The sequence below is a fragment of the Nocardia sp. No.11 genome, from assembly GCF_038752175.1.
Lineage (GTDB): Bacteria > Actinomycetota > Actinomycetes > Mycobacteriales > Mycobacteriaceae > Nocardia > Nocardia canadensis.
Map to the genome: position 1 here is coordinate 1 of NZ_JBCGFB010000011.1, position 87,632 is coordinate 87,632.

Genomic DNA, 87,632 nt, shown 5'->3' on the forward strand with positions numbered 1-87,632 from the left:
CGAGAGCGAGCGGGGTTTGGCCGCCAGCTGCTCGCCCAGGCCGACGCGATCGAGCCAGCGCGCGGCACGCTCGTTCGCGGTCCGGCGCGGCGCGCCGCGCGCCCGCAGCCCGAACGCGACATTGTCCAGCGCGCTCATGGTCGCGAACAGCAGGTAGTCCTGGAACACCACACCGACCGCGCGCTGTTCGGCGGGCACGAATCGGCTCGGCGGGATATCCCAGACGTGATCGCCCAGCCGGATGAAACCGTCGTCGAGCGGGGCCAGCCCGGCCAGCGCGCGCAGCGCCGTGGTCTTGCCCGCGCCGTTGGGTCCGAGCAGCGCCACGACCTCCCCGGCAGCGACCTCGAACGCGATGTCGAGGGTGAAGCGCGATCGGCGCACCCGCAGCGCGACATCCAGGGTCACAGTGGTCCTCGCGTCCATCGATCGCGCAGGGCGGCCAGCACGGCCACCGAGACGGCGAGCAGTACCAGGCTGAGCACGATGGCGTCCTCGGGGTCGGTTTCGAGCGCGAGGTAGACCGCCAGCGGCATCGTCGTGGTGGTGCCGGGGAAACTTCCCGCGAAGGTGATCGTGGCACCGAACTCCCCCAGTGCCCTGGCCCAGCACAGCACCGCACCGGCGATCACGCCGGGCATGACCGAAGGCAGCGTCACCCGGCGGAAGGTCAGCCACCGCGACGCGCCCAGCGTCGCGGCGGCTTCCTCGTAGCGCGGGTCGGCCGCCCGCAGCGCGCCTTCGACGGAGATCACCAGGAACGGCATGGCGACGAAGGCCTCCGCGACGATGACACCGGCGGTGGTGAACGGCAGGGAGAACCCGAACCACTCGTAGAGATAGCGCCCGAGGACCCCGCGCCGGCCGAGCACCAGCAGCAGCGCGACACCGCCGACGACCGGCGGCAGCACCAGCGGGACGGTCACCAGGGCCCGGATGATGCCCAGCCCCCGCACCTCACCCCGGGCCAGCAGCCAGGCCAGCGGAATACCGAACACCACGCACACGACGGTCGCCGAGGTGGCGCACACCAGCGACAGCCGCAACGCCTGGCCGACCTCGGCACTCGTCAGCCGCTCGGGCAGGGTGCGCCAGGGCGCGCGCAGGAGCAGCCCGATCATCGGCAGTACCAGGAAGGCCAGCGCGCACACGGCGGGCACGACCAGGATCAGCGGTCGCCGTCCCCGGACCGCCCGTCGTCGCGTCGCCCCGATCACGGCGTGTCGAACCCCGCTCCGGCGAAGACGGCCCGCGCCTGGTCGGACCCGATGAACTCGACGAACGCCGCCGCGGCCGCGGCGTTGGGCGCCTTCGCCAGCGCGGCGATCGGATAGTCGTTGATCGCCGTGGTCGACTCCGGGAAGTCCAGCCCCTGCACCTTGTCGCCGGCGGCCAGCACATCGGTGCGGTACACCAGCGCGGCGTCGACCTCGCCCAGCGTGACCTTGGTCAGCACCGCCTTGACGTCGGCTTCGCGGGTATCGGGCTGCGGGGTGATCCCGGCGGCCTCGAACACCGTCTTCGCCGCCGCACCGCAGGGCACCTGCTCGGCGCACAGGGCGATCTTCTCCTCCGGCTTCGCGAAGTCGGCCAATCCGGTGACCCGGCCCGGGTTGCCCTGCGGCACGGCGATCTCGAGGCGGTTGCGCACGAAGGTCACCGGCTTCGCGGTGACCTCGCCCGCGTCCACCACCTGCTGCATGTTCTTCGGCGCCGCCGAGGCGAACACGTCGACGGGGGCGCCCTGTTTGATCTGCTCGGCCAGCGCGGAGCTGGCGCCGAAACCGAAGACCACCTTCGTCCCGGGATGGGCCGCCTCGAACTGCTTGCCGAGCTCGGTGAACGTCCCGGTCAGCGACGCCGCGGCGAAGACGGTGACCGTGCCGCCCTGCGCCTGGTCGGCGGCGGTGTCGGTGCCGCAGCCGACCGCGGTCAGGGCCACCGCGCCGACCGTCAGTGCCACGCCGATACTGCGCATCATCGTCGACCTCGTCAACTTTCCGGGATTTCTACTACGACATGGGTGGACTTCACCGAGGCGACGGTGATGCTGCCGACGTCGAGCCCGAGCTCGTCGACGGACTCCCGGCTCATCAGCGACACCAGCCGGAACGGTCCCGCCTGGATCTCGACCTGCGCCATCACGGTGTCCTTGACGATGCGGGTGACGATCCCGCGCATCCGGTTGCGGGCCGAGGTGGCGACGGTGGTGCCCGGCGGGGCCGGTTCGCTGTTCTGCTGCAGGAACTCGGCGAGCTCGCGCCCATCGATGCCCTTGCGGCCGCTGTCGAGCTGGATCGCGGTGAGCCTGCCCTGATCGATGTGCCGGCGGACGGTGTCATCACTGACACCCATCAACGCCGCTACTTCGCTGATCCGCAGATTCGACACGAAGGGAGTGTATTCGACGCATCTACGGTGCGCATAGCGGAACTGTTCCGAACTTCCGGAATAATGGGAGTTTCCTCGTCGCGCTAGGGTCGAATCGCGGGGTCGCCCAGACCTCGCCCGGGTTCTCAGCCAACCGACACGAAGAGGCTTGCCATGCATCTCGGCGGTACGACCATTCGGGCCCTCATCGCGGCGGCCGTCGTCGCGGCACCGCTGTGCGCGTTCGCGCCGGTGGCCACGGCCGATCGCGGCTTGCTCGACGACGCGATCACCCTCACCAGCGGTGGTCTGTGCGTCGGGCACATCCATTTCGCGACGGTCTTCGGACCGAACACGCCCTACTTCGGCCTGATCAGCGCCCTGCACGGGATCGGCCCGTGCGCGGTGGAGGTCACCGTCGACTGGCGCAATCTCGACACCGGGGCCACCGGCACCGTGCGGCAACTGGTCGCCGGGACCGGCGGTACCCAGATCTCGTTCGATCCCGGACCGGGGCGGATCACCGGCACGCTCACCACCAACGCACCGCACAAGCCGGGCACCTTCGAATTCGTGCGCACAGCGCAGTAGTGCGGCGCGGCCGGCAGGATCGGCCGCGGCGGACGGGGGTGGTGGCAGCTCAGGCGCGGGTGAGCGCGCCCGCGTACTCCGACCGGGCGAATCTGCCCGCCGGCTGGAACCGGGCGAGCACCTCGGTCGCGGGCACGCCGGTGATCTCCTCGATGTAGGCGCCCGCCTGTTCGACGGTGTCGATCCCGAGGAACGGCTGCGGATGGTGCAGCAGGCCGACCAGCGCGCTCGCGAACCGCGGCTCCACCGCGGCGGCGGCGAAGAACTGCCCGCCGATGTCGGCGAACTCCGGATCGCTGAGGAACAACCGGGTCACCTTGGCGGCGGCATCGCTGCGCGCGGCGAGGAACTCCCCGTAGCGCGCGGCGATCCAGGCCTCGTCGAAGGCGCCGTCGTGGACGGCGGCCGCGGCGACCAGGCGCTGCGCCTGGATCAGCCCGCTCTGCGCGCCCTGCCCGGCGATCGGGTCGTAGGCGACGGAGGTGTCGCCCAGCGAGGCCACCGGGTGCCCGCTCGCGGTCCGGCCGACACCGGCGCGAACCACCGGTCGCACGGCGCCCTCGAGCCACGAGTGCGGATCGTCCTCGATCACCTGGGTGGCCAGGACCTCCGGCAGATCCCAGTCGATGTAGTCGCGGTAGAGCTCGGTGACGATCCGGTGCGCCGACGCGGCCGAATCGGCCGCGCCGAACCGCGCCGCCCAGTCGCTGCCCGGCCGCGCCCAGCCCAGGAACGCCCAGCTCGGACCGGCGTCCTTGTGCAGATAGGGCCCCCACCAGCCCTCGCCCTGATCGGCGAAGATGGAGAACCCGCTGTGGCCGCCGCCCGCCGGACTGCGATGGGCGAACACGCCGGGGTCGTGGCCGAGACCGGTGACGGTGACCGTGAGCAGCGAGCGCTGGGGCGCGTCGTAGACGGTGCGCTCGGGGTCGACGGGAAACAGCTCCGACAGGCCACCGCGACCGGTCGCGACCAGGGTCAGGTCGTGCTGGGCGGCGATCCCGTCGAGGGATTCCGGGGTGACCGGCTCGACGACGAAACGACCACCGCGCTCGCGGAACGCGGTGAGTCGCTCGTCGGCTTTGAGCCTGGTGTCGACCGCGACGCCGACGTAGCCGTCGAACTCGCCGTCGAAGGCGATCAGCTCGTTGCGGTCGGGGTCGGCGATGCGGACGCTGAGTCCGGTGTGGCGGGGCGCCCTGGCGGTGTAGGTGTCCAGACCCAGGGCCAGCTCGGCCTGTTGGGTCACCCCGAATTCCAGGGCGGTGCCGGTGGCGGGAACGTCGTTGCGGAGGGCCTGTTGGTCTCGGTCGCTGTAGAGCGTGACCTCGAAGCCGGCGTCGAGCAGACCTAGCGCCGCGGTGACGCCGGTCTGTCCGGCGCCGACGATCGCGGCCGAACGCGTGGAACGTGAAGCGGGATTCTGCGATGTCATATCGGCTATGGTGCTGGATTCCGTTCCGCCGCAGCAGGGTTGCGATCAGCGGGAATCGATGGCCGCGACGATCGAGCCCGGCCTCGACTCCGGGTCCGGCAGGACGGTCGAATTCCGGCCGCCCACCCGGTAGCTCGCGCCGCGATGGTCGTCCGGGAGCCGGTCGCCCGCGCCGAACAGCGCGTGCCGCAGGGTGCCTGGCTCGTACTCGGCGGCATAGACACCGCGGGCGGTCAGCACCGGAACCACGTACCGCACGATGTCCTCGAACGAGCCGGGGGTGATCGCGTAGGCCAGGTTGAACCCGTCCAGATCGGTCTCGGCGACCCAGTCCTGGAGCTGGTCGGCGACGGTCTGTCCCGACCCGACGAACACCGGGCCCATGCCGCCGATGCCGGCCCAGCGGCCGATGTCGCGCACGGTCCATTCGCGGCCGTCGTCGTCGAACTCCTGGAACGCGGCGACCGCCGACTGGATGGCATTGCTCTGCACGTCGCCGATGGGGTCGTCGAGGTCGTAGCGCGACAGGTCGATCCCCATCCAGCCGGACATGAACACCAGCCCGCCCTCCACGCTCGCGTAGGACAGGTACTCCTCGTGCTTGGCGTGGGCGGCCGCGTCGGTGGCATCGGTGACGATGGTGGCCAGCGCGTAGATCCGGGCCGCGTACCGGTCACGACCCGCCGCCTCGAGCGCGTCCCTGACCCGCGACACCGTCTGGGTGAGTACGCGTTTCGACGGCGCTGCCACGAACACGGCCTCGGCGTTCTCCGCGGCGAAGCGCACGCCGCGCGGGGAGGCGCCCGCCTGGTAGATCACCGGGGTGCGCTGCGGCGAGGGCTCGGACAGATGGATGCCCGGCACGGTGAAATGCCGTCCCCGATGGCCGATGTGGTGCACCTTCGCCGGGTCGACGTAGATGCCACGATCCACATCGCGCACCACCGCGTCGTCTTCCCAGGAGCCCTCCCAGAGCTTGTAGAGCACCTCGAGGTATTCATCGGCCTGGTCGTAGCGGTCGTCGTGGTCGAGCTGATCGTCGGCGCCGAGATTGCGAGCCGCCGAGGGCAGGTAGCCGGTCACGACGTTCCAGCCGACCCGGCCGCCGGTGAGATGATCCAGCGTGGACAGCCGCCGGGCGAACGGGAAGGGGTGCTCGAAGCCGGTGCCCGTGGTGATGCCGAAGCCGAGGTGCTCGGTGACGGCGGCCATCGCCGTCACCAGCAGCAGCGGATCGGCCACCGGCACCTGCGCGCCCTCCCGCAGGGCGGCGAGATCGTTGCCGCCGTAGACGTCGTAGATGCCCAGGACATCGGCGATGAAGATGCCGTCGAAGCGGCCGCGTTCGAGCAGCTGGGCGAGCTCGGTCCAGTAGCTCAGTTCCTTGTAGCGGTGCGACTGGTCGTCGGGGTGGCGCCACAGGCCGGGCGACTGGTGCGCCACACAGTTCATGTCGAAGGCGTTGAACCGGATCCGGCGGGTCATCGGGTGGACCCGTCGGCCGCGACGCGTTCCCCGGCACTCCAGCCGAACGGCAGGTCGGTGCCGTTGAGCAGGTGATCGCCTACCGCTCTGGCCTTCTGGATGGCGGGGTTGTGCACCGAGATGGTGCGCGCGTTGCGCCAGTGCCGGTCCAGGCGCAGCCCTTCGGACACGATGGACGCGCCGCCCACCTCGAACAGCAGGCTGGTCGCGGGCAGCACGGTGTCGATCACCGCGAGCTGGACCTGCGCGGCGGCGAGTTCGACAGCGGTGAGCGCCTTTTCATCGGTCGCGCCCGCGGCGAGGACCTCGTCGAGCAGGTCGGCCACGGCGAGGACGTTCGCGCGCGCGGAGAACGCGGCCGCCGACAGCTGGCCGATCACCTGCTGCACCAGCGGATCGTGGCGGGGCAGGTCGGCGGCGGAATGGGTGTAGCCGCGCGTGCGCCGCGAGACCCATTTCCGCACATCGCTTTCCGCGCGCTGGGCGATGCCTGCGAGCACCGCGAGCTGGACCAGCTGCAGGTAGGAGGTCGCGTAGGTGGGGCCGGGCACGCCGTAGCCGGGGCCGAGGATCTGTTCCTCGGTGACCCGCACCGCCGTGAATTCCGTGGTGCCGCTGGCGGTGAGCCGCTGCCCGAAACCGTCCCAGTCGTCGTGCTGACGTACCCCGCCGGCGTGGGCGCCGACCAGCACACCCACCCGTTCGCCGTCCCGGTCGGCGGCGACGAGGATGTGGTCGGCGTAGAGGGAGCCGGTGCTGTAGAACTTGGTGCCGTCGAGCCGCCAGTGTTCGCCGTCGCGAGTGAGCCGGGTCCGATACCGGTCGACCGCGCCGACCCCGGGCTCGGTGATGGCGTTGCCGACCAGGGTGCCCTCGGTCACCGCGCGCAGCCACCGCTCGCGTGCAGGCCCCGCGGCCGCCAGCAACTGGTCCTCGACGAAGGAGAAGTGCACGCGCAACGCCTGCGGCAGGTTCGATTCGGCGGCGGCGAGGTCGATGAGCAGCCGGAACAGCTGGCGCACGCTCGCGCCGTAGCCGCCGAACTCCACCGGCACCCGCAGCGCGCCGAAGCGCGCCGCGCGCAGGGCGGCGATCTCGGCGTGTGCCAGTTCGCGGTCGGTTTCGCGGGCGACAGCGCCCTCGGCGATGCGATCGAAGAGGGGACGGAAGACGTCGTCCAGTTCGGAATCGGCCACGCGTTTCGTCTCTGTGGAAGTCATTCCCCCACCATGACGCCGCAAGGCCGCATGCTCACCGGTTGCGCGCAGCGGGATCGCAAAGCCCGCGACGGCGTGTTGCGATCAGGCCGAGCCGGGGGCCTGTGGCCCGACAGGGTCTCTGCGACGATGTCGGCATGAGCACCGCCACCCGACCGGGTGTTGTCACGACCGGCACGCTGGTTCTGCTGTCCGCGCTGTACTTCGCGCAGGGTCTGCCGTTCGGCTTCTTCACCCAGGCGCTGCCGGTGGTGCTGCGCGAATCGGGCTATTCGCTGGTGGTGATCAGCGCCTCGGGCGTGCTGTTCCTGCCGTGGGCGCTGAAGTTCCTGTGGGCGCCCTATGTCGACCGGTACGGCACCCGGCGCACCTGGCTGCTGGTGCTGCAACTGTCCGCGGCGGCGGTCGCCATGCTGCTCGCGTGCCTGGACCTGTCGTCGTCGCTGCGGTGGCTGTTCGTCGGCATCGTGGTGGTGAATCTGTTCTCGGCGACGCAGGACGTGGCGACCGACGGGCTCGCCGTGCGTCTGCTGGGTCCGCGCCAGCGCGGGCTGGGCAACGGCATCCAGGTCGGCGCGTATCGCGTCGGCATGATCGTCGGCGGCGGCGCCCTGCTGTGGCTGTTCGCCCTGGCCGGGTGGCGGATGCTGTTCCTGGCCATGGCCGTGCTGATCGTGCTGACCACGGTGCCGGTATGGCTGCTACGCGAACCCGTCGCCGACCGCCCGCCGCCGCGGCATCCGGCGCGCCTGCTCGGTACCTGGTGGACCCGGCTGCGTCGGCCGGGCATTCTCGCCTTCATCGCGCTCATCGGCGCGTTCAAGTTCGGTGACTCGATGGCGTCCGCGCTGACCGGTCCGTTCCTGTCCGACGCGGGGCTCGATCTCGGCCAGATCGCGCTGATCAAGGGAGTGCTGTCCTCGGCGGGCGCGCTCGCCGGAGCCGGCCTCGGCGGCTGGCTCGCCTACCGCTTCGGTCGCAGGCACGCACTGCTCATCGGCGGTGTCACCCAGACCGCCGGCATCGTGCTGTATCTGCTCGCCGCGCACGGGATCGGCGGATTCGAGCTGCTCGTCACCGCGAGCCTGGCCGAGCACGTCTTCGGTGGCGCCGCCACGGTCGCGGTGTTCGCGCTCATGATGGACGCCGCCGACACCGACCACGCGGGCAGCGACTACACGCTGCTCGCCTGCGCCGTCGTCGTCGTCCAGGGTGTGGCGGGCATGGCGGCCGGGGTGGTCGGTGATCTGGCGGGCTATTCGGCCCTGTTCGCGACGAGCCTGGTGCTGTCCGGACTCGGCTGTGCCGCCCTGATTCTCGGGTTGTCGCGCGGGATGGGTCCGGTCGGCGTGCGCCGGGCGCTCGCGGCCGCCGACGCGCCGCATCCGGTCCCGGAACCGGCGGATGCGGAGTCTGCGAGACTGGGACGGTGAGCGATGCCGATGCGGGAACCTATGTCGAACCGGGCGAATTCCGTCGCGACACCAACTACATCACGACGCGGATCACCGCCGACGGCCGCGACGGCTACCCCGTCGAGCCCGGCCGCTACCGGCTCGTCGCGGCCAGGGCCTGCCCGTGGGCCAACCGCACGCTGATCGTGCGCCGGTTGCTCGGCCTCGAACCGGTGCTCTCGCTCGGCCTGTGCGGCCCCACCCACGACAAGCTCAGCTGGACCTTCGACCTGGACCCTGGCGGGGTCGACCCCGTGCTGGGCATCCATCATCTGCGCGACGCGTACCTGGCCCGGTTCCCGGACTATCCGCGCGGCATCACCGTGCCCGCCGTGGTCGACATCCCGACCGGTCAGGTCGCCACCAACGACTACGCCCAGATCACTCTCGACTTCGCCACCGAGTGGACCGCCTATCACCGCCCCGGCGCACCGCAGCTGTATCCGGAACCGCTGCGTGAGCAGATCGACGAGATCAACCTCGACGTCTTCCGCAACGTCAACAACGGCGTCTACCGCTGCGGTTTCGCGGGCGCTCAGGACGCCTACGACGCCGCCTACGTCCGCCTCTTCGACGCCCTGGACCGGCTGACCGAGCGGCTGCGCACCCAGCGCTACCTCGTCGGCGACACCATCACCGAAGCCGACGTGCGCCTGTTCACCACCCTCGCCCGCTTCGACCCCGTCTACCACGGCCATTTCAAGTGCAACCGCAGCAAACTCACCGAGATGCCGGTGCTGTGGGCCTACGCCCGCGACCTGTTCCAGACCTCCGGTTTCGGTGACACCATCGACTTCGGCCAGATCAAGGAGCACTACTACGTCGTGCATCGCGACATCAACCCCACCGGCATCATCCCGGCCGGCCCGGACCTGTCGAACTGGCTGACACCGCACCACCGCGAGGAACTGGGCGGGCGCCCGTTCGGCGACGGCACCCCGCCGCCGCCGCCCCTGCCCGCCGAGCAGGTACCGCCGATCGAGTGAGACCGACTGTCCGCCACCGGGACCGGGGCGAGCGGACAATATCGGCATGCCCGAACTGCTGCCACCCGTGGTGGATGCCGACCGATTCACCGCGACACCCCAACCGACACTTCCCGGGATCGACGGCCTGATCCTGCGCCCGTGGACCGCGGCCGACGCACCGGTCGTGTACCGGGCGTTCCAGGACCCGGCGATCAGCCGCTGGCACGTCCGCAGCGCCGAATCCGTCGGCCAGGTGCGCGAGTGGATCGAGCGCTGGCGTGGCACCTGGTCCACCGGCAACGGGCAGTGGGCCGTCACCGTGGACGGCGAGGTCGCCGGACGAATCGGCTTGCGCCGCACCGACCTCGGCGAAGGCCACACCGAACTCGCCTACTGGACGCTACCCGCCCGGCGGGGCCAGGCTGTCGCACCCCGCGCCGCCCGGGTCCTCACCCGGTGGGCGTTCCACGACATCGGCTTCGACCGCATCCAGCTCACCCACTCGGTCCACAACGCGCCGTCGTGCCGTGTCGCGGCCAAGTGCGGATTCGTTCTGGAAGGCACCCTGCGCGGCGCCGGGCGCCACCGCGACGGCTGCCACGACATGCACCTGCATGCCCGGTTACGCACCGATCGCCCGGGTGGTCGCTGAATCCTCGCCGTCGACGGGCCGTTGCCGGTCGCGGCACGTTCCGACTGCTTGCCTCCCCCTTCTACTGTATACACGAATCCGGGCCCTCATGAGGCGCGGAATTGTGGTCCATAATCGCTCGCGAAATACCGAAACCACCAGGTGAGGAGTAGCGGGGATGGCCTATGTACTGGATTTCGGGGAGATCGATCGCACCCGGATCGCGATCGTCGGCGGCAAGGGCGCGAACCTCGGTGAGCTGGCGCGCATCGAGGGTGTGGACGTGCCGGACGGCTTCTGTGTGACGACCGACGCCTTCGCCCGGGCGCTGGCGGGCGCACCCGCGATCGAGGACCTGCTCGACGAACTGTCGCGCCTGGCGGCCGAGGACCGTGCGGCGATCGCCGCGGTGAGCGCCCGGGTGCGGCACGCGATCGAGGACCTGGTCGTCCCGGAGGACGTCGCGGCCGAGATCCTCGCCGCGCACGCCCGGCTCGGCGTGGACGGCGCCTACGCGGTCCGGTCCAGCGCCACCGCCGAGGACCTGCCGACCGCGTCGTTCGCGGGCCAGCAGGACACCTTCCTCAACATCGTGGGACCTTCGGCGATCCTCGAGCACGTCAGCCGGTGCTGGGCTTCGCTGTTCACCGAGCGCGCCGTCACCTACCGGCTGCGCAACGGGTTCGGCGAGAAGGTGATTCGCATGGCGGTGGTCGTGCAGCGGATGGTGTTCCCGCGTGCCTCGGGCATTCTCGTCACCGCTGATCCGGTCACCTCCGACCGGCGGATCGTCTCCATCGATGCCGGTTTCGGCCTCGGCGAGGCGCTCGTCTCCGGTCTCGTGAACGCCGACATCTACCGGGTCCGCGACGACACCGTCGTCGACCGGACGATCGCCACCAAGAAACTCGCCGTCGAGCCGGCGCCCGCGGGCGGCACACGGGTGCGCGAGATCACCGAGGAGCAGCGCAACGACCCGGTGCTCACCGATGCGGAGGTGCTGCGGCTGGCCCGGCTCGGCCGCCGGATCGAAGCGCATTTCGGCAGTCCGCAGGACATCGAGTGGTGTCTGGACGGCGCGGATCCGCGGATCGTGCAGAGCAGACCGATCACCACCCTGTTCCCGATTCCGGTGGCCGCCGACGGGCAGAACCGCGTCTACGTGTCGGTGGGCCACCAGCAGATGATGACCGATGCGATGAAGCCACTGGGAATCTCGCTGTGGCAGTTGACGAGTCGCGCGCCGATGCGGGACGCGGGCGGTCGCCTGTTCGTCGACGTCACCGAGATGCTCTCCGCGCCGGCGGTCCGCACCGGCCTGATCGACGGGCTCGGCAAGTCCGATCCGCTGATCGGGGACGCGCTACGGTCGGTGGTCGAGCGCGGTGACTTCCTCCGCCCGGCGACCGAGGACGCCGAGGTCCGCGCACCCGCCGGTGTCCCGACGCCCGGTGCGGCGCGCACGCCGATCGAGGCCGACCCCGACCTCGTCGCCGAGCTGGTCGCCGACATCGACTCCTCCATCGCGACGCTGCAGCGCGAGATCCCGAACTACACGGGCCCGGCGCTGATCGATTTCCTCCGCGCCGATATCCAGGAATTGCAGCGGACGGTGTTCGCGCCGCGCAGCCTGCAGGCGATCATGTCGGCGATGGAGGCCACCGAGTGGCTCAACGACCGGCTGTGGGAGTGGCTCGGTGAGAAGAACGCCGCCGACATGCTCCTGCAGTCGGTTCCGGGCAATATGACCTCGGAGATGGGTCTGGCACTGCTCGACGTCGCCGACGCGATCCGTCCGCACCCGGATGTCGTCGCCTACCTGGAGCAGGTCGAGCAGACGGGCCCGGGGCCGGACGGCTTCCTGGTCGAGCTGGCCGACCGGTCCGGGGGTCCCGAGGCCCGTGCCGCGATCGAGGGTTTTCTCGCCCGCTACGGCATGCGCTGCGTCGGCGAGATCGACATCACCCGCCCGCGCTGGAGCGAGAGTCCCACCACGCTCGTGCCCACGATCCTGGGCCATATCGAGAACTTCGGGCCCGGTGCGGGCACGCAGCGCTTCGACGAGGGCCTGCGTGCGGCCGAACAGGCCGAGCATCAGCTCCTGGACCGCGTGCGCGCCCTGCCGGACGGGGCCGCGAAGGCCGAGGAGACCGCGGCGATGATCGACCGCCTGCGCACCTACTCCGGCTATCGGGAGTATCCGAAGTACGGCATGGTGAGCCGCTATTTCGTCTACAAGCAGGCGCTGCTCGGCGAAGCCGGGCGGCTCGTCCGCGACGGCGTCCTGCGCGCGCCGGAGGACATCTTCTACCTCCGGTTCGACGAACTCGGCGAGGTGGTCCGCACCCGCCGGGTGAGTGCCGAACTCATCGACGAGCGCAAGGACGCCTTCCGCGCGTATCAGTCGCTGTCCGCACCTCGGGTGCTCACCTCCGACGGCGAGGCGCTGAGCGGGGCGTACCGGCGCGAGGATCTACCGTCCGGCGCACTGCCCGGCATGGCGGTCTCCGCGGGGATCATCGAAGGTCGCGCGCGCGTCGTGTCCGACATCGGGCAGGCCGACCTCGACCCGGGAGACATCCTGGTGACCGCCTACACCGACCCCAGCTGGACTCCGCTGTTCGTCGCGATCAGGGGCCTGGTGACCGAAGTCGGCGGCCTGATGACCCATGGCGCGGTGATCGCCCGCGAATACGGACTGCCCGCCGTCGTCGGGGTGGAGCATGCCACCTCGCTGATCCGGGACGGGCAGCGGATCCGCGTGAACGGCGCCGACGGTTACGTGGAGATCCTGACCCCGGACGAATGACGGCGACGCCGTGGCCTTCCCGACGGCCCGCTGCGGCGGGCCGCCGGGAACGGGCGGTCTAGACCACATTGGCGCTGATCAGCATGGTCCAGATCGCGCCCTGATCGACGACCTCGACACCGAGCTTCTCCGCCTTGGCCAGCTTGCTGTCACCGACGCCGGCGCCGGTGATGAGCAGGTCGGTGTTGGCCGAGACCGAGGAGGCCGCCGTCGCGCCCGCCTGCTCGCACAGGCGCTGGAAGGTCGGTCGGGCAACCTTCTCCCCCGACCGCGGATCACTGATGGCGCCGGTGATGACGACCGTCTTGCCCGCCAGTGGCGCACCCGCCGCGACGACCGGCGCGAGGTCCTCCTCGCGCACGTCCAGGCTGACACCGGCCGCGCGCAACCGCTCCAGCTCCGGACGTAGGCGGGTAAGGTGCGCGACCAGGGAGGCGGCGACCTTCGGGCCGATGTCCTCCACCGCGACGAGGCGTTCCTCGCCCGCGTCGGCGACCTCCTCCAGGGAGCCGAAACCCGCGCGGGCCAGTCGCGCGGCGGTGCCGTCGGAGGCCATCGGGATGGCCAGGCCGATCAGCGCGCGACGCAAGCCGACCTGGCGGCTCGCGTCGATCGACTCGATCATCCGCGCGGCCGACACCTCGCCGATGCGGTCGAATTCGAGCAGGCGCTCCTGGGTGAGCGTGTAGAAGTCCGACGGGCGTTCCAGGATGCCCGCCTCGGCGAGGCGTTCGATCCACACCTGCCCGATGGCGTCGATGTCGGCCGCCGCGCGCGAGGCCCAGTGGATCAGCCGGCGCACGGTCTGGGCCGGACAGGCCACATTGGTACAGAACAGCTCTCGGCTGTTGCCCTGCTCGGTGACCGGCTGCCCGCAGGACGGGCACGCGGTCGGCGGCACGATCTCGCGCTCCTCGCCGGTGCGCGCGGCCGCGTCGAGCACGCCCGCCACGAACGGGATCACATCGCCCGCGCGGCGCACCAGCACGGTGTCACCGATCTTGATGTCGCGGGCGCGGATCACCTCCTGGTTGGCCAGTGTCGCCTTGGTGACGGTGGTACCGCCGACGAACACCGGCTCCAGCCAGGCGACCGGCACGATCTTGCCGGTCTTGCCCACGTCCCACACGACGTCGGCCAGCAGCGTGGTCTTCTCCTCCGCGGCGAACTTGAACGCGAGCGCGCCGCGCGGCGAGTTCGAGCGGGTTCCGGCCGCCGCGTACGCATCCCGGTCGGCCAGCCGCAGCACGGCCCCATCGATGTCGTAGTCCAGGTCGTTGCGGCCCTGTTCGATTTCGGTGATCGCGGCCTGCGCCTGTGCCGCGTCGGCGCACAGCCGCATCCGCGCGCCTTCCACGCCCAGCGCGTGCAGGCCCGCGCCGAGGTCGTGCGCGGCGTTGTCATCGGAGGTGTCGAGGTCGAAGCCGAAGAACTGCAGGCGACGCTCGGCGACGGTGGCCGGGTCCTTGGCCCGCAATGTGCCCGCCGCCGCATTGCGCGGATTGATCAGGGGTTTGTCCGGGTGCGCCGCGTTGTAGGCGGTGAAGGTCGAGCGCAGCATCACCGCCTCGCCGCGCACCTCCACCCGCCCGGGGAGCTCGATCCGGTCGGGTACACCATCGACCAGCGCGCGGACCAGCATGGTCACATCGTCACCGGTCGTGCCATCGCCCCGGGTCACGGCCCGCACCAACCGGCCGTCCTCGAAGACCAGTGCCAGCGACAAACCGTCGAGCTTCGGCATGACCACCACCGGCTGGCCGGGAAACCGCTGGAAGAACGCTTCGACCTGCTCTGGCTTGGTGGCCTTCTCGAGCGACAGCATCGGCCGCGAGTGCCGCACCGGCGCGTGCAGCACCGCGGGGGCGCCGACCTGGTCGAGCGGATTCGGCTCGGGCGTGAGCTCGGGGTGCGCCGCGATCAGCGCACGCAACTCGTCTTCGATCGTGTCGTACTCGGCATCGGCGACCAGCGGCTCGCCCTGATAGTAGGCGTCGCGCAGCGCCACGATGCGATCGGCGAGTTCTTGGATACGTTCCCCTGTTTCCACAGCACACGACGCTACCGATTCCCACCGACACCTCCGACGAGCAGGGTTGGCGGGGGTGGGCGGCTCACGAAATCCTCACGCTGCGGACGGCAGTATCGGCAGCGATCAGGTTCCGGCCGTGTCCGGTCTCGCCGACCGAGCGCACCCGACACCCGCGGCGGCTCCTCGCGCCCCGCGGAACCGCACCGCCGAGCTGCCCTCGCGGTGCGGATCGCGCCGTGGACGCGACCGCTCCTGATCCGGCGCACCCGCCGACTGTTCCTCCGGCGGGTGCGCCCCCTTCCCACGGCGCGGGCGGTCAGGCCGCGACGGCTCGCCGAATCGCCCGCAGCCGTTCGGTTGTCGGCGGATGGGTGCCGAGCCAGCGGGCACGCGCGGCGAGCAGTGGCGATGCGGGAGTCGACTCGTGCGGCAGCCACCTGCGCAGTGCGCCGTGCAGATCGCGGCCGTACCCGAAGTCGACCGCCATCCGATCGGCGGCGAACTCCCCTCGCCGCGAGCGCGCCGCCGCGCTGAGCGGTTCCAGCACGAGCAGGGTGATCAGGACCGCGACGGTCGGTGCGCCGATGCGCGGCGTCAGCACCGTCGCCGCACCCACCAGGAGCGCGGCCGAGATCGCCGACCGGATCAGCAGGCGGACGACACCGGGACCCCGCGCCGCGCGGACGGGGATCTTGCCGATCGCGCGGACCACGCGGGCCGGGAGCGAGGCCCAGTCGTCGAGCAGCCGCAGCCGCGGATCGAGCAGGAGGTGATGGCCGAGTTCATGGGCGAGCACGGCGGCCAATTGCCGTGGCCGCAGCGACCCGAGCGCCCAGCTCGTCACCGCGACCATCCGAGCGGGGGCGGCGAAGGCGTTCAAGGCGGCCGATTGCTGCACCCACAGCGAATAGGGCCAACCGTCGACGCCGGCCGCGCGGGTGACCTCGGACCAGGCTGACGCGAGCAGGTCCGGCTCCGCGCCGACCGGTGGACGAAATCCGTACGCCGCCGCCGCTTGTGCCCGATTCGGGTGGAACCACGACGCACTCGCCACACCGCAACCGATCACGAACCACAGCGCGAGCACGATCATCGCCGCCCAGTAACCCATACCGACCCCGACCACATACACCAGCACTCCATTGAGCGTCAGGCTCGGCAGCGTCAGCAGAAATCCACCGGCGAATTCGCGAATCCTCCCCACCGGTAGGAGTTTACGGATACTCACCGACAGGTCGGGCGGTGAGCCGAACCACCATCGCTTGCCGCCCGGTAACCGGCGTGCCATGGTGGAAGTGAGCCCGGACCTCGGGCTTCCGGACGAGGGGTGCCGTACCCGGAGTGCGACAAGACGGCCCGAGGAGGGCTGTCATGTCGTGGATTCTGCTGGTCGTGTCCGGATTTCTGGAGGCCGTCTGGGCAACGGCTCTGGGCAAATCGGAAGGCTTCACCCGGCTCGTACCCTCGGTGGTGTTCTTCGCCGCGCTCCTGGCGAGCATGGCGGGATTGGCCGTCGCGATGCGCGAACTTCCCGTGGGCACCGCGTACGCGGTCTGGGTCGGTATCGGTGCGGTCCTCACCGTCGCCTACGCCATGGCCACCGGCGAGGAACCCGTCACGGTGGCCGAGCTCGTCTTCCTGACCATGATCGTGACCGGCGTGGTCGGACTCAAACTCACCCACTGACCACCACGCTCCTTCTTTTCCCTGATGACGTCTCGATCACTCCCGATCCGCGTCGTCGGTCCGCGCACGTCCACCGATCTCCGCTTCTCCGCCGACTCCTCGCAACGCTGCCGCAACGGTGGCGTGGCCTCGATCAGCGCGCGCAATGATGCAGGGGCTGCCATTCTCTCCGCGTTGCGTCCTTGTCGCACAGCACAACCGCTGGCAGAATTGCTCCGAAATTGCCGAGGTCTCGCTCTTCCCTCCCGCTGAAGGGACAGTCCATGCCGCAGACATCGACGACGCGACGAATCGGTCGGGCGACAAAGGCGGGAGAACGGAGGCGGCGTTCGGCCGCACGCGGCAGTGTGTCCGCCGCGATTCTGACGGCACTGGGTGTGGTGTGGCTCGAGGTGCAGAGTGTCGGCGCGGTCGCTCTCGCCGCGACGACGGTGCTGGTCGTTCCCGGCACCGGCACCAGCGACCCGTCGGTGGCCCACAACTTCGAAAGCAATGCCTACCAGAACTTCGTCGCCCCCGGCGCGGATGGCTGTACGGACAACTCCTGTCCCGGTGTCGCCTTCGTTCCCGTCCCGTACGACGCGTCCCTGTGGCCGGTCATCTCGTCGAAGGGTCCCGAGGCATCCTCGGCGAAGTGGAATCCCTCGGTGGCCGACGGTGTGACGACTCTCGGCGCGCTCGCCGCCCGACAGATCGACGCTCCCGCGCACGGCGGCATCGTCGTCTTCGGCTATTCGCAGGGCGCGACGGTCGCCAGTGCGCAGAAAGCCGCCCTGGCCGGCCTGACACCCTCGGACAAGGACCGTCTGGCCTTCGTCCTCATCGCGAACCCGAATCGCCCCAACGGCGGAATCATCGAGCGGCCGGTACGTTTCGGGGAGATCCCGATCGCCGACATCAGTTTCGGACCGCCCACCCCGACCGACACCGGCATCGCGACAACCGATATCGCCATGCAGTACGACGGCATTTCCGACTTCCCGGCCTATCCGCTCAATGTCGTCGCCGTCGCCAATGCCCTGTTGGGCACCCTGCTCATCCACCCCTCCTATCTGCAGCCGAAAGGCGACGGCGCGGGCAGCCACCCCAAGCCGGGCGCGGCGATCTACGGCTACCCCGATCCGGCCGACTACCTCGCACAGCAGAATTGCGACGACCATCCCGCGAACTGCCAGATCCACGGCGACACCACCTACAAGACGATCCCCAGCCCCGAAGGCACCCTGCCCCTGCTGTATCCCCTGCGCGCGGTCGGACACCACCTGAACCGGACCGACGTCACCGAACCCGTCGCCGCCCTCCTGGAACCGGCCCTGCGCGTAGTGATCGAAACCGGATACGACCGCACCGACTACGCGGCCCCCACCCCCTTTGCATGTCGATCAACCCCTCGACCCCAGCAGAACCGACACCCTCCCGGCGGACCTGTCCGTCGCGATCGACCAGGGCATCGCCGCCGCGGCCGCCGAGATCGACAACCCGTCCCACACCCCGGATCGCACCCTGCCGCCCGCGGCGGCCCTGACGAATCTCGACGACCTCCTCCCGCCGAATCCGATATCACCCCTCCTCCACGATTTCCTCACCCCGGCTCCCTAGCCACAACCGCGGCGACCCCGGACCCGGCTAGGGTCGAACGGACCGGCGTACCGCGCGCCGGGAACGACCCGAGCCGAGCGAAAGCACCCGCGCCTGCTATGCGGACGACGTCGCACGGGGCCTCACCGATGCCGGTTTGCGGGTGCTGGCGCACCGTGGAATTCGCAGCGTCTGCGACCTGATCGTCGACGACGAGCGCAAGACCGACCCGCACTTCTTCGCCCGACTCGAACAACTGGAACTCGCGATGTCCTCCCGCGCGCCCTACATCTACACGGCGAGGTTCTTTCACCTGATCGCCACGCCGAATTGAGGCATTGTCCGGCGCGCCCCGAATTGCCCGATGCTCAATACGAAACTAGTAGTTTCGCATGCTGACCTGGTGGCCACACGGAGACCGGGAGGCGGGCGGCCGCGCGAGGAACCCGGCGCCCGACCGTCGGCGGCGATTTGCCTGCCGGCGATAAGTCGGACACGATGTCCAGGTAAAATGTGCGGTGGGCACGGGCGTGGAGGTATGTGATGGTCAGCTGGGACAACGCGGTGCGTAATGTGGGCGCGCTGTTCGGCCCCGGAATCGAGCCGTATGTCCCGACCCCGTCCGAGGTCGTCTACGACCAGCCGCATCGGCTGTTGCGACGCTACCGCCGCACCGGCGCGGGCACCGGCAACCCGATCCTGCTGGTGCCGCCGCTTGCGGTGACGATCTCCTGCTACGACCTGCGACCCGGCCAGAGCCTGGTCGAGTATCTCCTGGACCTGGGCCGCGACGTCTATGTCATCGACTACGGCGAGATCGGCTGGGCCGACCGGAACCTGGGATTCGAGGAATGGGTCGACGACATCGTGCCCACCGCGGTGCACCGGGTCAGCGCGGAGCACGCGCACGCCCCGGTCGACGTGATCGGCTGGTCCTTCGGTGGCACGATCAGCCTGCTCACCGCGGCCGCCGACCCCGGTCTCCCGCTCGCCTCGATCACCGCGGTCGGCACACCGTTCGACCAGCGCCGCAACGGCCCGATGGCGCTGGCGCGCTCGGTCGCCCGGCTGACCTCGGGCCGGCTGGTCACCGAACCCGTGCGACTTCTCGGCGGCATACCGAAACATGCCGTGCGCATGGGTTTCCGGGCCCAGGCGCTCGACCGCGAACTGACCAAACCGTGGTACATCGCCCGCAATGCCGGCGATGTCGAAGCGCTGGCCCGGATGCAGGCCGTCGACCGGTTCATGGACGAGATGCCGGGATATCCCGGCCGGTTCTATCGGCAGGTCTATCGCCGGCTGATCGTGCGCAACGAGATGTGGAAGGGCACAGTGCATCTGAGCCCGGCGCACGCGATCGAGCTGGCCGCGATCACCGTCCCGGTCCTGCTGATCGGTGGCCGCCGCGACAAACTCGCCTCGGCCGCCTCCGTCGCGGCCGGGACCGAAGTGCTCGTCGGCGCGCCGGTGCGCTTCGCCGAGGTCGACGGAAGCCATCTGGGCATCATCGCCGGCCCCGGTGCCCGCGATTCCAGCTGGGCGGCGATCCGCGACTTCCTCGCCGCCGACGTCGCGCACGTCGTCTGACCGGCTGGGTCTTGCTCCGCCGAGTACACCTACGTGCAGCCGCCGAGCCACCACCAACCGCCGGACAGCTCGATTTTCGGACAGATCGGGTCGCCGAATCCGTCGTACGGTCCGGGACCGGGCGCACCGCGAAAGTGCGCGTACCCCGTTGCGCCATCGGGAATTCCGACGTGGTCGGGGACGAACCGCACCGGGTGTCCACCACTGGTGCCGATGACCGCGACTCGGCAATTCGCCGAAACGAGGCACAGGTGGCTCGGTAGCGGGCTCCCGTAATAGTCGTCGGGCCTCGCCGGCACCGACGTCGCCGCCACCGCCGCGAACGCAGGCCGCTCGAGCCAGAATCGGGTGAACACCCCGACCTCCGGCTCCGCGACGAAGAGCGCGGGCCCACCTGTGCCGATCACCGCGAAGACAGCAGTGACCACGACGGGCCACCGCCGCGGGAACCGACGGGCTCGCCCGATCGCGACCGCGAAGACGACGATCACCACGACCCAGACCAGCACCAGTACCGGTAGGGCGAGCAGCCATAGCTGCGTCACCACCCAGCCACGATGCAGGCCGACCATCACTGCCACGAACATCGTCACCGCCGCGCTGATCGGCGGCAGCGCGAACCGGCGCGTCTGCTCGAACACCCTGACAACCTATCCGGCCGAGGTGCGCGACTCGCGCGGAGAATGTGGCGGACCGGCGAGCGTACCGCCGGACCCGGTCCTCCAGCCGGACATCGTGCCCGGCCGGAAGCCCTGGAGTGTCGATCAGGTCAGCGCGGCGCCATGCGGATCGCGCCGTCGAGGCGGATGGTCTCGCCGTTGAGCATCGGGTTCTCCACGATGTGGCGGGCCAGCGCGGCGAACTCGGTGGGCTGACCCAGGCGCGAGGGGTGCGGGACCTGCGCGCCGAGCGACTGCAGCGCCTCCTCGGGCAGCGTCTCGAACAGCGGGGTGCGGAACAGGCCGGGCGCGATGGTGACGACCCGGATCTTGAAGCTCGCCAGGTCACGCGCGACCGGCAGGGTCAGGCCCACGATGCCGCCCTTGGACGCGGAGTAGGCGGCCTGGCCGATCTGGCCGTCGTAGGCGGCGACCGACGCGGTGTTGACGATGACGCCGCGCTCCTCACCGACCGGCTCGGTGGCCGCCATGCGCTCGGCGGCGAGGCGGATCACGTTGAACGTGCCGACGAGGTTGACGTTGATCACCTTGGTGAAATCGGCGAGCGGGAACGCGCCCTTCTTGCCGACCGTCTTGATCGCGTTGCCGATGCCCGCGCAGTTCACGGCGATCCGCAGCGGTGCCAGCGATTCGGCGACGTCGAGGGCCGCAGCGACCGCCGATTCGTCGGTCACGTCCGCCGCCGCGAAGGCCGCGCCCTCGCCCAGCTCCTTGGCGATGGTCGCCCCGTCGGACGACGGCAGGTCGACGATGACGACCTTCGCGCCCTGGGCGTGCAGTTCCCGCACGGTCGCCAAGCCGAGACCCGACGCACCGCCGGTGACGATCGCGGACGCATTGACGAAATCCATACCCGTAACTCCTGTTCGATGAGATGACTCGTGCTCGGCCGCAATATTGACACACTTCGCCAAAACTGGTTGGCTTTCGCCGTGACGCAGCCCGCTCCCCGCCGCCCCGGCCGCCCCTCGGTGCTGGACACCCGGGCCGTGTCCGCGGGTGCGCTGCGCCTGTGGACCGACCGCGGTTTCGCCACCACCAATTGGAACGACCTCGCCGAGGCCACGGGAATCAGCACGCGAACCCTGCTGCGGCACTTCTCTTCCCGCGCCGAGATCGCGTGGCTGGGTGTCGCGCCGGCGACCGACCGCCTGCGCGACGTGCTCACCGGCGCGGCCGAGGACGCGCCGCCCGCGCTCGTCGTCCGGACGGCGATCGTCGAATCCGTGTCGCGCGATCCGCGGATCCACGAGCTGGCACCGGCCTGGCTGCGGTTGATCTCCTCGGAGCCCGAACTCGCCGCGACCGCTCCCCGGATCTACCAGCCCTGGATCGATACGCTGTCGGGCTATCTGGCCCGTCGGCTACCCGGCTCCCCCGCGGCCATCTGCCGGGCACTCGCGACCGCCTATCAGTCCGCCACGTTCGCGGCCCTGATCGAGTGGGCCGAGTCCGGCGCGGGCGCGGACTGCGCCGACTCGGTCGATCGGATGCTGCGGTGGATGGATGCTCATCTGCCGGGGACCGCGTCCGCCCCGGAGTCCTCGTCGCGGATCTCGGCCAGCGCGCCCAGCTGATCGCAGTAGTGCCCGGCCGAGGTCGCCGTCAACGCGGCGCCGATCACCGTCGCGCCCGCGCGGGCCGCGGCCGCGAGCTTCGCCCTTGTCCCCGTGGGGTTTCCGAGCGGATCCAGCGAGCCGGCCGAGAGGACGACCTCGAAGCCGGCGGGCGGCTGCCGACGGGCCAGCAGCGTGCCGATCTCGTCGAAGGTCAGCCCGAACGGGACCCAGCCGTCGGCCAGATCCACCGCGCGCCGCAGCGAGCGCGCCGTGCGACCACCGATCCACAGCGGCACGGACTCCTGAACGGCGTGCGGTTCGACCACCATGTCGGTGAACCGATGATACGGACCTTCGTGGTGCGGGACACGCTGCGACAGCGCCGCGCGCAGGGCGATCAGCGCCGCGTCACCCCGCGCGCCGCGGTCGTCGAACGCGACGTCGAGGAGCTCGAATTCCTCCCGCAGTGAGCCGACACCCAGTCCCAGGATCAACCGTCCGCCGCTCACGACGTCGAGAGTGCCGTACCGCTTGGCGATCTCGAGTGGGTGGTGGTAGCCGAGCACCAGCACCTTCGTGGCCAGCCGGATCCGGTCGGTGCGCGCGGCCAGATACCCGAGGGTGGCCAGGGGATCCCAGTAGGTCGCCCCGCGCACCGCGGCGACCGCGGCCGGAACCGCGACGTGCTCGCTGCAGGTGAGATGGTGGAACCCGAGCCGGTCCGCGGCGACCGCGATCCGCGCGAGGTCGGCAATGCCTGCCGACTCCTCCCACGGGCTGTGCGCGCCCGGCACCCGTGTCACCACCGGGGTATCGATGCCGATCCTCATCCGGTCACCGTCCGGGCACCCGGCGGCGGCAGCAGTTTCCCGGCCCCGGCGCTCGCGGCCAGCAGCAGCTCGGCCCGATCGGTTCCGCTGTGCTTGGCCGCGATCGCCGCGAACTCCTCCACCACGACCACCGGGCCGTTCGCCAGGCTCGCCAGCCCCTGCGCGGCGACCTCGCGAGGTTCGGAGACCCGCAGGCCGGGCCGGTCCCACCGCAGTCCGGCCCTGGCCATCGCGGGCGTGCGGGTCACGCCGAGCACCAGGTGCACCACGTCGACCTCGTGGTCGCGCATTTCCAGCCACAGCCCTTCGGCGAAGGTGCGCAGGAACGCCTTGGCCGCCGCGTAGACGCTGATCTGCGCCGACCCCAGGTATCCGCTGAGCGAACCGACCAGCAGGATGCCACCGCGACGCCGCTCCCGCATGGGAGCGCCGAAGTGTTGCACCAGGGTCAGCTGAGCGGTGATGTTCAGGTCGATGACCGCCCGGAATCGGTCGAGGTCACCGGTCACGAACTCGTGGCCGTAGGTGTTGGCACCCGCGTTGTAGATCAGCAGGCCCACGGTCAGGTCGTCGGTGAGTACCGCGATGCGGTCGAGCGCGTCCGGGGCGAGCAGGTCGACCGACAGCGTGCGCACCTCGACGCCGTGGGCGCGACAGACCTCGGCGGTCGCCAGCAGCGGTTCTTCCTTGCGCGCCAGCAGCACCAGATGCACACCCGCCCGGGCGAGCTGCTCGGCGAACTCAGCGCCGACACCTTCGGACCCGCCCGCGATCACCGCCCAGGGGCCGTACTTGTCGATGTCCATGGGTCTCAGTCCCGCCCCTCGGATCCGGTGACGACGCCACCGAGCAGCTCACGCGCCTCGGGCCTGCCGTCCAGCAACCGGGCCACGCGGCGCCGTACCTGCCAGCGACCGCCGGTCTTCACCAGTTCCCAGCGGTTCGCGGTGATCCGGGCGACATGGAACTGCGCTGTCGTGCCCGGAACCTTCAGCACCAGCTGCGAATGTCCGATGGCCACGGCGCGATCCCCGTCGACCTCGACGTGCGGCAGGCCGATCAGATGCGCCGAGCCGTTGGTGATGAAACCCTGATGCGGCGCGCTGCCGACCATCGCGCGCACCTCGGCGCGCCCGCGCAGCATTCCCGAATCCACGTCGTACTCACCGTCTTCGGACCACAGCGCGGCCGTGCCGTCGGCGGATCCACTGTCCACGGCGGGACCGTAGGCGGCGATCAGCTCCAGGATCTGCCACTTGTCCTCCATCAGCTCCACGCGCCGCAGCAGTGCCGCGAGATCTGCGGGTGCCGGGGTCATGAGTGCCTCCCCGCCGTTGCGGACAGCGCCGCCCGGCGCGCCGCGACGCGTGCCCACACTGCGGGGTCGGTCCGCGGACCGCCCGGGGTGTCGGCGCCGTACCGGCGGATCTGGGCATCGATGTCCAGGGGCGCGGTCAGCGAGGTGCCGGGAGCCAGGGCGTCTTCGACGTGCTCGTCGGGCACCAGCCAGCACACCTCGAACTCGATGCCGTCGGGGTCGCGGGCGTAGAGCGCCTTGGTCGACCCGTGATCGCTCGCCCCGGTCAGCGCGTGCGCGGCAGTCAGGCCGTCGCGCACCGCGGCCAGCTCGGACAACGTATCCACTTCCCACGCAACGTGATAGAGCCCGACCGAGCCCGGCCCCGCCGCGGCGGTCCTGGCCTGGAAGAGCCCGAGATCGTGGTCGTTGGCCGAACCGGGGTGGCGCAGGAACGCGCCGCCGGGAAATCCCTCGGCGAGCCGCTCGAATCCGAGCACATCCTCGTAGAACGCGATACTGCGCGGCAGATCCGCGACGAACAGGACGATGTGGTTGATTCCCCGCATGCCCGGCGACCTCCTGAGATCGATGGTTCTCGACCTCTCACAGTCCCACGGAATCACCCCGGGTCGATACCGGGTGACCGGCGAGTGGGACACGCGCCTGGGAGCTCGGCGCCGCCGGGCACGACCGGCAACGCCGACGCTTCGACCAGCTCACCGCGCGCGGGCAGGCCGAAGCCTGTCGGCGGGTCTCACTTCGGCACCAGGATCCCGGTCAGATCCGCGTCGCGGATCGGTGTGTCCGGGTTCGCCTGCGCCTCGCACATCAGGTTGACGGCGGCGACCGCCAAGTCGACCGCGTTCTGGTCCGCGGCCGTACTCTCCCGGCCCTCTTCTTCGAGCATTTTCGTCACCGTGGTGTGCTTCTTGGCGGAATCCTGGGCGACGTACTCGCTGCACCTCGTGTCACCGCCCTTGTTGACGGCCTTCTCCACTTCGGCGCAGCCCGCTGTCCCGCCCATCATGGCCAGGATCAGCGTTGTCGCCACGATCGTTGCTCGCAAATACATGATCACTCTCGTTCCTGTGGGCGTACCCGAGCCGCTAGAGCCCGACACAGGGGGCATAGCCACAATGGCGAAAGGTAATCAGCCGGTCGGGACCTGCGCCGCGGACGCGCTCCGCCGCGTTGGTCAGGCCCGCCGTCCGAGCGCGGCCGACAGCGCCGCGGCGCCGGTGCGGATCATGTCGACGTATCGCGCGCGATCGGCCTGGCCGACCGCGGAGCGCAGCAGACCGATCTGGACCTCGTAGGGCGCGCCGGCACCGCCGAGCACCGGCGCCGACAGGTAGCCCACGGGCAGCGGCTCCTCGTCCGCGAGGTCGGCTTCCCGGTAGGGACGCGCGGTCAGCCGGGCCAGCTGCCGCAGCACCCGGGCACGGAGTTCCGCCTGGACCACCTCGCCGCCGACCGCGCCGAGCAACTCCGCGAGCACCTCCACCACGCCGGCGTCGTCGGAATCGGGGCGAAAGATCGCACAGCCGTGGGTGGTGACGAACCGCAGCAGCGCCGGCGCGCTCCGCCGCGCCGGGCCGGTCGCCGTCGCCAGCCACGCCCGGCGTTCGGGCTCCCCGCGCCACGGCATCACGGCGGCGCCCGCCGGAAAGGACAGCGGAATGGACTGTCCCACAGCGAGTCCGGGCACGATGCGCGCGCCCGCCGCGTATTCCTTGGCCACCACGGTGAGCCGCCCGTCGGCGATCCGGCTCAGTGTCACACCGCAGTGCGCGGCCGCGGCCAGTTCCCGTAGCGCGGCACTCACCGCCACAGCCGGGATCTCGGGGTCGGCGGGCGCGAGCGCGGCGAGCGCGGGGCCGGGGCCGAACCGACGATCGCGGTCGCGGCGCACCCAGCCCGCCTCGGTCAGCTCGGTCAGCACGGCGGTGATCGTGGCACGCGCCGATGAGAGCGCCGACGCGATCTCCGAGACGGTCAGCGCGCGGTCACTGCGGGTCAGCAGTTCCATCACCTCGATGACCCGACGGGTCGGCGGCGACGCGGATTCCGGCATGACACCCTCTTGTCTGCGGGTACGGCCCGCCCTACACTGCTTCGACTATTCGCCACATATTAGTCGAATATTCGACGCACGAGAGGTGCTCATGATCCTCGACCAATTCCGTCTGAACGACCGGGTAGCCATCGTCACCGGGGCGGGGCGTGGCCTCGGCGCCGCGATCGCGACCGGTTTCGCCGAGGCCGGTGCCGACGTGGTGATCGCCGCGCGCACCGAGGCCGACCTGCGGCGGGTCGCCGACCAGGTCGAGGCGGCCGGTCGGCGCGCGCACGTCGTGGTCGCCGACCTCGCCGACCCGGACGCCGTCACCGCGCTGGCCGACGCCGCGGCCGCGCAGTTCGGCCGACTGGATGTCGTCGTCAACAATGTGGGCGGGGCGCTGCCGAGACCGTTGCTCGACACCTCCCCCGGCGATCTCGCCGAGGCCTTCGCCTTCAATGTCGGGACAGCGCACGCCCTGGTGCGTGCCGCGGTGCCGAGGATGCTCGACACCGCGGGCGGTGGCTCGATCATCAACATCACCTCGACGATGGGCAGACTGCCGGGACGCGCCTTCGCCGCCTACGCCACCGCCAAGGCCGCGCTGGCCCACTACACCCGTAGCGCCGCCATGGATCTCAGCCCCCGCATCCGGGTCAACGCGATCGCGCCCGGCTCGATTCTGACCTCCGCGCTCGACATCGTCGCGGGCAACGAGCAGATGCGCACGGCGATGGAGCAGGCGACGCCCTTGCAGCGCCTCGGCGAGCCCGGCGATATCGCCGCGGCCGCGCTGTTTCTCGCCTCGCCCGCGGGCGCCTTCCTCACCGGGAAGGTGCTCGAGGTCGACGGTGGGCTCATCGCGCCGAATCTGACCATTCCCCTGCCGGATCTGTGAGGACGACACCATGGTTCATCGTGTAGTGCACTGGGGCACCGGCAATGTCGGCAGGCACGCCCTGGCGGGAGTGCTGGCCGATCCCCGGTTCGAGCTGGTCGGTGTGCACGTGTCCGGGCCCGACAAGGCCGGGCGCGACGCCGCCGAACTCGCCGGAACATCCACGCCCACCGGCGTCCTCGCCACCACCGAGCTCGCCGACGTCTTGGCGCTGCGGCCCGACTGCGTGGTCTACACCGCCATGACCGACAACCGGTTGCTGGAGGCGCTCGCGGATCTGCGCGCCCTGCTCGCCGCCGGGATCAATGTGGTGGCCAGCGCCCCGGTGTTCCTCCAGTATCCGTGGCAGGTGCTGCCGACGGACCTGCTGGCGCCGGTGGAACAGGCTGCGGCGCAGGGCGATGCGTCGCTGTTCGTCAACGGCATCGACCCCGGCTTCGCCAACGATCTGCTGCCGCTGGCCCTGCTGGGCACCTGCCGTTACGTCGAGCAGGTGCGCTGTCTCGAGATCGTCGACTACTCCACCTACGACAACCCCGCGGTCATGTTCGACATCATGGGCTTCGGCAAGCCGATGGACGAGACTCCCCTGCTGCTGCAAGCGGGCGTGCTGTCGCTGGCCTGGGGCAGCGTGGTGCGCCAGCTCGCCGCGGGGCTGGCGATCGAACTCGACAGCGTCACCGAACGCTTCGAGCGACTGCCCGCGCCGGAGACCTTCGACATCGACTCGGGCACCATCCCCGCGGGCACGGCCGCGGCCCTGCGGTTCGAGGTCCGCGGCATGGTCGGCGACCGGGTCGTCACCGTGCTCGAGCATGTCACCCGGCTGCGCGCCGACCTCGCCCCCGACTGGCCGCAGCCCGCCCGGGCCGGCGGGTCCTACCGCGTCGAGATCACCGGTGAGCCGAACTACACCTTGGATCTGGCGATGTTCAGCGACCGCGGCGACCACAATCACGCCAGTCTGGTCGGCACGGCGATGCGGGTGGTCAATGCGATTCCGGCCGTCGTCGCCGCACCGCCGGGCATCCGCACCACGCTCGACCTTCCGCTCGTCACCGGGTCCGGTCTGGCCGATCCCGGCCGCAAGCCGTGACAGCACAGTGAAAACGGCCGGCTCGACCTCGGCCGCTCACGTGTCCGCGCTCGGTCCGGCGATGCCGGGCTCGGATCCCCACGACGGTGGGTCCACGATGGTCGGTCGAGTCTCGGCGGGCGGCCAGGTCGTCCAGGCGGCGGCCGCCGCGTGTTCGGCGACGGATTTTCCCCAGTTCCACATCGTTTCGCTCCTCCCCAGAGCTCATCCGCGGGTCTCACCAGGCTATCGGGCAATGATGTGGCGGGCTAATGATTATTCGGCGCGCGTGCCGCACCGGCGAAGCGCCGGACCTGTCCGTAAGCTCCCGGTGTGCGCCTGATCGACCTGACCCAGCCGATCCACACGGGGATGCCCGTGTTTCCCGGCGACCCGGAAGTCCGCCTGGAACCGGCCCTTCGGGTCGCCACCGACGGGGTCAACGTGCTGCGCGTCCACCTCGGATCGCAATCCGGAACCCATGTCGACGCGCCCGCTCATCTCGACGACAGCCTGCCCACGCTCGACGAACTCCCGCTCGAACGCTTCACCGGGCCCGCGTACATCGTCGACGCCGGGTCCGTGCCCGCCCGCGGCGTGATCGGGGTCGAGCTCTTCGATATCGATCCGGTGCCGGGCGCCGTCGTCCTGATCGCCACCGGATGGTCGTCGCGCTGGGGCACCGACGCCTATCTCACCCACCCCTCTCTGGACCCCGCAGCGGCACAGATGCTGGTGGACAAGGGAATCCGCACCGTCGGCATCGACGCACCCAGCATCGATCCGTCCGAGGCCGAAGATCTCGCCCTCCCGGCGCACCGGATCCTGTGCGGCGCGCACGCGGTGATCGCCGAGAACCTCACCGGTCTCGACCGGCTGCTGGCCGCTCAGTCGGCAGGCGCCACCATCGAGGTCTCGCTGTTCCCCCTGCGTCTCAGCGCAGCGGACGGAGCGCCGGTCCGAGCGGTGGCCCGCGTGGGCGGCCGGTAGCCGTCCGGCCTCGGCGGGGGCCATCCGATCTCTGCCCGAACGGTCAGCGGCCGGTGGTGCCGTCGATCAGTTCGCGAAGAATATCGGCGTGGCCCGCGTGCCTGCCGGTCTCCTCGATCATGTGGGTCAGCGCCCAGCGGACGCTGGGAGCGGGTCGCCCGGCCCGCGGCACCGGCGCGCCGAGATCGGTACAGCCGTCGAGGATCTCGTTCGCGCGCTCGACCGCGGCGCGGTAGCGGGCGACGACGGCGTCCACCTTGTCCTCGGCAGCGACGTGGAACGTCGCGGGCCAGTCGGTCACGGTGTCGCCGAGGAACATCGCGCGTTCGACGGAGGTCAGGTGCGCCAGCAGGCCGAGCAGATTCGTGCCCGACGGCACCGCGGGCGTGCGCGCCTGCGCGTCGGGGGCGCCGTCGACTTTCGCGGCGATCGAGGTCTGTAGATAGTCGAGGAACCCGCGCAGGACCTGTTTCTCGTCGCCACCGGTTCGCGGCGGCGGGGTGTCCCTGCGGCGGGTGCGGCGCGGCGTGGGCACAAAGGTCTCCTTTCGTCGCGAGCATCGGCCCGCGCTCTCCCAGTCTCGCCACGCCCACCACGATCTGGCACGCGAAGTTGCGGTTTCGGCAAACCGGCGATCAGCGGCGCCCACCGCGCGCCGCGGGGGGACCGGCAGTCGAGCCGGTGCCCCCGCGGGAGAGAGCAGGTGCGTCAGTTCCGGAAGGCGTCCTTCACCTTCTCGCCGGCGTCCTTCAGGTTGGACTTGGCCTGTTCCCCGCGACCTTCGTTCTCCAGGTCCCGGTCGTCGGTGGCCTTGCCGGCAGCCTCCTTGGCCTTACCCGCCAATTCCTCGGCCTTGTTCTTCGCCTTGTCCGCAAAGCTCATCGCGGCATTCCTTTCAGACGTTCGCTCGGCCACACCGTGACCGTGGGCCGTCTTGGGGACCCACTTGCCGCGATACCCGGGTCTCGTCGCGACAAACACCCGTGCGCCGGGACCTCGTCAGCATCCCTCCAGCGTCGCCCGCGCCGATGCGGCGACCACATCGGCGACGTCGCGCCGAGCGCGGAACGCCTCGAGCTGGCGCCGCGCGCCGTTGCCGCGGCCGGCCAGCGCGTCGATCGCCTCGACGACGAACTCGCGGTCCCCGCTGTCGTCCAGCGCGGTGGCGATGTGGTCGACGAGCCGATGCAGCAACTCCAGATGCGGGACCACCCGGCCCTTCGCCATATCGAGCCCGTTGCCGTCCAGGCCGGAATGCGCGGCGTTCCAGTACGCCGTCCGCAGCACCTCCCCCGACACCGCGAACGCGGGTTCATGGCGCGCGATCGACCGCAGTCCCGAGCTCACGATCCCCCGGATCAACGCCGCCAGCAGCGCGGACTCCGCCGCGGTGGCCGGGACATCGCTGACCCGGACTTCCACGGTCGGGAACGACTCCGAGGGGCGGATGTCCCAGTAGACCATCTTGTTGTCCAGGATGCTGCCGCTGGCCCGCATCATCGCCACGATCGACTCGAAGTCTTCGAGCGAGGCGAAATAGGGCGGTGGGCCTGCGCTGGGCCAGCGTCGCCACAGGATGCTGCGCCAGCTCGCGTAGCCGGTCTCGGCGCCGCGATAGATCGCCGAGTTCGCGGTCGTGGCCAGCAGCACCGGCAGCCAGGGCCGCACGTAGTTACCGACGAGCACCGCGGTCTCGCGGTCGGGCACACCGACATGGACATGGCAACCACACAGCCCCTGCTCGTGGGCGATCATCCCGAACGCGTGCGCGATCCGCTGATAGCGCGGGGTGTCGGTCACCGGGAACCGGTCGGGGACGGTCGGCGGGATCGCCACCGCCAGCAGCCGCGCATCGTGCTCCGCCGCGCACTCGGCGACCCGGCGCCGGGATGTGCGCAACTCCCCCAGCAATTCCCCGATGTCGGAGTGCACCCGGCTGCTGGTTTCGACCTGGCAGCGCGTCAGCTCCAGTTGCAGGTCGATCCCGGCCCGCCGCGCGGTCTCGGCGACCTGGCTGTTCTTCGCGGCCGGGGCGCCGGTGCCGGGGTCGGTCAACAGGAATTCCTCTTCGACGCCGACCGTGAGTACGTCCGCGTGCCTGCCCACCGCCCGCCTCCTTTGCAGGGATTCGACGAGGTACTTCCCACCGCGATCGCGGCACAGTCATCCGTGACGACGTCTCCACAGGCGACACCTTCACCGTAGACCAGGTGGTCGCCGTCGTGAACCCCGGCGAGCCGGTGTCGAGTCACGAACCCGGCGATCCGGCGCAGGTCCGCGCGCTGATCGCCCAGGAATCCGCTCAGGTACCCGGTTCGGGCACGGGCGCGTCGCTGTCCGTTTCGGCGGCCGCCGCCCGCGCTGATCCGGTGGCGGCGTCGATCTGCTCGCCGATGTAGCGAATGACCACGGCGACCATCGCGACGACCGGCACCGCGAGGAACGCGCCGGTGATGCCGTAGAGCGAGCCGCCCGCGGTGACCGCCAGCAGCACGATCACCGCGTGCAGCTCCATGCTGCGGCTCTGCAGGACCGGTTGCAGCACATTGCCTTCCAGCTGCTGCACCGCGATGACGATGCCGAGCACGATCACGGCGGTGGTGAACCCGTTGCCGACCAGCGCGACCAGCACCGCGAGCGCACCGGCGACGAAGGCGCCGACCATCGGTACGAAGCCACCGATGAAGGTGATCACCGACAGCACCAGCGCCAGGGGGACGTCGAGGATGAACAGCGCCGTGCCGATGCAGAGGGCGTCGACCATGCTGACGACCGCCTGAGTCCGGATGAATCCGCCCAGCGTCGCCCACACCCGCTCGAGCACAGCCTCGACATGGCGGCCGCTGCGCTGTCCGAACACCCCGTGCATCCACGGCAGCAGCCGAGGACCGTCCTTGAGGAAGAAGAACACCAGCACCAGCACCAAGAACACGGTGATCAGGAACGATGTCGCGGTGGAGACGCCGGTGAACACGCCGTTGGCGATCTGCGAGCCACTGGACTGCAGGCGCGCCACGATCGCGTCGACCGCGGAATCGAGTTGCTCGTCGCGCAGCCGCAACGGCGGTCCCTGAATCCAGTCACGGACCTGATTGACACCGGCGGTGGACTTGTCGACGAGTTCGGGCGCCTGCTCGGCCACCGACGGCACGATCAGCGCGACGACCCCGGCCACCAACCCGAGGAATCCCAGCAGGGTCGCCGTCGCGGCCAGCGCGGGCGGCCACCGGTGCCTGGTGAGCCAGCGGGTCGGTGGCCACAGGATCGTGGCCACCACGGTCGCCAGCGCGACGGGCAGGATCACCACCCACAGGCGGGCGGCGATCGAACCCAGCACCCACGCGCCCGCCGCGATCGCCACGATGCACAGCGACCACTTCGCCAGCCACAGCAGCCCGCCCCCGATCACGTCCCCGCGATCACGCGGCGACTTTCCGCTCGGTTGCGCCACACTGGGTTCTTTCACCGGCCCGCTCACGCCGTCAGTCTGACACGCGCGCTGTCCTCAGCGCTCCCGCCCGTGCAGGAACCCGACCCGACGCCGGACGACGCCACGGTTCGCCGCCGTCCACTCGACGGTCGGCGGCGCCGTGCCCGGGACCGCGAACCGCGGCCGCGCCATCGTCTGCGGGCGGGCGAACCGCGCAGGCCCTCTTGGCCGTGAATGCGCCCGATGCCCGATTCCCCGGCCCCGCCGAACGGCGGGTACACCGTGGCGGCCAGCCCGCATCGGGTGCCGTCGACAAGGTCGCCTTCACGGCTCGACCGCCACCGGCAAGAAGATCATGGCCGCGGCCGCCGACCCGCGCACGCCGGTGCTGCTGGAGAAACCTTCGGTCCCACGCGCGCCTCACCGAGGCGTTCCCCGCACCTGCTCCGGGGGTGTCGATCGGGTACTCGCCGATCGGCTGTTCGTCACTGCCTGGGGCGCTCACCCGCAGTGGGGACCACCCTGTAGTCCGACAGCGCGAAGGTGCGGGTGCGGCGGCGGTAGCTGGTCACGGTGCCCGGCCAGTTGTTGGTGACGCGCCCGGCCGCGGTGCGGTACCAGCTCGAACAGCGGGTCCACGGTGTCCGTTCCAGCCGTCGCTGCACCCGGACGTCGTATTCCTCGGCCACGTCGGGCCGCACGTCGAGCACCCGCCCGGGATGGCGGGCGATCTGCTGGACGGCCTGCCGGATGTAGCGGGCCTGGGATTCGATCATGTACACGATCGACCCCACGCCGAGATTGGTGTTCGGGCCGTAGACGAGGAACATGTTCGGGAACCCGGGCACGGACATGCCCTGGTAGGCGCGCGCGCCACCGTCCCACGCGTCCTCGAGTTCGCGGCCACCCCGGCCGACGATCCGCATCGGCCACAGGAATTCGGTGCCCTTGAACCCGGTGCCGTAGATGATCACGTCCGCGCCGTGGACGACGCCGTCGGCCGTGCGGATGCCCTCGGGCACGATCTCGCTGATGGCGCTCGTCTCGACGTGCGCGTTCGGCTGGGTGAGCGCCGGAAAGTAGTTGTTGGAGAACAGCCCCCGCTTGCATCCGGCCGGATAGTCGGGCAGCAGCGCGGCCCGCAACGTCGGGTCCGGCACCTGCTTCTCCAGGTGCCGGGTGGCGATGCCGGTCACCAGCGGCCGGATCGCGGGGACATCGACGATGCCCAGCGACAGGAACTCGCACAGTGCCCAGAACGCGAATCGCTCCGCCAGCCGGACCGGGGGCACGCGCGCGAACACGGTGTGATGCCAGGGCCGGTACTCGACATCGGGCTTGGGCAGCACCCACGCGGCCGACCGCTGGAACAGCGTCAGCTGCCGCACCTTCGGCTGGATGGCGGGCACGAATTGGATGGCGCTGGCACCGGTCCCGATCACCGCGACCCGCTTGCCTGCCAGCTCGACGTCGTGATTCCACTCGGCCGAGTGGAACGACTCGCCCTGGAAGTCGTCGATCCCCGGGATCGTCGGCCAGGCCGGGCGGGACAGCTGACCCACCGCGGGAACGAGGACATCGGCGCTGATCGTCGCGCCGTCGGCGGTGCTGACCGTCCAGGTGCCCCTGACATCGTCGAACTCCGCGGCGGTGACCTCGGCGCCGAACCGGATCTTCGCCATCAGCCCCCGCTTCTCGGCCACCCCGCGCAGATACGCCTGGATGTCGGGCTGCTCGGAGAACCGCTTGGGCCAGTCGGTCCTGGGTTCGTAGGAGTAGGAGTACAGCGGCGACGGGATGTCGCACCCGGCGCCCGGGTAGGTGTTCTCCCGCCACACCCCACCGACGTCGGCCGCCCGTTCCAGCAGGGTCACGTCGTCGAACCCGGCCTTCTGCAGCTCCATGGCCATGCCGAGGCCGCCGAAGCCGGTCCCGATGATGACGATCGAGGGGGTGGTGCGCGCGCTCATGCCAGGACTCCTCTGTCGCTGATGCCACCGTCAACGCTACGACCCGCGTGAACACCGAGCACAAACAACGACGGCCAGAGAATCAACACTTTCGGCCATAATGGCCGGATGCGCACCGTCGAAGAGCCGGACATCCGGACCTGGGACTTTCCGCGCGGCATCGCCAGCATCGCGGTGATGGCCGACTTCGCCGCCGAGCACGGTGTCGACGCCGATCGTGTCCTGGCGGGCACCGGCCTCGCCCCGGCGGGCCTGACCTCTCCCGAGCTGCAGGTGCCTGCCGTGACCGAACTCGTCGTCGTGCGCAATCTCGTGCGCGAACTCGCCGACGTGCCCGCGCTGGGCGCGCAGGTCGGCCGCCGCTACCGGCTCTCCACCTTCGGCATCTTCGGCTTCGCCTGCGTCACCAGTCCGACACTGCGCGAAGCGATCTCGCTGGCCCTCCGCTACTATCAGCTGGGCTACGGATTCTGTACCCCCGTCGTCGAATCCGGCGACGACGGCGTGCTGGCCTGGATCCACCACGACCTCGTTCCCGCCGACGTGGCGCGGTTCCTCGTCGAACGCGACGTGGTCGCGATGCATCGGGTGCTGGGTGATCTACTCGGCCACGAACTCACCGTCGCGCGGATCGAGTTCGACTTCGAGGCGGGCGACGGTGCCGACCTCCTGCACGAGATCCTGGGCGTCGCACCGGAATTCGGCCGCGCGCACACGGTCTTCACCCTCGACCCCACGGTCCTGGCCCAGGCACTCCCCCAGGCGAATGCCCAGACCTGGAGCCTGTGCGTGGCGCAGTGCGCCGAGCTCCTGCAACAACGCACCGCGCGCACCGGCATCACCGCAGAGGTGCGCGCACTGATTCTGCCCGGCGGGGATACCGCGCTCATCCCGTCCCCGCCGACCATCGAGGTCGTCGCGCGCGAGTTGGGCACGAGCCCCCGCACGCTCCGACGGCGCCTCACCGCAGCGGGCACCGGCTATCGAGCGCTGGTCGACGAGGTCCGCTGCGCGCTGGCCGAGGAGATGCTCACCGGCACCCCGCTGTCGATCGACGACATCGCCGTGCGCTTGGGCTACGCCGAGGCGACGCCGTTCATCCACGCGTTCAAGCGCTGGACCGGCACCACACCCTCGGCCTACCGGCGCCAGCGCGTCCGCTGAGCGCGAGGCTGTTCACCACGCGGCCCTGCGTGCCGCAATCCACGGACCGGCGAACGCCGGTCAGCCCGCTCGCGTCGCCACGGCGAGGGCGAGTTCGGTACAGAGCGAGGCCAATTCGGCACTCGACTGACGCGGGTCGCGCAGCCAGGCATCGATGAGCTGATTGATCCCGCCGACGACGAACAGCGCTTCCCGGCGCCGGCTCTCCGGCGTCGCGGGGGTGTCGAGGAACTCCGCGCTGTACTGCACCACGAGATCGGTGACGATGCCGACCGAGCGCGCACGCAGTTCCTCGAGGCCGGCGGTGCCGTGGGTGTCACTGGTGAGGATGCGGTGCAGGTGCGGGTCGGCGGCGATGGCGTCGAGATAGGCCGTCAACGCGCGCGCCAGCTTGCGTTTCAGGCCACCCGGCTCGGCCTGACTGGCCTCGACCAGCGTGGCGGCCAGCTCCTCGTGCACCTGCTCGGCGACGGCGAGTACCAGCGCGTCCCTGGTGGCGAACTGCTCGTAGAAGTAGCGCGGCGTCAACCCCGACGCGGCACACACGCGGCGCACGGTGACCTCGGTCAGGCCGACTTCGCCCCACACCTGCCGACCCGCGGCCAGCAGCTTGTCGCGGCGCTCGTCTCGTCGGTTCGCCGCGCTCATCCCCCGATAGGGCCGGACCACCTCCGCACGCGCCATTGACAGCACTTTAGCAGGCGACCTACTTTGGATATCAGTTGTTATCCAGTTTCCGACGCTCAACGAGGAGTGCCGATGCGTACCGTTCCCACCCGACACCCGGACCGACCCCACCGCACCCCGGCGATCGTCGGCGGTTTCGCGGCGTCACTGGGTGTCCGGAGTCCCGACGCGGACCAGTGGCGGCGCCTCGGCGAGGGACTGCTCGTCGGGGACGAACCGATGGATCGGCTGGTCGAGTGGATGGTCACCGCGGGCAGCAAACAGTTGCGCCCGCTGTTCGACCGGGCGCTCACCCACGGCATCGCCGCGGTGCCGGATGCCCCGGAACCCTTGCGCGAGTTCTTCGCCCGGGTCGAGACGGTGCCCACGTGGGTCGATCACGCCAAGCTGGTACGCGGGGCCAAGGTGCTGCTCAGCAGCGGCTCCGACGGCATGTACATCGCACGCGATGTCGCCATGCTGGGCGGCTACCAGTTCTCCGGTTTCAACAAGACCCTGCTGCGTACGGGCGCCCTGGAGAAGGGGTCCAATCAGCGCTGGGCCGAGACGATGCAGTGGGCCATGGACGTGCTGTCCGAGGACGGGTTGTCCCCGCTCGGGCTCGGCTATCGGTCCACGATCCGGGTGCGGCTCATCCACGCGTTCGTGCGTCGCCACGTCACCGCGATGCCGGACTGGCAAACCGAGGATTGGGGCCTGCCGATCAACCAGACCGACATGGCCGCCACGCTGGTCGGCGCCTTCATCGCGCCGGCGATCGGGGCGATGGGGATGGGCGTGCTGCTCACCCCGTCCGAAGCCGACGCCGTCGCACATCTCGTGCGCTACGTCGGCAGCCTGCTCGGCGTCGAGGAGCAGTGGCTGCCGCATTCGTTCCGCGACGGCGTGCGCGTGCTGGTGCACACCCTGTCGGCCTTGGCCGACCCGGACGAGTCGACCCGCCGGCTCGCGATACCGATGTCCCGAGATCCGCTGTCGTGGAACTACGACCGGCTCCCCACCGTCCGCCGACGCCTGGCCTACGCCCAGCACCTGTCGGTCACCGGCACCTTCCTCGGTCGCCACACGATGCGCGCGCTCGGTCTCCCGACAGTGATCATCCCCTGGTACCCGGCGATCCGGATCCCCCCGAACCTCGTCCGCTCGGCCACCCGCGTACTCCCCGGCGGCCTCGACCGTGCGGCCACTCGCGGCGCCCGAGAACAGGACCGATTCATGCGCACCCTGGTCGGGGACCGCCCGGCCATCGGGGCCTCCGCCAGCCGACTCACCCACGCCGCGTAGGAGCGAGCCCGCCCCGACGAATCAGCCCGCGCGGGAGCGGGTTTCGTCGTCGGGGTGGCCGTCGTCGGGCCTGTTCAGGCCGCGGTGGGCACGGATCAGCAGTGCCGCGCGCAGATAACACAGTCCCGTGACGTCGTTGAGGTCGAAGCCGGTCAGCTGGCTGATGCGCTTGAGGCGGTAGTCGACGGTATTGGTGTGGACGAACAATTCGCGCGCGGTATTCGTCCTGCGCAGATTCGACGCGATGTAGACCTCGAGCGTGCGCAGCAATTCCGGGTGCGCTTCGAGGGAATCGACGACCGAGCTCAAATAGTCGCGCGCCGCGCCTTCCCTGGTCAGCTGATATTCGAAGGCCAATTCGTGCGGGCGGTACACCTTGCTGGGCCCACCCAGTCGGTGCACTATCTCGACGAGTTCGTGCACCTGTTCGGCGGCGCGCGGGATGTCGGCCGGCGTCGCGGCTGTCGTCACCGCGCGTACGGGCACCTGGGCCGCGGCGGACAATCCGGCGACCAGGTCGTCGAGGTCCGGTTCGGAGAATTCCACGGTGGGCAGCAGGAGGGTCCCGCCGTCGACGCTGAGCAGTGACAGCACTTTGCCGACGCAGCGGTTGGCCAGCTCGGCCTGTACTCGTCGCAGCTTGCGGCGGGCGACCACATTCGCGTCCAGCGCGGGATCGAATTCCTCGGCGTGCGGCGGCAGCGCCAGGGCGATGACGTGATAGCGGTCGGCGATCTCGATGCCGCATTCCCTGGCCATCGTGGAGGTGCTCTGCCCGCCGAGCAGCGCCGAGGTCAAGGTGTGCACGGCAGTGTGGTGCTCACTGACCACGGAACGCAATTCCCGCACATAAGCCGCCGACACCGCCGAGGTGATGGTGTTCTGCACGTCGGTCAGTCGCCGGGCCACGCCGACGACCGTGGCGTGGTCGTGGTTGGTCACATTCGCGATCACCAGGTCGAACCCGAGCTTGAAACCCTCGTGTACCGCGTTGTGGATCGTGTCGATCGGAATACCCTCCCGCGCCCAGCCCGCGGCCGCGGCCTGAATCCGCTCCAGGCGTCCGGGGAGATCGCGGCCGTCGAGGACACCACCGGTCAGTTCCAGGCACACCCGCGTCACGGTGGTGACATCGCCGTCGAGGACTTCGGTGGGCAGGGTCGCGCACGGGATGACGTTCTCGATGAAATGGCCCACCATCTGGCGGGATATCGCCCGCACATCTTTCAACGGGGTCGATACCGGTCGTCCCGCGGCGGTCAAGAACGGCGTGCGGGATGCTGAGCCAGCCATAACAAATCCTTCCCACCCAGGCAACTGGGCAAGCTCCCAACTTACCGTGAAGTACAAACCACCGCTCCGGCTTCGCTTGTGATCGGCGGTAAGGGAATGCCGAAATGTTCAGGGGTTCCCCCAAAATCCGGCGAGCGCGTCCCACCGTCCGATGGTGGCGGCTCCCGACGGAACCGCGCAATCCCGTTCCTCGCGGACGGTTCCACCACCATCGGCGGCACTCCGGCTAGCGGACTACAAACAGAAGCTCACCTCGAGCGGACCGAGCGGCAGGGGCAGGCACACCTCGACCGACCCCATGACCGGGGCCGGGGCGGCCGCCGTGGCGGTTCCCGCGCCCAGGGCACAGGCGGACAGCGCCAGCACGGCGACGGCGAGCGGACGGGCAGTTCTGGAATTCATACAGTCAACCTCGATTGCGTTCTTTCGACATGCCCCCATCTCGGGGACATCTCGATCAGATCACAGTCAGATCGCGGCGACGGCACTTCATGAAGGTTCTTGACTTTCTCCGTAGAAACTCGGGGAATTGTCATGGATACCTACAAGCGGATCGGATCGGCGGCTACGGAACCCGCAGGATGCGCAGGGCGGCGCGTTCGATACGGTCGGCGATCTTCTCGTAGGACTCGTAGCCCATCCCGGCGCGGACCAGAGCGCCCGCGTAGATCAGTTCGAGCCACTCGACGACCTCCTCGTCGGCGTCGGGGCCGAGTGCGCGCGAGATCCGGCCGCGGATCTCGATGCCGATGCGGGTGCGCAGATGCTCGACATCCGGGTCGCCGCCCAGCAGCGCGCTGGTGACCGCGCCGGACAGTTCCTGCTCGTCGGCCACCAGCAGAGCGATGGTGCGCAGTTCGGCGAGCACGCGGACCGACGGGTCGGGGTCGTCGCTGGCGGGTGAGGGCGAGGCGAGCAGCCGCCGCCAGAAGATCTCGGCCACCAGGTGTTCCTTGGACGAGAAATAGGTGTACGCGGTGGCCGTGCCGACGCCCGCCTCCGCCGCGACCAGCCGGATCGTCATGCCGGAAAAGCCATCTCGGGCCAGCACCCGCAGTGCCGCCTTGGTGAGCCGGTCGACCGTGTCGGCCTGCTTGTCGGTCAACCGCCGCCGGGTCGCCTCGAGGCTGATGGAATTGCTTTCGGACATGCGTCTGGATGCTACTCCGCGGGCGCGGCCCGTCCGCCGACCACGCCCGGGTGTCGGCTCCCGGCTACGTCTTGCGACGTTCCTGCGCGACCACCTTGCCGACGGCGCCGTCGAGTTTGGTCCCGGCGGGCCAGCCCACGTAATGGCAGAGGAACAGCGCGATCTCGCGCAGCTGTTCCTCGGTCAGCTCACCGTTGCGCAGCGCCGCCCCGATCTGGATCTCGGCGATGTCGAGATGGCCCTGCGCGGTGAGCGCGCCGAGCAGCAGCAGCCGCCGTTCCCGCACGGTCAGCGCGGGGCGCGACCAGATCTCGCCGAACAGGTGATCCGCGGTGACCGCGAAGTAGTCACCGGGGCCGTCGGTGAAGTCCCAGCCGTAGACCTCGCTCATCTTGGCCAGGCCACGCTGCCTGAGATCGTCGTCGGTGGTGCTCATGATGTCTCCTTGTCGAGAACGGCCCCGGCGACGCCGAGCCCGTCGGCCAGCCGGGCGATGGCCAGGTGCGCGAGCGGCAGATCGACGCCGAGCCGGTCGCCGAGTTCCAGGGCCAGCGCGAGATCCTTTTCACCGAGATCGCGCACATGGCCCAGGATCGGGAACCAGAAGTCGTCGGGGTCCAGCGGGGCGGTGGTGTCGCGCAGCATGATCGCGCCCGGCCCCCCGGTCACCGCGTCGGAGTGGCGCACCACCTTGCCGAGCGCGGTGAGACTGAGCCCGGCGGCGTCGGCCAGGCGCTGGGCTTCGGTCGCGGCGGTGAACGAGATGAAGTGCAACAGGTTGCGCGCCAACTTCATTCGGGTGCCCGCGCCGACGTCCCCGGCGTGCACGATCAGGTCGGCGAAACAGCCGAACGGCGCCCTGATCCGATCCATGGCGGCCGCGCTGCCGCCGATCATCACGGCCAGGCTGCCGTGGGTGGCCCCCGGCGCGCCACCGCTGACCGGCGCGTCGACGAACTCGACCCCGTGCTGCGCGCAGCGCGTGGCGAGTTCGTCCGCGGTCTGATCACCGATGGTCGAATGCACCGCGACGACGGTGCCGGGAACCGCGGTGCGCAGGATGCCCGCCGGACCGGTGAGCACCTCCCGCACCTGCGCGTCGTCGACGACGGTCACGCAGATGACCCGCGCCTGCGCCGCCAGCGCCGCCGGATCGGCGGCCGCCCGGGCCCCCGCCTCGACGAACGGCACGGTGGCCTCGGCGCGGACGTCACAGACGGTGAGCCCGCCCGGCCAGTCCAGCAGGCGCCGGGCCATCGGCGTGCCCATATTGCCCAGCCCGACGAATCCGACCGGCAGCTCATCCGATGCGGTCGTCATCGGATGATCTGCCCGCCGTCGACGTTCAGGATCTGCCCGGTGACCCAGCTCGCGTCGTCGGACAGCAGATACAGGCAGGCGCCGACCAGGTCCTGCGGTGTGCCCATCCGCCTGATCGGGATGCGGGACACCATGTCCTTCACCAGATTCCCCGGCGTCACGGTCTGCGTGGCCTCGGTGTCGATCGGGCCGGGCGCGATGGCGTTGACCCGGATCTTCGAGCCGCCGAGCTCGGTCGCCAGCTGCTGGGTGAGTCCGTTGATGCCGACCTTGGCCAGCCCGTAGAACCCGGAGTACAGCCAGGCCGCCGTGGAGGATTGATTGACGATGGAACCACCGCCCGCCGCGACCATGGGCTGCCAGACCGCACGCGTCACATTGAGCGCGCCGTCGAAATTCACGCCCATGAACTTCTTGTAGTAGTCCCACGGGACGGTGAGCAGCAGGTCCAGCTTCATCTCGCCGTAGATCGCCGCGTTGTTCACCAGGTGATGGATGGCCCCGAACTCGGCGACGGTGAATTCCGCCAGCGCCGTGGCGGATTCGGGATCGGCCACATCGACCCGGTGGAACGCCGCGGTGCCGCCCTCGGCGACGATCTTCGCCGCGACCTCCGCGCCGCGCTCGGCGTTGAGATCGGCGACGACGACATTGGCGCCCTCGGCGGCGAGCGCGGCGGCGTAGACCGCGCCGATGCCCTGTGCCGCGCCGGTGACGATCGCGGTGCGACCGGTGAAACGTGCCATGGTTGTTCAGCTCCTGTGTAGGGGTCGGTGCGCTCAGGCGGGGGTGGCGACGAGCTTGGTCTCGAGGTATTCCTCGAAGCCCGCGACGCCCATCTCCCGGCCGATGCCGGACTGCTTGTAGCCGCCGAACGGTGCGTCGGCGTGGTACCAGAGCCCGCCGTTGACGCTCAGCGTCCCGGTCCGCACGCCCGCGACCACCCGCTCCACCCGCGCCGGGTCCGTGCCCCAGACCGAGCCCGACAGACCGTAGGGCGAGTCGTTGGCCAGTCGGATCGCGTCGTCGTCTCCGTCGTGCGGGATCACCACGAGCACCGGCCCGAAGATCTCCTCCTGCGCGACGGTCGCGGAATTGCCGAGGCCGGCGATGAGCGTCGGCTCGATGAAGAAACCGCGTTCCTGGTTGGCGGGCCTGCCACCACCCACCACGATCTGTCCGCCCTCGGCCTTCGCGAGCTCGAGATAGCGCTCCACCCGCGCCCGCTGCTGCGCGGAAATCACCGGCCCGCACACGGTCGCGGCGTTCGTCGGGTCTCCCGCCGCCAGCCCCGACAGTGTCGCGGCGGCAGCGGCCACCGCGGCGTCGTAGGCCGCGCGCGGCACCAGCAACCGGGTGGTGAGGGCACAGCCCTGGCCCGCGTGCACGGCGACGGTGAACGCGGTGTAGCTCGCGGCCGCGGCGATATCGGCGTCGTCGAGCACGACCGCCGCCGACTTGCCGCCCAACTCGAGGAAGGTGCGCTTGAGCGTCGCCGAGGCGCCCGCCATCACCGAGCGGCCGGTGCGCGTAGAGCCGGTGAAGGTGATCATGTCGACGCGCGGATCGTCGACCAGCTGCGCGCCGAGGCCGTGATCGGCGGAGGTGACGATATTGAGCACGCCGGCGGGAATGTCGGTGTGTTCGGCGACGAGCGGGCCCAGCACGGCGGCGCACCACGGTGTGTCCGGCGCGGGCTTGAGCACCACGGTATTGCCCGCGGCGAGGGCGGGGCCGATTTTCGCCAGGTTGATCTGGTGCGGGAAGTTCCACGGCGTGATGGCGCCGACGACGCCCACGGCCTCGCGGCGGATCACCCGCCGGGAGGCGACCCCCATCAGGTCCCGCGTGCCCAGATCCGTTTCCCAGGTGTAGTTCTCGGCCAGCTCGGCGGCATAGGTCAGATCGGCGACCGGGCCTTCCAGCTGCGGTCCGCTGGTGAGCATGACCGGGGTGCCGACCTCGGCGATCGTGATCTCGCGCAACTCCTCGAGGTGCTCGCCCAGCACGTCGCGCAGTTGACGCAGGCAGTGGGCGCGGAACGCGGGGTCGCGGGACCACCCGGTCTCGTCGAAAGCGGCGCGGGCCGCGCCGATCGCGGCGTCCATGTCGGCGGCCGAAGCGTCGGCGGCGTGACCGAGCACCTCCTCGGTCGCCGGATTGATCGTCGCGAAGACGCCGGAGCCACCCGGGATCAGCTTGCCGCCGATCAGCAGGGGCGTGCCGCCGGCAGGGACGAGGCCGTTCATGGCAGGTCTCCGATACTTGTCTGGACAGGTGTACGGAATATAGTTCGGATTCCGGAACGGCCGCAAGGGAATGCGCGTCATTCGTCCATACACCCAGCTGTAGTAGCATCCAGACACATGTCCGAACCCGCGCCTACCGGCATCGAAGCAACTCGACGACGCTTGACGGAGAAACAGGCCGACACCGTGGACCGCCTGACCGTGGCCGCGGTCGAGGTGCTGGCCAGGGCGGGCTACTCGGGGACCACCATCCGGCTCGTCGCCGCCGCGGCCGGCGTCGGCACCGCGACCGCGTACACCTACTTCTCCTCCAAGGAACACCTGATCTCAGAGGTGTTCTGGCGACGCCTCATCGCCCTGCCGTACCTGGACGACCAGGACGCCGACCCGACGACGCGGGTAGTCGCCGTGCTGCGCCGGGTCTCGATGCTGGTGGCCGACGAGCCCGCGCTCGCCGGCGCGGTCAGCAGCGCGCTGCTCGGTGACGATCCCGATGTGCGACACCTGCGACTACGCATCGGCAAGGAGATCCGCCACCGGCTCGCGCTGGCCCTGGGCACCAAGGACCCCGAACAACTCGCGGCGCTGGAACTCCTGTATTCCGGCGCGCTGTTACAGGGCGGCATGGGACTGCTCTCCTACGCCGAGGTCGCCGACCTGCTCGAGGTCTGCGCGCGCCGCATGCTGGCCGAACCGACACCGGGCGACTGACAGTTCCTCCTTGTCGCGCGACGGTAACCGTAGTACTGTCCAGACACATGTCCATCTGATGTCTGGACAGTATTCCGGGAAGGATTCCCCATGACGCCGGCCATACCGCGCCGTGTGTCCGGAGGCGACGACGGCCACGGACACCTCACCGAATTCCGTACCGATCCGATCGCGCTGATGCGCCGCGTCCGCGCCGAATGCGGCGATGTCGGGACCTTCGATCTCGCGGGACGCAACGTCGTGCTGCTCTCCGGTGCCGAAGCCAACGAGTTCTTCTTCCGGGCCGCCGACGACGACCTCGATCAGGGCGCGGCCTATCCGTTCATGAAGCCGATCTTCGGGGAGGGCGTCGTCTTCGACGCGCCACCGGAGCGGCGCAAGGAGATGCTGCACAACCAGGCGCTGCGGGCCGACCACATGCGCGGTCACGCCGGCACCATCGCCCGCGAGGTCGACCGGATGATCGCGAGCTGGGACGACGAGGGCGAGATCGACCTGCTCGAATTCTTCGCCGAGCTCACCATCTACACCTCCTCGGCGTGCCTGATCGGACCGAAGTTCCGCGACCAGCTCGACGCGCGCTTCGCGCACCTCTATCACGAGCTCGAGCAGGGCACCGACGCGCTGGCCTACGTCGATCCGTACGCGCCGATCGAGAGTTTCGCCCGGCGCGACGCCGCCAGGGCCGCCCTGGTCGAGCTGGTGCAGGCGATCATGGATCAGCGCGCGGAGAATCCGCCCGCGGGCAAGGGCGACCGCGACATGCTCGACGTTCTCATGTCCGTCACCGACGAGGACGGTGCCCCGAGGTTCCCGGCGACCGAGATCACCGGCATCTTCATCTCGATGATGTTCGCCGGCCACCACACCACCTCCGGCACCGCGGCCTGGACCATCATCGAACTGCTGCGCCATCCCGAGACACTGCGCGCGGTGGTCACCGAGCTCGACGAGCTGTTCGCCGACGGCGCGGAGGTCAGTCACCATGCGCTGCGCCGGATCCCGCGGCTGGAGGCCGCGCTCAAGGAGGCCCTGCGCCTGCACCCGCCGCTGATCGTGCTCATGCGTGTGGCCCGCGGCGAGTTCGAGGTGTGCGGGCACCGGATCGCACCGGGCGACATGGTCGCCGCCACCCCCGCGGTCTCCAACCGGATCCCGGAGGACTTCCCCGACCCGGACGCCTTCGATCCCGGCCGCTACCTCGATCCGCGCCAGGACGACATCGTCAACCGCTGGACCTGGATCCCCTTCGGCGCGGGCAGGCACCGCTGTGTCGGGGCGCCGTTCGCGCTCATGCAGCTCAAGGCGATCTTCTCGATCCTGCTGCGGGACTGGGAGTTCGAACTGGCCCAGCCGTCGTCGACCTATCGCAACGACCATTCGAAGATGGTCGTTCAGCTGCAACAGCCCTGTCGCGTCCGCTACCGTCGCCGGCATCGCTGACCGCCCCGGGCCCACACCGCTGTCGGCATCCAGGAGGAACCGTGTCAGCACCGTCGCTACCCATCGGATTCGATTTCACCGATCCAGCTCTCTGGCAACACCGTAACCCCGTCGAGGAATTCGCCGAACTACGCCGGACCGCGCCCGTGTGGTGGAACGCGCAGACCGACGCGCAGTCGGGCGGGTTCCGCGACGGCGGCTACTGGGTCGTCACCAAACATGAGGACATCAAGGAGATCTCGCGCAATCCCGACCTGTTCTCGTCGCAGCGCAAGGGTTCGGTCATCCGGCTGCCCGGCGAGGTGACGCCCGAGCAGATCGAGCTGACCGGCGCGCTGCTGCTGAACATGGACCCGCCCAAGCACACCAAGATCCGGCGCATCATCGCCAAGGGGTTCACCCCGCGCGCGGTCGAGGGGTTGCGCGCGGCACTGGCCGAGCGGGCGGCCGCCATCGTGCACGAGGCCGCGAAGACCGGTGGCGGTGACTTCGTCGAGCAGGTGGCGTGTGAACTACCGCTGCAGGCCATCGCGGAACTCGTCGGGGTGCCCCAGGAGGACCGCCGCAAGCTGTTCGACTGGTCGAATCAGATGCTCAACTACGACGACCCGGAATACGGTGACGCCACCACCACCGACGCCTCCTCCGCCGCCGCGACGGGCATCCTCGGCTACGCCTGGGACCTGGCCGAGCAGCGCCGGGCCGACCCGCGTGAGGACATCGTGAGCAAGCTCGTGCACGCCGACCTCGACGGTGAGGCGCTCGGCTCCGACGAGTTCGGATTCTTCGTCATCCTGCTCGCGGTGGCAGGCAACGAGACCACCCGCAACGCCATCACCCACGGTATGAAGGCCTTCGTCGACCACCCCGATCAGTGGGAGCTCTACCGGGCGCGCCGCCCGGCCACCGCGCCCGACGAGATCGTCCGGTGGGCGACACCGGTGACGGTGTTCCAGCGCACCGCCACCGCCGACACCGAGCTCGGCGGGCAGCGCATCCGGGCCGGTGACCGGGTCGGATTGTTCTACAGCTCGGCCAATTTCGACGAGGACGCCTTCGCCTCGCCGTTCACCTTCGACATCCTGCGCGACCCCAACCCGCATCTGGGCTTCGGCGGCACCGGCGCCCACTTCTGCGTCGGGGCGAATCTGGCCCGGCTCGAGATCGATCTCGTCTTCGGGGCGATCGGCGAGGTGATGCCGAAACTGACCCAGGTCGCCGAGCCGCAGCGGCTGCGGTCGGGGTGGATCAACGGCATCAAACACTGGCAGGTCGACTACGGGACCGGGGTGCGCTGATGCGGATCGCGTTGCTGTCCTACCGGAGCAAGGCCCACTGCGGCGGCCAGGGGGTCTATGTCCGATATCTCAGCCAGGGGCTCGTCGAGCTGGGGCATCAGGTCGAGGTGTTCTCCGGTCAGCCCTATCCGGAAGACCTCGACCCCCGGGTCCGGCTGACCGAGGTACCGAGCCTGGACCTCTACCGTGACGACGATCCCTTCCGCACGCCGCACCCGCGCGAGATCCGCGACCGGATCGACGTGCTCGAACTCGCCACCATGTGGACGGCCGGGTTCCCGGAACCGCGCACCTTCAGCCTGCGCGCCGCCCGGCTGCTGGCGACCCGCGCAGCGGACTTCGATGTCGTGCACGACAATCAGTGCCTCGGGTACGGACTGCTCGACATCGCCCGCCTGCGGCCGCTGGTGGCGACGATCCATCATCCGATCACCCGTGATCGCGCGGTGGATCTGGCCGCGGCGCCGTGGCGGCGGCGCCCGTTCGTCCGGCGCTGGTACGGATTCCTCGGCATGCAGCAGCGGGTGGCCCGCCGGATTCCGGACCTGATCACGGTGTCGGAATCGTCGGCCGCCGATATCGCCGCCGACTTCGGCGTCGTCCCGGCACAGCTGCGCACGGTCCCCCTCGGCGTGGACACCGCGCTGTTCCGGCCGCGCGAGACGCCCCGAGTCCGTGGCCGGATCGTGGCGGTCGCCAGCGCCGACAAGCCGCTCAAGGGCATCGCGCACCTGCTGCACGCGCTGGCGCGGCTGCGCCATCACCACGAGGTCGAGCTGCGGTTGGTCGCCAAGCTGGAGCCGAACGGGCCCACCGAGAAACTCATCGCCGAACTCGGTCTCGCCGATATCGTCACCCCGGTCAGCGGACTCAGCGACGACCGACTCGCCGCAGTGCTCGCCACGGCCGAGATCGCCTGCATTCCCTCGATGTACGAGGGGTTCTCGCTGCCTGCGGTCGAGGCCATGGCCAGCGGCACGCCCTTGGTCGCCAGCCGGGCCGGTGCGCTGCCCGAGGTGGTCGGCGACTGCGCGGAATTGATCACGCCCGGCGACATCGATGCGCTGACCCGGGTCCTGGGCGAACTGCTCGCCGATCCGGCACGTCGGCGGCGGATGGGCGAGCGGGGTCGTCGGCGTGCCGTCGACCTGTTCAGCTGGGCCGCCGTCGCCGCGCAGACCGTCGCGGTCTACGAGCGCGCGATCGACCGCTTCCACTCCCCCGATTTCGGGCATTCGCAGGAGGATCCATGCTGACCGTCGACTTCGACCGCTTGGGCGTCGGACCCGGTTCCCGGGTGATCGATGTCGGCTGCGGAGCGGGACGGCACGCGTTCCAGGCCTACCGCCGGGGCGCCGACGTCGTGGCCTTCGACCAGAACGCGCAGGATCTGGCGCAGGTGGACGCCATGTTCGAGGCCATGGCCGCGGCGGGCGAGGCACCCGAGTACGCCAAGGCCGAGACCGTGCGTGGTGACGCGCTCGACCTGCCTTACGGCGACGGCGAATTCGACGTGGTCATCGCCTCGGAGATCCTCGAGCACGTCCCGGCCGACGATCGGGCGATCGCCGAGCTCGCCCGCATCGTCACACCCGGTGGCGCGCTGGCGGTCACGGTGCCGCGCTGGCTGCCGGAACGCCTCTGCTGGGCGCTCTCGGACGAGTATCACGCCAACGAGGGCGGCCACGTGCGGATCTACCGAGCCGACGAGCTCCGCGACAAGGTCACCGCGCACGGACTGCGCTGTGTCCACCGGGAATTCGCGCACGCGCTGCATTCGCCCTACTGGTGGCTCAAATGCGCGGTGGGCGTGCGCGACGACGACAATCCGCTGGTGCGCGCGTATCACCGCCTGCTGGTGTGGGACATGATGTCGGCGCCCACGCTGACCCGCACGGCCGAACGCCTACTGAACCCGCTCGTCGGCAAGTCCGTCGCCCTCTATTTCACGAAGCCGGCGGTGCGGCGATGACGGCGGTCCTGCCGGCCGTCGCGGGCGTCGTCTCGGCGCGCGAGCTGCGGCGCACCGCCGAGACCATCGCCGCCGCACAGGAACCCGACGGGGCGATCCCCTGGTTCACCGGCGGTCACACCGATCCGTGGGACCACGTCGAATCCGCGATGGCGCTGACCGTGGCCGGATTGTGGGACCAGGCCCGCGAGGCCTACATCTGGTCGGCCAAGACCCAGCGCACGGACGGGTCGTGGCCGATGCAGACGCGCGGTGGGGTCGTCGAGAACCACGATGCCGACGCCAACTTCTGTGCCTATCTCGCCACCGGTGTCCTGCACGCGCTGACCGTCACCGGTGACGCGGGCTTCGCCGCCGAGCTGTGGCCGACGGTCCGAGCGGGCATCGACTTCGTGCTCGGTCTGCAGCAGGGCGCCCACGGCGAGATCCATTGGTCGGCAAACGAATCGGGCACCTCCGGCGAGGCACTGCTGACCGGGTGCTCGAGCATCTATCACAGCCTGGGCTGTGCGGTGACCCTCGCCGAGCGTCTGGGTGATCCCCGCCCGGACTGGGTCCGCGCGCGCCGCAGGCTCGGCCGAGCCCTGCGCGACCATCCGGAAGTCTTCCTGGACAAGAGCCGCTACTCGATGGATTGGTACTACCCGATTCTCGGTGGCGCGCTGCGCGGTCCGGCCGCCCGGGCCCGGATCGCGCGGCACTGGGACGAATTCGTGGTCGCCGACCTCGGCATCCGCTGCGTCGCCGACGCGCCGTGGGTGACCGGTGCGGAGACCTGCGAACTGGTCCTCGCCCTCGACGCCGACGGCGACACCGCCACCGCCGCCACGCTGTTCACCGCGATGCAGCACCTGCGTGATCTCGACGGGTCCTACTGGACCGGTCTGGTGTTCACCGACGGTAAGCGCTGGCCGGAGGAACGCACCACCTGGACCGCGGCCGCCGTCGTGCTCGCCGCCGACGCCCTGAGCCGCACCACCGCCGCCAACGGCCTCTTCCGCGACGCCGTCGACTGCTGAGGCGAGCTCAGCCGCAGGCGGCGATCCGCTGGAGGATGCGCAGCGAGCCGGTCACCGAGAGCTCGCGGAACTTGCCGCTGTCGAGGGCCCGGCGGTAGATACCGAACGGGGCCTGCCCACCGTCGGCGGGGTCGGGGAAGACGTCGTGGATCGCCAGCAGTCCACCGCCCGCGACCCAGTGCACCCAGTTGTCGTAATCGCGCTGGGCGGCTTCCTCGGTGTGGCCGCCGTCGATGAAGAGCATGCTGAGCGGGGTCCGCCAGATGCGGGCGGCCGCGGCGGAGGATCCGATGATCGCTATGACGGTGTCGGTCAGGCCGGCCCGAATCATGGTGCGCCGGAAGGCCGTCACGGTATCGAAGACGCCCGTCTCGGGGTCGACCAAACCGGTGTCGTGATACTCCCAGCCCGGCTGGTGCTCCTCCGAGCCCCGATGATGATCGACGGTGAAGACGGTCGCGCCGGTCTCGCGTGCCGCGGCGCCGAGATAGACCGCCGACTTGCCACAGTAGGTGCCGATTTCGAGAATGGTTCCCGTGCCCGCGTAGTCGCGGGCGGCGGTGTACAGCGCGCGCCCTTCGTCCGCCGGCATGAATCCGGTGGCCTGCTCGGCGAGCGCGAACAGCGCACCGGCCTCGGCGGAGAGCTCGTCTACGGGTCCCATGACTCACGCTAACACAGCGATTGGAATAGACTCCGGACTACTGTCCAGCAGATCGCCGGGCGGTGACCGGCACAGGAGAAACCGTGATGAAGACTCGCCTCAACTGCCCCTGCGGTACCCAGATCAACGCCGACAACGAGGACGACCTGGTCGCCCGGACGCAGGCGCATCTGGCCGAAAATCATCCCGACCACGACTACACGCGCGACGAGATCCTCTTCATCGCCTACTGACCGCGCTACTTCTTCGGCAAGCTGTTCTGCAACCCGCCCACTTCGGTGATCGTCCAGCCCGCGTTGCGGTCGATGGTCAGCGAGTAGGTGACGGTGGCGGCCGCGCCACCGGGATTCTGGGCGCTCGTGGAGACGACCGTGAAATAGGCGTTGACCTTGTAGATCCCCCCGGACTCCGAGACGACCGTCGCCGAGAGCGGAGTCGCGGTGGAGGTCCATTGCAGCGGCAGCAGGATCTGTTCGAGCTGCGGTGCGGTGGCGTCGAACTTCGCCGTCAGCTGCGGCGCGGTGCCCGCGCGCAACCGGCCGAACCACGCCGTGACGTCGCGGTAGTCGATCGTCGACGCGCCGACACCGTAGTCGATCGCGATGCGCTCGGCGTGCCGCTCGTCGGCCGCGCGGGCGTCGCGGTCGGCGAGCGTGGACCGGGCCGAGAAGTACAGCACGGCGAAGGTGATCGTCGCGACGGTGAGTCCGCCGATCGCGACGGCCACCAGGATGCTGGACAGCCGCAGCGATACCGTCCGCGGCGCCTGCCGACCGCTGTCGGTGGTGGTGGGTTCCGCTGTCGCTGTGCTCATGCGCTGTCCTTCGTCGCTATTTGACGGCGATGCGGAAGTGCACCGTGCCGTCGGGGCCCACACTCTGCAGGGCCTGGTCGATCAGGGTGCTGACGTCGATCGCGGGGGCGCGGTGCACGGCGTCGGTCACCACCGGGTCGAGCACCTGACCCAAGGGTTCGATGCTCGGCCCGATCTCGGTGATCAGCTCCGTGAGACGGGCCAGGAACGGGACGAGCCCGTCCCGGTGACGTAGTCGTCCAGCGGACGGCTTTCCACGAGCGCCGAGCCCGATTCGACGATCGCGCTCAGGGTGACGCCGAACTCGCCGAACTTCGGGCCCGCGGCGCCCAACGACGGTCCCAGCCAGGCCATGTCGCCGCCGAGAGCCTGGATGTCGGCGAACAGCCCCCGGATCGCGTCGGTGCGGCTGAGCAGTGTCGCGGCGAGCAGATTCGAGGATCGGTGCAGCGTCTGCCGCGCCGCGTCGGTGCCCGCGAGCGCGCGGTCGAAGGTGTCCACCAGGCGCGCGATCACTTCGGGCCGAATCTGTGCGAGCAGGTCGACCAGCTTCGCGGACAGGGCGGTGACGGTCATCGGCAGGTGGATCCGATCGGTCGGGATCACCTGTCCGTCCTCGAGATACGGCCCGGCACCGGAGTCCGGCGCGAATACCAGATAGGGCTCCCCGAGCGCCGACAACTGCTCGATCCGGACCGTGCTCGACAGCGGAATCCGCCGGCTGCTGTCGATCCGCAACGCCACCCGCACACCACTGGCCTGCTTGCGCACCGCTTCGACCCGGCCCACTCGAACGCCCGCGAGCAGCACCGGCGCGTTCGGCACCAACCCGCCCGCGCTGTCGAGGGTCATCTCGGCGGTGAGGAAGTCCCGTCGCGGGTCGAAGCCGAGCACGCCGAACGACATGTAGGCGACGCCGAGGATAAGCACCGCCGCGATAGCCGACAGTGATACCACCGCACGCAGATTCATCGCACCGCCCCGATCATCCGCAGGGTGTCGACGATGCGGCCGGTGCGATCGCCCGAGGTGAGGCCGGGCGCCCCGGTGACGCCGACGTCGACCAGGTCCACCTTCGGGCCGCGGGTCGCGAACGGCACGAGCTCGGTATTGATCAGATCGATGAGGGTCTGCATGTTCGACGGCGACGCGGTGTCGAGGGGGCTGCCGCCGAACAGCACGGGCACCACGGCCCGGGTGGTGTCGTCGAGCGAGGACAGCAGCGGGCCGAGCCACTGCGCGCTCGGCGCGACCGGGCCGAGCGCGGTGAGCACGAAGATGACGCCGATCTGGGCGTTGACGGCGTCGGTGGTGTGGTCGACGCCGTAGGGGGTGAGCAGTTCGCCGAGCATCGGCAGGTTCTGTCGCAGGCCGTCCTCGACCGTCGCTTCCATCCCGTCGAGCAGGGCGTCGACCGAGTCGAGGTGCGCGCCCAGATCCGACAGGTCGGCGCCGAGCACCCCGGCGATCCGGGCGGTGTCGCGCGGATCCTCGGGCAGCAGCCCGTTCGCGGTGCGCAGGATGCTCTGGAAGTCGGTGACCGCGCCGCTGCCGAGGAACGTCGACAGACCGGCCAGGATGTCCTCGATCGGTGGGGCCTGAGTGGTGTCGGCCAGGGGGATGGTCGCGCCGTCGGTCAGCGTGCCCGCGGTGTCGCCGCCCGGCTCGCCCAGCGCGATATGGACGTCGCCGAGCGGTGTCTCCTGGCGCAGCACGGCGGTCGTGCCCACCGGCAGCCGGACCGACTGCCGGATCTCGACATCGGCCACCGCGTACCCCGGCCGCGCCGCCATCTCCGGGGTGGCGGCCACCGGGTCGACCAGGGCGACCCCCGTCAGCCTGCCCACCCGCACGCCCGCCGCGATCACCTCGGCGCCCTGCGGCAGATTCAGCACGTCGGCGAACTCGATCCGCAGGCGATAGGTCGGGCCGCCGACGCCGGTGCCGGGCACCGGCAGGTCGGCGGGCTGAAAGCCACATCCGCTGCCCGCCAGCGTCATTCCCGCGACCAACAGAACGCCGAGGGCCCGGCGCCGGATGCGTGTCATCGTGTACTCACCCCCGCGAGTAGGACCGGCAGTGCCGGAATCGTCACCACACCCTCGGCCGAGGTCTGACAACCCTGCCCGGTGACGGCCTGCACCGCCGCGCAGATCCGCGCCGAGTCCGGCGGGGCCGGTGCGAGTTTCGGTGGCGCGTAGCCGATGGTCAGCTGTCCGCTCACCGGATCGACCGCACCGGCGAATCCGCCGGCCAGCACGGGAGTCCGCGCGATCACCTCGGCGAGCGAGGAGACACCCGCCGCGATCATGCGCGACAGCTCGGGGACGGAGTCCAGCGCGCGCAGCGCGGGCGAACCGAACATCATGACGACGTCGTTGAGCTGGGGCAAGAGCTCGGCCAGCGTGTCGACGATCTGGATGATCGGTGGGAACGCGATGGTGACGATGTCGTCGAAGGTTTGCGGCAGCCCCGACACCGTGGTCTCCACCTGCGCCCAGCCGTGGCGTGCCCGCTGGGCGAGCGCGCTGAGGGCGTCGAGCAGCTGTCCGAGGTGCCCGATGGCCGCGTCCGGTGCCGACAGCGCCCGGCTCAGCGCGAGGATCAGGTCGTTGAGCTGGTCGCCCGTGCCGGTGGTGGCGCGATCGAGCGCGTCGAGTCCGGCGCCGACAGCGGTGCGTTGGGCGGGATCACCCGAACCGTTGAGTTGATCGGCGAGGCCGGCCAGGGCGTCGAAGGTCTGCGAGAGGCTCTTGGGTGTCAGGGTTTTCGTGATGCACGCGCCGCCCGAGGCCAGGCCGGGTCCGGCCGGTTCGTCGCCGATGAGGGCGAGCCGCCGATCGGCGATCAGGGTGTCGCTGACCGTCACCGCCCCCACGTCGGCCGGGAGTGTGCGATCGGCGCGCACGGTGAACTCGACCCGCGCCGACACGCCGACGACGCTGATCCCGGTGACGCGACCGACGGGCACGCCAAGGACGGTCACCGCGCTGCCCTCGTAGAGCCCGATGCTGTCGGGCAGGTCGGCGCAGTAGGCGCGCATCGGCGGATGCGGTGTGCTCAGCCGCAGACCGAGCGCCCCCGCCAGCACCACGACGACCACGACCGCGGCCGACATCAGCCCCCGTGACCCCAGGATCGACTTCGTCAACACGCGCCTCCTGGCAGCGGAATGCACAGCGCGGGAACCGGAAGGGTGGCCGTGGACTGGTCGATGGTGATCCCGCCGCCCGCGGGCAGCAGCGGTGCCAGCCGGTGCTGGAGCGCGCGCACGGCATCCAGCAGCGCGCCGAGCCGGGCGCCGAGCTGCTCGAGCGGGGGAATCGCGTCCGCCAGCGGTTGGACGCGCTGCTTCAGCGAGGCGTCCCACGCCCGCCCCAGCGGCGTCACGTCGTGCAACACCACGGCGAGATCGCGCAGGGATTGCGCCACCTGCACCTTGTTGGTCTGGATGATCTGCTCGAGCGTGCCCAAGGTGATCAGCAGCCGCGCCAGCACCCCGGCATTCGTGTCGAGCGCGGACAGATACTCGTCGGCGATGGCCAGGGTGCGGGAGATGTCGGCATTCTGTTCGTCGAGGATCTCGACCACGTCGCCGGCCGCGCGCACCGCCGCGCGCACGGCCTCCGGACTCTGTTCGATCGCGGTCGACAGTGCCGCGAGATCCCGCCGGACGAGGCCGCCGTCGATCCGGCGGACGGGCCGGATCGCATCCTGGAAGGCCTGGGTCAGGTTGTAGGGCACGATGACTCGCTCCCGGGGGATGGCGGCCGCCCCGAGCGGCCGGGTTCCGGCGGGCAGGACGGCGACGTAATAGCCGCCGACGAAGGTCAGCATCCGGATGTCGAGGGTCGTCTGGTCGCCGAGGAAGGCGTCCGCGCGGACGGTGAACTCCATCCGGACCCGGTCGGTGAGCAGCGTCAGCGACCTGACCTTGCCGACCGGGATGCCGGCCAGGCGCACATCGTCGCCCGGCCGGACCGAACCCGCCTGGGCGAGCTCGGCCGCATAGGTCCGCTCGGGCGAGGTTCCGGTGACATACACCGCGCCGATCGCGATCAGCAGGAGCACGGCCGCGCAGAGTCCCGCGATCCCCCACCGCAGATCCGCGGCCTGCGGGTCACGAGCCCACCGCCGAACACGGTGCCCGCGCGACACTATCGATGACACAGCACGACTCCCTGTCCGGTCAGCAGTACGCGCAGCGGTTCCGGTGCCTCGGTCGCACCGTGGGTGCAGACCAGGTCGGGCCCGGTCGCCGGAACGGCCTGCGCCATGGCCTGGATCAGCCCGGGCAGGTTCTCGAACGCGGCCACCGCGTCGGCCGGGTCGGCGAACGCGCGCTGGAGGGCGGCGTCGAGATCGCGGTCGCGTTCTCCGGTGACGCCGAGCACGGTGAGCATGCTGCGCAGCGGCTGGAGCACCACCGGGATTCCCGCGGCGAAATCGACCAGTCCGGGCAGCTTCTCGGTGATGGTGACGAAGAGGTTGGTCAGATTGGTCAGCAGCCGCATCGCGTTGCCCGACTTTCCGCCCAGGTGATCGGCGACCTGCGCGAGATTGGCGGCCAGTGTCGACAGGACGGCCTGCCGATCGGAGGCGTAGCGGCTCAGCGTGTCGATGGCGCCCAGCGCTGGGCCGATGCCCGAGCCGTCGCCCTGGATCACGGCGAGAATGCTGGTCGCGAACCGGTTCAGGTCCTCGGGCGACAGCTGCGCCAGGACGGGTTGCAAACCCTTGAACAGTCGGGTGATGTCGAAGTCGGGCACCGTCTCCGCGGTCCCGAAGACCGCGGCCGGGTCGCGCGGACGGCCGGGTGAGTCGGGCGGCCGGAGCTCCAGGTACCGGAATCCGGTGAGATTCTGGTAGCGGATCGCGATCGTGGTGCCGGTGGCCGGCGCGCGGTCCCGGACCACCGTGAAACGCACCCGCGCCAGCGCGCCGTCGAGTTCGACCTCACCCACCTTGCCGATCTGCACGCCGTGCAGGCGCACGTCGTCGCCGCGGCGCAGGCCGGTCGCATCGGTGAACAGCGCTGGGTAGGTATAGGTTTCGCCGTCGACCGGGCGTTCGATCACCCGCAGCACACCGACGAGCACGAGGGCCATCGCGGCCGTCGCCGAGAGCACCCGCAGGAGCAGGGACCGGGTGCTCATCAGCGACCACCCTCAGGCAGCAGGGCGGCCAGCGGCCCGGCCAGCCCCGGCACCACGTCGAGGTCGACGGCGGCGCGCAACACGGGGCCCTGCGGGGTGTCGACGAAGGCGGAGTCCAGCCGCTCGAGCAGTTCGCTCAGCTGCCGCCCGGACCGTTCCGGCGCGCTGATCGAGCCGGACAGCTGATCGAGGACGAGGCTCGTCATGGGTAGCAGGCCGCCGAAGTAGTGCCGCGAGGTACCGAGCAACGCGGTGACGGTCGGCAACAGCTGGTACTGGATATCGGAGAACATCCGGCCGAACTTCGCGAGATGTTCAGGGGTGCTCAGGTATTCGTTGGTGTAGTCGGCGTAGAGCAGGGTCAGGCTACCGGTCAGCATCGGTGGGAGACCGGACAGCGCCGACCCGAACTGGTCGAACAGCATCGACGGTGGCAGCCGCTGGGTTTCGGCGAACGAGCGCGCGGTCGCGCCGATGGCTTCGAGGAGGGGACCGAAGGCAGCGAGGTCGCGGGAGATCGTGGCGAGCAGATCGGCGAGCCGGGGCGTCAGCACCTCGTCGGTGAGCGCGCCGGTGGAGGTCAGCAGGGCCGAGAGGGTGGCGTCGCGCACCCGGTCGGCGGCGCCGACGGTCAGGTCGACGGTCGACCCCTCGGTCAGGGCGACACCGCCGGCGCCGGAGTGGAGTTCGAGGGCGCTGATGCCGAAGAGATTGCCCGGGGCATAGTCCACACTCAGCGTGTTCGTCAGCCCGAACAGCTGAGAGCCGTTCAGCATCAGGCTGATTCGCTGTATCCCCCGGCCCGCCGAGTCGATCGTCCCGACCGACCCGACCCGCACGCCGTCGAGCCGGACCTCGGTCCCAGGACCGACACCGGCACCTACCTGCTCGACCAGCAACTCGACCCGGATCTCCCCGTCGGGCCGGTCCTCGGGCAGTACCCGCCACGCGAGCAGAGCGAGCAACGCGACGATGACGGCGACCGCACCGAGAGCGCGGGCACGGCGAGGTCCGACCTCGGTTCCCGGCAAGGCGTAGGCAGGCATGGCATCACCCGGTGAAGGTCACGGGAGACTGGAATCCCCACAGCACGATCGTGGCGACCATGTCGAGGGCGATGATCGCCACCAGGCTGGCGCGGATCGCCCGACCGGAGCCGATGCCGACACCCTCCGGACCGCCGGTGGCGAAATAGCCCTGGTAGCAGTGGATCAGGACGACAGCCACCGCGAACACCATCACCTTCACGGTCGCGGCGACGACGTCCCAGCCCACCACGAATTGGTCGAAGTAGTGGTCGTAGGTCCCCGAGGGGGTGCCGTGGATCGTGGTGACGATCAGCGCGCAGGAGGCGTAGCTCAGGATCAGCGCGACCACGAACGCCGGTGCCACGGCAATGATCCCGGCGATCACCCGGGTGGTCACGACGAAGGGCATCGACCGGATACCGAGCGATTCGAGCGCGTCGATCTCCTCGGAGATGCGCATGGACCCGATCTCGGCGGTCATCCGGCACCCGGCCTGGGCCGCGAAGCCGATACCGGCCGCGATGGGCGCGAGTTCGCGGGTCACGCCGAAGGCCGAGATCAGGCCGCTGAGCTGACCCAGCGACAGCAGATTCAGCGCGCTGAAGGCCTCGATGCCGATGGAGGCACCCATGGCCGCACCGAGCAGCAGCATCAGCGGCACCACCCCGCCACCGATGATCACCGAGCCGCGGCCCCAGGTCATGTCGGTCACCGTCGCTACCGTCTGGCGGCGGTAACGCAGCAGGGTGTAGGGCACCGAAGACACGACCTGCCAAACGAATCCGAGGACGAACCCGAGCGAGTCGATCGGGGCGAGCGGGTGCACGCGGGCACGCCGCAGCCGCCCCACCCAGCGCAGCCCGACGGGATAGTACGGAGCCGCCGTCATCACGCCATCCTGACCGGGAAGAACAGCGTGACCACCTGGGTGATCACGGTGTTCAGGACGACAACCGCCGCGATCGACATCACCACCGCCGCATTGACCCCGTCGGCCACACCCCGCGGCCCGCCGGTAGCCTCCAGCCCGCGCTGGCAGGCGATGACCACGACCAGGAATCCGAAGAGCAGCGCCTTGACCAACGAGACCCACAGGTCGATCGGCGTCGTGAAGGCTCCGAACGACGACCAGTAGCTGCCCGGTGTCACGTTCAGCGCCGACACCGCGACCACGAACCCGGACGCAACGCCGACGACGATGATCAGGATGTTGAGCAGCGGCGCCACCAGCATCATCGCCGCGATCCGCGGGACGACCAGGCGTCGCACCGGGTCGACGCCCATGACCCGCAGCGCGTCGACCTCCTCGCGGATGGTCCGCGCGCCCAGGTCGGCGGCGATCGCGGCCGCCCCCGCTCCGCCCAGCAACATCGCGGTGGCCATCGGCGCGCCCTGTTTGATGACACCGAGCCCGCCCGCCGCGCCGATCATCGAATCGGCGCCGAGTTCGGACACGATATTGCCGACTTGCGCGGAAACGATGACGCCGAACGGAATGGCCATCAAAATACTCGGCACCGCGGTGACCCGGATGAGAAACCACGCCTGGGCGAGTGTTTCGTGGATCTGGAATCGCCATCGAACCGCGTCCACGATGCCGAGCGACACGGCACTCGCGCCGATGCGCAGGGCCCGGCCGAGGGTGGCCACGCTGGATAGGACGGTGACCGAGAAATTCCGGCGCAGGATCTGTGCGGCACCGGCCTGTTTCGGCTCCGGCAATTCCAGGCCACCGACCCCCACCGCACCGCCGCCGGCCGGTGCGACTTCGCCGTCTACGCGTGCCATGCGGGTGACCGTACCATATGATCTAGACCACATTCCAGACACTGTTCCAGATTCCTGACCAGCTCCCCGCCGAGCCTTCCCAGGCCCGGATCGGGCCCGACCATGCGGTCCGAAAATGTTGATTACCAGCATCTTTGAGGTGACTCTCGCCAAGCGAACCGGGCACGTCGTCGTCGCGATCGTCCGCGAAAGCGTTGTGCCCGGTGCGCGTCGGTGATACCGTCCAGACACATGTCCAGCTACCTGTCTCCTTCGGGTCTCGACCAACCCGACGCTGTCGGAGACATCCGATCGGAACCGGGGTGTTCGCGATGACCAGCGCCGCTGTGGAGCCCGTGTATTTCGATCCGTACGACTATCGATTCCACGAGGATCCGTATCCCACGTATCACCGGCTGCGCACCGAGGCGCCGCTTTATCACAACCCGGATCTCGATTTCTGGGCGCTGTCGCGGCATTCCGATGTCCTCGCGGCATTTCGCGACAACAATCGGCTCTCCAGCGCCAACGGAGTTTCGCTCGACCCGGCGGCGTGGGGACCACACGCGCATCGGGTGATGTCGTTTCTGGCGATGGACGATCCCCGGCACATGCGTATGCGCAGGCTGGTCTACAAGGGATTCACCCCGAAGCGGGTCGCCGAGATGGAAGACCGGATCCGCCAGATCACCCTCGAGCACCTCGAACCCGCCCTCGCGCGGGGGCGCTTCGACTGGATCGACGACGTCGCGGGCAAGCTGCCGATGGACGTCATCTCCGAACTCATGGGGGTGCCGGAGCCGGACCGCGCCGAGATCCGGCGGCTGGCCGATCTGGTGGTGCACCGCGAGGAAGGTGTTCTCGATGTGCCCGCCGACGCGATCGACGCCTCGATCCGGCTGTTCGGGTACTACGCCGACATGGTCGCCCAGCGCCGGGCCGACCCCCGCGACGACCTCACCTCGGCATTGCTCGACGCCGAGATCGACGACGACACCCTCACCGACGACGAGATCATCGGGTTCATGTTCCTGATGGTGGTCGCCGGAAACGAGACCACCACCAAGCTTCTCGGCAACGCCCTCTACTGGGCGGGGGTCGATCCCGTGGAGTACGCCAAGGTCGCCGCCGATCCCGACCTGGTCGCGGACTGGGTCGAGGAGACGCTGCGCTACGACACCTCGAGTCAGCTCGTCGCCCGTACCGCGGCGGTCGACCTCGACTACCACGGCGGCACCATCCCGGCCGGGGCGAAGGTGCTGTTGCTGATCGGCGCGGCCAATCGGGATCCGGCGGCGTTCGACGACGGCGACACCTACCGGATCGACCGCAGCGGCGGCGGCACCCTCGCGAGTTTCGGTGCGGGCGTGCACTTCTGCCTCGGCGCGCATCTGGCCCGGCTCGAGGCGAGCGTCGTGCTCGGCGAGTTCGTGCGGCGGGTGGCGGCCTACCGGATCGACCCGCGGGGCATCGAACGCGTGCATTCGACCAATGTCCGTGGCTTCGCCAAACTCCCCATCACAGTAGAGGTCCGCTAGTGCCCCGATTCGAACCCAACCCCGAACGCAGGCCGGCCCTGGTCGCGGGCGCGTCGTCCGGCATCGGTGCCGCGACGGCCGTTGCCCTGGCCGCTCTCGGCCACCCGGTCGCCCTCGGCGCGCGCCGCGTGCAGCGGTGTGAGGACCTCGCCGCCAAGATCCGCGCCGACGGTGGCGAGGCCTTCGCCCATCACCTCGACGTCACCGATCCCGCGTCCGTGGACGCGTTCGTCACCGCCGCCGAGGACGCCCTCGGACCGACCGAAATCCTCGTCTCCGGCGCGGGCGACATCGAATTCGCGCTCGTCGGCGAGATGGACCCGGAACGGTTCCTGCGGCAGGTGCAGGTGCACCTGGTCGGCGCGCATCGCCTGATCCACCGGGTGCTCCCCGGGATGACGACCCGGCGCCGCGGCGATCTCGTGGTGATCAGCTCCGATTGCGCGGACAACCCCCGGCCACGCAGCGGCGCCTACAGCGCCGCCAAGAACGGGCTCGAGGCGATGGTCGAGCAGCTGCGCATGGAGCTGGAGGGCAGCGGGATCCGGGCGTCACTGGTACGCCCCGGCCCGACACTGACCGGCATGGGCATGGATTCGACGCCGGAGGTCGTCGGCCCGCTGCTGCAGGACTGGAAGGACTGGGGCTTCGCCCGGCATCCGTACATGCTGCGGCCCGAACATCTGGCCGACGCCGTCGCCACGGTGATCTCGGTGCCACGCGGCGCCCACATGGTGCTGGTCGAGGTGCAACCGGAAGCGCCGTTGCGGCCGCTGCCCGAGGGCGGGAGCGCGTCATGAGGATCGTGGTCGACGCGGACCTGTGCCAAGGGCACGGCGTGTGCCAGGACGAGGCGCCCACGATCTTCACCGTGCCCAAGCACGGCACGGTCCAGATCACCGATCCCACGCCCGCCCCGTCGGAACACGGTGCCGTCCAGGCCGCGATCCGCTGGTGTCCCACCCGAGCATTGTCGATCGCCGACGATGCCGACTCCCCACCGAAAGGCACGGACTGATGGCAGGTTTCGAGCGCGCCGAACTCGACGAGATGGTGCGGCGCTGGGTCGTGGAGAACCAGCGGTGCGAGGAGAAGGGCGATTGGAAGCCCCTCGCCGAGATGTACACCATCGACGCGACCTACGGCTGGAACTACGGCCCCACACAGGAATTCATGGCGGTAGGGCGCGCGGAGATCCGCGAACTGGCTCTCGGCCAGGAGATGGCGGGGCTCGAGGGCTGGACCTATCCGTACCAGGAGTTCGTCGTCGACGATCGCAGCGGCACCGTCATCGGATTCTGGAAGCAGATCAACGAGGGCACGCGCGCCGACGGCCGCCACTACTCCCCCGAAGGAATCGGCGGCAGCTGGTTCCGCTACGGCGGCGACTTCCAGTGGTCGTGGCAGCGCGACTTCTTCGACTTCGGCAATGTCTCGGCGATGTTCCTCGACATGATCACCGATCGGGCGCTCTCACCCGGGATGCAGAAGCGGATCGAGCGCTCGGTGTCGAAGGAGCCGCTGCCGGGCTGGTACCGCATCGGCGAATCGCCCGCCTCCCTGTGGTGACGCCGGTGAGCGGATACGACGCACTGTCCAGGGACCAGCTGGCGGTGCTGGTTCCCGAACTGCTGCTGAGCGGTCATCTCATCGACCGATCCGGCATGGCGCACACGATCGCCGCCTTCGGGCGCGCCGGGATGACCGAGGTCGCGATCGAGGAGTGGCAGTTGGCCAGTCCCGTCTACACCCGGCGCATCCGGCGCNCCGGGATGACCGAGGTCGCGATCGAGGAGTGGCAGTTGGCCAGTCCCGTCTACACCCGGCGCATCCGGCGCGCGCTCGGCATCACCGGCGACGGCGTCGAGACGATCTTCAAGGGCCTGCAACTCGACATCGGCGCACCGCCCCAGTTCATGGACTTCCGCTTCCGGGTCGACGACCACGATCACGGGGAGTTCTGGCTCGACCACTGCGGGGCGCTGGCCGATGTCGAACCGATGGGCGAGGAATTCGTGGTCGCGATGTGCCACGACATCGAGGACCCCACCTTCGACGCGACGGCGCTGGCCACCAACCCGCACGCCCAGGTGCGGCCCGTGCACCGACCACCCCGTGTGCCCGCCGACCGCACCCCGGTGTGCGCGTGGACCGTCGTCATCGATGGGTCCCATGTTCCGCCCCCCGCCCCACGCAACGCCGCCCTCGTGGCGAACTCCGAGGCGGCGGGGCTCGTGCTGGCCCCGATCGACCCGGGCGAGAAGGGCATGGGCGACTACGACGGACCACTGCTGAGTGATCTGCGCTTCGGCGACTTCTCCCGGTCGGCCCTGCGCCGGCTGGCCGACGAGATCAGCCTGCAGCACCATCTGCTCACGCTCGGCTTCCTGGTCGCCCTCCGGGAACGCGCCGAGCCGGCGGTCGCGGCCGACATCGCGCGCAAACAGTTCGCCGGGATCGCCGGACTCACCTCGGAGCGCCTCCGCCGCTGCCTGTCACTCGGTGACGACGCCGACGCACTCGCCCTGGTGCTCCGGATCCATCCCGCGCTGAATCCGCTGAGCTACACCGGAATCGACAGCACGGTCACGAGCTCCGGTGTGCGCGTGCGCTTTCCGGCGGTGAGCCCGGCGACCAACGACGGCGCGTGGCCCGCCCTGCTGATCCCGGCGGACTTGCGCCCGCTCGATGCCCTGGTCCGTGGCGTGAACCCCCGGTTCGCCGCGCGAGTCGGCGCGATCGACGAACACGGCTGGACCGCCGAGATCACGTTGGCCGAACAGCCGTTCCGGGAAGCCTCGGAGGTGGCCGTGACCCGTTTCAGCACCGGCGCGAGCTTCGCCTTCACCGACCGCGGGAAACCCCTGCCGCTCACCGTCGTGTGAGCGGACCGCACAGAGATGGACTGAGATGGCCAACAACTTCGCGGACCTGTTCGAGCACTCCGCCGACGCCATGCCCGATCGGGTCGCGCTGATCCAGGGCGATCGCTCGCTGACCTACCGCGAGCTCGACATCCGGGCCAACCGCTTGGCCGACCAGCTGACCAGCACGGGGGTGCGCCGCGGCACGCACGTCGGGTTCCAGATGCACAACAGCATCGAGACCATGGAGACGTTGATCGCCTGCTTCAAACTGGGCGCCGTCCCGATCAACATCAACTACCGGTACGGGCCTGCCGAGCTGGCCTACGTCTATGGCAACGCCGACCTCGACGTGCTGGTGTATCACGCGAGCTACGGCGAGGCCGTGGGCGCGGCGCTGTCTCGCACACCGTCGGTGCGGCAGTCGATCTGTGTCGACGACGACCGGGTGTCCGGCGCTGCCGGCTCCGGCGTCCTCGCGTACGAGACGCTGGTCGAGACCGGAAAACCGTTCCGTCCCAGTGTGCATCGCACCGGCGACGACCTGTTCATGATGTACACCGGCGGCACGACCGGCCTGCCCAAGGGCGTCATGTGGCGGCAGGAGGACATGTGGCGGGTGCTGGGCGGAGGCGTGGACTTCTACACCGGCGAGCCGGTGCGCGACGAGTACCAGCAGTCCGCGACCGGCGCGCACGGGGTGCCTGCCATCTGGTTCGTCCTTCCCCCGCTGATCCACGCCGCGGCGATGATGCCGACCTTCACCGCCCTGTGGTCGGGCAACGCGGTGCTGTTCGAGCCGCGTTTCGACCCGGACGCGGTGTGGCGGGCCGTCGGCACCCACCACCCGCACGTCATGGTGATCACCGGCGACGCCATGGCACGTCCGCTCATCGACGCCTTCGACACCGCCCCGGTGGACGCGTCCTCGCTGCTGGTCATCGCCTCCGGCGCGGCGCTGCTGTCGCAGCCGGTGAAGAACGCGCTGCTGGAGAAGTTCCCCTCGACGATGGTCTCGGACTCGATCGGATCCTCCGAAACTGGTTTCGGCGGAATCGGTTTCGCACAGAAGGACGACAACCCCGCCCGCGGTCCCCGGGTCCAGACCGGTCGCGGCGCGGTGGTGGTCGACGCGGACGGGCGACCGGTCGCGCCGGGTGAGGAGGGCTGGCTGGCCAAGACCGGCGCGGTGCCGCTCGGCTACTACAAGGACCCCGAACGCACCGCGCGGCTGTTCAAGACGGTCGACGGCGCACGCGTCGTGGTCACCGACGACCGGGCCCGCGCCGAGACGGACGGCTCGATCACCCTGATCGGGCGCGGCAACATGGTGATCAACACCGGTGGCGAGAAGGTGTTCCCGGAGGAGGTCGAGGCCGTCGTGAAAGCTCACGACGCGGTCTACGACGCGGTCATCGTCGGGGTCCCGCACGAACGGTGGGGCCAGCAGGTCGCCGCCGTGATCGCCACCGGCCCCGACGCGACCGTGGATTTCGACGCACTGCGCGCCCACATCCGCACCCACCTCGCGGGATACAAGGTGCCCAAACGGATCTGGGTGGTCGACACCATCTCCCGCTCCCCCAGCGGCAAACCCGACTACCGCTGGGCCACCGAGTACGTCGCCGGGCGCGCGGCCGATCACGCGGCCGACTGAGCCCTAATTGGGTGCGTCGGCCACCTCGATGTCGAACTTCGTGTTGTCGCCCTCCACCGAGGTGACCGTGACCTTCACGTCGTAGGTGGCGCCCTGTTCGGTGAGGGTGCACGTCATCGTGGCACCCTGCTCCGCCTTCAGATCCTCAGGACAGGTGACCTCGTCCGGCGTCTCCCCCACCTGGGCCTGGAGTTGGGTGCTGATCTGCTCGGCCACTGCCTCCTTGTCGACGGTGGCGGTGCCGACCGAGACCGAACATCCGGCCGACACCGCTGCCACCGACAGCAAGGCCGCGAGGACGGCGGGAATAGTGCGGATTGTCCTCATGTCGAACCTCACTGTTGCCGAGGGAAGAAAGATTAGCTGTAAAGTTACTCCCGGATTTCCCGTCCGGGCGGAAATCCGGGGCCGCCGTTGTCGAATCGTGCGCTGCGCGGGCGTCGAAAGATCACTCCGCAGTCCTATTCGATGTCATACCGCAGGATTACGAAGGGCGAGATTTCCGCCGATAGCTTCGGAATCATGACGACGCCCTCCCTGGTCCCCGCTTCCGCTCCACCGACACCACGGCGCGGCGCCGATGGTGACTACGCCCGGCTGCTGCGCCGGATCTCCGACGCCGGGCTGATGAACCGGCGCCCGGGCTACTACGCCGTCCGGCTCGGCCTCGTCGCGACCGCGTTCGTGGCGAGCTGGGCGGCCTTCGTCCTCGTCGGTGATTCGTGGTGGACCCTGCTGGTCGCCGTCGCCCTCGCCGTGACGTTCGCGCAGGTCGCGCTCGTCATGCACGATGTCGCCCACCGGCAGGTCTTCCGGCTCAGGCAGCCGACGGAGCTGGTCGGGCGCATCGTCGGCAACGCAGGCATCGGCTTGGGCTACGGGTGGTGGCAGGACAAGCACACCCGCCATCACGCCAATCCCAACCACGAAGAACTCGATCCGGACGTCGCGCCCGACATTCTGGTCTGGTCACAACAGCAAGCGCGGTCCAGTCGCGGTCTGCCTCGCCTACTCGGCAGGGCGCAGGCATTCCTGTTCTTTCCGCTCCTGCTGCTGGAGGGGTTGAATCTTCATCTGGCCGGTGTCCGTGCGCTCGGAAATCGATCGATGAAACACCGCGGACTGGAGGGCGCGCTACTGGTGGGCCACTTCGCCGTCTACACGGCCGCGGTCTTCGCGGTGCTGCCCGCCGACAAGGCGATCGCCTTCATCGCGGTCCACCAGGGCCTTTTCGGCCTGTACATGGGCTGCATCTTCGCCCCCAACCACAAGGGCATGCCGACCCTGACCGGTGAGAACCGCCCCGACTTCCTCCGCCGCCAGGTCCTGACCTCCCGCAACGTGCGCGGTGGCGCGGTGACCGATCTCGCGCTCGGCGGGCTCAACTATCAGATCGAGCACCACTTGTTCCCCAGCATGCCGACGCCGAACTTGCGCCACGCCCAGGTGATCGTCCGCGACTACTGCGCGGAAATCGGCGTTCCGTACCACGAGACCGGGCTGATCTCCTCGTACCGCGAGGCGCTCACGCACCTGCACCGGGTCGGCGCACCCCTGCGCGGTCAGCCGAAGTAGCCCGCGTAGTCGCTGAACGGTACCTGGCCGGTGGGGCTCGCCTTGATCGCCGCGGCCACCTGCGGCGGAATCGGCGCCCAGTAGGCCGGCATCCCGGCCGCCAGGACAGGGTTCAGGACGTAGATCAGGGCGAAGTTCACGATCCACAGCGGTGGGGCCATCGACATCCCGACCTCGGCGCTGACCCCGCCCTTGGTAGTGGTCACCAGCTGGGCCGCGCCCGACATCTGCTGTGCCACGAATCCATACGCGGCCTGCACCGTATAGGCCGACCGATAGAGCGCGACCAGGGTGTGGACCGCACCGTTGTCCCGCAGCCAATTGCCGACGAACCCGCCGGGCGCGATGAGCGTGTTCACCTGCCTGGTCGGTGCGTCGGCGTTGGCCGGGCTCTCGAGCAAGCCACTGGGGTTCACATACAGCCCGTAGCTGCCCAACACCGAGGACACCGGCCGCCCGTCGATCTCGGAGTAGACGGGTCGGCCCACCGTGTTGGTGAGGATCTCGACGCAGGCGACGATCACCCCCGCCGCGTCGAGGTTCCCGCCGACGCCACCCCCGGACGTGAGATCGAGATACTGCTGTTCGGTCAGCGCGTCACCCCGCCCGAGACCGATCCGACCGGCGATCGTATCGGCCCGCTCCTGACCGAGCGGCTGGTTGAGCTGATCCGCGCTCGTCATCTGCGGTGGTGCCACGTATTCATAGGCGGGGGCGCCGGAGTAGGGCAGCGAGAAGCCGGTGCCGTCACCGTTCGCCACCGGTTGTCCGAATACCGTCTGGGTGCCCGTCACGGCGAGCAGACAGGCACCGATCAGGGCCGCCATCAGGAGGAACCCGTGCCGGACAGTCGACCGCCCGCACCCCGGACCCACCCACACCATGGCGCGCATTTCTACCCCTCAGACAGTGTCGAACAAGGTGAAACCAGCTTCCAAGTCAGTCAAAGCCGTGGCCGCGACCGTGTCAAGCCCCGTTACCTCAGCCGACGAGGACCGCGGCGTCCGCATACTGTGAGGTCGCGGGCGATCGCGGCGAAACTCGACTCGTCGGCGCCCACCGATTCCGCCACCTCCGCCGACCGGCCGAGCACGTCGACACACTCTGCTCGGCGCGAGCATCACCAGCGCGGTATCGCTAAATCGACGAGTTCGTCGACGACCGTCGCATCAGAAACCGCCGCCGCAGGAGGAGAAGCTGTCGTGGCCGGAATGGCCACCTTCACTGGAGTGGCCGCCGAGATAGGGGCCGGAACGGGTCGGCGGGCGAGACGGGACGCGCCGGGAATCGTTCCAGTGGCGCGGAGCCACCACGGCCCACCAGGCGGTGAAATCCACACCGCTGACGCGCTCGATCTCGGCGCGATCGGCGGCGGCCCAGTGCACGGTATAGCCGGTGAGGTGATGGGTGGGGCGCTGAAGCTCGTCGACCAATTCGCCGGTGGTCAGGGTCGAGTCCTCGGCGCGAAAGACATGGACGGTTCTGTCCGACTCGGTGACGCGGTAGCTCCATCGGGTGCGGGCGGCCAGCTCGGAGCAACGGTCGTCGCGTTCTTCCCGCTCGCGCTGCGCTTTCCAGAGTCGTGCCTGTTCCTCCTGCGCGCGTGCGTCGGCCTCGTGCACGCGGAGCTCGATCTGCTCGCGGACCCGGCGATAGCGCTCGGCGATGTCGTGCAGCCGCTGTTCGAGTCCGTCGAACGCCCGCCGTGACGCGCCCCGGCTGCGGCGGCGTGCCGCCGACCAGCCGGCTCCACGCCGCAGTCCGGGTGAGAAGTATCGACGGCATAGGCTTCGACATATGCCCGGCTCGGGTCGAAACCCGCCAGCTGCCGGTCGTTCAAGCGATAGCGGAAATCGAACGAATAGCGGTACAGCGTCACCGACACCATCGTGTTCCTCCCCACGGATACTTCCACGGTAGCGCCGGTGCGGGCGGGACGGGTGCGGCTTCGCGACGGAGCCGCCAGCGGCCTGGCGAGCAAGCGATCGGCGGCGGGACCGGAGTTGTCGCGCAAGGTCTTTCCCGTGATGGCCGGCACGCGAGTACCCGCCGCGACCACGCCACCGCTGATGGCGATGCTCGGGCGAGGAGGCGGGGAAGGTCACCGCATCGACGCCCGCCGCCGCGTCCCAGCGTATCGTCCTCCATGGAGAAATCCCGCCCAGCTCGGATTCGCCGAATCGGTCGACGACGGCGGCTGACGTAGCCGCGACCGGTCCGCGGATCGGCCTGCCGCCACGAGGAGACGTCATGGCTACCGACCAGAGCTTGCTACATCGTTTCGTCATCTCGCAGTTCGACGCGGCCGGGCTCGATCGCGCGCAGCTGATCCGCGATGCCGGGGTCCCCGACTGGTCGATGACCGGCCAAGACGTGCATCTGCCGAGCGAGGTGTTCTCCCGGCTGTGGGAGATCGGCGAACATCGTCTCGGCCCGGACGTCGCCCTGCAGGTCGCCCGCCGCTACAAACTCTCGAGCCTGGGCCTGTACGACTATCTGTTCTCCTCCGCGCCGACGCTGGGCGCCGGGCTGGCCACCTGCGGGCCGTACGTCACCGCGGTCACCACCAATCACCGCTTCGACCTGGTCGCCGAGACCGAGCACGAATCCACCCTCTACCTCGAGATGCTCCACGGCGACGGCCGGGGGCGCGACCACACCCAGCTGTGGGGACTGTCGGCCGTGCTGAGCCGGGCCCGCCGCGTCGTCGACGGTCCGCTCGACCCCGTCCGCGTCGCGCTACGCCAGGCCGCTCCCCCGCATATCAACAGCTTCCGGGACGTGTTCGGTTCCGCCACCGTCGAGTTCGACGCGCCGACCGACTCGATGACCTTCCGCTCCGCGGACCTGAATCTGCCGTTGACGACCGCGGATCCGGTCCTGGCCGGGGTCCTGCAACCACTGGCCGCCGCGCTGCCGCCGCCACCGACGCTCGCCTCGGCCTGGCCGCAACGGGTGGCCGAGGCCTTGGACCAGGCAATCGAGGCCGGGGAGGTATCCCTGCACAGCGTCGCCCGCATCCTCACGGTCAGCCCCCGGACGTTGCAGCGACGCCTGACCGAAGCCGGCACCACCTGGCGCGCGGAGCTGGACCGGGCACGCAGCGCCCGATTCGCACAGGTGACGGTCGCGGGATCGCTCAGCGGCACCAGGCAGGCCGAACTTCTCGGCTACTCCGACGCGGGCTCGTTGCGCCGGGCCGCCCGGCGCTGGTCGGGGTCCTCACCGGCGTGCAGCCTCACACCCTGAGGTAGGTCGAGGCGATCCGCCAGAAGGTCTCCCGCTCCATCAGGTGGAAGTCCCACCCGTCGGTGATGTCGCGGAACGCGGCGACGATCCCGGCGACGTCGAAATCGTCCCGGGTCGCCGTTCCCTTCGCCTCCAGTGCGGAAATCACGTAGGCGGTGGCACTCTCCCTCGTCACCGACAACGCAGGCTCCCCTCGGTAGCACACTGATCCCTATCGAACGTAAGTCTCGAATCACCTCGGGACCGCGACAAGGACGGAACGCGCCAATCCCCGGCCGAACGCGCCAACCTCGCGATCGGCCGGTCGCCGGGGAGACGACCGGCCGGGGCTCAGCCGATCTCGACGCGACGAGGATCTCCGTCGCCGCGGCTCGGGCGTGCGCGGGTCGGCGCCGGTGCCTCCCGCAACCCGGGTCCGAGTCGGTATCGATGCGCGAATGAGGGGTTGTCACTGCATGATTCGATGAACTTTCCGCTGCGAACTGTGCTCCGGAGACAGATCCGGCTAGCTCAGGGTCTTCATCGCCGCCGCGTCGTAGGGCTTCAGCTCGTCGATTCGGCCCGCCAGCACCTTGGCCGCCCACTCCGGATCCTGGAGCAGGGCGCGGCCGACGGCGACCATGTCGAACTCGTCGCGCTCCATGCGATCGAGGAGGTTGTCGATCGTGCCGAGCTCGGCGCCTTCACCCGTGAACGCGCGCAGGAAGTCGCCGTCGAGTCCGACCGAACCGACGGTGATGGTCGGCTTGCCGGTCAGCTTCTTGGTCCAGCCCGCCAGGTTCAGGTCCGAGTCGTCGAACTCCGGGAGCCAGTAGCGGCGGGTGGAGGCGTGGAAGGCATCGACACCCGCGGCGGCGAGCGGGGTCAGGATGCCCTCGAGCTCCTGCGGGGTCTCGGCCAGGCGCGCGCGGTAGTCCTGCTGCTTCCACTGCGAGAAGCGGAAGATCACCGGGAACTCGGGCGAGACGACCGCCCGGACCGCGGCCACGATCTCGGCCGCGAACCTGGTGCGCGCCACCGGGTCACCGCCGTAGCCGTCGTCGCGGCGGTTGGTCTGCGCCCACAGGAATTGGTCGAGGAGGTAGCCGTGGGCGCCGTGCAGCTCGACCCCGTCGAAGCCGATGCGCTCGGCGGCCGCGGCGGCCTCGGCGAAGGCGGCGATGACATCGTCCAGATCGGCCTGGGTCATCGCCTTGCCCGCGCCCTCGGTGCCATCGGCGCCGATGCCCGAGGGGCCCATGGCCGGGGCGTCGGGATAGGGCTGCTCGCCCTGGTTGCGGACCATGCCGATGTGCCACAGCTGCGGCACGATCGTGCCACCGGCCGCGTGTACGTCCTCGGCGACCCGGGCCCACCCCGCCAGCTGCTCCGCGCCGTGGAACCGCGGCACCCGATCGCTCTGCCCGGCCGAATCGTGGCCGACGTAGGTGCCCTCGGTGACGATGAGGCCCACACCGGCGGCGGCCCGGCGCGCGTAGTACGAGCGCACGTCCGCCCCCGGCACACCGCCCGGGGAGAACATGCGCGTCATCGGCGCCATCACGATGCGGTTGGGGACGGTCAGGCCGTTCAGGGTGACGGGGCGGGCCAAGACCTCGGCCGTGCGGGCGACGTCGGACGCGGTGACGATCACGGGGGTGCTCCTCAAAGTCACTTGACAATGTCGATGGTTGAGAACTTCAAGCAATATGCCACACCGTAGAGGTAGATATTTGAGATGGTCAAGTTTCTGCGGATATGGTGGTCGCATGACAGAAGCTCCCCACGTCGACTCGGCCCAGCTCATGGAGCTGCTCTCGGTGTCCCTCGGCGTCTACTACGGGGACTTCACGGCGGCGGCGGCGAGTGAGAACCTCACCGCGAGCCAGGGCAAGACGCTCACGGCGCTGCGCCGCCGACCCATCGCGATGCGGGTCCTGGCCGAGGCCTTGGCCTGCGATGCCTCCAACGTCACCGGGATCATCAACCGGCTGGAGAAACGCGGCCTGGTCCGCCGCGAGGCGAGCCCGTCCGACCGCCGCGTCACCAATCTGGTCATCACGCCCGAGGGCGAACGAGTCACCGATGCGATCCGGGCGAAGATGCAGGTCACCCGCGATGGCCTGGACAGCCTCGGCGAGCAGGACCGCGACACCCTGTACGCGCTGCTCGAACGAGTATTCCTCTCCCGCAAGAGCACTCGACCGCAGTGAACCAGCAGTGCACGTTCGCCGACCGGCACCGGCCGAAATCCGGTCGCGCCCCGCATCCCGCGGCTGCTACCGTGCCCACATGATGGTCAGTCCACGCAACGCCGCCGCGGCCGCACGAGCTCTCCGCTCGCCGGTCGCTGCCGCCTGACCTCTTCTTCCCCCGCCGGCGACCGGAAACGGTCCGCCGGTGCGCGTCGGTCTCGAATCCGGGCCTGCCATGGACGGTCGCTTCCGGTCGATTTCTCTCGATGGAGCAATCACCATGATCACCACAGACCAGACCGTTCGGACTTTCCTCGACTTCTTCCGCGACCGCGGGCACGAACTCACGCCGGGCGGATCGCTCACCCCCTCGCCCGGGGACCCGGTGCTGTTCACCACCTCCGGGATGCACCCACTGACCCCCTATCTCCTTGGCCGCCCGCATCCGCTCGGCCGACGGCTCACGAACGTGCAGCGTTGTCTGCGCACCACCGATCTCGACGAAGTCGGCGACGACACCCACCTGACGGTGTTCGAGATGCTCGGCTCCTGGTCCCTCGGCGACTACGGCGGCCCGCAGAGCCTGCGCTGGGGAATCGAACTGCTGCGCGACGGATTCGGCATCGACCCCCGCCGGATCCACGGCACGGTCTTCGGCGGTGACGACCGGGTCGAACCCGACCACGAGTCGTGGCGTACCTGGCAGGACCTGGGCCTACCGGTCGAACCGACGACCGAGGAGAACTGGTGGTCCAACGGGCCGACCGGACTCTGCGGACCCGATTCGGAGATCTTCCTCTGGACCGGCAGCGAGAATCCGCAGGGCACACCGACAACCGACGACCGGTGGGTGGAGATCTGGAACCACGTCACGATGCGCTACGTGCGGCACCCCGACGGCGGTCTCGAACCGGTCCGCCGACCCGGTATCGACACCGGGATGGGCCTGGAGAGGCTCGGGCGAATCCTGCAGAACACGCCGTCCGTCTTCGAGATCGACGTCTTCCGGCCCTGGTCGACCACGCTGCCCCGGCTCTGGGGCCCGCTGGGGGAATCGTCGCTGCGCGTGGTGTCGGACCACCTGCGATCCAGCATCGTGATCCTCGGCGACCGGGTCACCCCGTCTCCCTCGGGGCGCGGACACATCCTGCGCCGCCTGATCCGCCGCACCCTGACCACACTGTGGCGCGACGATCCGAGCCGCACTCTGTCGGACCTGCCGATCGACCTGTTCGACCACACGCTCGACCACTTCCGGCAGCATGTCGACCCACACCCGGTGCGCACCCTGTTGCTCGACGAGGAACACAAATTCGATCTGCTCCTCCAGCGCGGACGACAGGTGCTGTCCCACCGCCGATTCGCCGGACCGCTGACCGACGACGACTACCGCTACCTGCACGACACGCACGGTTTGCCGCGCGACCTCGCGGTCTACCTGAGCACCGAATCCGGTATCGGCTGAGGCCGACTCGACAGCGAGCGCCGGGCGGGGCCGCGTCCCTGACGTGCCCCACCCGCCGGATGCCGCCGTCGGATGCCGGAGAACGTCCACCTTCGCGGTGGCCGCTCATTTGCACCGGAGCAGCGCGAACCCCGCTCAGCGAGTGGCGATGATGGCCGAGCCGTGGCCGAACAGGCCCTGGTTCACCGCGATGCCCGCGCGCGCGTCATCGACCTGGCGACCGTCGGCCTGGCCGCGCAATTGCCACGTCAGCTCGCAGACCTGGGCGATCGCCTGCGCGGGAATCGCTTCCCCGAAACAGGCCAGGCCGCCACTGGGATTCACCGGCACATGACCGCCCAGTGTCGTCGCGCCACTGCGCAACAGCTTCTCCGCGCCGCCGGTCTCGCAGAGCCCGATGTCCTCGTACCAATCCAGCTCCAGCGCGGTGGACAGGTCGTAGACCTCCGCGAAGGACAGCTCGGAGGGACCGAGCCCGGCCTCCTCGTAGGCGGCGTAGGCCACCGCGGAGCGGAACTCGCGCGCCGGCGCCTCGACCGCCACCGCGGAATCCGTCGCGAAATCCGGCAGGTCGAGCACCGTTTTCGGGAACGTCGGCGTGACCGTCGACAGCGCGCGGATGCGGACCGGATCGGCGATGCCGTGACGCCGCGCGTAGTCCATCGACGTCAGCACGAGGGCGGCACCGCCGTCACTGGTCGCACAGATGTCGAGCAGGCGCAGCGGATCCGAGACGATCGCCGAGGCGGCGACCTCCTCGGCCGAGACCTCCTTGCGATAGCGGGCATACGGGTTGTTCAGGCCGTGCCGGGCGTTCTTCACCTTGACCGCGGCGAAGTCGTCGAGTGTCGCGCCGTGCAACGCCATGCGCCGACGGGCGTACAGCGCGAAATAGATGGGGTTGGTCGCGCCCAGCAGGTGGAAACGCAACCAGTCCGGATCGTCGCGACGCTCGCCGCCGACCGGCTGGAAGAACCCCTTCGGGGTGGTGTCGGCGCCGACCACCAGGGCCACCTCGCACAACCCGGCCAGGATCTGGGCGCGGGCATTGGCGATGGCCTGAGCACCGGAGGCACAGGCGGCGTAGCTGCTCGAGATCCGCGCCCCCGTCCAGCCGAGCGCCTGGGCGAAGGTCGCGCCCGAGACGAAACCGGGGTAGCCGTTGCGGATCGTGTCCGCGCCGGCGATGTAGTCGACGTCGCGGTGGTCCACGCCGGCATCGGCCAGCGCGGCACGGGCCGCGACCAGTCCGTATTCGACGAAATTGCGGCCCCACTTGCCCCACTGGTGCATACCCGCACCGAGGACTGCGATATCGCGATTACTGGTCTCGGTCATCGACCGGCCTCCACATCCACACCGTGTGCTCCGCTTCCTCGTCCTCGTACAGCACGCCGAGGGTCAACTCCACCGGCATGCCGACCGCCAGGTCGTCCACCGTCAGGCCGCGCACCACCTGCCCGAGAATCACCATCTGCTCGACCTCGAGCTCCACGGCCGCGACGACATACGGCTCGAACGGCTCGGCGGAGACATAGGGCGGGGGTGGCTTGTAACGGGCATCCGCGTACGACCAGATCCGGCCACGGGTGGAGAACAGGTACTCGGCGAGTTCGGAGCCGTCCCGGGGACCCGCGCACTGCGGGTTCCGGCAGGCGAGCGTGTTCCGTGGGAAATACGGTGTGCCGCAGGCAGTACAGCGACTCCCCTGCAGACGCACCGTGCCGTCGTCCGCGGTGAACCAGTCGGCCACGGCAGGGCGTTGTTCTTTCTGCACGAGCCCGACGGTATAGGAACACGTTCTACTTCGGGGCCGGAATCCACTTCACCGGCACATCGGCGGAGGTACGGTGAAGCCGGATTGAGGATGCGCCGCCATTCTCGAGTCGAGCTGGAGTACCACAACGCGATGGGCACCGAAGTCATTGATCCGCAGTCGATCCGCAATGTCACGATCATCGGGGACCCCGAGGCGACGACCCGGGTCGTCCACCGGCTGACCCGCCGTCCCGCCGGGCCCCGATCCGGCACGGCGACCACGATCCGGTGGACCGATCACACGATTCGGCTCACCCAGCTGTCGAGCCAGGAGCCCCTCGCGACGCTGGAGCACTCGCTTCGGGTGGCCGACGGGGTGGTCGCGGTCATGAACGCCGCGGCACCGCGCGCCCCTCGGCTCGAGACGATCCTGCGAGTCGCCGACGACCACCAGGTCGCGCGGCTGTGCCTGGTGACCGGGCTCGATCATCCCGCCGCGGACTTCGACCGCTGCGTCCGCACGATCGCGGGCACCCACGGAGCGGTGCCGTTGACGCTGCAGATCCCCCACGGCATCGGCGCCGGGTTCGCCGGCGTCATCGATCTGGTCCGGATGGGGGACCTGGCACCGATGGGCGCCGAGTTCTACGGCAGCCATTGGCAGGTCGCCGAACAGTGGTATCGCAGGCTCGTGACGGCGGTGACCGACCACCGGGACAACGACCCCGGCCCGCCGGAGGTCTGCCCCGAACAGGTCTCCGACCGCGTCCGGCGCCTCACCCATGTCGGCGACGCCGCGCCGGTCCTGTGCGATCCGGCGCCGTGGAGCGATGTCGCCCCGCTCCTGGACGCCGTGATCTGCTACCTGCCGTCCCCCCTGCACGTCTGCCAGCCGGAACACGTCCTCGACTGGTGACCGGCGGCCTCCGGCGTGCTGCCGGGTCGTGGACTATCCGACGAGCTTGCCGAGGATGCCCCGCAACGTGGCACGCTCGTCGTCGGTGAGCCCGGCGAAGAAGTCGTCGGATTCCTTCGTCCGAGCCTCCGACAGGGTGCCGAGTGTCCGCGCCCCCAGGGCCGTCACCGCCACGAGAGTCGCGCGACGGTCCGTCGGATCGGGCGCGCGGGTGACCAGACCGGCCTGCTCGAGCACGTCCACCACCTCCGTCGCCGATCGGGGGCTGATCCGCAACGCCTCGGCGAGAGCCGAGAGCCGCAGTCCTTCGTGCTCGCCCGCCACCCGCAGCGCGCGGGCCTGATGCGGGGTCAGTCCCATCGGCGCGTACGCCGCGGCCCAGCGTCGGCGCAGCGTCCTGGCGACCTGCATCAGGAGCTCGCTGTCGTTGTCGGGCATAAATCCGGCCTCTCCAGTTGTTTACACTGCCAGATAGTGAGGGAACCTCAGCATACGTCCATTCCCCCGAAGGGGGTTGCCTGTGAAAGACCAAGACTCTTCCCGCGGCGGCCGCACCCGCCGCCCCGACCCGGCCGACCGCGCACAGCTGCGCGAGTCCCCCGTGTCCGTGCGCCGGATCGCCGCGCTCTTCGCGCCCTACCGGCTTCGGCTCACCGTGCTGATCGTCCTGATCGTGGCGGGCTCGACGATCAGCCTCGTCTCGCCGTTCCTGCTGCGCCTGGTGATCGACGACGCGCTCCCCCAGCAGAACATCTCGCTGCTGCTGTGGGCGGTGGGCGGCATGCTCGCCGTCACCGTCCTCACCGCCGTGCTCGGCGTCGGCCAGACACTCATCTCCACCACCGTCGGGCAGCAGGTCATGCACGCGCTGCGCACCGACGTGTTCCGCCATCTACAGCGCCAATCGCTGGGATTCTTCACCCGCACCCGCGGCGGCGAGGTCCAGTCGCGCCTGATCAACGATGTCGGCGGCATGCAGTCCGTGGTCACCAGCACCGCGACCGCGATCGCCGGCAATGTCACCACCGTGGTCGGCACCTCGATCGCGATGGCGGTGCTGTCGTGGCGGCTGTCACTGCTGTCGCTGGTGGTGCTGCCCCCGGCGATCTGGCTGACCCGCCGCGTCGCCCTGCTGCGCCGCGACATCACCGCCCGGCGTCAACGCCACCTCGCCGACCTGCACGGTCAGGTCGAGGAAGGACTCTCGGTGAGCGGTGTACTGCTGGGCAAGACGCTCGGCACCGGGCCCGTGGCCTCCGCGCATTTCGAACAGACCTCCCACGACCTGGTCGACCTCGAAGTGCGTTCCCAGCTCGCCGGCCGCTGGCGGATGGCCACGATGAACATCGTCTTCGCGGCGATCCCCGCCGTCCTCTACCTCGCCGCCGGTTTCCCCGCGACCAGCGGCGCCATGACGATCGGCACCCTGGTCGCCTTCACCACCTTGCAGTCCGCGCTCTTCCGCCCCCTGATGAGCCTGCTCAACGTAGGTGTCGAAGTCACCAGCTCGATGGCGTTGTTCAGCCGGATCTTCGGCTACCTCGATCTTCCGGTCGAGATCGACGAGCCCGCTCGGCCGATCGACCTGGACCCGCGCGATGTCGTGGGCGAGGTCCGGTTCGACGACGTCAGCTTCCGCTACGACGCCCACGGCCCCGATGTGCTCGACGGTGTCTCGCTCGTCGTGCCGCCCGGGTCGACGCTCGCCCTGGTCGGCGAGACCGGTTCCGGCAAGACCACGCTCGCCTCGCTCGTCGCCCGCCTGCACGACGCGACCGGCGGCCGGGTGAGCATCGACGGCGTCGACGTGCGCGACCTCGAATTGGGCACCCTCGCCCGCATCGTCGGCGTCGTCTCGCAGGAGTCCTACCTGCTGCACACGACCATCCGCGAGAACCTCCGCTACGCCGCGCCCGAGGCCACCGACGCCGAGATCGAGCGCGCCGCCCGCGCCGCTCAGATCCACGAGCTGATCACCTCGCTTCCCGAGGGTTACGACACCGTGGTCGGCGCGCGCGGGCACCGGTTCTCCGGTGGTGAGAAGCAGCGCATCGCCCTGGCCCGCACCCTGTTGCGCGACCCGCGCGTGCTGGTGCTCGACGAGGCCACCAGCGCCCTGGACAACGAGACCGAGCGCGCGGTGCAGGCCGCCATCGATGTGGTGGCCCAGGGGCGCACGGTCATCACGATCGCGCACCGGCTCAGTACGATCCGCGACGCCGACCAGATCGCCGTCCTCGATCACGGCCGGGTCGTCGAGCTCGGCGACCACATGACGCTGCTCGACGACGCGGGACGCTACGCCCGGCTCAACGGCGCCGCCGAGGCCGCGGCGGCCTGAAGTCCGCGGCGGCCGATCGGCAGATCGCCAACGCAGCGCGCCCGACGTCGGGCAGATTCCAACGCCCCGGCCGCCGGGCGCTCGCGCTGTCAGCATGCGACCGTGCGCATCCGGGTGTTTTCCGACGGTCGTGATGGCGATGCTGGGTGCGTTGCCCGCCACGATGTATCACCGCGCTACGTCGGTGTGCTCGCGACGTTCGAACCGATGCATCAGGTGTACACGGCGGTGCGAGCGATCCCGTTCTTCGACGCCGACCTGGGCGCGGGACCGGCGCACGGTTTCTGGATGACCCTGCTCGGCCTCGCCGTCGGACTGACGCTCGGCGCGCTGGTCAGCCGGCTCTACGACCGCGCCGGCCTGCACCGCAAGGCTCCCGGCACACTCCCGATTCCCCGCCCTGTGAGCCCTCACAGCGGCGATTGCACAAGATCGTGAGCACCCCAGGCAGCGTGACTGGACTCTGAGCCAGCGCTCGCGCGCTAGCTATGTTGCCATTCACACAGGACACGATGGAGTGAACGCGATGACTTCTTCCGCTATCGATCGGGCGCCCGATCCGATCACCACCACCGACGGCCGTGCTGTGTCGAGCTTCTTGGGCAACGTCGACGATCTGGTCTCGCAGCTGGTCACCTACTTCGCCGAGAACGTCATGCCCTGTCAGGCCCTGCCGAGTGAAGCGATGCGCAGCGACGTCACCGAGTTCACCCGACGCTGCCTGATGCTGGCGATGGAGATGCTCGACAAGCGCACGACGCCCTCCGAGGCGCAGCTGGTGGCGCTGCGCGCGGCCTCCGCCCAGCACGCGCGCGAAGGAGTGCCCGTCGAGACCCTGTTGCGGGCCTACGCCGAGGGTTTCCGCATCGGCTTCGAGTTGGTCATCGGCAATGTCACCGCCGCCGATCTCGCCGAGGTCATCGCGGGCACCCGCCTGCTTCTGCAGACGCTGGAGGTGATCAACGCGACGGTGACCGGCGCCTACCTCGACGAGCAGCGCCAGGTGGCCAAGGAGCATCAGACCGGGGCCCAGACGATGGTGTCGGCGCTGCTGAGCGGGCACGGTGTCGGCGCCCTGACCCGGCAGACCGGCATCCGGGTGGCCGCGTCGTATCAGGTGGTGGCGCTGATGATTCCGGTGATCGCGGACGAGCTCGATCCCCGGGTCGACGCCCAGGTCGTCGCCCGGCGCAAGCTGCGCCGGGTACAGGCGGCGTTGGCCGATGCCTTCGCCTCGCGCTCGCTGGCGCTGCTGAGCACCTACGGCGGCACCCTGCTGATCCCGAACGACCAATCCGACGAGCCGGTGATGACCGAGGCCGTCCTCACCGAGATCAGCAAGCTGGCCGGGGTCGGACTCACCGCGACGCTGGTGCCCGCGCCGACCCACCTGATCCCGACGGCGGCCGAGCAGGCGCACGAACTGCTGGATCTGGTGCGTGGCATCGCCAAACCCGCAGGGCTGTATCAGCTGTCGGATGTGGCGATCGAGTATCAGCTCACCCGGCCGGGGCCCGCGCGGCATCATCTCGCCGCGGTGATCGCCCCGCTCGCCGACCATCCGGATCTGCTGGAAACGCTGCGGACCTACATGGACACCGGACTCAATCGCAAAGCGACCGGCAGCCGGCTGCACGTCCACCCCAATACGGTCGACTACCGGCTGCGGCGGGTGGGTGGTCTGACCGATCTCGATCTCACCACGGCGGAAGGCATCCTGCGTGCCCGGATCGCCTTGCTCGCCGACGATCTGGAGAACACCACCGGCGCCGCGTGACGCGGGCGGTCGTCGAGCACGACACCGACGACCGCACCGCATCGGCGCTACCGCGTGATCGCGCGCGCCGCGGCGACACCGGACCGGAAGCACGCTTCGAGCTGCGCGCCCAGCAGATAGTCCCCGGCGAGTTCCAGTCCGGCCAGGGCATCGGACTGTTCGCGCACCTTCCCCAGGAACGCGGCGTGATCGGGCAGGTACGCGCAGTGCGCCGCGGCCCAGCTGCGCGATTCGGTGCGGACGCGGGCCGGCATGAACCCGCCGAGGTGGCCGCGCACCGTCGCTTCGGCTTCGTCGATCCAGCGGCTCAGCTGCACGGTGTCGGGTCGTGGGCGGGCCGCGCGGCCGCTGAAGGTGTAGCGGACGATGTCGCGGTCGTGCACGCCGTAGACGCCGGCGGCGCTGCACGGACCCGAGTCGAACGCGATCGAGCGAACGGTGCTGCCGAAGAACGGCTTCGCGTACTGCACCACCGCCACCGTGGACGGGTGATAGGTCACCTCGCCCAGCAGCTTGGCCAGCGCGGGTGCCACCGGCTCCAGCAGGACCGCGGCCGCGTGCGCCGGAATCGCGAGCACCACCCCGTCGTAGCCGGTGGAGCTCGCCGCGCCGCCGCTGTCGGACACGTCCAGTCCGGTGATCCGCCCGTCGCGGACGACGAGGCGATCCACCCGGGTGTTCAGCCGCACCCGCACCTGCCCGGCGAACCAGTCCAGGACGGGCTGCATTCCGTCGACGAGCTGGTCGTAGCGATCCTGCACCATGCCCAGGCTCACCCCGAACGCGCCGAGGAAGACCTCGTCCGGCTCGGCGGCGTTGAGCCGAACTGTCAACGGCCGCAACACGGTGCGCGCGAAGTCCGGGCCGAAGTGCGCGCTCAGCGCGGCGTCGTCGTTGCGGGCGCCCACGGCACCGAAGAAGTCCGAGCCCAGGTACCGATGGCGCTCGTCGAAACGCACCCGCGCGCCGTAGTAGGCCATGCGCGCCGCGTCCGCCGGCGATCCGGTGCGCAGGAGATGACGCAGGAATCCGGCGATGCCGGGGTTGTCGAGGGTCACCATCTCGCCGTCGACGATCTGCGAGCTGTTGATGCCGAACGGCTCGTAGGCCCGGTCTCCCGACGCGGCGATGAACCGGCGCAGCTCGTGATATCGCCGTCCGATGTTCTTGCCGCCCATCATGATCGGGCGGCCGCCGAGCGTGTCGAAGCCGCAGCGGCCGCCGAGCACGGCGTCTTGTTCGAGCACCTCGACGTCGTGTCCGGCCTGATGGAGCTGGTAGGCGGCGCCGATACCGGACAGACCGCCGCCGATGACGGCGAACCGCTTGCCCGATCCTGTCGCTGGGGTGGTCATGATCCGGTGTGCTCCTGTCGTTCCCGGGACGCGGGATAGTGCGCCAGCTCGAGGCGAGCGACGGCGATGGTGTTGCCGAACTGGTGCAGGTCGACCTGGACGGCGATCTCGCCCATCGCGAGGTCGCCCACGATCGTGGTGGCGCAGGTGATCTCGCTGTCGAGTTCGGCGAAGTCGCTGAACCGGGCCGTCACGTCCAGCACCGCCGCGACCGGCGAGTCGAGCGCACCGGCCTCGGTCGCGGCGAGGACCGCCGCCTGCCGGAACGCCTCGAGCAACAGCGGGCCGGGGACATGGTCGTACTGGTGGTCGAAGAAGCTCGGGTGGCCGCGATCCACGACCAGGACCAGCCTGCCCGCGGCATCGCGGGCGAGCACGACATTGCGTGGGTCGCGCCGTCCGACCAGGGCGGGATCCAGCGGTCGGGGTGCGTCGGCGCCGCTCGGGGCGCGCGCGGATCGACCGCGCCGCTGGAGTTCGCGGAATTCGTCGTAGGCCTCGCGCGGGAACGCGATCCCGCTGCCGCGCACCGACAACGCCGACGCGCCGTGCACGGTCAGCACGGCCTCGAAGGAGACATCCTGGTAGTAGCCGCAGCCTGATCCCGCTGCCCCCGGGCGGAGTCGCACGATCCCCTCGAAGGGTTCGCGTTCGGTGTCGCGGAAGGTGCTGAGGTCTTCGACCTGGAACGACATCGTCTGCAGGCTCGCCGGCGCGTCGGCGGGCACCCCGAGGTGCCGCTGGCCGACGACCAGCAGCGACTGTCGTACGGCCTCCAGCGCGGCGAAGGGATCGTGATAGGCGACCAGCCGGTCGAACCACAGCGAGTGCGCTCGCGGAACCTGTACCGCGACAAGGAATTCGCTCTCGCCCACGACGGCGGTGTCGGCGACGTAGACCTCGGCCAGTCCGCGCCGGTGCGCCAGGACGGCCGGTACCAGCTGCTCGAAGGCGACGGTGCCGCGAGGCACGGAGGACTGCGTCATGCGGGCACCGCCTCGGGGGTCGTCGTGTCGGCCCAGATCCGGGCGACGAGCAGATCCGCGAGCGCTCGGGGCGTCGGATGGGTGAACAGATCCTCGAGCGAGACGTGGGTACCCGCGGCTCTGGTGATCCGGCCGCGCAGTTCCAGCGCGCTGAGCGAGGTCAGCCCGATCTGCAGGAGCGTGGCGTCGAGGTCGATGTCGTCGTCGGTGCGGTCGATGAGGATTTCCCGGATCTGGGCCAGCACCAAGCGCGTCGCGACCTCGGCACGCTGCTCGTCCGGGATCTCCGCCAGGTCCGCTCGCTCGCGGGCCTGCGCCGATTCCCGCAGCGTCGACGGTCCGGCGGACGGCGTCGCCTCGCCGACGATGCCGTTGCCCGCCGCGCCGATCAGGTTCTCGACCACGGCGCTGTCGGTGTGTACCCAGTAGCGCCTGCGCTGGAACGGGTAGGTCGGCAGGTCGACGAGCCCGGGCGCCCGGTCGCCGTGGAGCGCCCGCCAGTCCACCTCGGCGCCGCCGACCCATGCGCTCGCCAGGGCCTGCACCGCCGACATCGCCTCGTCGACACCGGGTCGCAGCAGCGGGACGGTGACGCTGCCGCTGGCGGCGAGCGTCTCGTAGACCAGGGCGGAGAGCGTGTCGCCCGCGCCGAGCTCGAGATAGGTGCCCACCTCGGCTTCGTGCATCCAGCGCACGCTGTCGTGGAAGAGCACCGGTTCACGGGCCTGGCGAACCCAGTGGCCGACCGAGGTCAGCAGGCCCGGGGTCGCTTCGGCGCCGGTCAGTGTGGACACGACCGGGAGCCGGGGCTCGTCGAGCCGGATCGACGCCAGGACCCCGCGCAACTCCTCGACGATCGCCGCCACGTGGGGGGAGTGGAAGGCGCGATCGACACCGAGCCGCGTGACCCGGCGCCCGCGGCCCCGCCAGTACCGGGCGATCTCACCGATCGCGGTGGGATCGCCCGCGATCACCGTGGCGTTCGGGCCGTTGACCGCGGCCACCGAGACCGTCGCGCGCCCCGCGATCGAGGCGAGCGCCTCGTCGGCGCCTACCCGCACCGCGATCATCGCGCCCTGTTCCATGCGCTGCATCAACCGGCCACGGGCGGCCACCACCGCGATCGCGTCGGGGAGCGAGAACACCCCGGCCACATACGCGGCGGTGAGTTCACCGAGGGAATGCCCGACCAGGTAATCCGGTGTCGCTCCCCAGGATTCGAGCAGTCGGTACAGCGCCACCTGGAGGGCGAACACGGCGGGTTGGGCGTAGTCGGTCCGCGTGAGCAGCTCGGTGTCGGCGTCGAACACCGCCCCGCGCAGCGAGTGCTCGAGGTGGGCGTCGAAGCCGGCGGCGGTCTCGTCGAAGGCCCGCGCGAAGACCGGGTAGGCGTCGTAGAGTCCGCGGCCGATACCGGCGAGCTGCCCGCCCTGACCGGGAAACATCATCGCCAGCTTGCCGCCGCGAGGCGACGCCACGGCCGAGGGTGCGCCGAGCGCGGCGAGCCCGTCGAGGAGTTCGGCGCCGGTCCGACCCACGACGACCGCACGGTGGTCGAATCGCGTGCGCGTGGTGGCCAGCGAATACCCGATCCCGGCGGGGTCTGCGGCGGAGTCCGCCACCGCGGCGTACAGCCGAGCCGCCTGGGCGCGCAGACCGGCGGCATCGCGTGCCGACAGCGGCCACGCGACGGGTGCCGTGGGTTGCCGATCCGGCTCTGTCACCGGGCTTTCCGGCTCCGGCGCCTGCTCCACGATCACGTGCGCGTTGGTTCCGCTGATGCCGAACGACGACACCCCGGCCCGGCGCGCGTGCTCGGTTTCCGGCCAGACCTGGGGACGCCGCGCGAGCCGGATCCGGTCGGCGGACCAGTCGGCGTGCGGGGTCGGTGCGTCGACGTGCAGGGTCGGCGGGACCATCGCGCGCCGGAGCGACTCGACGACCTTGATGACGCCGGCGACCCCGGCGGCCGACTGGGTATGTCCCATATTGGATTTGACCGAGCCGAGCACCAGCGGCGGCGCACCGTCGCGCTGCCCATAGGTGGCCAGCAAGGCCTGCGCCTCCACCGGGTCACCGAGCACGGTGCCGGTGCCGTGGCCTTCCACCACGTCCACCTCGCCGGCCCGCAGCCCGGCGTTGGCCAGGGCCGACTGGATCACCCGCTGCTGGGCGATGCCGCGCGGCGCGGTGAGCCCGTTCGACGCGCCGTCACTGTTCACCGCGGACCCGCGCACGACCGCGAGCACCCGGTGTCCGTGCCGCCGGGCATCCGAGAGACGCTCCAGCAGCAGCATTCCGGCGCCCTCGCCCCAGGCCGTGCCGTCGGCGCCGGCGGCGTAGGACTTGCACCGCCCGTCCGCCGCCAGCGCGCGCTGGCGGGAGAACAGGGCGAACGGCATCGGGGTCGACATCACGGTGACACCCCCGGCCAGGGCCGTCGTGCACTCCCCCAGCCGCAGCGACTGCACGGCCTGGTGGATCGCGACCAGCGAGGACGAGCACGCGGTGTCGACGGTCACCGCGGGCCCCTCCAACCCCAGCAGATAGGCGACGCGACCGGCCGCCATGGAGGCGTGGTTACCGGTGAAGTAGTAGGTCTCGGCGCCGTCCCAGGACCGGGTGGCGCCGAAGCCGTAGCCCTGATCGCTGAAGCCGACGAACACCCCGGTCGCGCTGCCGCGCAGGGCCGTCGGGTCCAGCCGGGCGTGCTCGACCGATTCCCAGGCGACCTCGAGCAGCAACCGCTGCTGCGGGTCCATCGCCTCGGCTTCGAGCGGGCTGATGCCGAAGAAGCCGGCGTCGAACTCGCCCGCGTTGTCGAGGAAACCTCCTTCGCGCACATACGATTTGGCGAACTTGTCGGGGTCGGGGTCGTAGAACCCGTCGATGTCCCAGCCGCGATCGGCGGGGAATTCGGTGATCAGGTCGCGCCCGTCGATCAGGGCCTGCCACAGCTCGTCGGGTGTGGTGATCGCGCCGGGGAACCGGCACGACATGCCGATGATCGCGATCGGTTCCCTGGCGCGTTCCTGCTCCTCGCTCAGGCGCTGCCTGGTTTCCTGCAACTGTCGGGTGGCGCGCTTGAGATAGGCGCGCAGTTCGGCTTCGTCGGCCATTCGAGTCTCGCTTTCTGGTCGGCTCAGACCGAACGGACCTGGTCGATCAGGTCGAAGAGCGCGTCGTCGTCGGCGACGTCGATGTTGTCGACGAAGTCCTCGGCCCCGCCGCCGCGCAGGGCGCGCGCGAGGTCGTTGATCCGGCCGAGCAGCTCCTCGATCCGTTCCGGCGGCAGGTCCACCCCGGCGCACCCGGCGGCGAGCGCGTCGAGCTGGGCGGCGATGCGCGCCGCGGGATCGTCGACCGGGGCGATCTCGGTGCGCAGGTACTGAGCCAGCGCGGCGGCGTTGGGGTAGTCGAACACGATGGTGGTGCGCAGCTTGGCCCCCGTGGCGGCTTCGAGCCGATTGCGGAATTCCACCGCGCCCAGCGAGTCGAAGCCCAGGTCGGTGAAGGCGGTCTCCGCGGGCACCGCCTCGGCGGAGGCATGCCCGAGTACCGCCGCTGCGTGCGACCGGATCACGCCCAGGATGATCCGCTCCTGCTCGGCGGGCTCGACGCCGGCCAGCGCGGCCAGCAGCTTCGCCGATTCGTCGGAGCCGCCACCGGCGACCCGGCGCGGACCGCGCAGCAGCGACCGCAGAATCGCGGGCATCTCGTCCACGTCGCCGAGTGACTGCAACGCGGTGAGATCGAGTCGGGCGGGGACCGCCAGCGACCTGCCGGTCGACAGCGCGGTGTCGAACAGGGCCATGCCGTCCGCGTCGCCGAGCGGGATGAGACCTTCGCGGCGCATCCGCTGCCGGTCACGCTCGGTGAGATGACCGGTGATGCCGGTGCCGCGCTCCCACAGCCCCCAGGCCAGGGCGGTCGCGGGCAGGCCGTGCTGCCTGCGGTGCTGGGCCAGTGCGTCGAGGAAGCCGTTGGCCGCGGCATAGTTCGCCTGACCGGGATTGCCGAGCAGACCCGCGATCGAGGAGTACAGGACGAACTGGGCCCGCGGGTGGTGGCGCGTCGCCTCGTGCAGGTGCCAGGCGGCTTCGGCCTTGGCGTGGAATACCTTCGCGACGTGGTCGGGGGTGTGCTCGGCGAACAGCGCGTCCGCGACCAGGCCCGCGGTGTGCACCACCGCGGTGAGCGGGCGCTCGGGTGGGATCGCGGCGACCAGCGCGGTCACCGCGTCCCGGTCACCGACATCGCAGGCGGCGATGTCGACCCGGGCGCCGAGCGCGGCCAGTTCGGCGGCGAGCTCGGCGGCGCC

90 protein-coding genes and 1 riboswitch are annotated in these 87,632 nt (G+C 69.9%); of the genes, 36 read left to right on the forward strand and 54 right to left on the reverse strand.

The genetic code is table 11. From position 1 onward, the window contains the following. The 4 genes from V8688_RS05540 to V8688_RS05555 all read right to left on the reverse strand — a co-directional run. Positions 1 to 408: ATP-binding cassette domain-containing protein (locus V8688_RS05540; protein WP_342800320.1), on the reverse strand; the 408-nt coding region annotated here is incomplete at its 3' end. Further along, positions 405 to 1,217, reverse strand: coding sequence for a molybdate ABC transporter permease subunit (modB, locus tag V8688_RS05545; protein ID WP_308248600.1), 813 nt, complete (start codon positions 1,215 to 1,217; stop codon positions 405 to 407). The genes V8688_RS05540 and modB, both read right to left, overlap by 4 nt. Then, complete coding sequence (modA, locus tag V8688_RS05550; protein ID WP_342800321.1) at positions 1,214 to 1,981, reverse strand: molybdate ABC transporter substrate-binding protein; 768 nt, start codon at positions 1,979 to 1,981, stop codon at positions 1,214 to 1,216. The genes modB and modA overlap by 4 nt, the downstream gene beginning before the upstream one ends. Positions 1,982 to 1,992: 11 nt before the next feature. Further along, positions 1,993 to 2,391, reverse strand: coding sequence for a TOBE domain-containing protein (locus V8688_RS05555; protein ID WP_218720419.1), 399 nt, complete (start codon positions 2,389 to 2,391; stop codon positions 1,993 to 1,995). Between the two features lie 153 nt (positions 2,392 to 2,544). On the opposite strand from V8688_RS05555, the gene V8688_RS05560 reads away from it, so the two are divergent. Further along, a complete protein-coding gene (locus V8688_RS05560; protein ID WP_218720420.1) occupies positions 2,545 to 2,961 on the forward strand; it encodes a hypothetical protein in 417 nt (138 codons plus the stop codon). 49 nt (positions 2,962 to 3,010) lie between these two features. Here the strand turns inward: V8688_RS05560 and V8688_RS05565 are convergent, their stop codons facing one another. The 3 genes from V8688_RS05565 to V8688_RS05575 are packed head-to-tail and all read right to left on the reverse strand — an operon-like array spanning position 3,011 to position 7,101. Beyond that, the gene (locus tag V8688_RS05565) at positions 3,011 to 4,396 is read right to left on the reverse strand and encodes a styrene monooxygenase/indole monooxygenase family protein (protein WP_342800322.1); all 1,386 of its coding nucleotides are present in this window, start codon (positions 4,394 to 4,396) and stop codon (positions 3,011 to 3,013) included. A gap of 45 nt (positions 4,397 to 4,441) precedes the next feature. After that, complete coding sequence (locus V8688_RS05570) at positions 4,442 to 5,881, reverse strand: LLM class flavin-dependent oxidoreductase (RefSeq protein WP_342800323.1); 1,440 nt, start codon at positions 5,879 to 5,881, stop codon at positions 4,442 to 4,444. Then, the gene (locus tag V8688_RS05575; protein ID WP_342800324.1) at positions 5,878 to 7,101 is read right to left on the reverse strand and encodes an acyl-CoA dehydrogenase family protein; all 1,224 of its coding nucleotides are present in this window, start codon (positions 7,099 to 7,101) and stop codon (positions 5,878 to 5,880) included. Before V8688_RS05575 ends, V8688_RS05570 begins: the two co-directional genes overlap by 4 nt. Positions 7,102 to 7,235: 134 nt before the next feature. Between V8688_RS05575 and V8688_RS05580 the strand changes: the two genes are divergently transcribed. The 4 genes from V8688_RS05580 to rph all read left to right on the forward strand — a co-directional run bounded on the left by V8688_RS05580 (position 7,236) and on the right by rph (position 12,960). Beyond that, positions 7,236 to 8,531: an MFS transporter gene (locus tag V8688_RS05580; RefSeq protein ID WP_218720427.1), complete on the forward strand. Its 1,296-nt coding sequence runs from the start codon at positions 7,236 to 7,238 to the stop codon at positions 8,529 to 8,531. Next, positions 8,528 to 9,538, forward strand: coding sequence for a glutathione S-transferase C-terminal domain-containing protein (locus tag V8688_RS05585; RefSeq protein ID WP_342800325.1), 1,011 nt, complete (start codon positions 8,528 to 8,530; stop codon positions 9,536 to 9,538). Before V8688_RS05580 ends, V8688_RS05585 begins: the two co-directional genes overlap by 4 nt. Before the next feature lie 46 nt (positions 9,539 to 9,584). Further along, positions 9,585 to 10,172 carry a GNAT family N-acetyltransferase gene (locus tag V8688_RS05590; protein ID WP_218720430.1) on the forward strand — a complete coding sequence of 196 codons (588 nt, stop codon included), beginning with the start codon at positions 9,585 to 9,587 and terminating at the stop codon, positions 10,170 to 10,172. A 157-nt stretch (positions 10,173 to 10,329) separates the two neighbouring features. Continuing rightward, the gene (gene rph, locus V8688_RS05595; protein WP_342800326.1) at positions 10,330 to 12,960 is read left to right on the forward strand and encodes a rifamycin-inactivating phosphotransferase; all 2,631 of its coding nucleotides are present in this window, start codon (positions 10,330 to 10,332) and stop codon (positions 12,958 to 12,960) included. Between the two features lie 58 nt (positions 12,961 to 13,018). Here rph and ligA read toward each other — a convergent pair whose 3' ends face one another. Together ligA and V8688_RS05605 are read right to left on the reverse strand one after the other, a co-directional pair. Then, positions 13,019 to 15,010: an NAD-dependent DNA ligase LigA gene (gene ligA, locus V8688_RS05600; RefSeq protein WP_342800327.1), complete on the reverse strand. Its 1,992-nt coding sequence runs from the start codon at positions 15,008 to 15,010 to the stop codon at positions 13,019 to 13,021. 298 nt (positions 15,011 to 15,308) lie between these two features. Beyond that, positions 15,309 to 16,196, reverse strand: a complete 888-nt coding sequence (locus V8688_RS05605) for a M48 family metalloprotease (protein ID WP_218720435.1) — start codon at positions 16,194 to 16,196, stop codon at positions 15,309 to 15,311. Positions 16,197 to 16,286: 90 nt separating this feature from the next. Next, positions 16,287 to 16,353: riboswitch (guanidine-III (ykkC-III) riboswitch) on the forward strand. A gap of 10 nt (positions 16,354 to 16,363) precedes the next feature. On the opposite strand from V8688_RS05605, the gene V8688_RS05610 reads away from it, so the two are divergent. From V8688_RS05610 to V8688_RS05625, 4 genes are all read left to right on the forward strand, one after another. Beyond that, the gene (locus V8688_RS05610) at positions 16,364 to 16,678 is read left to right on the forward strand and encodes a multidrug efflux SMR transporter (protein ID WP_218720436.1); all 315 of its coding nucleotides are present in this window, start codon (positions 16,364 to 16,366) and stop codon (positions 16,676 to 16,678) included. A 347-nt stretch (positions 16,679 to 17,025) separates the two neighbouring features. Further along, positions 17,026 to 18,459: a PE-PPE domain-containing protein gene (locus tag V8688_RS05615; protein WP_342800328.1), complete on the forward strand. Its 1,434-nt coding sequence runs from the start codon at positions 17,026 to 17,028 to the stop codon at positions 18,457 to 18,459. Next, positions 18,420 to 18,590: a hypothetical protein gene (locus V8688_RS05620; RefSeq protein ID WP_218720440.1), complete on the forward strand. Its 171-nt coding sequence runs from the start codon at positions 18,420 to 18,422 to the stop codon at positions 18,588 to 18,590. The genes V8688_RS05615 and V8688_RS05620 overlap by 40 nt, the downstream gene beginning before the upstream one ends. A gap of 209 nt (positions 18,591 to 18,799) precedes the next feature. Next, a complete protein-coding gene (locus tag V8688_RS05625) occupies positions 18,800 to 19,846 on the forward strand; it encodes an alpha/beta fold hydrolase (protein WP_218720442.1) in 1,047 nt (348 codons plus the stop codon). A 29-nt stretch (positions 19,847 to 19,875) separates the two neighbouring features. Here V8688_RS05625 and V8688_RS05630 read toward each other — a convergent pair whose 3' ends face one another. Both V8688_RS05630 and V8688_RS05635 read right to left on the reverse strand, forming a co-directional pair. After that, positions 19,876 to 20,487: a hypothetical protein gene (locus V8688_RS05630; RefSeq protein WP_342800329.1), complete on the reverse strand. Its 612-nt coding sequence runs from the start codon at positions 20,485 to 20,487 to the stop codon at positions 19,876 to 19,878. 128 nt (positions 20,488 to 20,615) lie between these two features. Further along, positions 20,616 to 21,377, reverse strand: coding sequence for a 3-hydroxyacyl-CoA dehydrogenase (locus V8688_RS05635; protein WP_218720446.1), 762 nt, complete (start codon positions 21,375 to 21,377; stop codon positions 20,616 to 20,618). 81 nt (positions 21,378 to 21,458) lie between these two features. On the opposite strand from V8688_RS05635, the gene V8688_RS05640 reads away from it, so the two are divergent. Further along, positions 21,459 to 22,103, forward strand: coding sequence for a TetR family transcriptional regulator (locus V8688_RS05640; RefSeq protein WP_316574913.1), 645 nt, complete (start codon positions 21,459 to 21,461; stop codon positions 22,101 to 22,103). On the opposite strand, the gene V8688_RS05645 is transcribed toward V8688_RS05640, so the two are convergent. The 6 genes from V8688_RS05645 to V8688_RS05670 all read right to left on the reverse strand — a co-directional run bounded on the left by V8688_RS05645 (position 22,037) and on the right by V8688_RS05670 (position 26,289). Continuing rightward, complete coding sequence (locus V8688_RS05645; RefSeq protein WP_218720450.1) at positions 22,037 to 22,915, reverse strand: TIGR03619 family F420-dependent LLM class oxidoreductase; 879 nt, start codon at positions 22,913 to 22,915, stop codon at positions 22,037 to 22,039. The two genes, V8688_RS05640 and V8688_RS05645, sit on opposite strands and share 67 nt — an antisense overlap. Beyond that, the gene (locus V8688_RS05650) at positions 22,912 to 23,721 is read right to left on the reverse strand and encodes an SDR family NAD(P)-dependent oxidoreductase (RefSeq protein ID WP_316574915.1); all 810 of its coding nucleotides are present in this window, start codon (positions 23,719 to 23,721) and stop codon (positions 22,912 to 22,914) included. The genes V8688_RS05645 and V8688_RS05650 overlap by 4 nt, the downstream gene beginning before the upstream one ends. A 5-nt stretch (positions 23,722 to 23,726) precedes the next feature. Beyond that, on the reverse strand, positions 23,727 to 24,233 hold the full coding sequence (locus tag V8688_RS05655; protein WP_218720454.1) for a nuclear transport factor 2 family protein: 507 nt from the start codon (positions 24,231 to 24,233) through the stop codon (positions 23,727 to 23,729). After that, positions 24,230 to 24,781: a VOC family protein gene (locus V8688_RS05660; RefSeq protein WP_218720456.1), complete on the reverse strand. Its 552-nt coding sequence runs from the start codon at positions 24,779 to 24,781 to the stop codon at positions 24,230 to 24,232. The genes V8688_RS05655 and V8688_RS05660 overlap by 4 nt, the downstream gene beginning before the upstream one ends. A gap of 188 nt (positions 24,782 to 24,969) precedes the next feature. Next, on the reverse strand, positions 24,970 to 25,287 hold the full coding sequence (locus tag V8688_RS05665; RefSeq protein WP_342800330.1) for a hypothetical protein: 318 nt from the start codon (positions 25,285 to 25,287) through the stop codon (positions 24,970 to 24,972). Positions 25,288 to 25,410: 123 nt separating this feature from the next. Then, positions 25,411 to 26,289 carry a helix-turn-helix domain-containing protein gene (locus V8688_RS05670; RefSeq protein WP_342800331.1) on the reverse strand — a complete coding sequence of 293 codons (879 nt, stop codon included), beginning with the start codon at positions 26,287 to 26,289 and terminating at the stop codon, positions 25,411 to 25,413. A 91-nt stretch (positions 26,290 to 26,380) separates the two neighbouring features. Between V8688_RS05670 and V8688_RS05675 the strand changes: the two genes are divergently transcribed. Further along, complete coding sequence (locus V8688_RS05675; RefSeq protein WP_342800332.1) at positions 26,381 to 27,172, forward strand: SDR family oxidoreductase; 792 nt, start codon at positions 26,381 to 26,383, stop codon at positions 27,170 to 27,172. 10 nt (positions 27,173 to 27,182) lie between these two features. Further along, positions 27,183 to 28,268, forward strand: a complete 1,086-nt coding sequence (locus V8688_RS05680; protein ID WP_342800333.1) for a diacylglycerol kinase — start codon at positions 27,183 to 27,185, stop codon at positions 28,266 to 28,268. Between the two features lie 36 nt (positions 28,269 to 28,304). On the opposite strand, the gene V8688_RS05685 is transcribed toward V8688_RS05680, so the two are convergent. Continuing rightward, positions 28,305 to 28,451 (reverse strand): hypothetical protein, encoded by a 147-nt coding sequence (locus V8688_RS05685; protein ID WP_316574919.1) that lies wholly within the window; start codon positions 28,449 to 28,451, stop codon positions 28,305 to 28,307. A 129-nt stretch (positions 28,452 to 28,580) separates the two neighbouring features. On the opposite strand from V8688_RS05685, the gene V8688_RS05690 reads away from it, so the two are divergent. Further along, positions 28,581 to 29,237 carry a cyclase family protein gene (locus tag V8688_RS05690; protein WP_218720467.1) on the forward strand — a complete coding sequence of 219 codons (657 nt, stop codon included), beginning with the start codon at positions 28,581 to 28,583 and terminating at the stop codon, positions 29,235 to 29,237. A 43-nt stretch (positions 29,238 to 29,280) separates the two neighbouring features. Here V8688_RS05690 and V8688_RS05695 read toward each other — a convergent pair whose 3' ends face one another. The 5 genes from V8688_RS05695 to V8688_RS05715 form a co-directional block, all read right to left on the reverse strand. Beyond that, the gene (locus V8688_RS05695; RefSeq protein WP_342800334.1) at positions 29,281 to 29,772 is read right to left on the reverse strand and encodes a DinB family protein; all 492 of its coding nucleotides are present in this window, start codon (positions 29,770 to 29,772) and stop codon (positions 29,281 to 29,283) included. Between the two features lie 173 nt (positions 29,773 to 29,945). Next, positions 29,946 to 30,119 (reverse strand): CsbD family protein, encoded by a 174-nt coding sequence (locus tag V8688_RS05700; RefSeq protein ID WP_218720471.1) that lies wholly within the window; start codon positions 30,117 to 30,119, stop codon positions 29,946 to 29,948. A gap of 117 nt (positions 30,120 to 30,236) precedes the next feature. Next, positions 30,237 to 31,343 carry a glutamate--cysteine ligase gene (locus tag V8688_RS05705; RefSeq protein WP_218720473.1) on the reverse strand — a complete coding sequence of 369 codons (1,107 nt, stop codon included), beginning with the start codon at positions 31,341 to 31,343 and terminating at the stop codon, positions 30,237 to 30,239. 196 nt (positions 31,344 to 31,539) lie between these two features. Further along, positions 31,540 to 32,715, reverse strand: coding sequence for an AI-2E family transporter (locus V8688_RS05710; RefSeq protein ID WP_218720475.1), 1,176 nt, complete (start codon positions 32,713 to 32,715; stop codon positions 31,540 to 31,542). 437 nt (positions 32,716 to 33,152) lie between these two features. Next, positions 33,153 to 34,637: an NAD(P)/FAD-dependent oxidoreductase gene (locus V8688_RS05715; protein WP_342800335.1), complete on the reverse strand. Its 1,485-nt coding sequence runs from the start codon at positions 34,635 to 34,637 to the stop codon at positions 33,153 to 33,155. A gap of 108 nt (positions 34,638 to 34,745) precedes the next feature. Between V8688_RS05715 and V8688_RS05720 the strand changes: the two genes are divergently transcribed. Next, positions 34,746 to 35,801, forward strand: a complete 1,056-nt coding sequence (locus V8688_RS05720; protein WP_342800336.1) for an AraC family transcriptional regulator — start codon at positions 34,746 to 34,748, stop codon at positions 35,799 to 35,801. Between the two features lie 60 nt (positions 35,802 to 35,861). Here V8688_RS05720 and V8688_RS05725 read toward each other — a convergent pair whose 3' ends face one another. Beyond that, positions 35,862 to 36,485, reverse strand: coding sequence for a TetR family transcriptional regulator (locus tag V8688_RS05725; RefSeq protein ID WP_342800337.1), 624 nt, complete (start codon positions 36,483 to 36,485; stop codon positions 35,862 to 35,864). A gap of 75 nt (positions 36,486 to 36,560) precedes the next feature. Here V8688_RS05725 and V8688_RS05730 point away from each other — a divergent pair, with 75 nt between their 5' ends. Then, positions 36,561 to 37,772: an oxygenase MpaB family protein gene (locus V8688_RS05730; protein ID WP_342800338.1), complete on the forward strand. Its 1,212-nt coding sequence runs from the start codon at positions 36,561 to 36,563 to the stop codon at positions 37,770 to 37,772. A gap of 21 nt (positions 37,773 to 37,793) precedes the next feature. Here V8688_RS05730 and V8688_RS05735 read toward each other — a convergent pair whose 3' ends face one another. The 7 genes from V8688_RS05735 to V8688_RS05765 all read right to left on the reverse strand — a co-directional run bounded on the left by V8688_RS05735 (position 37,794) and on the right by V8688_RS05765 (position 43,784). Next, positions 37,794 to 39,065, reverse strand: a complete 1,272-nt coding sequence (locus tag V8688_RS05735) for a helix-turn-helix domain-containing protein (protein ID WP_316574926.1) — start codon at positions 39,063 to 39,065, stop codon at positions 37,794 to 37,796. Positions 39,066 to 39,299: 234 nt separating this feature from the next. After that, positions 39,300 to 39,467 (reverse strand): hypothetical protein, encoded by a 168-nt coding sequence (locus V8688_RS05740; protein WP_218720483.1) that lies wholly within the window; start codon positions 39,465 to 39,467, stop codon positions 39,300 to 39,302. Between the two features lie 163 nt (positions 39,468 to 39,630). Further along, entirely contained in the window at positions 39,631 to 40,215 is a 585-nt protein-coding gene (locus V8688_RS05745; protein WP_218720484.1) for a TetR/AcrR family transcriptional regulator, read from the reverse strand. A 64-nt stretch (positions 40,216 to 40,279) separates the two neighbouring features. Then, the gene (locus V8688_RS05750) at positions 40,280 to 40,651 is read right to left on the reverse strand and encodes a carboxymuconolactone decarboxylase family protein (protein ID WP_218720485.1); all 372 of its coding nucleotides are present in this window, start codon (positions 40,649 to 40,651) and stop codon (positions 40,280 to 40,282) included. Further along, the gene (locus V8688_RS05755) at positions 40,648 to 41,535 is read right to left on the reverse strand and encodes an NAD(P)-dependent oxidoreductase (RefSeq protein ID WP_342800339.1); all 888 of its coding nucleotides are present in this window, start codon (positions 41,533 to 41,535) and stop codon (positions 40,648 to 40,650) included. The genes V8688_RS05750 and V8688_RS05755 overlap by 4 nt, the downstream gene beginning before the upstream one ends. Then, on the reverse strand, positions 41,532 to 42,281 hold the full coding sequence (locus tag V8688_RS05760; RefSeq protein ID WP_316574928.1) for an SDR family oxidoreductase: 750 nt from the start codon (positions 42,279 to 42,281) through the stop codon (positions 41,532 to 41,534). The genes V8688_RS05755 and V8688_RS05760 overlap by 4 nt, the downstream gene beginning before the upstream one ends. A 33-nt stretch (positions 42,282 to 42,314) precedes the next feature. Beyond that, entirely contained in the window at positions 42,315 to 43,784 is a 1,470-nt protein-coding gene (locus tag V8688_RS05765; RefSeq protein ID WP_218720488.1) for an aldehyde dehydrogenase, read from the reverse strand. Positions 43,785 to 43,901: 117 nt separating this feature from the next. On the opposite strand from V8688_RS05765, the gene V8688_RS05770 reads away from it, so the two are divergent. The 6 genes from V8688_RS05770 (at position 43,902) to V8688_RS05795 (ending at position 50,227) form a co-directional block, all read left to right on the forward strand. Next, positions 43,902 to 44,495, forward strand: a complete 594-nt coding sequence (locus V8688_RS05770; protein WP_342800340.1) for a TetR/AcrR family transcriptional regulator — start codon at positions 43,902 to 43,904, stop codon at positions 44,493 to 44,495. 90 nt (positions 44,496 to 44,585) lie between these two features. After that, positions 44,586 to 45,938 carry a cytochrome P450 gene (locus tag V8688_RS05775; protein ID WP_218720490.1) on the forward strand — a complete coding sequence of 451 codons (1,353 nt, stop codon included), beginning with the start codon at positions 44,586 to 44,588 and terminating at the stop codon, positions 45,936 to 45,938. 41 nt (positions 45,939 to 45,979) lie between these two features. Continuing rightward, on the forward strand, positions 45,980 to 47,236 hold the full coding sequence (locus V8688_RS05780) for a cytochrome P450 (protein ID WP_342800341.1): 1,257 nt from the start codon (positions 45,980 to 45,982) through the stop codon (positions 47,234 to 47,236). Then, positions 47,236 to 48,492, forward strand: coding sequence for a glycosyltransferase family 4 protein (locus tag V8688_RS05785; protein ID WP_342800342.1), 1,257 nt, complete (start codon positions 47,236 to 47,238; stop codon positions 48,490 to 48,492). The genes V8688_RS05780 and V8688_RS05785 overlap by 1 nt, the downstream gene beginning before the upstream one ends. Beyond that, entirely contained in the window at positions 48,486 to 49,208 is a 723-nt protein-coding gene (locus tag V8688_RS05790) for a methyltransferase domain-containing protein (RefSeq protein ID WP_218720493.1), read from the forward strand. The genes V8688_RS05785 and V8688_RS05790 overlap by 7 nt, the downstream gene beginning before the upstream one ends. After that, positions 49,205 to 50,227, forward strand: a complete 1,023-nt coding sequence (locus V8688_RS05795; protein ID WP_316574932.1) for a prenyltransferase — start codon at positions 49,205 to 49,207, stop codon at positions 50,225 to 50,227. The genes V8688_RS05790 and V8688_RS05795 overlap by 4 nt, the downstream gene beginning before the upstream one ends. A 7-nt stretch (positions 50,228 to 50,234) precedes the next feature. On the opposite strand, the gene V8688_RS05800 is transcribed toward V8688_RS05795, so the two are convergent. Next, complete coding sequence (locus V8688_RS05800) at positions 50,235 to 50,891, reverse strand: class I SAM-dependent methyltransferase (RefSeq protein ID WP_316574933.1); 657 nt, start codon at positions 50,889 to 50,891, stop codon at positions 50,235 to 50,237. Between the two features lie 86 nt (positions 50,892 to 50,977). On the opposite strand from V8688_RS05800, the gene V8688_RS05805 reads away from it, so the two are divergent. Further along, entirely contained in the window at positions 50,978 to 51,124 is a 147-nt protein-coding gene (locus V8688_RS05805; RefSeq protein WP_218720563.1) for a DUF1059 domain-containing protein, read from the forward strand. A gap of 5 nt (positions 51,125 to 51,129) precedes the next feature. Here the strand turns inward: V8688_RS05805 and V8688_RS05810 are convergent, their stop codons facing one another. The 10 genes from V8688_RS05810 to V8688_RS05855 all read right to left on the reverse strand — a co-directional run bounded on the left by V8688_RS05810 (position 51,130) and on the right by V8688_RS05855 (position 59,830). After that, on the reverse strand, positions 51,130 to 51,705 hold the full coding sequence (locus V8688_RS05810) for a hypothetical protein (RefSeq protein ID WP_316574934.1): 576 nt from the start codon (positions 51,703 to 51,705) through the stop codon (positions 51,130 to 51,132). 16 nt (positions 51,706 to 51,721) lie between these two features. After that, positions 51,722 to 51,859 carry a hypothetical protein gene (locus tag V8688_RS05815; RefSeq protein WP_342800343.1) on the reverse strand — a complete coding sequence of 46 codons (138 nt, stop codon included), beginning with the start codon at positions 51,857 to 51,859 and terminating at the stop codon, positions 51,722 to 51,724. Between the two features lie 29 nt (positions 51,860 to 51,888). Continuing rightward, on the reverse strand, positions 51,889 to 52,677 hold the full coding sequence (locus V8688_RS05820; protein ID WP_342800344.1) for an MlaD family protein: 789 nt from the start codon (positions 52,675 to 52,677) through the stop codon (positions 51,889 to 51,891). Further along, a complete protein-coding gene (locus V8688_RS05825) occupies positions 52,674 to 53,753 on the reverse strand; it encodes an MlaD family protein (RefSeq protein WP_342800345.1) in 1,080 nt (359 codons plus the stop codon). Before V8688_RS05825 ends, V8688_RS05820 begins: the two co-directional genes overlap by 4 nt. Beyond that, the gene (locus tag V8688_RS05830; protein WP_342800346.1) at positions 53,750 to 54,856 is read right to left on the reverse strand and encodes an MlaD family protein; all 1,107 of its coding nucleotides are present in this window, start codon (positions 54,854 to 54,856) and stop codon (positions 53,750 to 53,752) included. Before V8688_RS05830 ends, V8688_RS05825 begins: the two co-directional genes overlap by 4 nt. Further along, positions 54,853 to 55,776, reverse strand: coding sequence for an MlaD family protein (locus tag V8688_RS05835; RefSeq protein ID WP_342800347.1), 924 nt, complete (start codon positions 55,774 to 55,776; stop codon positions 54,853 to 54,855). Before V8688_RS05835 ends, V8688_RS05830 begins: the two co-directional genes overlap by 4 nt. Before the next feature lie 86 nt (positions 55,777 to 55,862). Then, positions 55,863 to 56,861 (reverse strand): MlaD family protein, encoded by a 999-nt coding sequence (locus V8688_RS05840; protein WP_342800348.1) that lies wholly within the window; start codon positions 56,859 to 56,861, stop codon positions 55,863 to 55,865. Next, on the reverse strand, positions 56,861 to 57,907 hold the full coding sequence (locus V8688_RS05845; protein ID WP_342800349.1) for a mammalian cell entry protein: 1,047 nt from the start codon (positions 57,905 to 57,907) through the stop codon (positions 56,861 to 56,863). The genes V8688_RS05840 and V8688_RS05845 overlap by 1 nt, the downstream gene beginning before the upstream one ends. Positions 57,908 to 57,911: 4 nt before the next feature. Next, entirely contained in the window at positions 57,912 to 58,778 is an 867-nt protein-coding gene (locus tag V8688_RS05850) for an ABC transporter permease (protein WP_342800350.1), read from the reverse strand. Further along, a complete protein-coding gene (locus tag V8688_RS05855) occupies positions 58,778 to 59,830 on the reverse strand; it encodes an ABC transporter permease (protein WP_342800351.1) in 1,053 nt (350 codons plus the stop codon). The genes V8688_RS05850 and V8688_RS05855 overlap by 1 nt, the downstream gene beginning before the upstream one ends. Before the next feature lie 158 nt (positions 59,831 to 59,988). On the opposite strand from V8688_RS05855, the gene V8688_RS05860 reads away from it, so the two are divergent. From V8688_RS05860 to V8688_RS05885, 6 genes are all read left to right on the forward strand, one after another. Beyond that, complete coding sequence (locus tag V8688_RS05860) at positions 59,989 to 61,194, forward strand: cytochrome P450 (protein ID WP_218720501.1); 1,206 nt, start codon at positions 59,989 to 59,991, stop codon at positions 61,192 to 61,194. Further along, the gene (locus V8688_RS05865; RefSeq protein WP_316574940.1) at positions 61,194 to 61,994 is read left to right on the forward strand and encodes an SDR family oxidoreductase; all 801 of its coding nucleotides are present in this window, start codon (positions 61,194 to 61,196) and stop codon (positions 61,992 to 61,994) included. The genes V8688_RS05860 and V8688_RS05865 overlap by 1 nt, the downstream gene beginning before the upstream one ends. Continuing rightward, a complete protein-coding gene (locus V8688_RS05870) occupies positions 61,991 to 62,212 on the forward strand; it encodes a ferredoxin (protein ID WP_218720503.1) in 222 nt (73 codons plus the stop codon). The genes V8688_RS05865 and V8688_RS05870 overlap by 4 nt, the downstream gene beginning before the upstream one ends. Next, positions 62,212 to 62,763 carry a nuclear transport factor 2 family protein gene (locus V8688_RS05875; RefSeq protein ID WP_218720504.1) on the forward strand — a complete coding sequence of 184 codons (552 nt, stop codon included), beginning with the start codon at positions 62,212 to 62,214 and terminating at the stop codon, positions 62,761 to 62,763. Before V8688_RS05870 ends, V8688_RS05875 begins: the two co-directional genes overlap by 1 nt. A gap of 5 nt (positions 62,764 to 62,768) precedes the next feature. Further along, on the forward strand, positions 62,769 to 64,079 hold the full coding sequence (locus tag V8688_RS05880) for a hypothetical protein (protein WP_342800352.1): 1,311 nt from the start codon (positions 62,769 to 62,771) through the stop codon (positions 64,077 to 64,079). 25 nt (positions 64,080 to 64,104) lie between these two features. Further along, positions 64,105 to 65,715 carry an acyl-CoA synthetase gene (locus V8688_RS05885; RefSeq protein ID WP_342800353.1) on the forward strand — a complete coding sequence of 537 codons (1,611 nt, stop codon included), beginning with the start codon at positions 64,105 to 64,107 and terminating at the stop codon, positions 65,713 to 65,715. A 3-nt stretch (positions 65,716 to 65,718) separates the two neighbouring features. On the opposite strand, the gene V8688_RS05890 is transcribed toward V8688_RS05885, so the two are convergent. Next, positions 65,719 to 66,042, reverse strand: a complete 324-nt coding sequence (locus tag V8688_RS05890) for a DUF4333 domain-containing protein (RefSeq protein WP_342800354.1) — start codon at positions 66,040 to 66,042, stop codon at positions 65,719 to 65,721. A gap of 195 nt (positions 66,043 to 66,237) precedes the next feature. Here V8688_RS05890 and V8688_RS05895 point away from each other — a divergent pair, with 195 nt between their 5' ends. Beyond that, the gene (locus V8688_RS05895; RefSeq protein ID WP_218720508.1) at positions 66,238 to 67,290 is read left to right on the forward strand and encodes an acyl-CoA desaturase; all 1,053 of its coding nucleotides are present in this window, start codon (positions 66,238 to 66,240) and stop codon (positions 67,288 to 67,290) included. Here V8688_RS05895 and V8688_RS05900 read toward each other — a convergent pair. Together V8688_RS05900 and V8688_RS05905 are read right to left on the reverse strand one after the other, a co-directional pair. Then, positions 67,278 to 68,174, reverse strand: a complete 897-nt coding sequence (locus V8688_RS05900; RefSeq protein WP_342800367.1) for a hypothetical protein — start codon at positions 68,172 to 68,174, stop codon at positions 67,278 to 67,280. The two genes, V8688_RS05895 and V8688_RS05900, sit on opposite strands and share 13 nt — an antisense overlap. Positions 68,175 to 68,459: 285 nt before the next feature. Further along, positions 68,460 to 68,912, reverse strand: coding sequence for a hypothetical protein (locus tag V8688_RS05905; RefSeq protein ID WP_342800355.1), 453 nt, complete (start codon positions 68,910 to 68,912; stop codon positions 68,460 to 68,462). Positions 68,913 to 69,540: 628 nt separating this feature from the next. Here V8688_RS05905 and V8688_RS05910 point away from each other — a divergent pair. Beyond that, positions 69,541 to 70,539, forward strand: coding sequence for an AraC family transcriptional regulator ligand-binding domain-containing protein (locus V8688_RS05910; RefSeq protein WP_342800356.1), 999 nt, complete (start codon positions 69,541 to 69,543; stop codon positions 70,537 to 70,539). Here V8688_RS05910 and V8688_RS05915 read toward each other — a convergent pair. Both V8688_RS05915 and V8688_RS05920 read right to left on the reverse strand, forming a co-directional pair. After that, complete coding sequence (locus V8688_RS05915; RefSeq protein ID WP_308248605.1) at positions 70,529 to 70,714, reverse strand: hypothetical protein; 186 nt, start codon at positions 70,712 to 70,714, stop codon at positions 70,529 to 70,531. The two genes, V8688_RS05910 and V8688_RS05915, sit on opposite strands and share 11 nt — an antisense overlap. Positions 70,715 to 71,044: 330 nt before the next feature. Beyond that, the gene (locus tag V8688_RS05920; RefSeq protein WP_342800357.1) at positions 71,045 to 72,172 is read right to left on the reverse strand and encodes an NADH:flavin oxidoreductase; all 1,128 of its coding nucleotides are present in this window, start codon (positions 72,170 to 72,172) and stop codon (positions 71,045 to 71,047) included. 115 nt (positions 72,173 to 72,287) lie between these two features. Here V8688_RS05920 and V8688_RS05925 point away from each other — a divergent pair, with 115 nt between their 5' ends. Beyond that, positions 72,288 to 72,731: a MarR family transcriptional regulator gene (locus V8688_RS05925; protein ID WP_255588280.1), complete on the forward strand. Its 444-nt coding sequence runs from the start codon at positions 72,288 to 72,290 to the stop codon at positions 72,729 to 72,731. A 262-nt stretch (positions 72,732 to 72,993) separates the two neighbouring features. Further along, the gene (locus tag V8688_RS05930) at positions 72,994 to 74,178 is read left to right on the forward strand and encodes an alanine--tRNA ligase-related protein (RefSeq protein ID WP_342800358.1); all 1,185 of its coding nucleotides are present in this window, start codon (positions 72,994 to 72,996) and stop codon (positions 74,176 to 74,178) included. 135 nt (positions 74,179 to 74,313) lie between these two features. Here V8688_RS05930 and V8688_RS05935 read toward each other — a convergent pair whose 3' ends face one another. Both V8688_RS05935 and V8688_RS05940 read right to left on the reverse strand, forming a co-directional pair. Next, positions 74,314 to 75,516, reverse strand: a complete 1,203-nt coding sequence (locus V8688_RS05935) for a lipid-transfer protein (RefSeq protein WP_218720516.1) — start codon at positions 75,514 to 75,516, stop codon at positions 74,314 to 74,316. Continuing rightward, on the reverse strand, positions 75,500 to 75,931 hold the full coding sequence (locus V8688_RS05940; RefSeq protein ID WP_218720569.1) for an OB-fold domain-containing protein: 432 nt from the start codon (positions 75,929 to 75,931) through the stop codon (positions 75,500 to 75,502). The genes V8688_RS05935 and V8688_RS05940 overlap by 17 nt, the downstream gene beginning before the upstream one ends. A gap of 156 nt (positions 75,932 to 76,087) precedes the next feature. On the opposite strand from V8688_RS05940, the gene V8688_RS05945 reads away from it, so the two are divergent. Beyond that, positions 76,088 to 76,852, forward strand: coding sequence for a hypothetical protein (locus tag V8688_RS05945; RefSeq protein ID WP_342800359.1), 765 nt, complete (start codon positions 76,088 to 76,090; stop codon positions 76,850 to 76,852). Positions 76,853 to 76,885: 33 nt separating this feature from the next. On the opposite strand, the gene V8688_RS05950 is transcribed toward V8688_RS05945, so the two are convergent. Beyond that, positions 76,886 to 77,290 (reverse strand): MarR family transcriptional regulator, encoded by a 405-nt coding sequence (locus V8688_RS05950; protein ID WP_316574951.1) that lies wholly within the window; start codon positions 77,288 to 77,290, stop codon positions 76,886 to 76,888. 82 nt (positions 77,291 to 77,372) lie between these two features. Between V8688_RS05950 and V8688_RS05955 the strand changes: the two genes are divergently transcribed. The 3 genes from V8688_RS05955 to V8688_RS05965 all read left to right on the forward strand — a co-directional run bounded on the left by V8688_RS05955 (position 77,373) and on the right by V8688_RS05965 (position 80,970). Then, the gene (locus V8688_RS05955; protein ID WP_342800360.1) at positions 77,373 to 79,193 is read left to right on the forward strand and encodes an ABC transporter ATP-binding protein; all 1,821 of its coding nucleotides are present in this window, start codon (positions 77,373 to 77,375) and stop codon (positions 79,191 to 79,193) included. 102 nt (positions 79,194 to 79,295) lie between these two features. Next, positions 79,296 to 79,631, forward strand: coding sequence for a hypothetical protein (locus V8688_RS05960; protein WP_342800361.1), 336 nt, complete (start codon positions 79,296 to 79,298; stop codon positions 79,629 to 79,631). An 88-nt stretch (positions 79,632 to 79,719) separates the two neighbouring features. Next, positions 79,720 to 80,970 (forward strand): helix-turn-helix domain-containing protein, encoded by a 1,251-nt coding sequence (locus V8688_RS05965; RefSeq protein ID WP_342800362.1) that lies wholly within the window; start codon positions 79,720 to 79,722, stop codon positions 80,968 to 80,970. A gap of 47 nt (positions 80,971 to 81,017) precedes the next feature. Here the strand turns inward: V8688_RS05965 and V8688_RS05970 are convergent, their stop codons facing one another. The 4 genes from V8688_RS05970 to V8688_RS05985 all read right to left on the reverse strand — a co-directional run. Then, on the reverse strand, positions 81,018 to 82,325 hold the full coding sequence (locus tag V8688_RS05970; RefSeq protein WP_342800363.1) for an FAD-dependent oxidoreductase: 1,308 nt from the start codon (positions 82,323 to 82,325) through the stop codon (positions 81,018 to 81,020). Further along, the gene (locus tag V8688_RS05975) at positions 82,322 to 83,311 is read right to left on the reverse strand and encodes an AfsA-related hotdog domain-containing protein (RefSeq protein ID WP_342800364.1); all 990 of its coding nucleotides are present in this window, start codon (positions 83,309 to 83,311) and stop codon (positions 82,322 to 82,324) included. The genes V8688_RS05970 and V8688_RS05975 overlap by 4 nt, the downstream gene beginning before the upstream one ends. Beyond that, positions 83,308 to 86,430, reverse strand: coding sequence for a beta-ketoacyl synthase N-terminal-like domain-containing protein (locus V8688_RS05980; RefSeq protein ID WP_342800365.1), 3,123 nt, complete (start codon positions 86,428 to 86,430; stop codon positions 83,308 to 83,310). The genes V8688_RS05975 and V8688_RS05980 overlap by 4 nt, the downstream gene beginning before the upstream one ends. 23 nt (positions 86,431 to 86,453) lie before the next feature. After that, positions 86,454 to 87,632 (reverse strand): beta-ketoacyl reductase (locus tag V8688_RS05985; protein ID WP_342800366.1); only part of this gene is annotated, 1,179 nt, incomplete at its 5' end.

What these genes read in the sequence shown, in the direction of transcription:
- modA (WP_342800321.1), bottom strand. Translation starts at nt 1,981, where the DNA reads ATGATGCGCAGTATCGGCGTGGCACTGACGGTCGGCGCGGTGGCCCTG.
- V8688_RS05560 (WP_218720420.1), top strand. Translation starts at nt 2,545, where the DNA reads ATGCATCTCGGCGGTACGACCATTCGGGCCCTCATCGCGGCGGCCGTC.
- V8688_RS05565 (WP_342800322.1), bottom strand. Translation starts at nt 4,396, where the DNA reads ATGACATCGCAGAATCCCGCTTCACGTTCCACGCGTTCGGCCGCGATC.
- V8688_RS05570 (WP_342800323.1), bottom strand. Translation starts at nt 5,881, where the DNA reads ATGACCCGCCGGATCCGGTTCAACGCCTTCGACATGAACTGTGTGGCG.
- V8688_RS05575 (WP_342800324.1), bottom strand. Translation starts at nt 7,101, where the DNA reads ATGACTTCCACAGAGACGAAACGCGTGGCCGATTCCGAACTGGACGAC.
- V8688_RS05580 (WP_218720427.1), top strand. Translation starts at nt 7,236, where the DNA reads ATGAGCACCGCCACCCGACCGGGTGTTGTCACGACCGGCACGCTGGTT.
- V8688_RS05590 (WP_218720430.1), top strand. Translation starts at nt 9,585, where the DNA reads ATGCCCGAACTGCTGCCACCCGTGGTGGATGCCGACCGATTCACCGCG.
- rph (WP_342800326.1), top strand. Translation starts at nt 10,330, where the DNA reads ATGGCCTATGTACTGGATTTCGGGGAGATCGATCGCACCCGGATCGCG.
- V8688_RS05610 (WP_218720436.1), top strand. Translation starts at nt 16,364, where the DNA reads ATGTCGTGGATTCTGCTGGTCGTGTCCGGATTTCTGGAGGCCGTCTGG.
- V8688_RS05625 (WP_218720442.1), top strand. Translation starts at nt 18,800, where the DNA reads ATGGTCAGCTGGGACAACGCGGTGCGTAATGTGGGCGCGCTGTTCGGC.
- V8688_RS05635 (WP_218720446.1), bottom strand. Translation starts at nt 21,377, where the DNA reads ATGGATTTCGTCAATGCGTCCGCGATCGTCACCGGCGGTGCGTCGGGT.
- V8688_RS05645 (WP_218720450.1), bottom strand. Translation starts at nt 22,915, where the DNA reads ATGAGGATCGGCATCGATACCCCGGTGGTGACACGGGTGCCGGGCGCG.
- V8688_RS05650 (WP_316574915.1), bottom strand. Translation starts at nt 23,721, where the DNA reads ATGGACATCGACAAGTACGGCCCCTGGGCGGTGATCGCGGGCGGGTCC.
- V8688_RS05655 (WP_218720454.1), bottom strand. Translation starts at nt 24,233, where the DNA reads ATGACCCCGGCACCCGCAGATCTCGCGGCACTGCTGCGGCGCGTGGAG.
- V8688_RS05660 (WP_218720456.1), bottom strand. Translation starts at nt 24,781, where the DNA reads ATGCGGGGAATCAACCACATCGTCCTGTTCGTCGCGGATCTGCCGCGC.
- V8688_RS05665 (WP_342800330.1), bottom strand. Translation starts at nt 25,287, where the DNA reads ATGTATTTGCGAGCAACGATCGTGGCGACAACGCTGATCCTGGCCATG.
- V8688_RS05670 (WP_342800331.1), bottom strand. Translation starts at nt 26,289, where the DNA reads ATGCCGGAATCCGCGTCGCCGCCGACCCGTCGGGTCATCGAGGTGATG.
- V8688_RS05675 (WP_342800332.1), top strand. Translation starts at nt 26,381, where the DNA reads ATGATCCTCGACCAATTCCGTCTGAACGACCGGGTAGCCATCGTCACC.
- V8688_RS05680 (WP_342800333.1), top strand. Translation starts at nt 27,183, where the DNA reads ATGGTTCATCGTGTAGTGCACTGGGGCACCGGCAATGTCGGCAGGCAC.
- V8688_RS05685 (WP_316574919.1), bottom strand. Translation starts at nt 28,451, where the DNA reads ATGTGGAACTGGGGAAAATCCGTCGCCGAACACGCGGCGGCCGCCGCC.
- V8688_RS05700 (WP_218720471.1), bottom strand. Translation starts at nt 30,119, where the DNA reads ATGAGCTTTGCGGACAAGGCGAAGAACAAGGCCGAGGAATTGGCGGGT.
- V8688_RS05715 (WP_342800335.1), bottom strand. Translation starts at nt 34,637, where the DNA reads ATGAGCGCGCGCACCACCCCCTCGATCGTCATCATCGGGACCGGCTTC.
- V8688_RS05720 (WP_342800336.1), top strand. Translation starts at nt 34,746, where the DNA reads ATGCGCACCGTCGAAGAGCCGGACATCCGGACCTGGGACTTTCCGCGC.
- V8688_RS05725 (WP_342800337.1), bottom strand. Translation starts at nt 36,485, where the DNA reads ATGGCGCGTGCGGAGGTGGTCCGGCCCTATCGGGGGATGAGCGCGGCG.
- V8688_RS05730 (WP_342800338.1), top strand. Translation starts at nt 36,561, where the DNA reads ATGCGTACCGTTCCCACCCGACACCCGGACCGACCCCACCGCACCCCG.
- V8688_RS05735 (WP_316574926.1), bottom strand. Translation starts at nt 39,065, where the DNA reads ATGGCTGGCTCAGCATCCCGCACGCCGTTCTTGACCGCCGCGGGACGA.
- V8688_RS05740 (WP_218720483.1), bottom strand. Translation starts at nt 39,467, where the DNA reads ATGAATTCCAGAACTGCCCGTCCGCTCGCCGTCGCCGTGCTGGCGCTG.
- V8688_RS05745 (WP_218720484.1), bottom strand. Translation starts at nt 40,215, where the DNA reads ATGTCCGAAAGCAATTCCATCAGCCTCGAGGCGACCCGGCGGCGGTTG.
- V8688_RS05750 (WP_218720485.1), bottom strand. Translation starts at nt 40,651, where the DNA reads ATGAGCACCACCGACGACGATCTCAGGCAGCGTGGCCTGGCCAAGATG.
- V8688_RS05755 (WP_342800339.1), bottom strand. Translation starts at nt 41,535, where the DNA reads ATGACGACCGCATCGGATGAGCTGCCGGTCGGATTCGTCGGGCTGGGC.
- V8688_RS05760 (WP_316574928.1), bottom strand. Translation starts at nt 42,281, where the DNA reads ATGGCACGTTTCACCGGTCGCACCGCGATCGTCACCGGCGCGGCACAG.
- V8688_RS05765 (WP_218720488.1), bottom strand. Translation starts at nt 43,784, where the DNA reads ATGAACGGCCTCGTCCCTGCCGGCGGCACGCCCCTGCTGATCGGCGGC.
- V8688_RS05770 (WP_342800340.1), top strand. Translation starts at nt 43,902, where the DNA reads ATGTCCGAACCCGCGCCTACCGGCATCGAAGCAACTCGACGACGCTTG.
- V8688_RS05775 (WP_218720490.1), top strand. Translation starts at nt 44,586, where the DNA reads ATGACGCCGGCCATACCGCGCCGTGTGTCCGGAGGCGACGACGGCCAC.
- V8688_RS05785 (WP_342800342.1), top strand. Translation starts at nt 47,236, where the DNA reads ATGCGGATCGCGTTGCTGTCCTACCGGAGCAAGGCCCACTGCGGCGGC.
- V8688_RS05790 (WP_218720493.1), top strand. Translation starts at nt 48,486, where the DNA reads ATGCTGACCGTCGACTTCGACCGCTTGGGCGTCGGACCCGGTTCCCGG.
- V8688_RS05795 (WP_316574932.1), top strand. Translation starts at nt 49,205, where the DNA reads ATGACGGCGGTCCTGCCGGCCGTCGCGGGCGTCGTCTCGGCGCGCGAG.
- V8688_RS05800 (WP_316574933.1), bottom strand. Translation starts at nt 50,891, where the DNA reads ATGGGACCCGTAGACGAGCTCTCCGCCGAGGCCGGTGCGCTGTTCGCG.
- V8688_RS05805 (WP_218720563.1), top strand. Translation starts at nt 50,978, where the DNA reads ATGAAGACTCGCCTCAACTGCCCCTGCGGTACCCAGATCAACGCCGAC.
- V8688_RS05810 (WP_316574934.1), bottom strand. Translation starts at nt 51,705, where the DNA reads ATGAGCACAGCGACAGCGGAACCCACCACCACCGACAGCGGTCGGCAG.
- V8688_RS05820 (WP_342800344.1), bottom strand. Translation starts at nt 52,677, where the DNA reads ATGAATCTGCGTGCGGTGGTATCACTGTCGGCTATCGCGGCGGTGCTT.
- V8688_RS05825 (WP_342800345.1), bottom strand. Translation starts at nt 53,753, where the DNA reads ATGACACGCATCCGGCGCCGGGCCCTCGGCGTTCTGTTGGTCGCGGGA.
- V8688_RS05840 (WP_342800348.1), bottom strand. Translation starts at nt 56,861, where the DNA reads ATGAGCACCCGGTCCCTGCTCCTGCGGGTGCTCTCGGCGACGGCCGCG.
- V8688_RS05845 (WP_342800349.1), bottom strand. Translation starts at nt 57,907, where the DNA reads ATGCCTGCCTACGCCTTGCCGGGAACCGAGGTCGGACCTCGCCGTGCC.
- V8688_RS05850 (WP_342800350.1), bottom strand. Translation starts at nt 58,778, where the DNA reads ATGACGGCGGCTCCGTACTATCCCGTCGGGCTGCGCTGGGTGGGGCGG.
- V8688_RS05860 (WP_218720501.1), top strand. Translation starts at nt 59,989, where the DNA reads ATGACCAGCGCCGCTGTGGAGCCCGTGTATTTCGATCCGTACGACTAT.
- V8688_RS05870 (WP_218720503.1), top strand. Translation starts at nt 61,991, where the DNA reads ATGAGGATCGTGGTCGACGCGGACCTGTGCCAAGGGCACGGCGTGTGC.
- V8688_RS05875 (WP_218720504.1), top strand. Translation starts at nt 62,212, where the DNA reads ATGGCAGGTTTCGAGCGCGCCGAACTCGACGAGATGGTGCGGCGCTGG.
- V8688_RS05885 (WP_342800353.1), top strand. Translation starts at nt 64,105, where the DNA reads ATGGCCAACAACTTCGCGGACCTGTTCGAGCACTCCGCCGACGCCATG.
- V8688_RS05890 (WP_342800354.1), bottom strand. Translation starts at nt 66,042, where the DNA reads ATGAGGACAATCCGCACTATTCCCGCCGTCCTCGCGGCCTTGCTGTCG.
- V8688_RS05895 (WP_218720508.1), top strand. Translation starts at nt 66,238, where the DNA reads ATGACGACGCCCTCCCTGGTCCCCGCTTCCGCTCCACCGACACCACGG.
- V8688_RS05900 (WP_342800367.1), bottom strand. Translation starts at nt 68,174, where the DNA reads ATGGTGTGGGTGGGTCCGGGGTGCGGGCGGTCGACTGTCCGGCACGGG.
- V8688_RS05910 (WP_342800356.1), top strand. Translation starts at nt 69,541, where the DNA reads ATGGCTACCGACCAGAGCTTGCTACATCGTTTCGTCATCTCGCAGTTC.
- V8688_RS05925 (WP_255588280.1), top strand. Translation starts at nt 72,288, where the DNA reads ATGACAGAAGCTCCCCACGTCGACTCGGCCCAGCTCATGGAGCTGCTC.
- V8688_RS05930 (WP_342800358.1), top strand. Translation starts at nt 72,994, where the DNA reads ATGATCACCACAGACCAGACCGTTCGGACTTTCCTCGACTTCTTCCGC.
- V8688_RS05935 (WP_218720516.1), bottom strand. Translation starts at nt 75,516, where the DNA reads ATGACCGAGACCAGTAATCGCGATATCGCAGTCCTCGGTGCGGGTATG.
- V8688_RS05945 (WP_342800359.1), top strand. Translation starts at nt 76,088, where the DNA reads ATGGGCACCGAAGTCATTGATCCGCAGTCGATCCGCAATGTCACGATC.
- V8688_RS05950 (WP_316574951.1), bottom strand. Translation starts at nt 77,290, where the DNA reads ATGCCCGACAACGACAGCGAGCTCCTGATGCAGGTCGCCAGGACGCTG.
- V8688_RS05965 (WP_342800362.1), top strand. Translation starts at nt 79,720, where the DNA reads ATGACTTCTTCCGCTATCGATCGGGCGCCCGATCCGATCACCACCACC.
- V8688_RS05970 (WP_342800363.1), bottom strand. Translation starts at nt 82,325, where the DNA reads ATGACCACCCCAGCGACAGGATCGGGCAAGCGGTTCGCCGTCATCGGC.
- V8688_RS05975 (WP_342800364.1), bottom strand. Translation starts at nt 83,311, where the DNA reads ATGACGCAGTCCTCCGTGCCTCGCGGCACCGTCGCCTTCGAGCAGCTG.
- V8688_RS05980 (WP_342800365.1), bottom strand. Translation starts at nt 86,430, where the DNA reads ATGGCCGACGAAGCCGAACTGCGCGCCTATCTCAAGCGCGCCACCCGA.